This is a genomic window from Acinetobacter sp. YH01007, from assembly GCF_013420425.1.
Taxonomy (GTDB): Bacteria; Pseudomonadota; Gammaproteobacteria; order Pseudomonadales; family Moraxellaceae; genus Acinetobacter; species Acinetobacter towneri.
On the sequence record NZ_VOYC01000017.1, the window covers coordinates 1 to 93,340 of the forward strand.

Annotated in this window: 93 protein-coding genes, 1 rRNA gene and 2 pseudogenes; 42 read left to right on the forward strand and 54 right to left on the reverse strand. The window is 39.5% G+C overall.

The window, feature by feature from the left end:
• Positions 1-352, forward strand: a 352-nt coding sequence (locus FTT74_RS09730) for a transposase (RefSeq protein ID WP_180168148.1), incomplete at its 5' end; no start/stop codon positions are given.
• Between the two features lie 407 nt (positions 353-759).
• On the opposite strand, the gene FTT74_RS09735 is transcribed toward FTT74_RS09730, so the two are convergent.
• From FTT74_RS09735 to FTT74_RS09750, 4 genes are read right to left on the reverse strand one after another with little or no spacing between them, the layout of a single operon-like run.
• Positions 760-897 carry a hypothetical protein gene (locus tag FTT74_RS09735; protein ID WP_158660382.1) on the reverse strand — a complete coding sequence of 46 codons (138 nt, stop codon included), beginning with the start codon at positions 895-897 and terminating at the stop codon, positions 760-762.
• Positions 898-940: 43 nt separating this feature from the next.
• Positions 941-1,390, reverse strand: coding sequence for a hypothetical protein (locus FTT74_RS09740; RefSeq protein WP_096901592.1), 450 nt, complete (start codon positions 1,388-1,390; stop codon positions 941-943).
• Positions 1,387-1,806 carry a hypothetical protein gene (locus tag FTT74_RS09745; RefSeq protein ID WP_179988983.1) on the reverse strand — a complete coding sequence of 140 codons (420 nt, stop codon included), beginning with the start codon at positions 1,804-1,806 and terminating at the stop codon, positions 1,387-1,389. The genes FTT74_RS09740 and FTT74_RS09745 overlap by 4 nt, the downstream gene beginning before the upstream one ends.
• Before the next feature lie 5 nt (positions 1,807-1,811).
• Entirely contained in the window at positions 1,812-2,165 is a 354-nt protein-coding gene (locus FTT74_RS09750; protein ID WP_004973479.1) for a hypothetical protein, read from the reverse strand.
• Positions 2,166-2,430: 265 nt separating this feature from the next.
• Here FTT74_RS09750 and FTT74_RS09755 point away from each other — a divergent pair, with 265 nt between their 5' ends.
• The 3 genes and pseudogenes from FTT74_RS09755 to FTT74_RS09765 all read left to right on the forward strand — a co-directional run bounded on the left by FTT74_RS09755 (position 2,431) and on the right by FTT74_RS09765 (position 4,544).
• Complete coding sequence (locus tag FTT74_RS09755) at positions 2,431-2,736, forward strand: DUF4298 domain-containing protein (protein WP_154320729.1); 306 nt, start codon at positions 2,431-2,433, stop codon at positions 2,734-2,736.
• 237 nt (positions 2,737-2,973) lie between these two features.
• Positions 2,974-3,174, forward strand: a pseudogene (locus tag FTT74_RS09760) (I78 family peptidase inhibitor); the annotation flags it as partial.
• 188 nt (positions 3,175-3,362) lie between these two features.
• A complete protein-coding gene (locus tag FTT74_RS09765; RefSeq protein ID WP_179988982.1) occupies positions 3,363-4,544 on the forward strand; it encodes an MFS transporter in 1,182 nt (393 codons plus the stop codon).
• Between the two features lie 83 nt (positions 4,545-4,627).
• Here the strand turns inward: FTT74_RS09765 and FTT74_RS09770 are convergent, their stop codons facing one another.
• Positions 4,628-6,118 carry an amidase gene (locus FTT74_RS09770; RefSeq protein ID WP_131261947.1) on the reverse strand — a complete coding sequence of 497 codons (1,491 nt, stop codon included), beginning with the start codon at positions 6,116-6,118 and terminating at the stop codon, positions 4,628-4,630.
• 51 nt (positions 6,119-6,169) lie between these two features.
• Positions 6,170-7,603, reverse strand: a complete 1,434-nt coding sequence (locus FTT74_RS09775) for a GGDEF domain-containing protein (RefSeq protein WP_207973578.1) — start codon at positions 7,601-7,603, stop codon at positions 6,170-6,172.
• Between the two features lie 230 nt (positions 7,604-7,833).
• Between FTT74_RS09775 and FTT74_RS09780 the strand changes: the two genes are divergently transcribed.
• Positions 7,834-8,316: a hypothetical protein gene (locus tag FTT74_RS09780; RefSeq protein ID WP_004973490.1), complete on the forward strand. Its 483-nt coding sequence runs from the start codon at positions 7,834-7,836 to the stop codon at positions 8,314-8,316.
• Between the two features lie 487 nt (positions 8,317-8,803).
• Here FTT74_RS09780 and FTT74_RS09785 read toward each other — a convergent pair whose 3' ends face one another.
• From FTT74_RS09785 to plsB, 7 genes are all read right to left on the reverse strand, one after another.
• On the reverse strand, positions 8,804-10,090 hold the full coding sequence (locus FTT74_RS09785) for a mechanosensitive ion channel family protein (protein WP_096901601.1): 1,287 nt from the start codon (positions 10,088-10,090) through the stop codon (positions 8,804-8,806).
• 273 nt (positions 10,091-10,363) lie between these two features.
• Positions 10,364-10,897 (reverse strand): DUF2058 domain-containing protein, encoded by a 534-nt coding sequence (locus FTT74_RS09790; RefSeq protein ID WP_004973493.1) that lies wholly within the window; start codon positions 10,895-10,897, stop codon positions 10,364-10,366.
• Between the two features lie 15 nt (positions 10,898-10,912).
• Positions 10,913-11,587, reverse strand: coding sequence for a YoaK family protein (locus tag FTT74_RS09795; protein ID WP_004973496.1), 675 nt, complete (start codon positions 11,585-11,587; stop codon positions 10,913-10,915).
• A 37-nt stretch (positions 11,588-11,624) separates the two neighbouring features.
• Positions 11,625-12,821, reverse strand: a complete 1,197-nt coding sequence (gene sstT / locus FTT74_RS09800) for a serine/threonine transporter SstT (protein ID WP_179988981.1) — start codon at positions 12,819-12,821, stop codon at positions 11,625-11,627.
• Between the two features lie 212 nt (positions 12,822-13,033).
• A complete protein-coding gene (locus FTT74_RS09805; protein ID WP_179988980.1) occupies positions 13,034-14,758 on the reverse strand; it encodes a SulP family inorganic anion transporter in 1,725 nt (574 codons plus the stop codon).
• 118 nt (positions 14,759-14,876) lie between these two features.
• Positions 14,877-15,188 carry a metalloregulator ArsR/SmtB family transcription factor gene (locus FTT74_RS09810; RefSeq protein ID WP_154320733.1) on the reverse strand — a complete coding sequence of 104 codons (312 nt, stop codon included), beginning with the start codon at positions 15,186-15,188 and terminating at the stop codon, positions 14,877-14,879.
• Between the two features lie 191 nt (positions 15,189-15,379).
• Positions 15,380-17,884 carry a glycerol-3-phosphate 1-O-acyltransferase PlsB gene (plsB, locus tag FTT74_RS09815; protein WP_096901604.1) on the reverse strand — a complete coding sequence of 835 codons (2,505 nt, stop codon included), beginning with the start codon at positions 17,882-17,884 and terminating at the stop codon, positions 15,380-15,382.
• Positions 17,885-18,126: 242 nt separating this feature from the next.
• Here plsB and cysK point away from each other — a divergent pair, with 242 nt between their 5' ends.
• Complete coding sequence (gene cysK / locus FTT74_RS09820) at positions 18,127-19,125, forward strand: cysteine synthase A (RefSeq protein WP_179988979.1); 999 nt, start codon at positions 18,127-18,129, stop codon at positions 19,123-19,125.
• 180 nt (positions 19,126-19,305) lie between these two features.
• On the opposite strand, the gene FTT74_RS09825 is transcribed toward cysK, so the two are convergent.
• Complete coding sequence (locus tag FTT74_RS09825) at positions 19,306-19,914, reverse strand: TetR/AcrR family transcriptional regulator (protein WP_004973506.1); 609 nt, start codon at positions 19,912-19,914, stop codon at positions 19,306-19,308.
• Between the two features lie 438 nt (positions 19,915-20,352).
• Here FTT74_RS09825 and FTT74_RS09830 point away from each other — a divergent pair, with 438 nt between their 5' ends.
• Complete coding sequence (locus tag FTT74_RS09830) at positions 20,353-21,522, forward strand: thiolase family protein (protein ID WP_004973508.1); 1,170 nt, start codon at positions 20,353-20,355, stop codon at positions 21,520-21,522.
• Between the two features lie 99 nt (positions 21,523-21,621).
• Here the strand turns inward: FTT74_RS09830 and pcaD are convergent, their stop codons facing one another.
• The 12 genes from pcaD to FTT74_RS09890 all read right to left on the reverse strand — a co-directional run bounded on the left by pcaD (position 21,622) and on the right by FTT74_RS09890 (position 32,853).
• Positions 21,622-22,401, reverse strand: a complete 780-nt coding sequence (pcaD, locus tag FTT74_RS09835; RefSeq protein WP_096901607.1) for a 3-oxoadipate enol-lactonase — start codon at positions 22,399-22,401, stop codon at positions 21,622-21,624.
• A 70-nt stretch (positions 22,402-22,471) separates the two neighbouring features.
• Entirely contained in the window at positions 22,472-23,677 is a 1,206-nt protein-coding gene (gene pcaF / locus FTT74_RS09840; protein ID WP_070155120.1) for a 3-oxoadipyl-CoA thiolase, read from the reverse strand.
• A 138-nt stretch (positions 23,678-23,815) separates the two neighbouring features.
• Positions 23,816-24,469 carry a 3-oxoacid CoA-transferase subunit B gene (locus FTT74_RS09845; protein WP_104851987.1) on the reverse strand — a complete coding sequence of 218 codons (654 nt, stop codon included), beginning with the start codon at positions 24,467-24,469 and terminating at the stop codon, positions 23,816-23,818.
• 22 nt (positions 24,470-24,491) lie between these two features.
• The gene (locus FTT74_RS09850) at positions 24,492-25,178 is read right to left on the reverse strand and encodes a 3-oxoacid CoA-transferase subunit A (RefSeq protein WP_104851986.1); all 687 of its coding nucleotides are present in this window, start codon (positions 25,176-25,178) and stop codon (positions 24,492-24,494) included.
• 27 nt (positions 25,179-25,205) lie between these two features.
• Entirely contained in the window at positions 25,206-26,426 is a 1,221-nt protein-coding gene (gene benE, locus FTT74_RS09855) for a benzoate/H(+) symporter BenE (RefSeq protein WP_096901610.1), read from the reverse strand.
• 59 nt (positions 26,427-26,485) lie between these two features.
• Positions 26,486-27,271, reverse strand: a complete 786-nt coding sequence (benD, locus tag FTT74_RS09860; RefSeq protein WP_004973522.1) for a benzoate diol dehydrogenase BenD — start codon at positions 27,269-27,271, stop codon at positions 26,486-26,488.
• Between the two features lie 38 nt (positions 27,272-27,309).
• Positions 27,310-28,326, reverse strand: a complete 1,017-nt coding sequence (benC, locus tag FTT74_RS09865; RefSeq protein ID WP_019837573.1) for a benzoate 1,2-dioxygenase electron transfer component BenC — start codon at positions 28,324-28,326, stop codon at positions 27,310-27,312.
• A 95-nt stretch (positions 28,327-28,421) separates the two neighbouring features.
• Positions 28,422-28,913, reverse strand: coding sequence for a benzoate 1,2-dioxygenase small subunit (gene benB, locus FTT74_RS09870; protein WP_004973525.1), 492 nt, complete (start codon positions 28,911-28,913; stop codon positions 28,422-28,424).
• Positions 28,910-30,298, reverse strand: a complete 1,389-nt coding sequence (benA, locus tag FTT74_RS09875) for a benzoate 1,2-dioxygenase large subunit (protein WP_167846022.1) — start codon at positions 30,296-30,298, stop codon at positions 28,910-28,912. The genes benB and benA overlap by 4 nt, the downstream gene beginning before the upstream one ends.
• 73 nt (positions 30,299-30,371) lie before the next feature.
• Entirely contained in the window at positions 30,372-31,292 is a 921-nt protein-coding gene (catA, locus tag FTT74_RS09880) for a catechol 1,2-dioxygenase (RefSeq protein WP_004973528.1), read from the reverse strand.
• Between the two features lie 147 nt (positions 31,293-31,439).
• Complete coding sequence (catC, locus tag FTT74_RS09885) at positions 31,440-31,730, reverse strand: muconolactone Delta-isomerase (protein WP_096901615.1); 291 nt, start codon at positions 31,728-31,730, stop codon at positions 31,440-31,442.
• A gap of 13 nt (positions 31,731-31,743) precedes the next feature.
• Positions 31,744-32,853: a muconate/chloromuconate family cycloisomerase gene (locus FTT74_RS09890; RefSeq protein ID WP_004973532.1), complete on the reverse strand. Its 1,110-nt coding sequence runs from the start codon at positions 32,851-32,853 to the stop codon at positions 31,744-31,746.
• Positions 32,854-32,969: 116 nt separating this feature from the next.
• Here FTT74_RS09890 and FTT74_RS09895 point away from each other — a divergent pair, with 116 nt between their 5' ends.
• The 3 genes from FTT74_RS09895 (at position 32,970) to FTT74_RS09905 (ending at position 37,012) form a co-directional block, all read left to right on the forward strand.
• Entirely contained in the window at positions 32,970-33,884 is a 915-nt protein-coding gene (locus FTT74_RS09895) for a LysR family transcriptional regulator (protein ID WP_179988978.1), read from the forward strand.
• A gap of 287 nt (positions 33,885-34,171) precedes the next feature.
• Complete coding sequence (locus FTT74_RS09900) at positions 34,172-35,545, forward strand: MFS transporter (RefSeq protein WP_163145796.1); 1,374 nt, start codon at positions 34,172-34,174, stop codon at positions 35,543-35,545.
• 108 nt (positions 35,546-35,653) lie between these two features.
• On the forward strand, positions 35,654-37,012 hold the full coding sequence (locus FTT74_RS09905) for a DcaP family trimeric outer membrane transporter (protein WP_179988977.1): 1,359 nt from the start codon (positions 35,654-35,656) through the stop codon (positions 37,010-37,012).
• Positions 37,013-37,088: 76 nt separating this feature from the next.
• Here the strand turns inward: FTT74_RS09905 and FTT74_RS09910 are convergent, their stop codons facing one another.
• Positions 37,089-38,513, reverse strand: coding sequence for a PLP-dependent aminotransferase family protein (locus FTT74_RS09910; protein WP_179988976.1), 1,425 nt, complete (start codon positions 38,511-38,513; stop codon positions 37,089-37,091).
• 207 nt (positions 38,514-38,720) lie between these two features.
• Between FTT74_RS09910 and FTT74_RS09915 the strand changes: the two genes are divergently transcribed.
• From FTT74_RS09915 to FTT74_RS09935, 5 genes are all read left to right on the forward strand, one after another.
• Positions 38,721-38,870, forward strand: a complete 150-nt coding sequence (locus FTT74_RS09915) for a hypothetical protein (RefSeq protein ID WP_004973540.1) — start codon at positions 38,721-38,723, stop codon at positions 38,868-38,870.
• A 187-nt stretch (positions 38,871-39,057) separates the two neighbouring features.
• Positions 39,058-39,945, forward strand: a complete 888-nt coding sequence (locus FTT74_RS09920; RefSeq protein ID WP_131261930.1) for a DMT family transporter — start codon at positions 39,058-39,060, stop codon at positions 39,943-39,945.
• A gap of 141 nt (positions 39,946-40,086) precedes the next feature.
• Positions 40,087-40,464, forward strand: coding sequence for a hypothetical protein (locus tag FTT74_RS09925; RefSeq protein WP_096902818.1), 378 nt, complete (start codon positions 40,087-40,089; stop codon positions 40,462-40,464).
• Complete coding sequence (locus FTT74_RS09930; RefSeq protein ID WP_026438387.1) at positions 40,454-40,912, forward strand: hypothetical protein; 459 nt, start codon at positions 40,454-40,456, stop codon at positions 40,910-40,912. Before FTT74_RS09925 ends, FTT74_RS09930 begins: the two co-directional genes overlap by 11 nt.
• Before the next feature lie 198 nt (positions 40,913-41,110).
• Positions 41,111-41,599 (forward strand): helix-turn-helix domain-containing protein, encoded by a 489-nt coding sequence (locus FTT74_RS09935; RefSeq protein ID WP_004973550.1) that lies wholly within the window; start codon positions 41,111-41,113, stop codon positions 41,597-41,599.
• 31 nt (positions 41,600-41,630) lie between these two features.
• On the opposite strand, the gene FTT74_RS09940 is transcribed toward FTT74_RS09935, so the two are convergent.
• The 4 genes from FTT74_RS09940 to tusD form a co-directional block, all read right to left on the reverse strand.
• A complete protein-coding gene (locus tag FTT74_RS09940) occupies positions 41,631-41,942 on the reverse strand; it encodes a TusE/DsrC/DsvC family sulfur relay protein (RefSeq protein WP_026438386.1) in 312 nt (103 codons plus the stop codon).
• Between the two features lie 58 nt (positions 41,943-42,000).
• Positions 42,001-42,285, reverse strand: coding sequence for a DsrH/TusB family sulfur metabolism protein (locus tag FTT74_RS09945; protein WP_179988975.1), 285 nt, complete (start codon positions 42,283-42,285; stop codon positions 42,001-42,003).
• 65 nt (positions 42,286-42,350) lie between these two features.
• Positions 42,351-42,701, reverse strand: coding sequence for a hypothetical protein (locus FTT74_RS09950; RefSeq protein WP_004973555.1), 351 nt, complete (start codon positions 42,699-42,701; stop codon positions 42,351-42,353).
• 43 nt (positions 42,702-42,744) lie between these two features.
• Positions 42,745-43,113 (reverse strand): sulfurtransferase complex subunit TusD, encoded by a 369-nt coding sequence (tusD, locus tag FTT74_RS09955; RefSeq protein ID WP_154320742.1) that lies wholly within the window; start codon positions 43,111-43,113, stop codon positions 42,745-42,747.
• Positions 43,114-43,174: 61 nt separating this feature from the next.
• Between tusD and FTT74_RS09960 the strand changes: the two genes are divergently transcribed.
• The 5 genes from FTT74_RS09960 to FTT74_RS09980 all read left to right on the forward strand — a co-directional run bounded on the left by FTT74_RS09960 (position 43,175) and on the right by FTT74_RS09980 (position 47,321).
• Positions 43,175-44,179: an SDR family NAD(P)-dependent oxidoreductase gene (locus tag FTT74_RS09960; protein WP_096902815.1), complete on the forward strand. Its 1,005-nt coding sequence runs from the start codon at positions 43,175-43,177 to the stop codon at positions 44,177-44,179.
• A 173-nt stretch (positions 44,180-44,352) separates the two neighbouring features.
• Entirely contained in the window at positions 44,353-45,747 is a 1,395-nt protein-coding gene (gene fumC, locus FTT74_RS09965; RefSeq protein ID WP_179988974.1) for a class II fumarate hydratase, read from the forward strand.
• Positions 45,748-45,879: 132 nt separating this feature from the next.
• On the forward strand, positions 45,880-46,068 hold the full coding sequence (locus tag FTT74_RS09970) for a type II toxin-antitoxin system HicA family toxin (RefSeq protein WP_004973562.1): 189 nt from the start codon (positions 45,880-45,882) through the stop codon (positions 46,066-46,068).
• A gap of 2 nt (positions 46,069-46,070) precedes the next feature.
• Positions 46,071-46,454, forward strand: coding sequence for a type II toxin-antitoxin system HicB family antitoxin (locus FTT74_RS09975; RefSeq protein ID WP_004973564.1), 384 nt, complete (start codon positions 46,071-46,073; stop codon positions 46,452-46,454).
• A 375-nt stretch (positions 46,455-46,829) separates the two neighbouring features.
• On the forward strand, positions 46,830-47,321 hold the full coding sequence (locus FTT74_RS09980) for a hypothetical protein (RefSeq protein WP_004973565.1): 492 nt from the start codon (positions 46,830-46,832) through the stop codon (positions 47,319-47,321).
• A gap of 104 nt (positions 47,322-47,425) precedes the next feature.
• Here the strand turns inward: FTT74_RS09980 and FTT74_RS09985 are convergent, their stop codons facing one another.
• Positions 47,426-48,343, reverse strand: a complete 918-nt coding sequence (locus tag FTT74_RS09985) for a LysR family transcriptional regulator (RefSeq protein ID WP_104851971.1) — start codon at positions 48,341-48,343, stop codon at positions 47,426-47,428.
• Positions 48,344-48,436: 93 nt separating this feature from the next.
• Here FTT74_RS09985 and FTT74_RS09990 point away from each other — a divergent pair, with 93 nt between their 5' ends.
• From FTT74_RS09990 to FTT74_RS10025, 8 genes are all read left to right on the forward strand, one after another.
• Complete coding sequence (locus FTT74_RS09990; RefSeq protein WP_004973568.1) at positions 48,437-49,678, forward strand: acyl-CoA dehydrogenase family protein; 1,242 nt, start codon at positions 48,437-48,439, stop codon at positions 49,676-49,678.
• A gap of 130 nt (positions 49,679-49,808) precedes the next feature.
• Positions 49,809-50,930 carry a phosphotransferase family protein gene (locus tag FTT74_RS09995; protein WP_179988973.1) on the forward strand — a complete coding sequence of 374 codons (1,122 nt, stop codon included), beginning with the start codon at positions 49,809-49,811 and terminating at the stop codon, positions 50,928-50,930.
• The gene (locus tag FTT74_RS10000) at positions 50,927-51,625 is read left to right on the forward strand and encodes a histidine phosphatase family protein (RefSeq protein ID WP_004973573.1); all 699 of its coding nucleotides are present in this window, start codon (positions 50,927-50,929) and stop codon (positions 51,623-51,625) included. Before FTT74_RS09995 ends, FTT74_RS10000 begins: the two co-directional genes overlap by 4 nt.
• A gap of 10 nt (positions 51,626-51,635) precedes the next feature.
• On the forward strand, positions 51,636-52,379 hold the full coding sequence (locus FTT74_RS10005) for an SDR family oxidoreductase (RefSeq protein ID WP_004973576.1): 744 nt from the start codon (positions 51,636-51,638) through the stop codon (positions 52,377-52,379).
• A 162-nt stretch (positions 52,380-52,541) separates the two neighbouring features.
• Positions 52,542-53,252 (forward strand): SGNH/GDSL hydrolase family protein, encoded by a 711-nt coding sequence (locus FTT74_RS10010; protein WP_179988985.1) that lies wholly within the window; start codon positions 52,542-52,544, stop codon positions 53,250-53,252.
• A gap of 80 nt (positions 53,253-53,332) precedes the next feature.
• Entirely contained in the window at positions 53,333-53,476 is a 144-nt protein-coding gene (locus FTT74_RS10015) for a hypothetical protein (RefSeq protein ID WP_179988972.1), read from the forward strand.
• The gene (locus FTT74_RS10020; RefSeq protein WP_154320746.1) at positions 53,473-53,925 is read left to right on the forward strand and encodes an XRE family transcriptional regulator; all 453 of its coding nucleotides are present in this window, start codon (positions 53,473-53,475) and stop codon (positions 53,923-53,925) included. Before FTT74_RS10015 ends, FTT74_RS10020 begins: the two co-directional genes overlap by 4 nt.
• Positions 53,926-53,957: 32 nt before the next feature.
• Complete coding sequence (locus FTT74_RS10025; protein ID WP_104851964.1) at positions 53,958-54,548, forward strand: uracil-DNA glycosylase family protein; 591 nt, start codon at positions 53,958-53,960, stop codon at positions 54,546-54,548.
• A gap of 77 nt (positions 54,549-54,625) precedes the next feature.
• On the opposite strand, the gene FTT74_RS10030 is transcribed toward FTT74_RS10025, so the two are convergent.
• Positions 54,626-56,149: a phospholipase D family protein gene (locus tag FTT74_RS10030; protein WP_131261443.1), complete on the reverse strand. Its 1,524-nt coding sequence runs from the start codon at positions 56,147-56,149 to the stop codon at positions 54,626-54,628.
• Between the two features lie 237 nt (positions 56,150-56,386).
• On the opposite strand from FTT74_RS10030, the gene FTT74_RS10035 reads away from it, so the two are divergent.
• On the forward strand, positions 56,387-57,502 hold the full coding sequence (locus tag FTT74_RS10035; protein WP_004973720.1) for an S-(hydroxymethyl)glutathione dehydrogenase/class III alcohol dehydrogenase: 1,116 nt from the start codon (positions 56,387-56,389) through the stop codon (positions 57,500-57,502).
• A 517-nt stretch (positions 57,503-58,019) separates the two neighbouring features.
• Entirely contained in the window at positions 58,020-59,078 is a 1,059-nt protein-coding gene (locus FTT74_RS10040; protein ID WP_104851962.1) for a 3-deoxy-7-phosphoheptulonate synthase, read from the forward strand.
• Positions 59,079-59,201: 123 nt separating this feature from the next.
• Here the strand turns inward: FTT74_RS10040 and FTT74_RS10045 are convergent, their stop codons facing one another.
• From FTT74_RS10045 to FTT74_RS10060, 4 genes are all read right to left on the reverse strand, one after another.
• Positions 59,202-60,392 carry an MFS transporter gene (locus FTT74_RS10045; RefSeq protein ID WP_179988971.1) on the reverse strand — a complete coding sequence of 397 codons (1,191 nt, stop codon included), beginning with the start codon at positions 60,390-60,392 and terminating at the stop codon, positions 59,202-59,204.
• A 293-nt stretch (positions 60,393-60,685) separates the two neighbouring features.
• On the reverse strand, positions 60,686-61,060 hold the full coding sequence (gene gcvH / locus FTT74_RS10050) for a glycine cleavage system protein GcvH (protein ID WP_104851960.1): 375 nt from the start codon (positions 61,058-61,060) through the stop codon (positions 60,686-60,688).
• Positions 61,061-61,131: 71 nt separating this feature from the next.
• A complete protein-coding gene (locus FTT74_RS10055; protein WP_004973729.1) occupies positions 61,132-62,160 on the reverse strand; it encodes an AraC family transcriptional regulator in 1,029 nt (342 codons plus the stop codon).
• A gap of 227 nt (positions 62,161-62,387) precedes the next feature.
• Entirely contained in the window at positions 62,388-64,247 is a 1,860-nt protein-coding gene (locus FTT74_RS10060) for an ABC transporter ATP-binding protein (protein WP_179988970.1), read from the reverse strand.
• A gap of 421 nt (positions 64,248-64,668) precedes the next feature.
• On the opposite strand from FTT74_RS10060, the gene FTT74_RS10065 reads away from it, so the two are divergent.
• Entirely contained in the window at positions 64,669-65,127 is a 459-nt protein-coding gene (locus FTT74_RS10065; RefSeq protein ID WP_136143933.1) for a DUF2147 domain-containing protein, read from the forward strand.
• Positions 65,128-65,317: 190 nt separating this feature from the next.
• On the opposite strand, the gene FTT74_RS10070 is transcribed toward FTT74_RS10065, so the two are convergent.
• The 5 genes and pseudogenes from FTT74_RS10070 to FTT74_RS10090 form a co-directional block, all read right to left on the reverse strand.
• On the reverse strand, positions 65,318-66,565 hold the full coding sequence (locus FTT74_RS10070) for an ISNCY family transposase (RefSeq protein WP_179988969.1): 1,248 nt from the start codon (positions 66,563-66,565) through the stop codon (positions 65,318-65,320).
• Positions 66,566-66,913: 348 nt separating this feature from the next.
• Positions 66,914-67,192 carry a hypothetical protein gene (locus FTT74_RS10075; protein ID WP_218944518.1) on the reverse strand — a complete coding sequence of 93 codons (279 nt, stop codon included), beginning with the start codon at positions 67,190-67,192 and terminating at the stop codon, positions 66,914-66,916.
• 83 nt (positions 67,193-67,275) lie between these two features.
• Positions 67,276-68,514 (reverse strand): annotated as a pseudogene (locus FTT74_RS10080) (TonB-dependent receptor); the annotation flags it as partial.
• A gap of 238 nt (positions 68,515-68,752) precedes the next feature.
• Positions 68,753-69,940, reverse strand: coding sequence for a phosphotransferase enzyme family protein (locus FTT74_RS10085; protein WP_104851950.1), 1,188 nt, complete (start codon positions 69,938-69,940; stop codon positions 68,753-68,755).
• A gap of 92 nt (positions 69,941-70,032) precedes the next feature.
• A complete protein-coding gene (locus FTT74_RS10090) occupies positions 70,033-70,614 on the reverse strand; it encodes a hypothetical protein (protein WP_004973810.1) in 582 nt (193 codons plus the stop codon).
• A gap of 198 nt (positions 70,615-70,812) precedes the next feature.
• Here FTT74_RS10090 and FTT74_RS10095 point away from each other — a divergent pair, with 198 nt between their 5' ends.
• The 3 genes from FTT74_RS10095 to FTT74_RS10105 all read left to right on the forward strand — a co-directional run bounded on the left by FTT74_RS10095 (position 70,813) and on the right by FTT74_RS10105 (position 73,496).
• Positions 70,813-71,427 carry a LexA family transcriptional regulator gene (locus tag FTT74_RS10095; protein WP_179988968.1) on the forward strand — a complete coding sequence of 205 codons (615 nt, stop codon included), beginning with the start codon at positions 70,813-70,815 and terminating at the stop codon, positions 71,425-71,427.
• Between the two features lie 43 nt (positions 71,428-71,470).
• A complete protein-coding gene (locus FTT74_RS10100) occupies positions 71,471-72,766 on the forward strand; it encodes a Y-family DNA polymerase (protein ID WP_179988967.1) in 1,296 nt (431 codons plus the stop codon).
• A 415-nt stretch (positions 72,767-73,181) separates the two neighbouring features.
• The gene (locus tag FTT74_RS10105; protein WP_004973819.1) at positions 73,182-73,496 is read left to right on the forward strand and encodes a DNA-binding transcriptional regulator; all 315 of its coding nucleotides are present in this window, start codon (positions 73,182-73,184) and stop codon (positions 73,494-73,496) included.
• Between the two features lie 180 nt (positions 73,497-73,676).
• Here the strand turns inward: FTT74_RS10105 and FTT74_RS10110 are convergent, their stop codons facing one another.
• On the reverse strand, positions 73,677-75,884 hold the full coding sequence (locus FTT74_RS10110; RefSeq protein WP_179988966.1) for an OsmC domain/YcaO domain-containing protein: 2,208 nt from the start codon (positions 75,882-75,884) through the stop codon (positions 73,677-73,679).
• Between the two features lie 293 nt (positions 75,885-76,177).
• Here FTT74_RS10110 and FTT74_RS10115 point away from each other — a divergent pair, with 293 nt between their 5' ends.
• Both FTT74_RS10115 and FTT74_RS10120 read left to right on the forward strand, forming a co-directional pair.
• The gene (locus FTT74_RS10115; protein WP_004973824.1) at positions 76,178-76,525 is read left to right on the forward strand and encodes a carboxymuconolactone decarboxylase family protein; all 348 of its coding nucleotides are present in this window, start codon (positions 76,178-76,180) and stop codon (positions 76,523-76,525) included.
• A gap of 30 nt (positions 76,526-76,555) precedes the next feature.
• The gene (locus tag FTT74_RS10120) at positions 76,556-77,185 is read left to right on the forward strand and encodes a class I SAM-dependent methyltransferase (protein ID WP_154320754.1); all 630 of its coding nucleotides are present in this window, start codon (positions 76,556-76,558) and stop codon (positions 77,183-77,185) included.
• 109 nt (positions 77,186-77,294) lie between these two features.
• On the opposite strand, the gene dsbG is transcribed toward FTT74_RS10120, so the two are convergent.
• Genes dsbG through dsbD form a run of 3 tightly spaced genes read right to left on the reverse strand, consistent with a single transcriptional unit; the run spans position 77,295 to position 81,004 of the window.
• Entirely contained in the window at positions 77,295-78,053 is a 759-nt protein-coding gene (dsbG, locus tag FTT74_RS10125) for a thiol:disulfide interchange protein DsbG (RefSeq protein ID WP_004973828.1), read from the reverse strand.
• Positions 78,054-78,113: 60 nt separating this feature from the next.
• Positions 78,114-78,944: a TlpA disulfide reductase family protein gene (locus tag FTT74_RS10130; protein WP_104851946.1), complete on the reverse strand. Its 831-nt coding sequence runs from the start codon at positions 78,942-78,944 to the stop codon at positions 78,114-78,116.
• Positions 78,941-81,004 carry a protein-disulfide reductase DsbD gene (dsbD, locus tag FTT74_RS10135; RefSeq protein WP_131261988.1) on the reverse strand — a complete coding sequence of 688 codons (2,064 nt, stop codon included), beginning with the start codon at positions 81,002-81,004 and terminating at the stop codon, positions 78,941-78,943. The genes FTT74_RS10130 and dsbD overlap by 4 nt, the downstream gene beginning before the upstream one ends.
• Positions 81,005-81,174: 170 nt before the next feature.
• On the opposite strand from dsbD, the gene FTT74_RS10140 reads away from it, so the two are divergent.
• From FTT74_RS10140 to accC, 5 genes are all read left to right on the forward strand, one after another.
• Positions 81,175-81,843, forward strand: a complete 669-nt coding sequence (locus FTT74_RS10140; protein WP_104851944.1) for a response regulator transcription factor — start codon at positions 81,175-81,177, stop codon at positions 81,841-81,843.
• A complete protein-coding gene (locus FTT74_RS10145; RefSeq protein WP_104851943.1) occupies positions 81,840-83,246 on the forward strand; it encodes an ATP-binding protein in 1,407 nt (468 codons plus the stop codon). Before FTT74_RS10140 ends, FTT74_RS10145 begins: the two co-directional genes overlap by 4 nt.
• A 967-nt stretch (positions 83,247-84,213) precedes the next feature.
• Positions 84,214-84,669, forward strand: coding sequence for a type II 3-dehydroquinate dehydratase (gene aroQ, locus FTT74_RS10150; protein ID WP_096902340.1), 456 nt, complete (start codon positions 84,214-84,216; stop codon positions 84,667-84,669).
• A gap of 16 nt (positions 84,670-84,685) precedes the next feature.
• Positions 84,686-85,108: an acetyl-CoA carboxylase biotin carboxyl carrier protein gene (gene accB, locus FTT74_RS10155; protein ID WP_004973838.1), complete on the forward strand. Its 423-nt coding sequence runs from the start codon at positions 84,686-84,688 to the stop codon at positions 85,106-85,108.
• 17 nt (positions 85,109-85,125) lie between these two features.
• Entirely contained in the window at positions 85,126-86,493 is a 1,368-nt protein-coding gene (accC, locus tag FTT74_RS10160; RefSeq protein WP_004973841.1) for an acetyl-CoA carboxylase biotin carboxylase subunit, read from the forward strand.
• A 206-nt stretch (positions 86,494-86,699) separates the two neighbouring features.
• On the opposite strand, the gene FTT74_RS10165 is transcribed toward accC, so the two are convergent.
• From FTT74_RS10165 to FTT74_RS10195, 7 genes are all read right to left on the reverse strand, one after another.
• A complete protein-coding gene (locus FTT74_RS10165; RefSeq protein ID WP_096902339.1) occupies positions 86,700-87,461 on the reverse strand; it encodes an alpha/beta fold hydrolase in 762 nt (253 codons plus the stop codon).
• Positions 87,462-87,624: 163 nt separating this feature from the next.
• Entirely contained in the window at positions 87,625-88,491 is an 867-nt protein-coding gene (locus FTT74_RS10170; RefSeq protein ID WP_004973849.1) for an MBL fold metallo-hydrolase, read from the reverse strand.
• Position 88,492: 1 nt separating this feature from the next.
• The gene (locus FTT74_RS10175) at positions 88,493-88,909 is read right to left on the reverse strand and encodes a DUF6691 family protein (RefSeq protein WP_004973852.1); all 417 of its coding nucleotides are present in this window, start codon (positions 88,907-88,909) and stop codon (positions 88,493-88,495) included.
• Complete coding sequence (locus FTT74_RS10180) at positions 88,910-89,326, reverse strand: YeeE/YedE family protein (RefSeq protein ID WP_004973854.1); 417 nt, start codon at positions 89,324-89,326, stop codon at positions 88,910-88,912. It abuts the gene before it with no gap.
• A gap of 248 nt (positions 89,327-89,574) precedes the next feature.
• The gene (locus FTT74_RS10185) at positions 89,575-89,748 is read right to left on the reverse strand and encodes a hypothetical protein (RefSeq protein WP_004973856.1); all 174 of its coding nucleotides are present in this window, start codon (positions 89,746-89,748) and stop codon (positions 89,575-89,577) included.
• Between the two features lie 239 nt (positions 89,749-89,987).
• Positions 89,988-90,455: a Cys-tRNA(Pro) deacylase gene (ybaK, locus tag FTT74_RS10190; RefSeq protein WP_179988965.1), complete on the reverse strand. Its 468-nt coding sequence runs from the start codon at positions 90,453-90,455 to the stop codon at positions 89,988-89,990.
• Between the two features lie 117 nt (positions 90,456-90,572).
• A complete protein-coding gene (locus FTT74_RS10195) occupies positions 90,573-92,165 on the reverse strand; it encodes a Na/Pi cotransporter family protein (protein ID WP_167845994.1) in 1,593 nt (530 codons plus the stop codon).
• A 325-nt stretch (positions 92,166-92,490) separates the two neighbouring features.
• On the opposite strand from FTT74_RS10195, the gene FTT74_RS10200 reads away from it, so the two are divergent.
• Positions 92,491-93,042, forward strand: coding sequence for a lytic transglycosylase domain-containing protein (locus FTT74_RS10200; RefSeq protein ID WP_096902336.1), 552 nt, complete (start codon positions 92,491-92,493; stop codon positions 93,040-93,042).
• A 179-nt stretch (positions 93,043-93,221) separates the two neighbouring features.
• On the opposite strand, the gene rrf is transcribed toward FTT74_RS10200, so the two are convergent.
• Positions 93,222-93,336: ribosomal RNA gene (gene rrf / locus FTT74_RS10205) — 5S ribosomal RNA — on the reverse strand.
• Positions 93,337-93,340: the final 4 nt, after the last annotated feature.

The following is a 93,340-nucleotide window of genomic DNA, read 5'->3' on the forward strand; positions in this document are numbered from 1 at the left end:
GGCAGAAGTAGCACTGGATGAGCTAGAAGAAAAATGGGGCGAAAAATATGGTGTGGTCATTCAGTCATGGCGTACCAAATGGCATCTACTTTCCGCCTATTTCAAATACCCTAAAGCGATTAGGAAGCCGATTTACACCACCAATGCCGTTGAAGCCGTACATCGTCAATTCCGCAAACTAACCAAAACCAAAGGAGCTTTCCCCAATGAGGATAGTCTGATGAAATTACTGTATATTGGTATTCAACAGGCATCAGAAAAATGGACAATGCCTATTCAGGAATGGGGACAAACCATTACTCAATTATCCATTTACTTTGAAGGTCGATTAGATGATATAATTAAAATCTAGTCAAATTTACTGACACAGAACTTTGAACGCCCTCTAAATGAACGAAACATAGCTGTAGTTTCTTAGTTTTCCCACATTCCCATGTGGGATTTTTTTTGTCTAAAATTTAGACTAGCGCAGTATTTATTAAGATAAGTCATTATTTTTATGTACAAAAGTGACCTTTATTATAAAGATCAAAATAAGGTGCATATTCCTGCATAAACCTACCACCTATTCCTATTCGTTCCCTACCACTCATTCCTATTCCAAGTCGGCCACTTAGGGTTTATTCAGTAATAGAATTACAAGAAGAATGAACCTCATAAAAAGTATTCAAATGCCAATATTGCACAACAGCGCTACTTATATCATTTAGCGATGAACTGATTTACGATTACGTTCGATGATCGATTAAAAAATCGAACTTACACAAAATAATTTACAGGCTCTAAAATACGTTTAGTACTTTTAGCAGTATCAATAACAATACCACCACCTTTCTTCGCAACCGTTACCATCCCTGTACTAATCGCTGCTGAAAGACCATTGAGTGCTGTTGTCATCTCCTAATTTTGGTGGGTATTTAGCCTTATCGACTACAGCCCCTTAATTAATTACTTCAAGAAAATCATCTATTAAATTGAGTAAATCTAGACTTTTACATTTAGAAAAAATTACCTTATTTACAATGTTATCTTTGTATTCAAAAAAATGATCTTCATATAAAAACCAAGTAAAATAAATAGTATTATTATTCCTTGCTGCCCTTTTACTGAAATCATCAAAGGTTTCTTCTAAAGTGATTCTGTAATTCTCAGATAATAAACCTTTAGGATAGAAAAATTTTTTACAATTTTCATCATTTATCACATTGCTATAATAGTAATTATCATTTAGTAAGTTTTTTAGTGAATTTATAAAGCTAGTCACATAAGTAGGAGAGTCTAAAGTTCCTAGATACTCCCCCTCAATACATAAACGCAATGGGATGAAATTACTATTCTGATAATTTCCATCAAACTCTATAAAAACTTGATCGTTTCCAATTCTATTCATTTGCTATCTACCATTTTTATCAAGTCAGAAGGGACATCAGAAATCTTGATATTTCGTTCCTTTCCTGAGGACGTAATACCTTTTATCGAACCATTCCAATGGAAACTGCCATTACCATCATCTTGAAACCTATGATAAATGACCTTCCCATCTTTATTTTCAATTGCCCATCTATTTTTTGGATCACTATCAATTTTTACACTGTTTTCCCATAATTTTACATGATTGTCAGGAATTATTGCTTTAGTAGAGTTATAAGGCATATTTCCATCTTTCAAGTCATGATGTCCTGGATTTTCATAATATTGTGTTTCAACATTAATAACTTTATCTTTAGTTGATGGCTTGGTGCCTTCGACTATGTAATTACCAATAGTATTATTACTTTCGTCCTTATGTATGCCTAAAATCAGCAAAAAATCTATTTTTTAAATTCAGTAATATTAATAGGCTGATCTTTGACTAACTCAAGTACTCCTTCACCACCTTTAAAGTGAATAGATACACCATCATCATTGCTCAGTAAAATACCGCTACCAGATACAGCACGTTTTAAATGATAAACTGTGTCTGAATTATCTACCATTTCTGCAGTTTCAAAATTATCTGAAGATTTTAATTCAATGGTTAAATCTTGTGGGCCATTAAAATAAATAACTTGTGTTTCTGCAGGTGCATTACTTTGTACTTTTTCTTGGCTCACTTCATTATTTAAATTTGAGTTACATCCCATTAAACCGAATGCAAGTAATGTTGCCCCTAAAATATATTTCATTTTTGTACCTTTTCTAAAAAATTGAAGCAAACTTATACTAATGACTTTAACTTTTGATAAAAAGATGGAATTACACTTTTATACTAAATTTTACTGAAAGTAATGAAGCTAAAGTTGACTAAATAAATCAGGAATTGTCTTCTTTAAAAATTAATGCAAAAAAATATAGCAATATATGTTTCTTTAAATAAAACCTACATACACTCACATTCCTTGATCTTGAATTATTGTACGCTCATGTCATCTTAATTTTTGAATTTCAGCTATGAGTAAAAATAAAATGTACGATGCTCAGGTTTTACAGCAACAATATGAGCAATGGCATGATTTACATCGACAGATGCGAGAAGCGCAGCAAAAATGGCAAGCTGCAGAAAAGCTCTGGCAAGAATTACAGGCCTATTATCAAAGTGAACAATGGCTTGAGGACTATGAAAATGCGCCTGAACTTAGCTGCCGCGAAGGGGAATATTCTATATTATCGCAAGATACGCTATGGAATGCTTTAGAAGAGCGTCGCCAACATGCAATTGATTGGATGAAACTGAGTTTAAGTGTGATTGAGAATTAAACTTAATCCAAACTTACATCTAATTTATTTTGATCAATAAAACTATCATCACAGTTTTATTCAGTAAATTTACTGCATATTTAATCAGTTATGTTATTTTGAGTTGGTTTGAAGAAATTAAAAACGAGTATCAACATGAAAAAGTTATATAGTGTTTTGGCTGTTTTAAGTGTGGCAACTTTAGCTGCGTGTAGTAATCAGCCTATCAATGAACAAACTCAGGTGCCACAGACCATGCAAAATTGTGTCCCAGAATCTGCTGCGCAGTTAGTTGGTAAAACAGGTTTGACTGAAACACAAATTAAAGCGCTTACTCGAGCTGAAATTGTGAGAATGGTTACACCAGGTCAGCCTGTAACAATGGATTATCGTATGAATCGCGTCACTGTGGTGGTCGATCCGAAAACTAAAATTATTCTACAAGCTTCTTGCGGCTAAACAATTTTAAGAAATTTTCTCAATATTACCCTGAAAATTTGATCTGATTTTCAGGGTTTTTCGTTTTAATCAGCCAATCACTCAAAATTAAAGTACTACAGTGTTAATATATCGGTTGTCTTAAAATTTTAGATCAGGTTAGAAATGCACTTATTTATGTGTTTGAAAAATCAAGGAAATATACATTGATGCAAGCCTTGAATATATCGACACGTTTAGGTGGATTCTACTTTTTCTACTATGCAATTGTTGGGACGTTTTTGCCTTTTTGGAGCCTGTACTTAGAAGATCAAGGCTTTAATTATCAGGAAATTGGTGTTTTATCTTCCATTGCCATTTTAACGCGCTTTTTCGCGCCTTTTATTTGGGGATGGATTGCCGATAAATCAGGCAAACGGATGCTTTTGGTACGCATCGCAACTTGGATGGAAGCCAGCATTTGGTTGCTGATTTTTATTGTTCCGAATAGCTTTCAGTCTGTTGCATTACTCATGCTGATTTTTAGCTTTTTCCAAAATGCAATTTTGGCACAATTTGAAGGCGTGACTTTGTTTTGGTTGGGCGAGAAACGTGCAGAACTCTATGGCAAAGTGCGAAAATGGGGTTCTATAGGCTTTATTGTCGGGGTTTTTGGCATAGGTGCTATTTTAGAAATTATACCAATCTCCATGTTACCGATGTTGCTACTCAGTATTTCTTTACTGGCATTTCTATGGTCGTTCAGTATTCAAGAACCAAGCACCGCACCCATTGCACAAAAACAACTTGAACCCTTATTGCCCATTTTAAAGCGCCCAGTGGTCTATTCATTTTTTATTATTGAATTGATTTTGCTGTTTTCGCATGCACCATTTTATAGTTTTTATAGTAATTTTTTAAGTCAGGCAGGATTTAGCACAAGTCAGATCGGTTTATTGTGGTCTGTCGGGGTGGTTGCTGAAATCATTATGTTTGCCTATGCGAGTTTGTTTTTAAAGCGTTGGTCTTGGCGTTCACTGGTTGCCGTATGTTTAATTTTAACAGGCTTACGTTGGGTGATAATTGGTTTATTTCCATCCATATTTTTTGCACATTTTTTTGCACAAAGCATCCATGCCTTTAGTTTTGGATTATTTCATATCATTGCCATGCGGGTGATTTTTCAAAACTTTTCTGCAGGGCAACAAGGTCGTGGGCAAGCACTTTACAGTACCATGTGGGGTTTAGGTGTTGCACTGGGGAGTATTTTGGCAGGGCATTATTGGGATATTGTTTCAGGCGAATGGATTTTTATTTTTGCAGGATTATCTACACTCGTTGGTCTGTGTTTTATTTGGGGATTGCCAAAGCAATTAGAATCGCAGTCAATGTCGAGTGATACCAAAGCCTAGTTGGTAATAGCGTTCTTTTATCAAAAATAGAAGCAAGCAACGTTGGATTAGCATAGTTTGCTTGCTTCTTACTCATTGCTACATCAAATACGGATTTTAGCGTATTGATGCCACCACGGTTGAGCCGTTTCAAGTTGTGCAGCCAGTTGTAAAAGCACATCTTCACGTGCAAAAGGCGCAATAAACTGCGAACCCAATGGTAAGTTATCTTTATTCCAATACAATGGCACAGACATTGCTGGCAGCCCAGTAATATTGGCAAGTTGAGTAAATGGCACCCATTTTAGGTTTTCTTTGACAATGCGATCGACCAATTTACCTTGCGCTAACCAATGTGCTTTACCTGCATGTAATAGTGTTTTTAAAATTGGTTTTTGCCATGCAGGAGTTTTAACTTCGCCATTTTTTGGTGCAACTGAGGCAGTTGCAGGGATGAGGTATAAATCATAACGCTCAAAGAATTGATTCATTTGCGCGACATATACCCCCCAATTATTCAAATTACGAATGTAATCTACTGACGTGGTTTTTGCGCCAAAGGCAGCCAAAGCCAAAGAGTCGAGCTCAAAATTATCGGAATGATTTGGCAGGCGAGTTTGAATTTCAGCAATTAAATAAGCAAATTGGCTAAACCATGTGGTAATAAAATCTTTGGCCAATTGCATACCATCAATAGCCGGACGGTCTTCAACAACTTCATGCCCTAAAGATTCTAAAAGCTGTACGGTTTTTTGAATGGCATTGATCGCATCTTGTGAAACAGCTGTACCAATCGGAGATTGGGTCGAATATGCGATTCTTAATTTTTTTGGCGCTTGCTGAATTGCATCTAAATAACTGCGTTCAGGAGCTTCAATTTTGAAAAGTGAATGACCATCTGCGCCATGCGTTGCATCGAGCATTGCCGCACTGTCACGTACACTTTTACTTAAAATATGTTGCATCGCTGCACCATGCATGGCTTCACTGAGTTGTGGCCCCCACGGGGTGCGTCCACGACTTGGTTTTAAACCAAACAAACCACAGTAAGACGCAGGAATACGAATTGAACCACCGCCATCACTTGCCCCTGCAATCGGCACAATACCTGCCGCAACTGCAGACGCAGAACCACCAGAAGAACCACCACTATTGTGTTTCAAATTCCATGGATTTTTACATGCACCCCAAGCATCTGGCTCGGTTATCCCTTTAATCCCAAATTCAGGCGTGTTGGTACGTCCAAAGGTAACGATTCCGCTATTTTCCCAACGATTTACAATTTCTGCATTTTGTTCTGCAAGATGATGCGCACGTTTTAAACCCTGACAACCAAATGAAGTCGGATAGCCTGCATATTGTTGAAATAAGTCTTTGACTAAAAAGGGCACACCTGCAAATGGGCCTGTTAATTTTGTTTGTGTGCGCTGCCGTGCATGTTCATGCATAGGAATAATAATGGCATTTAATTGTGGATTGGTTTGTTCAGCACGTTGTAACGCAATATCTAATAATTCTGAGGCCTGAACATCCTTTTTGGCAACCAGCTCTGCCAAGCCTAAAGCATCATATTGGAGGTATTCTGCAAGTTTCATTTCAATCCTGAAAATCTGTATTGTCAAATTGATGTTGTATGCTATTTTTGTTTAAGAAGCAAGAATGACCCGATTACGACCTTGCATTTTTGCCTGATATAGCGCCTGATCTGCCTGAATAATTAAATCTTGTAAAGGGAGATTGGTGGGTAAGTGTGTATGTGACACGCCCATGCTTACTGTAAAATGAATGGGTTCAAGGTTTTCTAAATTTAACGCTTGATGTTCAATACACATACGAATACGTTCTGCAATGCGTTGAGTTTTATTTAAGTTATTATTGTTCAGCAAAATAATGAACTCTTCACCACCAATGCGACAAAATAAATCGTGATCACGTAAATTGCTTTTAACGATGTTAGAGAGATGTTGCAAAGCACGGTCACCGACATAATGCCCATATTGATCATTCATTTTTTTAAAATCGTCGATATCTAACATAATTAAAGACAATGAATGATTGTTTTTATGCTTTAAAGCTTTTTCGCTTAACTGAGTAAAACTACGGCGGTTCAGTGTTTCGGTTAAACTGTCATGATTTGCCAAATACAATACTTCTCTATACAACTGATTTCGGTTTTGGCTAATCACACATAAAATTAACGTGGCAAGACCTAAAATAATTAAACCCACACGAATAGAAATAATGGTGGTTAAATAACTCGAATTCACTTGATCTATAAACAAGCCTGTGACGCTGTGATACAGAGTTAAACAGACCAAGCTATTAATCAGTGCCAAATTAAAAAGTTGATAGCTGGCAGCTGCCCAAATTAATGCAGCCAATGGATACAACAATGCACCTGGTCCATAAAAAATATGGGTGCAGGCGATAGAGATCAGTAATGCAAAAAAGGGCAAGATATCCTGAATTTGAGTTTCTTTAGCATATTGATTATTTATAAGTTTTTTGAATTTAGACCAGCCTGGGGCAGCCAAAATTAAAGGTAAGACAATTACCGCATTTAAAATTTCACCAGACCACCAAGTAAAAAAATCAATCCAACGATTTTCTTTTAACATAAAGGTGTGCGGCAAATTTGGCAGCAGAAGAATGGCAAATAAAGCCCCAAAGAAACAGCCTAAAGTTACAGCAATAATATGTGGATATAGCTCTGACACATTATTATTGCTCGCTGGAAGTTTAGCGCGGGCAAAATTAAAGAAAAACAACCCACTAAAAACAGCTACAAAGTTGGAAAGCGTTAAACCTAGCGTCATCAGGAAAGTATTGTCTGTGACCAAATCGGCGCCCATATAGCCAAAAAAAGCACCCAAAATTCCACCAAAACTTTTTAAAGATGGAAAGCGAATGAGTAGCCCCAACAAGAGGGCGTTGCTTGGCCAAAAAAAAGAAAAGTAGCTAAGTGGGCGAGTAAAAATACCCAATAAACAAGAAAAAAATACCACAACGGCTAGCAGTCCAAAGGCAAATATTTGCTTTTGAGTCGAAGATATAGTTTGCGGTATGCTAAAGTTTTGCAAGTACTAAACTCACTTTTGCAATGGGTTGATAATTAAGAAAAAAACTTGAATGAGTGTGACGTTCACAACAGAAAGGCGATCATATCAAATAACCATTACCTACAAAGTCGATTAAATGTAAACTAAGTCACATTTTCGTTAAATAAAATTGTTGTCTTATGTTTATGCTTGCAGATTTGGATTAAAAATATGCTAAGTTGTCTAAACGGTTTATATCTTTAAATAAATGTATGAAAAAAATATATCTAACCACAGTTTTAAGCTTATGTTCTGTCTGCGCGATTGCGAATGAAAATACAACAATAGATTCAGCCAAGTTAACGCCAGTAGCAGCAGAAACGACCAATAAATTTCGTGTGGTGACCCGTCCAGAAATTGTGGGGCTGTGGGGCATGCAAATCCCAAATAATCGTAAATGTATTGAATATTACAACTTTAAAAGTAATAGCGATGTGGTGATTAAAAGCGGTCAAGAATGGTCTGCAGGTGTATATGATTATCAACCTTCACAAGACCCTGCAAATTCGTTACCGGCTTTAATTTTGCAAGTTAAATATGACAATAATGAAGTGGATTGTTCTGGATATCAGGAAGACCAAACAGGGGACATTTCACAATATTTTGTAAAATGGAAAAATGCGCACACCATTAATTTCTGTAGTAATGAAAAAGCAGAACAATGTTTTGCGACGTTGTACCGCGTCCTGCCTTAAACTTTTCATTATTTGGTCTATTAGAGATCTTTTATAAACTCGTACCCCTCATCCTGTAGCGCGTGTATTGATCATCTAGAGCGCTAAAGCACAAAAGTAGTGAATTTCAATCTTTCATTAGACGAATTATTGATGATCATTTTTCGAATCCAGAATCAATTAACAAGAGCGACACATTTTAGTGAGTTGAAAAGTTAGGTGAATTCTTAGAATCATTAGACTTTTTCAACCGGCAATGACCTTATTACATAAATTTGGAGCAAGCTGTGATTTAAAGGTTTGAGGAAATTTAAATATAATTAAAACATAGTGTTAGATATTTGTTTCAACAAAGCTCTTACAAATAAGACTTTATTTTCTCTTATTCATATACGAGTGTACGAGTGCATTTTAATTTAATGAAAATTTTATCGTCTTGCTGAAAATAAAAATGGCTACTGAGCCATGCAAGCATTTTGCGACACATGGCTCAGCAATAAATCCATAATTATGCCTCGTCAATTTCTAAAGGATTTAGACTTTGGACAGAACTTGCTTTAAATGGTGCAGCAATTTGCTTTAAATCTGAACCCGATGGGGCTTGATACACTTTTAAGCCAAACTCCGGAATAATTGCCAGCAAATGATCAAAAATATCGGATTGAATACTTTCATATTCTTTCCATGCAGTGGTTTTGGTAAAGGCATAAATTTCTAGTGGTAAACCTTCACTGCTTGGCTGTAGTTGACGAATAATCAATGACTGAGATTGATTAATGCCAGGATGCTGTTTCAGATAAAACTCAACATAGGCGCGGAAAGTCCCTAAATTGGTTAAACGGCGTTGGTTGTATTGTGATTGATTTGCTAACTGCTGATTAAACTGCTCAATTTCTTCATTTTTGCTATGTAAATATTGATCCAATAACAAAAACTCTTTAAGTTTGCTTTGTTCATGTTCAGTCATAAAGTGCACAGAACTTTGATCAATTAAAATGGCACGTTTAATACGTCGGGCACCAGCTTCCTGCATGCCACGCCAGTTTTTAAAGGTATCGGTAATGAGTTTATTGGTTGGAATAGTGGTCAGGGTTTTATCCCAGTTTTGCACGGTGACTGTATGTAATGACATATCAATGACATCACCATCGGCATTTAAAGAAGGCATTTCAATCCAGTCACCAATCCGTACCATATCGTAGGAAGAAATTTGTACCGAAGCCACTAGAGATAAAATGGTATTTTGGAAAACCAACATCAAAACAGCAGCCATCGCACCAAAACCTGCGAGTAAGGTAAACACATCTTTTTTCAGGAAAGTGCCTAAAATCATGAGGGCACAGACCACATAAATAATGAGTTTAACTAACTGCAAATAGCCCTTAATTGGCTTGTTGCGTGACTTAGGGTTGCGTTGATAGAACAGGTTAAAAATATTTAAAAATTCAGAAATTGCCAATGCAATGGTCAGGAATATAAAGGCTTGCGCACCCATTTGCACAAAGCTTTCTACTTTATCTGACAAATGCGGTACGGTGGTGATGCCGTTCATAATCACGACAGCTGGGACAATGTTGGCAATACGTCGGATGACACTATGCTGTGAAATAATTTCACTATTGGCAAAGGTCATTTTAGAAATCAGTTTGCGAATCCCGCGCACTACAATTTGCTTGGCAATAAAGTTGGCTAAAATTGCCAGTAGAATCACAATACTGAGTGAGGTCAGCATTTCTAACCAAGGGTATTGGTTATACCATTCCTGAATATTTTGAATAAAATTAAATTCTTGCAAAAGGTCCTCGCTTTAAGGTTGCTGATTTTCGTCTGCACGGCACTTAGAATTTTGGCCTGCAATTCACCTTAATTCTTCATTGATGTATGAAATTGTTAGATAGTGTATCGACTAAAGTTTAAATTTGAAGGCTGAGTAACTTTTTGCTACATTTCAATTATTTGTTTTTACTGAAAGTTTTCAATCAAGTTGCAGTCATAATAAAAAAGCCAGTACAGATACTGGCTTTGAATAGATACCTAGCATAAATATTTGCATAAATACTTGCGTGATCTACCACATTAAATCATCTGGAATCACATAGGCTGCGTATGGATCTTCTTCATCTGTCGTGGCTTCATTTTTCTCGGCATTATTGACAATAATAAAGCCTTCCATTTTGCTATTAATACGTTCAGCTAAAGCTTTAGGCAGGAACGCATAACTGTCATTTTCTTTGGCAATCACCAAACTACCTGCCACGAGTGCATTGTAAATTTGTTGATTGATATACACTTTTTTAATCTTGCCATCTAAAAACTGATAAGCCACTTCACCATCGGTATCACGAATTTTATGCTGCTGAATCATTTGCATAATTGCTGCTTTCAGTTCTTTTTCCTGTAAAGCGGCTTTCTTTTCTTGCTCAATAGCTTGGTCTTTGGCGAGTTTTTCTTGCTGTGCCTGTGCAATTTTGGCTTTCACTTCAGCATCTTTACTTTCACCTGTGCGCTGTTCGTGTAAGGTTTGTTTAGACAGTTTTTTTGCCTTTTTATTATCGACTAAACCCGCTTTGAGCAATTGTGCCTGTAGTGCATTTTTAACCATGATAATTTCCGAAACTTAATGTTGAAGATGTCGATAGCGAAAATAAATAATCCAATACACCAAACTCAAACTTAGGCTGAGTCCTGCAGGTACCAGAAAAGAATTCAGTTTAAATGTAGGATAAATGGCTGCAGCGAGTAATCCACCCACAAAGAAACCAATTAAAATCAGTAGGTGTAAAACAATACGTCTTTTTTCAACTTGTAAGCCCCGCACTCGATAACCGAGGGCTAAGCCTAAATCGGTCAATACCCCAGATAAATGTGTGGTGCGGATGATGGTGCCTTTATAGTAGCTGATCATGGCATTTTGTATGCCCATGGCAACTGACGCCCAAAGCAGGGCATAACGTGGGAAATAAGGCAATAATACCCAGCAGATTAAAATAAAAAAAGCCACCAAACTCATGGGAAAACCATAGCGACGCCCTAAGCGAAAATTGCTATTTCCTAAAATGACGCCGCTATAAAATGAGCCAATCACATAGCACAAAATCACCAGAAACAAGAAAATCATGGCTTCTGGTTTCCAGTCGATTAGCGCCATCGCCAAGATACTAACGTTACCAGTCATGTGCGAAACGGACTGGTGCAATACGGTCACCAATCCGAGTACGTTAATAATTCCAGCATTGACGGCTAGAAAAAAAGCACCAAATTGCACCCAAAGGGGTAAAGTTTGAAAAGGCATAATGGATGATTGCGTAAGTTTCCTAACGCATTGTATCTTAACTCAAACCACGGTCAACCGCAGTAGTAAATAGCACATCGGTAGATGAGTTAAGTGCAGTTTCGGTTGAATCTTGCAATACGCTAATGACCATACCAATTGCAACAACTTGCATGGCAATATCTGAAGAAATACCAAATAAGCCACACGCTACAGGAATCAGCAGTAACGAGCCGCCCGCAACGCCTGAAGCACCACAGGCCGACACCGTTGCAACCACAGATAAAATCAGCATGGTGCTAAAATCGACAGAAATTCCTAAAGTATTTACCGCAGCTAAGGTCAAAACGGTAATGGTGACCGATGCGCCTGCCATGTTAATTACTGCACCTAACGGAATTGCAACACTCGCGGTTGATTCCTGTACGCCTAAACGCTTGGCTAAGTCTAAATTGACAGGGATATTGGCTGCAGAACTACGGGTAAAGAAAGCAGTAATGCCACTTTCGCGTAAGCATTGAAAAACTAAAGGATAAGGATTGCTGCGGGTCACAAATGCCACCATGATTGGGTTGATGACCAACGCGACAAAGAACATCGTACCTAACAAGACTGCCAATAATTGAGCATAACTGGCTAAGGTGCTCAAGCCTGCATCGGCAAATGTCACGGCAACCAAGCCAAAAATACCGAAAGGCGCAAAGTTAATCACCAAGCGAATAACGCGATTGACTGCATTGGCTGCATCATTCAACAATGCTTTGGTGGACTCTGTAGCATGGCGGAAGGCAATCCCTAAAGCCACAGCCCAAGCCAAAATACCAATAAAGTTGGCTTCGGCAATGGCAACTACAGGGTTAGCAACAAAACTAAGTAAAAGATTTTTCAAAATTTCAGCAAGACTGCCCGGCGGGGTTAATTCTGACTGTGTTGCAACATCTAAAAATAATGTACTTGGGAAAAGCGTACTTGCAATAACTGCACTGAGCGCAGCCAAGAACATACCAATCGCATACATCAGCATAATCGGTTTGATATAAGCATTGCTGCTTCCAATTTTAAAATTGGCAATCGATGCCATGACCAAAATAAACACTAAAATTGGCGCAACAGACTTTAGGGCTTTAATAAATAAATCACCCAAAAGGCTTAAATAAGGCGCAGATTCTGGAAATAAAATTGCAACAGCCACACCGAGTACAATTGCAATCATAATTCGGGAGACTAAACTCAAACGCAAAAAAGCTGAAAACATACGAAAATAAGGTAAAAGAAAAGCGGCTATTTTATACTGAAATATCCATGTGCTTAAAAATAATTTTGATTTAAAAGTTAAGTCTATATTTTTAAAAGTGATATTTATTAAACTGTTTAAATTTCAGCAAGATAAAAGTACTCATTGATCAAAAAGTATGTGTGTTGAACATCCAGTTTTAAAGATAAAATTAAAGATCAATTTCTTGATCTTTAAGTCAGTTCAGGCGCAAGCTCTTGCATGGCTAAATAATGTGAAAAAAAAACTTTTCCATTTAAATGCTGCAAAAGTTTTGAGTGTTGTAATTTGTCCATTACCGGGCCTTTAATTTCAGAAAAATGCAGACAAATATTCAATTTTTTTAGTTCAAGATTTAAATCTTCCAGCATTTCGAGTGCGCTTAAATCAATACTGCTAATACTCGAACAATTCACCACTACATGCTTTAACTGAGGGTTTTGGCTGACTTGATTAATAAAAAAGCCTTTTAAAGTATTGGCATTTAAAAAGGTTAGATTTTCATCAATTCGCATGGATAGCACGTGTGGCGCGGTACGCACTTGATGCCGCTGAATATTACGAAAATGTTGTGTGCCTTCAAGTAAACCAATTACCGCAATATGTGGTCGGCTAATACGCCACAACATTAGAATAAAGGTGGACACAATCCCAATAATTAAACCTGTCGAAATATCAATGAATACAACACCAAAGAACGTCACCCACATGGCCAGACCATCGGCTTTGGAATAACGCCAAGTTTCTTTAAAAGATTGGAACTCGACCAGTTTCCAAATTGAAACAATAATGGTTGCAGCCAAAACAGCCAGTGGTAAGTCTTGGAAAAATCCCGTGAAGTATAAACTGACAATAACAATCACGATGGAGGTAAATACACCTGCCATTGGTGTTTTTGCACCTGCATCGGCATTGACCACGGTACGCGACAAACTGCCTGTGACGGGAAAAGAGGAGCTAACACCTGCGCCAAAATTGGCTAAACCGAGTGCAATCAGTTCCTGATTGCTATTTAAGTGACTACGTTGTTGTAAGGCGGTGGCTTGCGCAATAGACAGAGATTCCACAAAACTGATCATGGCAATCATGGCTGCGCCAGGAAGGAGTTGTAGAACAAGTTGTGCATTCCATTCAGGGAATTGAATAGGCGGAAATCCTGAAGGAATTTCTCCGACTGTTTTAATGCCGATTTGTTGCAAATGCAATGAATAAACCAAAGCAATTGAACCGATCACCAATACCAATGGCAAGGCTTTTAAGATAAAGCCGCTACCTCGAACACGCTCACGAATGGCATTACTGTTGATGATTTTAGGGGCATAAATTAGAAATAAAATGGCAGCAACACCCAAGAGCACGCTATAAAAATGGGTTTGTCCCATATATTTCCAAAAGCTGTATAAGAACCCAGGTAAGTTATTGGCTTTAAGGGGGATGTCTAACACAAATTTAAGCTGTCCAATCGCAATCATTAATGCAGAGGCAATAATGAAGCTTTTAATAACAGGATGGCTAATGAGTTGAATTAAAAAACCGAAGCGAAAAATCCCTAAAAGTAGCGAAATAATGCCGACCATCACAGCAAGTAAACAGGCTGCTTGAATATAAGCTGCCGAGCCGACTTCAAATAATGGATTGAGCGTCGCAAAGGTCATCATGGAAATAATGGCGACTGGGCCAATGGACAAGGTTGGACTGCCACCAACCAAGGCGTACATGATCATGGGGATCACGCTGGCATATAAACCCATGACAGGAGGTAAACCTGCAAGCATGGCATAAGCCATCCCTTGAGGTACAAGCATGGCAATGACGATAAACGCAGACAGCAGATCAGATTTCAATGTTTCTGCATTGTATTTTCGCAGCCATTGCCAAGCAGGCAGTACACGAGCCAAACGTGAATTGAAATCTGACATACTGAAATCTAAATCATAAATTTAGATATATTATGAACAAAAAATGCTAAGAAGTCTTTGAAATAGCAGGAGAGTATTCAAGTTTTATGGTGATGCCTGATAATACAGGCATTATCATTTAGTCCTGCGGGCAATAAAGTGCATATAGGGTATTAAGTACCTGCACCATTTTTTCATCTTTAATTGAATAAAAAATTTGCTTGCCATCACGGCGGGTATTCACCACATCACTTTTACGCAGCATCATTAATTGTTGCGATAAAGTAGGCTGATGAATTTGAGTTATTTCTTCAATTTGCGATACGTTTAATTCTTGTTGAGATAAATGACAAAGAATTAAAAGACGGTCACTATTCGCCAAAGATTTTAAAATTCCAACAACGGTATCCGCAGATTCACGCATTGATGTGATTTCAAGACCATCGTTCATTGTTTTATTCTCTTAATTTACAGCTAACCCAATATATATTAGGCGGGAGTGGAAGATAAATTATATAACATAAATCATTATTTATATATGAGAACAAGTATCATTTAAGAAAAGATATCAGCCAATCATAAATAATGGCCTGATATTCTAATCAAAAAATTGATAAAAAAGTGGCTGAGTTACAATAAAACCTATTTTTTCACCTGTTCAAAACTTTTTAATTCTTTCTCACTAAATTCACTCGATGCAGCTAATAACTCGTGAATTTCTGGGTTATACCAAGCAAAGTATTCAGACATTTTGGCACTAAAAGTATCATCTAGGCTTATCTGCGCAGCATTGTGTTGCAACAAGGCTTGCTGATCTAAACTGCTGATAAAACTTTTTAAGGTGGCACTATCAAAATAATATGCAGACTTAAATTGTGCAGAATCTGCAGCGCGTTGTAATACGGTTTTGGTCATTTTTTCCAAAACTTTCAGATTTAAAGGGATGTGTGCGCTATAACGCTGCAAAAGCCCTTGAATCAATACGAAATTATTTAAACTTGGTTTTGCCAGTTCAGCTAAGGCATAGAGTTCATGCTGTGTAGCTGGGTTCGGCTGTAATTGCAGATTTGCTTCTGTAACCCAATTTTGCTGAATAAAGTACGCCACAATTTTTTCGATTTCTTGAGAAAGTTCTTGCGCCGTCCATGCCAAGAAAAACTCTTGCTTCAAATATGGATAAATCGCCTGCAGTTTTTGCATTAAATCTGCGCATGATAATGCTAAATTTTGTTCATTAAACTGCTGCACAATTAATGCTACACACGCAGGCAAAATAAAGCAGTGCAAAATATTATTGCTAAAATAGCTCAATAAGATTTTTTGGCTTTCTGCGACTCGAATCTGTTCTACACCATCTTGGTTATAACGCTCAACTTGTTTAAGTTTTAGCGCATATTCAATAATTTCTTGTGGATTTAAACCCGTAATAATCATACGTGGGTCGTAGCACAATTGTTTGAGCAAACGTCGATATTGTTCAATTCGGGCGAGCAGCTCATCTTGTTTCAATGCATGCTGATCGGCATTTAATAAAATCAGAGAGATGAGGGCGATTGGGTTAATCACCACCGCTTTATTGATATTTTCCAAGATTGCATGCGCAGTATGATCTACCGTGTGAATCACAGAGGTCGGTAGTTCATCATTTATGTTCAGTTTTACATCGCGTGCTTGGTTGGCAGTTAAAACATCATCTAAAAATACAGGTTCGCCAAAGTTGACATAGACCTGACCAAAGACTTTTTCAATTTTACGGGCAGAGTTTAAAATACCCCATAAAGATTCGGCTTCTTTCGGTTTGCCGTTTAATTCATTTAAATAAGATGTGCCTTCAATCAGTTTTTCATAACCAAAATACGTTGGAATAAATGCAATTGGTTTGGTTGCTCCGCGTAAATGGCTTTGAATGGTCATCGACAACATGCCTTTTTTCGGCGGTAACAATAAACCTGTACGTGAGCGTCCACCTTCAATGAAGTATTCGAGTGGGGTGTTGCGTGACAATAAACTGTGTAAATATTCTTTAAATACCGAGGTGTATAATTCATTGCCGCTGAAAGTACGGCGAATAAAATACGCACCTGCACCACGCATTAATTGACCCACAATTGGTAAATTTAAATTAATACCTGCTGCAATATGCGGCACCATCAAGCCACGATTAAAAATCACATAAGACAGCAACAAATAGTCGATGTGGCTACGATGACAAGGGGTATAGACGATTTCATAGTCTTTGGCGAGTTCGCGTACCGTGTCAAAGTGATGCACTTCAATGCCATCATAGAGCTGTGTCCAAAGCTTGGTCAGTGCCAGTTCAGCAAAACGCAAAGTCGAATAAGAAAAGTCCGATACAATTTCAGTTAAATAGCTTTTAGCACGGTTTTCTGCTTCAAACATACTGACTTTTTGTTCGATACTTTCTTTACGAATAGCTTGTTGTACTGCTTCACTTTTCATCAACGCATGAATCAAATTACGGCGGTCAGATAAGTCTGGGCCTAAAATCGCTTCTTTGTGTTGATTAAAATTGTGTTCCAGATGTTGCTCAATAAAGTGCGCAGGCGATAAGTGTGGTTGTTGTTGTGTGGCTTGTTCAATAAGCTGACGTAAGGAAATTGCTTTATGAAACTCGATGTAGTTATCACGTGAATAGAGCGAAATATTAATGGTTTGTTTAAGCTTGTTTGGCGTAGACCATGCATCGGCAAATAATGCTTTAAACCAAGAGTCTTCGTATTCGGGTGAACGTCCCCAAAGTACAGTTACGGGAACTAACAACACATCATGTTCAGGATGTTGCTCTAAGGTTTCAATGAGTCGAATCAATTTAGCAGAGTAGTGATAAGCACTGTGCTGTGGGTTTTTCTCACGCAAGACCAAAATGGAATCGTCTTCCTGATGCTCGGCAATGTTTAAAGGCGCATACACAGAAGGTAAACCACGAGATTGCGTCTGCTGATCAATCAATACGGTATTGCTGAGAGAGGCATCTTGCAGCACATAACAAAATTGTGTTTTTTCAGAGCTTTGTGCAACACGATGTTCTAATTCTGCAGTCGTGCCTAATACTTGTGGCGTCACAATCTTATCTAAGATTTTTTTAGTGAAATTACGATAAAGCTGACTGTAACGTTTATTAGACATTGCATTCCCTACATTTTGTTATGTGTTGCTATTGTCAAAAAATAAATAGCAAATTTCAAACCCAAGTGCCGAGAAAATCGACAATTAAACTGAGGTCGTCATCTCTTTATTCTAATTCGCATTTTGTTGAAAGCTAATCATATTTTTGTATAAAACAATTTTCGTGAAACATCGGCAAAAATTTTATAAAAAGGTATGATAATTTAAATTTTGTTTATATAGATATAACTTAGGGAATAATCATGACCACAGATGCAGCTTTTTCAACACCAGCAAATTTAGGGATTGCCGTATATAGCAATAATGCAGAAGCGATTGGTAACACGCCATTGGTACGCATTAACCGTTTAATTTCTGGCGATGCAACGGTTTTAGCCAAAGTGGAAAGCCGTAACCCTGCATTTTCTGTGAAATGCCGTATTGGTGCTGCTTTAATTGCCGATGCTGAAAAACGTGGCGTGTTAAAAGCAGGTATGCATATTGTAGAACCGACCAGTGGTAATACAGGAATCGCTTTGGCATTTGTAGCTGCAGCAAAAGGTTATGAGATTACACTAACGATGCCTGCAAGCATGAGTATTGAGCGCCGTAAGGTGTTGAAAGCGTTGGGTGCAAATTTGGTGCTGACTGAGCCTGCAAAAGGTATGAAAGGCGCGGTGGATGAAGCAGAGCGTTTGGCAACCGAACATCCTGAAACTTATTATTTGCCGCAGCAGTTTAATAACCCTGCCAATCCGCAAATTCATGAAGAAACCACAGGCCCAGAAATTTGGGCAGCAACAGGCGGCAAGGTCGATATTCTTGTTGCAGGTGTAGGTACAGGCGGTACGATTTCTGGTATTTCGCGTTATTTCAAAAAGGTAAAAGGTCAGGCATTGCATACTGTTGCAGTCGAGCCTGCTGAATCTCCAATTATCGCTCAGGCCAAGCGTGGTGAAGCCATTACGCCTGCACCACATAAAATTCAGGGGATTGGCGCTAACTTTATTCCAAAAAACCTAGATTTAGATTTGGTGGATGAAGTGATTGCGATTGAAAGTGCTGAAGCAATTGACTGGGCGCGTAAAACAGCAACCCAAGAAGGTATTTTAGTCGGTATTTCAAGTGGTGCAGCAATGGCTGCTGCTGCAAAATTGGCGGCACGTCCTGAAAATGCAGATAAAAATATTGTGGTGATTTTACCTGACAGTGGTGAGCGTTATTTATCTTCAGTATTATTTGAAGATATTAGTGCAGAATGATGTGTCTTTAGACAGTCAAAAGAATTTGAAAAATCCCAAAGTTTGAACTTTGGGATTTTTTATTTAGAGAATAAATTTATGAGGTGAGTTAATACGTTCTGAAAAGCAAATTTCTTTCTACTTAGACGCTAATATTTAGCGGGATCAGCAATGAATCCAACGAAGCTAACTATGTAAAAATCAAACAATCGCAGATACTTTATCTGGCGTCATCAGTGCTTGATTAATATATAGCTTGATTAAGCGTTCACGTGACCCAATAGCTTTTTGATAATGGGTAGAATTGAGTAATAACGACGCACCATAAGTTACTGTCCAAATATAAGACAGATAATCACGGATCGACATCGCGCTGTTAAAGGACTCTAAATAGGCTTGGGTGATGTCCTTAATTTCTAAAATACGCTGCTCACGAATATCGTATAACTGTTCAAACAATTCATTTAGTTTACGTTCATTATTGGTTAAGCGTTCTTCAATCGAGTGCAGCAAAATCGTACGGTTGGAATTAAGCATGTTATACAGCATGTACTGCGAAACATAAGTTTGAAAGTTATGGTGATACTGTTTGGAAATATCCAATAAACGCTGTTCATTTAAAATAATTAACTCTAAATAGAGCTGATTTTTACTTTTGAAATATTTATAAATTGTGCCTTTGGCAATATCTAACTCTGCAGCCAACTCACTTAATGTAATATCATTATGATTTTCCAGTAATAAAACCTCAGCCATTGCCAAAATTTTCTCTTTACGACGTCGGAAATTTTCTTGGCGTAGAGTCGTCATCAATCAATATTCCAATTACAACCAATTAAGCATGTTGGAGTCTAGTGCAGTTTGAGCAACTTGAAAATAGCACCAAGGTCTTGAAAAGGTAAGTTTTAACGTATGTTCATCAGTGAACCAATGAATTTAAAAAATATCATGTGAAAAATAGCACAATCCATAAGCCAAATCGGTTGTCAATAAAACTGAACCAAACAGGTCATTTTAGTGAAATAAAATTGGATTTCTAAAACTTTTATTCTATTTTTCATAAGCAAGGCCTAAAAGTCTAAGATCAATCAAGCATAGCAATTCAGCACTTTGCGAGATTGCAATGCTCATCTTTTGATTTACATTTAACGTGAATTACTTGCTAACTCACAGGGATGTTATTTGTAATTTTAAAAAGCATGGCTTTTACGGTAATCACTTTAAAAAGACGGTAATAAGGGACTAAAAATGATTGTAATTGTAGATGCTGTACGTACCGCAATGGGCGGCTTTCAAGGTTCACTGGCAAGTTGTATAGCACCCGATTTAGGCGCGGTTGCAATTCAACACGCAGTTGCACGTGCAGGTTTAAGTGGGACTGACATTGATGAAGTAATTTTTGGTTGTGTATTGCCTGCAGGTTTGAAGCAAGGCCCTGCACGTCAGGCGATGCGTCAAGCGGGTTTACCCGATAGTACAGGTGCAACCACCATCAATAAAATTTGTGGCTCTGGCATGAAAGCTGTTATGCAGGCAGCCGATGCTATTCAGGCAGGTTCAGCGCAGATTGTGGTCGCTGGCGGTATGGAATCTATGTCGAATGCGCCGTATTTGCTAGATAAAGCACGTGCAGGTTTCCGTATGGGACACGGCAAAGTCACAGACCACATGTTTCAGGAAGGTTTAGAAGATGCTGAAACAGGCTTGTCGATGGGCGTGCTGGCGCAAGACATGGCAGACAAGAAAAACTATACCCGTGAGCAGCAGGATGAATACGCAATTCGCTCTTTAAACCGCGCGGTAGAAGCCATTCAAAACGGTTATTTTAAAAATGAAATCGTGCCTGTCACTGTTCATTCACGTAAAGGTGATGTGATTGTCGATCAGGATGAACAACCGTTAAATGCCAAAGTCGATAAAATTAGCAGTTTGCGTCCCGCATTTAAAAAAGATGGCACGATTACAGCCGCCAATGCCAGCTCTATTTCAGATGGCGCATCTGCTCTGGTGATTACATCAGATGTGGTTGCGGCAGAGCGTGGCTTAAAACCGCTTGCAAAAGTTGTGGCATACGCGACACATTCACAACATCCTTCTGAGTTTACTCTTGCTCCTGTAGGGGCGATTCAAAAAGTGCTAGATAAAGCAGGGTGGTCGGTTGCCGATGTAGATTTGTGGGAAATTAATGAAGCCTTTGCCATGGTAACCATGCTTGCGATAGATGCTTTTGATTTAGACCCTGCCAAAGTGAATATTCAGGGTGGTGCATGTGCTTTGGGGCATCCTCTAGGTTCTTCAGGTTCACGTATTATTGTGACGCTCATTCATGCATTGCAACGTATAGGCGCGAAAAAAGGCGTGGCATCTTTATGTATTGGCGGTGGTGAAGCCACAGCGATTGCGGTGGAGTTAGTTTAAGTCCAGCTCGTCTAACTGCAGATTCATCTATAAAAAATAGAGTTCTCGAAAGAACTCTATTTTTTTAACTTTTAACTTATTAACAATAACAATGAAGTTTTATGCTTGGATAAACTGCTTCACTGCTTGGTTAAATTCATTTGGCAATTCTACGTTAGAAATGTGCGATGCATTGATTTCAAACAATTGGCTATTGGCAATACGTTCAACCATAAATTGACCATCGACAACTGTTGTCACAGGGTCTTGCTGACCTGCAACCACTAAAACAGGCACAGTGATGTCTTTAAGTTGTTCACGTACATCCGCTTTAGCCAAAGCTTCGCAACAGCTCGCATAACCTTCGGCGCTGCCAGCTGCCAAGTCGTTTTGAAGATTGTTGACCACTGTCGCGTTGCTTTGGATAAAGGGTTCAGTAAACCAGCGTGATGCTGCAGTCGAAGCAATCGGTTGTAAACCTTGTTCACGTACCAATGCGGCACGGTCATTCCAAGCCTGTTCTTGACCAATTTTTGCCGCAGTATTACACACCACCACCTGATTAAAACGTTCAGGGCGATGAATCGCTAACCATTGACCTGTTAAACCGCCCATAGAAATACCACAGAATGCCGCTTTTTCAACATTTAAGTGATCGAGTAGATTTACAACATCTTGACCCAATTGATCAATGCTATATGGACCTTGCGGAGCTGATGATGCACCGTGACCACGTGTGTCGTAGCAAATTACAAAAAAGTCTTGCTGGAAAAAATCAATCTGTGCTTGCCACATTTTGAAGTTTGTACCCAGCGAGTTTGAAAAAATCAGTGCAGGTTTTGTAGCATCACCAAAAGTTTGGTAATTGATTTGCGCATCATTTGAGGTAAAAGTTGGCATTTTTTTTAAATCCTTAATCTTATAAATCCCCCTAAATCCCCCTTTATGAAAGGGGAACTTTTAATGAGGATTAAACACGTTCAATAATCAAAGCAATACCTTGACCAACACCAATACACATTGAACATAAACCGTATTTACCGCCAGTTTGTTCAAGTTGGTTCAGTGCTGTAGTGACTAAACGCGCACCAGATGCACCAAGTGGGTGACCTAAAGCAATTGCACCACCGTTTGGATTGACTTTCTCTGAACCATCTTCAATGCCTAAGTCACGAGTACATGCTAATGCTTGTGCAGCAAAGGCTTCGTTCAGTTCAATCACGTCCATTTGTTCAATGGTCAAACCTGTTTGTGCCAACAATTTTTTGATTGCAGGCGCAGGACCAAAGCCCATAATACGTGGTTCAACACCAACAACAGTTGAAGCAATGATTTTGGCACGTGGTTTTAAGCCGTGTTGTGCAACCGCTTCTTCAGAAGCAATCAGTAGGGCAGCCGCACCATCGTTAATACCTGACGCGTTACCTGCAGTCACAGTACCGTCTGCTTTTACCACTGGCTTTAATTTTGCCAATGCTTCTGCTGTGGTTGATGCACGTGGATGTTCGTCTGCAGCAACAACGACAGGCTCGCCTTTACGTTGTGGAATTTCCACTGCAATAATTTCTTTGTCAAAGAAACCGCGTGCTTGTGCAGCAGCAGTACGTTGTTGGCTGGTTAGAGCAAACAAGTCTTGATCGGCACGGTTAATATTGAACTGTTCCGCTACATTTTCAGCAGTTTGCGGCATAGTTTCTACGCCGTACATTTCTTTGAGTTTCGGGTTAATGAAACGCCAGCCCATTGTGGTGTCTTCAATTTTTTGACTACGACCATAAGCAGATTCTGATTTACCCATCACAAATGGAGCGCGGCTCATTGATTCAACACCACCTGCAATAATCAGGTTTGCTTCACCTGCTTTAATTGCACGTGCGGCCATTGCAATTGCGTCTAGCGATGAACCACATAAACGGTTTACAGTGGTTGCTGGCACTTGGTACGGTAAACCTGCTAAAAGTGCAGACATACGACCCACGTTACGGTTGTCTTCACCTGCTTGGTTGGCACAGCCGTAAATCACGTCATCAACTTGTTCCCAGTTTACAGATGGATTGCGTTGCATAAGTGCTTTGATCGGTAATGCGCCTAAGTCATCAGCACGGACTGGAGCTAAACCACCTGCATAACGACCAAATGGGGTACGGATGGCATCGACGATATATGCGTTTTTCATATTTTATTTTCCAAATATCTTAATCTCTCCCAACCTCCCTTTAAAAAAGGGAGGAGATTCCCACCTAAAATTACTTGATGGAAGTCCCCCTTTGAAAAAGGGGGATTTAGGGGGATTAAAAATTATATTTAAAGACGATTAAGCCTGAGTCGCATCAATCAGCTTTGCACCAGTCAATGACTGTAATTCTTCAAAGCTCAAGCCTTCAACTTTTTCAAGAACTTTCATGCCTTCAGGAGTTACGTCAATCACACATAAGTCAGTGTAAATGCGGTCTACACATTTCAAGCCAGTTGCTGGGTAAGTCAATTCAGCCACGATTTTTGGTTCACCTTTTTTGGTGACGTGATCGGTTGTGATAAAGACTTTTTTCGCACCAACGGCTAAGTCCATTGCGCCACCAACAGCAGGAATCGCATCTGGCGCACCTGTGTGCCAGTTTGCCAAGTCGCCATTTTCAGCCACTTGGAATGCACCCAATACTGCGATGTCTAAGTGACCGCCACGCATCATGGCAAAAGAGTCACCATGATGGAAGAATGAGCCGCCTGTTAGCATGGTCACGAATTCTTTACCTGCGTTGATTAACTCAGGGTCTTCTTCACCTGCAGGAGGTGGTGGACCGAAAGCCAATAAACCGTTTTCAGAGTGTAAGAATACGTCTTTGTCTGAAGGCAGGTAGTTTGAAATTTTAGTTGGTAAGCCAATGCCGAGGTTGACATAAGCACCGTCTGGAATGTCTTGTGCCACACGTTCAGCGATTTGATCACGTGTTAATTTGGTATAGCTCATGATGTTCTCCTTCACGTGACAGTTATGCAGATTGTTCAGGTTGTTTTGCGCCAACGGCAACAACGTGCTGAACGAAAATACCCGGAGTGATGATGTGTTCAGGATCTAACGCGCCTAACTCAACCACTTCAGAAACCTGTGCAATTGTCACATCGGCAGCCATCGCCATGATTGGGCCAAAGTTACGTGCAGATTTACGGTACACCAAGTTACCCCAACGGTCGCCTTGCTGTGCTTTAATTAAAGCAAAGTCTGCGCGGATTGGGTTTTCTAGTACGTAGTCTTTACCTTCATAATTTAAGGTTGGTTTGCCTTCTGCAAGTAAAGTACCAAAACCTGTAGGGGTATAGATTGGACCTAGACCCATACCTGCAGCCTGAATACGGCATGCCAAGTTACCTTGCGGCACCAGTTCAAGCTCGATTTTGCCTGCGCGGTAAAGTTCATCAAATACCCAAGAGTCAGACTGACGTGGGAATGAACAGATAATTTTACGTACCGCGCCAGCTTTTAGCAGTTTCGCTAAACCGTAGTCACCATTACCTGCGTTGTTGTTTACAATAATTAAATCTTTGATGCCAAGTTCAATCAAACCATCAATGAGTTCCGCTGGCTGACCTGCGGTACCAAAACCACCAATCATGATGGTTGAACCATCTTTAATTTGCGAAAGGACTTCTGTTAAAGAAGTTTGACTTTTATCAATCATAATGTGTCCTAGACAATTGCCTGTCCATTAACTTTTGGAACTTTGAGTTGAAGGTAGGGGTGCTGCTGAGCTGTCGCGTTTGGTTAATACCCAATGTGCGATCAAACCAATACAGATACCCCAAAATACAGAACTTAGCCCTAAAAACTGCATGCCAGAGGCGGTTGCTAAAAAGGTGATGAGGGCTGCATCACGCTGTGATTCTTTACTCATTGCAACTGAAATATTGGTGGCAATTGCACCTAAAAGTGCAAGTCCAGCCAACGCTGCAATCAGTTCTTTGGGCAATAGGCTAAATAGCATGACGATGCTACCCGCAAATAACCCACCTAAAATATAGAAAATACCGTTTGCAACACCTGCAATATATCGCTTTTCTTTCAGTTCGTGCGCATCTTTACCTAAGCATAATGCTGCAGTAATAGAGGCAAGTACAATGGTAATTCCTCCTACACATGCAACGGCAAGAGAAGCGATACTGGTCGCACTAATAATAGGCTTAGCAGGCATGTCATAACCGCTAATTTTAATAATTGCCATGCCCGGTAAAAACTGTCCAGACAAGCTGACTAAAATTAAAGGTAATGCCAAGTTTAAGGTTGAATTCCACGTCCATTCAGGAACAATAAACTGTGGAATTGCCAAACTAAAATTGGTGGTGACAGGGTTAATTTTACCGAGCATTAAGCTGAGTATAATGCCTGCAGCAAGCACCCAAATCATGGCATAACGTGGACTAAAACGCTTTGCCAATAAAAATACCGCTAGCATCCCAAATACAATGTATGGCAGGGTATCGGTTGCAGTAAATAAGCCTAAGCCAAATTGAACCAAAATACCTGCCATCATGCCTGCTGCGACTTCTTGCGGAATCCAAGACAGGAGTTTGTCAAAATAACCTGTGATTCCAATCAAAAAAATCACCACAGCAGAGGTGATGTAGGCTGCAACTGCTTCATTTAGGGTAATATCGGGAAACAGTGTGACCAGCAATGCGGTACCGGGTGCAGACCAAGCGGTGACCACAGGCACTTTGTATTTAATGGACAAAAAGATACCTGCGACAGCAGCACCAATAGAAATTCCCCAAATCCATGAAATCATCATATCTGGGGAAACTTGGGCTTGCTGTGCCGCTTGGAAAAAGATGATCAATGGCCCTGAATAGGAGATCAGCACTGCTAAGAATCCTGCAACAGTGGCTGAAATTGACCAGTCATTTTTTAAAGTTTGGAACAGGTGACTCATTGACGATTTGCCTCCTTGCGTCAAGCAATGATCCTGTTGAAGTTGGTCATGATCTTGGCTTAGCCCTGATCACCACCACCTACAGGTACAACGGTACCTGTCATGTACGATGACTCATCAGAAGCAAGGAACAGAATCGCATTCACTTGTTCCTGAATGGTGCCATAGCGACCCAAGAAGGTACGATCAATGGTTTGATCGACCACTTGTTGCATCCACTCTTTTTCAGATTCTGAAAGTGGGTTGGCATTACGTGGCACTTTACGTGGTGGCGCTTCTGTACCGCCAGTTGCAATAGCATTCACACGAATACCATCTTTGGCATGTTCAAAGGCGAGGGAAGCGGTTAAACCGTTTACACCACCTTTAGACGCCGAATATGGCACGCGGTTAATACCACGTGTTGCAATTGAAGATACGTTTACAATGGTACCTTTCTGGTTTTTCACCATTTCAGGCAATACTGCGCGGCAGCACCACATAGTAGGGAACAATGAACGATTCACTTCTTTGATAATTTCTTCTTCAGAAAATTCTTCAAAAGGTTTCATCCAAATTGCACCGCCTACGTTGTTGATGAGCACATCAACACGACCATAGGTTTCAAGTGCTTTAGCAACCACAGATTCTGCACCTGCAAAAGTTTCAAGGTTGGCTTTTACGGTTACTGCATCGCCACCGTGTTCTTCAATTTCGGCCAACACTTCTTCTACATAGGGAGAAAGGTCTGCCATAACCACTTGGGCACCTTCACTCGCCACTTGTAAAGCCACACCGCGACCAATGCCTTGAGCGGCACCAGTCACGATTACAACTTTGTTTTCAAATCTTTTTGTGCGATTCATTGTATTCTCCGACTATGTTTCTAGACTGTATAACAAACTTAGTTGGCAGAGAATTTTTCAAATAGGAAGCTTGCAGGTTTAACACCTTCTGCATCTAACCAGCCACGTACCGCTTCTACCATTGGCACTGGACCACATAGGTAGATGTCTACATCACCACCGTTGAGCCATTCGTTTTCGATATGGCCAGTCACGTAACCTTTACGCTCGTGTGCAGATTCTGGATTTGCCACTACAGTGCGGTACTCGAACCAAGAGAATTTTTCTTGTAGTTCGTTTAATTTTTCAATTGCAACCAAGTCAAAGTCATTGGTCACACCAAAAACTAAACGTACAGGGTGCTCAGAACCTTTTTCTTCAAGTACTTGCAGCATAGACATAAATGGTGCGATACCTGTACCACCTGCTAACATCACTACAGGGCGTGCTACATTACGTAAGTAGAAGCTACCAAATGGACCCGTAAAGGTCATTTTGTCGCCAGCTTTGGCATTTTGGCTTAAGAATTCGCTCATTTTGCCGTTTGGTACGTTACGTACTACAAAACCAGTTAAGCGGTTACCAGGCTTAGAGCTGAAAGAATATGAACGGGTTTCTGTTGTACCAGGAATACCCACATTCACGTATTGACCTGCAAGGAAGTGAATGTCTGGTTGACCTTCATCTAACTGAATGTCAAAAGTAATGGTCGAGTCAGATAAGTTTTCGACACGAGCCAAAGTACCTTCAAATGCATGAATTTCAGTTTTACATACATCAGAAGTTGCTTGAATTTGGAATACTGCGTCAGAAGTTGGTTTACATTGGCATGCAAGAATGTAGCCTTGTTCAGCTTCTTCTGGTGTCAATGCATCTTCAATATAAGTTTCTTCAGGCATGTCATACGAACCTGATTCACAAAACGCACGGCACGTTCCACATGCACCGTCACGGCAGTCCAAAGGAATATTGATCTTTTGACGGTAAGCTGCGTCTGACAGTGTTTCACCATCTGTAACAGAAATAAAACGTGTAACGCCATCTTCAAATTGAAGTGCAACATTGTGGTTTGACATGGCTGAATATCCTATATAAATCTTTGAAACTAGACCTTTCAGCCAAGATTCCATCTGGCTGAAAGGTTTTTACCTTGCTGTAAATGAATACAGTCTTAGAGGTGATAAATGTCGATTACTTGGTTGATGTAATCGTTTTTCAGCACCACGTACTTGCTTAAAATTTGTGGTTTGTCGCCAGAAAAGTCGATTTCGTAGCGTGACATACCAAAGTAGCTGTAGTTGGTTTTGTAACGGAAACTCAAGGTGTTCCAGTTAAAACGTACAGTCACTTTATTGCCATCACGTTCAACAATTTCAATGTTGTTGATGTTGTGGCTCGTACGTGTGTCTGGCATGGTTGCAGACGAACGTTCAGTTTTGATACGGAACACACGGTCTTCCAAACCTTGACGGTCTGGGTAGTAAATCAAAGATATTTCAGACTGTGGATCTGTGGTTAATTGGTCATCGTCATCCCAAGCTGGCATCCAGAAAGAAGCAGTAGGAGCGTAGCACTGTAACCACTCATCCCATTGCTCATCATCTAAAAAGCGAGCTTCTTGATAAAGGAACTGCGCAACTTTTTCTAAAGTGATGTCGCTCATGCGTTTTCTCCTTCAGTAGATGCCGCAATTTCTTTTTCAGTTGCGATGCCTTGTTTGATGAGTTCTAACCAGTGTTGGTGCTGAGCAAGGTATAAACCTTCGTCTTCAGTTTTAATACCTGAAAGTTTTGGTTTTAAACCGATTTCGTTTGCAGCATCGTCTGGACCTTGGATCCAATGCTTAGAACCACGGCACATATCGTTCCACTCAAGTGCGATACCTGCGTAGCCAACTTGACATGCACGGAATTCTTCAAGATCGTCTGGTGTAGCCATACCTGATGCGTTAAAGAAGTCTTCGTACTGACGAATACGGCGTGCGCGTGCTTCTGGCTCTTCACCTACAGGTGCGATACAGTAAATTGTCACTTCAGTCTTATCGACAGAAAGAGGACGTAACACACGAATTTGTGAACCGAACTGATCCATGAAGTACACGTTTGGATAGATACACAAGTTACGTGAACGCTCGATCATCCATTTCGCCATTGCTTCACCGAATTGCTCGGTGTATTCATCTTTCTTGGCAAAGTTAGGACGGTCTTCTGGGTTAGCCCATTGAGTCCAAAGGAGCATGTGACCATTTTCAAAGCCGTAAGAACCACCGCCTTGTTTGCCCCATGAACCTGCGCTCATTGCACGGATGTTATCGCCAGCTTCTTTTTCTTTACGTTGCTGAGTTGTTGCAGCGTAGTTCCAGTGTACTGCAGACACGTGGTAACCATCGGCACCGTTTTCAGCAGTTAACTTCCAGTTACCTTCATAGGTGTAAGTCGAAGAACCACGTAAAACTTCAAGACCTTGTTGAGATTGACCCACAATCATGTCAATGATTTTAGTCGCTTCGCCTAGGTATTCTTCTAAAGAAGGAACATCTGGGTTTAAGCTACCAAACAAGAAACCTTTATAGCTTTCAAAGCGGGCAACTTTTTTCAAGTCGTGTGAACCGTCTTTGTTAAAGCAATCTGAATAACCTGCATCTGCTGGGTCTTTCACTTTTAACAACTTACCAGAGTTGTTGAAAGTCCAACCGTGGAATGGGCAAGTATAAGTTGCTTTGTTACCACGCTTGTAACGACATAATTGTGCACCACGGTGTGAACACGAGTTGATCATGGCATTCAATTCGCCATTGCGGTTACGCGCAATGATGATTGGCTGACGACCAATGTAAGTGGTGTAGTAGTCATTGTTGTTTGGAATTTGGCTTTCATGTGCCAAATAAACCCAGTTGCCTTCAAAAATGTATTTCATTTCTAGGTCAAACAGGGCTTGGTCTGTGAATACTGAACGGTGTAATTTAAATTCACCAGATTCAAAATCATCAACCAATAATTCGTCAATACGGTCTAAGTGGCTAGTATTGATAACAGGAATACGAGGCATGTCCTTTCTCCGACTTTCCAAGGAGGGCAGTCATCGGGATGGGGCAACGACCACATCCCGATTCCATTTCAAATTATGCGCTTGCGCGGCGACGTTCAACTTCAGTAGAAGGAACGCCAGCTTGATCTTTCTGAAGAACAATGTTGAACTGGATGTGTTTGAAAGGACCTTTCAGACCACGTTTTGCAATTTCAGCTTCATCAGTCACGTCAACCGCAGTTGCCACCAGACCTTCACGAGTCGCGAATGCAAAGTCATCCCACAGGTATTGGTCGCCTTCAATATTGAATTGAGTAGTCAGCTTGCGGTAACCTGGTGCAGATACGAAGTAATGTACGTGCGATGGACGGTTACCGTGACGGCCTAGCTTGTCCAGTACAAACTGAGTTGTACCTTCTGGAGGGCAGCCATAACCCACTGGCATTGTCGTCAATGCAGTATATTGACCATCGGCAGCGGTAATGATGCTGCGACGCAGGTTAAAGTCTGACTGTGACTTGTCAAAGAATGAGTAGTTGCCTAGGCTGTTGGCATGCCAGATTTCAACTTTAGCACCTTCAACACGGTTGCCGTCAGTATCAGTCACTGTACCTTCAATGATCAGCGTCGGGATTTTGCCTTCTTCAGAACCATCGTCCATACGCGCAAAGCTTACTGTTTCAGGTGCGCCAGAGACATAAAGTGGACCTTCAATCGTACGTGGCGTACCGCCAGTAATGCCTGCTTTAGCATCCGCTTCATCAGCACGTAAGTCTAGGTAGTGTTCCAGACCCAAACCTGCAGCCAATAAACCTAATTCGTTCGCTTGACCGGCATCAGTAAAGTATTCCAGACCTTTCCACAGTTCTGACTGAGAAATATCAAGATCTTCGATCGCTTGGAAAAGGTCACCCAATAAACGCACAACAACTTGTTGTACACGTTCATCTACAGGGCCTGTCGCTGTATCAACGTTCATTTGCTTAACTAATGCATCAATTTCTTGGCGATTCATTTTCATTCTCCTTGGAGGTGTGCTTTGGTGGCGAATATCTCTGGACTAAAAACGAGATAATTGGCTGCCACTTTCCTTGTTTACTTGGTTTGCTAAATGTTTACTTTGGTGCTGGAGTAAGGTGCTTACTCCAGTTTCCGAATTAAATCAGGTGTCATCTTCACGAATTGATGAAGGGTGGCGGTTCAATGCCATCACTTCAATATTCATGTAAGGGTAGAGCGGAAGACCTTGCAGAATGTTGTGCAGTTCTTCATTGCTCTCAACATCAAAAATACTGATGTTTGAATACTGGCCAGTAATACGCCAAATATGACGCCATTTACCTTGACGCTGTAATTCCTGCGAATATGCTTTTTCAACGGCTTTAATTTCGTTAGCAGTTTCTGCTGGCATATCCAATGGAATGTTTACATCCATACGTACGTGGAAAAGCATGGGTTTCTCCTAATTACTGACGACGCAAGTTGTCAATTTTGTCTTCATCCAACTCAATACCTAAACCTGCACCTGTTGGAAGGTGTAATTCAAAGTCTTGGTACTGAAGTGGAGTTTTTAAAATTTCTTCGGTCAGCAATAACGGACCAAATAATTCTGTGCCATAAGCTAAATTCTGGAAGGTCGAGAACACATGCGCAGATGCAATCGTGCCGACAGGGCCTTCAAGCATTGTGCCGCCATATAGGTCGATGCCTGCCAACTGTGCAATTGTTGCAACTTCACAACCTTCGATTAGACCCGCAGATTGGGCAACTTTAACTGCAAATACAGATGCAGCATTACGTTTTGCCAATTGATAAGCGCTTTGTGGGCCCATCAATGATTCATCTGCCATGATGGCAATATCAAATTTACGTGTTAAACGCTCCATGGCATCAATGTTGTCAATTGCACATGGTTGTTCAATTAAATCGACACCACCATCTTGTAAAAGCTGGATGCCTTTAATTGCTTCAAGTTCTGACCAAGCACGGTTTACGTCTACACGAATAGAAACGTCTTTACCCAATGCTTGTTTGATTGCCAATACGTGTTCTACATCTTGCTCTACTGGGCGTGAACCGATTTTGAGCTTGAATGTGTTGTGGCGTTTAGCCGCAATCATTTTTTGTGCTTCAGCGATGTCTTTTTCTGTATCGCCAGATGCAAGTACCCATAACACAGGAACCGAGTTGCGTAGGCGACCACCTAAAATTTCACTTAAAGGTTGGTTTAAGCGCTGCGCTTGAATATCTAATAAAGCAGTTTGAATGGCACATTTCGCGAAACGGTTGCCATTGATATTCTTTTTAATGACCTGTAAAGTTTGCGCAACATTCAAGCCAGCTAAAGTTTTTAGCAATGATGCGAAATATGTTTCGATATTGGTTTTTACGCTTTCTGGGCTTTCTTCACCATAGCCCAAGCCGCCAATCGTGGTTGCTTCGCCCCAGCCAACAAAACCATCTTCAGTGGTGATTTTGACTAATACAAGGGTTTGGGTTTGCATGGTTGCAACCGCCATCTTGTGTGGACGGATGGTTGGTATTTCCACCAGCAAAGTTTCTACTGACTTATACATGGTTTGCCCTTCATATCATTGCTTTATTACAGTTATGTGATATACCTTAAAAGAATAAATTGCATTGGTCGAAGATCAAATATGCATTTTTTTATACTTAAAAGGTATTTTGAGCTATGGAACTCAGACATTTACGTTATTTTGTTGCTGTTGTAGAAGAGCAAAGTTTCACCAAGGCAGCAGAAAAACTCTTTATTGCTCAACCACCTTTGAGCAGACAGATCCAAAATTTAGAACAAGAGCTTGGAATTCAACTATTTGAGCGTGGAAGTAGACCGCTTAAGACCACCGAAGCAGGCCAATTCTTTTACCAACATGCCGTTAAACTTTTGTCTAATGCGGAAGAAATCAAGTCGATGACAAAACGTGTCGGTATTGCTGGTCGTACTGTGACTATTGGCTTCGTTGGTTCTTTATTGTTCGGATTATTGTCAAGAATTGTGTATTTGTTTAAGCAGCAGCATCCGCATTTAAAAATAGAAATGGTGGAAATGACCACCAATGACCAAATTCAGGCACTTAAAGAAGGGCGCATAGATGTTGGATTTGGACGCTTAAGAATTTCTGATCCTGCAGTTAAACGTATCTTATTACGTGAAGAACGCTTGATGGTTGCAGTACATTCGAGCCACCCATTTGCGGCACAAAAAGAAGGTGTATATTTGGCGGATGTTGTTGATCAACAAGTATTTTTATATCCAAATCACAACAAGCCAAACTTCTCTACCCAAATTCGTGGCGTGTTTTCTGAGTATGGTTTAGAACCTCGCAAAATTCGTGAAGTGCGTGAATTACAATTGGCGTTGGGTTTTGTTGCTGCAGGTGAGGGCTTGTGTATCGTGCCAGAAAGCGCACAAAGTATTCATTTGGCACATTTGCACTTTATACCTTTATTAGATGACTCGGCTGTAAGTCCTGTGTTTATGGCAATTCGTAATATGGATGAAAGTGAAGACATTCGATCTTTGTTTGACTGCATTTATCAAGTTTATGATTTGGAAGCATTTACTTATGATCGCAATGTATTCTAGTAAAGCCATATAAAACAAATATTTATAACTATATTTTTTATATAAAAGCACAGATATTTTTAACAAAATACTGTTATGTGAATTGCCTGAAAAACTTTTTTAAGCATCACATTACAGTATTTTTTTCGCCTTGTTATTTTTATCTATTTTAAAATCAATATTTTACAAATTATAGACTTTTTAGGTATGTATCCATGCCTATTCAGTTTTGGACAAATTTTAACTTATTATTCATTGTGTGCATCTGAGTTGGAGTAACGGACTTCACAATTAGGAGGTGAAGCAAGATGCAAAGCAATAAAATTAATATTAATACCTTGATTGACGAGGCCAAGTTCACGCCATTCCATTGGGGCGTATTGTTTTGGTGTTTGATGATCATTATTTTTGACGGTTACGATTTGGTCATTTATGGGGTTGCATTACCATTACTTATGCAAGAGTGGGCGCTCAGTGCGGTACAAGCAGGTTTACTGGCCAGTACGGCATTGTTTGGCATGATGTTTGGTGCCATGACCTTCGGTACGTTATCGGACAAGTTGGGTCGTAAAAAAACCATTATGATCTGTGTGGCTATTTTTAGTGGCTTTACCTTCTTTGGCGCATTTGCGACTAACCCTGTTGAATTTGGTATTTTACGTTTCCTTGCAGGCTTAGGTATTGGCGGTGTAATGCCAAACGTAGTGGCATTAATGACTGAATATGCGCCAAAGCGTATTCGTAGTACTTTAGTTGCACTTATGTTCAGTGGTTATGCGATTGGTGGTATGACATCAGCATTGTTGGGTGCATGGTTAGTGCCAGAGTTTGGTTGGAAAATCATGTTTTACATCGCAATTATTCCATTGGTGGCTTTACCATTAATTTGGAAATTCTTGCCTGAGTCACTCATGTATTTGACCAACAAGAAAGAAATTGAGCAAACTCGCAGCATTGTGCAAAAAATTTCACCAAGCCAACAATTAAATGGTGACACTGAGTTTGTACTGAATGAAGTGACTAAAGGCGATGAAGCACCTGTAAAAGCATTGTTCCAGCAAGGCCGTATGTTCAGTACGTTCATGTTCTGGATCGCATTCTTCATGTGCTTGTTAATGGTTTATGCTTTGGGCAGCTGGTTACCAAAATTGATGATCCAAGCAGGTTACTCACTTGGTGCAAGTATGATCTTCTTATTCGCCTTGAACATTGGTGGGATGATTGGCGCGATTGGTGGTGGTGCGCTGGCTGACCGTTTCCATATCAAAAAAGTACTGACCATTATGTTTATCTGTGGTGCAGCAGCGTTAATTCTACTTGGTTTCAACAGCCCGCAAATCGTGTTGTATACCTTAATTGCAGTTGCAGGTGCAGCGACAATTGGTTCACAAATCTTGCTTTATACTTTCGTCGCACAATATTACCCATCTACTGTACGTTCTACAGGTATGGGCTGGGCGTCAGGTATTGGTCGCATCGGTGCAATCGTTGGGCCAGTACTCACAGGTGCACTATTAACCATGAATTTACCGCACCAAATGAACTTCTTTGCTATTGCGATTCCAGGTGTAATTGCTGCCTTAGCAATCTTCATGGTGAATTTAAAAACGTCTGTAGAAGCTAAAGCCGCTGCGGAGCCTGCTGTAGAAAGCAATCCAGTCGCACAAAAAGCAACCCAATAATTTCTTTACCTTTCCATTAATCTACAGTCATCAATGATATAGATCGCCATCGTAAGAGATGGTGATCTGTTGCTAGAATTTGATGGCACAATAACAAGCGAGTTTAGGATGAACGCGAAAATATTAACCCAATCTACACATTTTCAATCTACAACGGTTCGACCAACAATGCAGCGTACGCTCATGATGAGCATGATTGCATTGAGCATGGGCGGTATGAGTGTTGCAGCACAAGCGCAAACTCAACAGCAAAAAGAAATTGAACAACTTAGACAAGAAGTTCAGGCTTTACGTGGTTTGATTGAGCAGCAAAAAGTACAAAATGCACAAACTGCAACAGCAATTGCCAATGTGCAACGTACTGCAGCAGCGCCAGTTGCTAATCCTGTGTTAAAAACTGCCAAAGGTGCCGAATTTAATCTATATGGTAATGTGCGTTTAGATGCTTCTTATCAGGTAGAAGGTGGCGCTAAAGATATGCCGTATAACCAAATTAACGGTGTACCACTTGAAGGCAATAAAGAACAAAGTGATCGTTTAAGATCAACACTTTCTGCAACCCGTTTAGGTTTAGATTTTAAAAGCCCTGTGGGTGAACAAGACGTAAAAGGTAAACTTGAAGTTGACTTCTTGGGTGGAGCAAATCTTGATAACTTACGTATTCGTCATGCTTACTTGAACTACGGCAACTGGTTAATTGGTCAAACTTGGTCAAACTTTGCGATTCCAGACTATATGCCAGAAACCATTGATGCTTTGGCGTATGTTGGTGGTGCGGTGAAACGTACACCACAAGTACGCTATACAACAAAGTTTAGCCCACAAACCAATTTGGTGGTTGCAGCTGAAGACCCTAAAGACAGTTCAATCAACCAGCGTTTACCTGCATTAACTGCGCGTTTAAATCATCAATTTGCAGATAATTTAAATGTCAGCGTACGTGCGATGGGACATGAAAAACGTGTCAATTCTGATGAAGAAATGGCATGGGGTGTCGGTGTAGGTGCTAAATACGATGTTGTACCGGGCACGACTTTAAAAGCCGATTATTACCATGTAAAAGGTGATAGCAGCTTTGTATCATTTACCAACAAAGGTGTTGCTGTTACTAACCTTGATGACAAAGGTGCGATTACTGCAACGAGTGCTATCGCAGCGCAAAGTGAATTCGATTCAATTATGGTCGGTATTACACAAAAGTTTGGTGACAAAGTGCATGGCACTTTGGGTTATGGTTATATGAGTTTTGACAAAGACCCTAACTACATTGCAGCAACGAAAGACACAACCACGATTAACAAAGACTTATGGCAAGCTTGGGCAAACGTATTCTATAGCCCACGTAAACCGTTAAGCTTTGGTTTAGAATATGTTTATGGTGAGCGTGAAGCATTTGGTGAAGCAGCAAATGGCAGCAAAACAGGTGAAGATAACCGAATCAATGCAGTCGCAATTTATAACTTCTAAAATTGTACTGTAAACCACAAAAGAGCTGAGCCAAAAACTCAGCTCTTTTTTTATTGTCGGGTGATCGGCTTGGCAATTAGGCATGAGTATATTGCGTGATGTGCTGTTGTATCACCTCAGACAAAACATCCAATGCAGCAGCAATATCACTGTTCCAAGCAAAAGAGCAGTTTAAACGGATAAAGTTCTGGCTGACCTGTTCAGAACGGAATAACTGACTTGGCGCAATGCCAATCTTGTTTTGAATCAATAGCTGATAAATCGTATAGCCATCTATATATGCAGGCAGTTCAATCCATAAAAAGTATCCACTAGAATAGTAGTGAATTTTGCAGGTTGGGTTTAAGCGTTGTTTCAACTGCTGATAAAACACTTTTTTGTGTTTTTCTAATTGCTTGCGTAATTGACGCAAATGTTTTTCATAATGATGATGTGACAGAAAATCGACCAAAGTGTTTTGCAGTAAGGGACTTGCAGAAACCGTGCTCATGAGTTGCAAATGCTGAATAGCATTGGAAAATTGTCCTGCATAAACCCAACCAACCCGCACAGCAGAACCCAAAGTTTTAGAAAAAGAAGCGCAGTGCAGTACCCGTTGTTGTCGGTCAAAATACTTCATGGGTAGCGGTTTTTGCGTTCCGTAATACAATTCTTGATAGACATCATCTTCAATTAAATACACTTGATATTCTTCAAGCAAACTCGCAATACGTTGCTTAATTTCATCTCTGACACTAAAGCCAATAGGGTTATGAATATTCAACATCAACCAGCAGACTTTAATTGGGTATTGTTTTAAGGCTTGTTCAAATGAGTCTAAATCGAAACCTGAAACAGGGTGTTCTGGAATGGTAATCACCTGTAAACCAAGACGTTCAGCCGCTTGCCATGCACCATAAAAAATAGTTTCTTGTAATAGAATAAAATCTCCAGGTTTGGTCAAAGCTTGTAATGACAAATTGAGCGCATCTAATGCGCCAGATGTAATGACAATGTCATTTGCATGGGTGGGTATGCCTTGTAAACAGTAGCGATTTGCAATTATGGTTCTTAATTCATAATTGCCCGGTGGCATGTGGTCGTGGCTAAAATAACTGCTTTTTCGCTTGGCGTGCTGCGCTAAAATTTGCATTAACTTTGGGTTAAACAGTAATTCTGCATTGGGAAAGGCAGAGCCTAAAGGACTGACATCTGCAGACTGAATTGATTTTAAATAGCCAAAGACCAAAGAGTTCATTTGAATATGTGCATTTAAACTCAAACTGCTTGGTACAGGTCGTTCAGTTTGATTGAGACGTTCTGCGACATAAAACCCCGACTTTTGTTTAGCGTAAACCAATCCCTGAGCTTCAAGTTCTTGATAAGCGTTTAGCACGGTCATTAAGCTATAACCACTGATTTGTGATTGTTCTCTTAACGAAGGTAACTTGCTATGTGCTTTCCATGCACCATTTTCAATGAGTTGCCGAATGTTCAACGCCAATTGTTCAGATTTATACATGGTATGACTCAAGCATTTTTTGCAGCTGTTACTTATTTTGATCTATTTTTAGGTTTAAAACATTAAATAATTTCTGTTTTTATAACAGATTGGCATGTATCTAAAATCAACTGTTATAGTTTTTAATGAATATTTTGTATCTACAGCAATGCTTTAGAATTTTACATAATCTGTATATCCCCATAATCTGGCTAGATTGGAGTCGATATGCAAGAAGATAACTCACGCAAACCACAGAAATATGCCGATAGCAGTATTTCAGACAAAGCATTTAAGCACATGATTATTTGGTTTACCGTGTATGTAGCTTTATTTTGTATCGGCGTGGCTGTTGTGGTGAATTTAGATAAGTTCTAAACAGTTTTTGAATAACAGCACACCTATAATCGCTTCAAGATATGAAAAACATTCATTTGAATTTTAATGAATGTTTTTTTTGTTTATAAAAGAGATCGTAAGCGCATAACTCAAAAGCAATAAAGATCGCAAAAATAACGGAATAGGCGTAAATTATAACTTTATCAGTAAAGCATTTGTGGTTGCAATGATTTCGAGTTGGGTGCTCTTTACCTTAATGGCTGCATTTATGCAGGCATGGCGCAATGCCTTTCAAAAACAACTCAGCACAAGTGTAGATGTTTATGGCGTGACTTTGGCACGTTTTATTTTTGCCTTGCCTTTTGCATTGGCGTATTTAAGCATTTTACAATGGCAGCAGCCTGTTCAAGCCAAACTACATTTTAGTTCGGTGTTTTGGCTGTATATCATTATTGCAGCAGTGTGTCAGATTTTAGCCACGGCTTTAATGGTAAAACTGTTTCAACAAAAAAATTACGCAGTAGGTGTCGGGCTTGCCAAAAGTGAAGCAGTTTTAGCCGCAATTGTAGGCGTGATTTTCTTACAAGAACATTTAAGTGCATTGGCTTGGTTCGGCGTTGCGATAGGCGGTATTGCGGTATTTCTACTCAGTAAAGGCAATCAACGCAGTGATTTTTCATTCACGACTTTAGCCATTGGAATCGGTAGTGGACTCAGCTTCGCGGTGACTTCTTTATTGGTGCGTGAAGCCAGTCTAGAACTCGATTTCTTACCGTTTATTCATCGTGCTGCATGGGTTTTGGTGTGGGTTATTGGCTTACAATGTTTTATCTTATTGGCTTTTTTAGGCATATTTAAACGACATACCTTATATGCCATGTGGCAGCGGGTTGGATTAACTTTTAAAGTGAGCGTCTGCAGTTTTTTAGCATCATTGGGCTGGTTTAATGCCATGAGTATGCAAACTGTGGCGATTGTGAAAACACTCGGACAAATTGAAATATTATTCAGCTTACTTATTTCAGCGTATTTCTTTAAAGAAAAACTTGCTCGTACCGATCATTGGGGATTGGGATTGGTCGTGCTTGCGGCAATGTTGGTTATTTGGGCGTAGCATCATATTTCAAAGCTAAGTAATTTCAAATTCATGTCATATCCGTTGCACTTCATTTGAGCATCTCAGAAATATAAAAATAAAGATTCTCTATCCGTACAATCTCGTTAGAATACTCACAGCTTATCTTAGAGAATTGTCATGTCTAAACCACAGCAAAAGCAAAAAAACTCAGCCTTGGCAGAATTGATAGAAGAACAAAAACTGCTCTGTGAAGAATTTGGTTCAGCCTATATTGCAGTGAGTGGCGATGATGTTGTCGCAGTTGCAGTCCAGACCTTAAATAAAGACCCAATTGTGGGCTTGCGTAAAGCGCCAGAAGGTGAAGAAAAAGTCGCGTGGTACATTTATGGCGGTGAATTGGGTGAAGATGAAGTGAACTTTGAAACCATGCCTGTGCGCGAGTTGCAAGATATTTTGCCTGACGTGCTTCCATATCTGGCTTTAGAACAAGGCTACCGCTTTATGATTGATGCTGATGACTATGAAGATGTCTGGAAAGAAGGCGATGAGTCTTAAGCTTATGCGCATGTCGAACATGGCAAAAATATCGGTGAGCATTATGCTTGGACTGCAAAGTCTGAGCGTAATGGCACAAGGTATTCAAGCGCAGCAGTTGGCACTTGAAGCATCATCTACACCTATTACAATTCCACATACAGCCAATGGGTTGACCCAAACACAATATCAAGATTTGTTAAATCAATACACGCAAATTGTGAATGACAGCAAAAAAATATTGGATGATCCTACGAGCCAAGCAACGGCAGAACAACAAAAACAGGCATTTTGTGCACGCTATCACGCCTATAAAAATATTGCTGAAATTTCCGAGTACAATCCAAACTTGTATCCTGCACCTGTGATGTTAATGGTGGCAAAGCGTTATTTAGAACAGCAGCACAACAGTTTCACGGCTTCAGGTATGACTGAACAAGTTTTTTGTGCAGGAGCTACATCTAAATAGTGTGATCTGCCTTATAAGTGAATAGCAAATTTAAAGATTGAAGATGCAGGTGTATAAAGCCCCAAAAACTGGGGATTCCTTTTAAGCAGATTGTGAAGTCATACTTCATTTTTTATCAATTTTCATGCAAAACTAACTTTGCAAAGACTGTAGAATCTTTTAACTTGCAGGTAGTGAACTGAGGGATAGGCGACATAGATGAAATGGGATGAAATTGGCGAGCAGCCTTGTTCGATTGCACGAACCTTGTCGGTGATTGGTGACCGTTGGACGATGCTGATTATTCGTAATGCCTTTATGGGCATGCGTCGCTTTGATGATTTTCAACAACATTTGGGCGTAACGCGGCATGTATTGTCAGATCGTTTAAAGCGTTTGGTGGAACATGAAATTTTAGTCAAAGTGCCTTATGTAGAGCGCCAAGAACGTTTTGAATATAAATTGACAGAGAAGGGCTTGGAGCTTTATCCCTTAATGCTGTCTATGGCAAATTGGGCAGATAAATGGATGGATCAAGGTTTAGGTAAGCCTGTGGAATACATCCATAAAAATTGTGCTAAGACGTTTCAACCTGTCGTGGTATGTTCGGAATGTGGTGAAGAACTGCATGCCAAGCAAGTAAAACCACATTTTACCCCAGTGTATTATCAGTACATCCAAGCACAGCAGAATTTAAAACAAGCCTAAATCAGTGCTGTATTAATCAGCAACAGTTTGTCTATAAGCAGTTGGCTGGTTTAGGAATACCCGCTAAACGACTTAAATGCCGTGCCACCAAACCTGTATTAAATTTTTCCTGCAAAACAGCGTTGTTAATCTCTGGGCTTACAGTTTTCATTAAAAATTTGATTAAAGGACGGGTTGCAGGTGAGTGTCCAAATTGCTGATAAAATTGGCGTACAGCGTGCAAAACTTCAAAATGCCAAGCTGTGAGTTCAAGCTCTAAACTTTGCGCCAATTCTTGCGCCACTTGTTCATTCCAGACAGTGTAATCCAGCAAATGTCCATCTTGATCTAATTCTAGTGTCATCTCTTGTTTCATTCACCCTTAAAAATGCTTTGCATTGGTTTCATATCATTACGGCTTGCTATTTTAAGCTGATACAGCGCTGATGTGCTAAACACAGCGTTGCAAAAGCTGCATAATCAATCGGCTGTACGTTTTTTGCCAAATGACCATTCAATATTTCTGCATCATTTTCCAGTACATATATTTTGTCTAGCTGGGCGCAGAGTGGATGTTGCTGGTGCAATACCGCATCACCCATAAGTACAACGCTATCTTGCGGAGCGTACAGGGCATTTAGCTCTGCTAAAATTGTTGCGGTGCTATCAAAGCTCGCTTGGATTAAATATAAATTTGCGTCAGACATGTTTTTCTCTTTAGATGTTTAGATATGGTCAAATGATCAATCAGATTGTTAAACCACCGATCAGCCTACCAATATAAAACTCGATCAAAGGTTTGAATCAGCTCCCGATTCAGTTCCACCCATTCAATCTCATGTACCGTATTTTTGATAAACGGCGAGTTAGCATGTTTATTTTCAATCAAAATTGGGCTGAGGTCATAAAACTCAAAGCTATCGACCAAATTGGATGCCACTTTAAAAGCATGTTTTAGTGAATCAAATGCCAGTTCCGACTGTAATAGGCTTAATGCCGCATCTTGTAATAACACTTTGACTTCACAACCAAAAGTTGCCAGTACCATTGTTGCAGACAAGCTTTCATGCACTTGTAAGCTGTTTAAATTGGCCTGACGTAAAACCACGAGTACAGTTTTCACACAATTTACCTTTTAAATGCAACAGATTTACAAAATGAATCGCTTAAAATTGAATCAGGCGTTCTGTGCTTTGCACTGCATCGGCCAGTTCGCCCAAGCCAACCAATTCAAAGCCTGCGGCTAAATTGTGTTGGCTCAGTTGATGGCGTTTGGCATTGTCTGCATCGCTAATACCACGTGCCAGTGCGGCACTTACACATACGGGTAAACGAATAGACAATTTTTGCCATTCTGTTTTGAGGTTGCGTTGATCATCGGGTACCCATTGCAACTCATTCGCTACAGCAACGCCATCTTGATAAAAAAACACACGAAAAGCCTCATTTTTCTGTTGTAAGGCTTGAGCAAGACCGAGTGCATGCCATGCATGAATAGAGGTTGGTGCGGAGGTTATTAGTAATAAGGTGCTCATCAAAATTCACTAATGCAATGTGCCAAGGCGCATTCAGACTTTATAAAAAAAGGTAGTATAAATGATTTTAGTGACTGGTGGTTTAGGCTTTATAGGCTCACACATTGCATTAAGCCTAATGGCTCAAGGGCAAGAGGTCATTATTGTAGATAATTTATCCAATGCAAGTATGCAGACTTTAGAGCGACTTGAATATATTGCAGGGCGTTATGTGCCTTTTGCCAAACTGGATGTAAGAAATACGCCTGCGCTGAACAAAGTTTTTGAACAATATTCGATTATTGCGGTGGTGCATTGTGCAGGGTTTAAATCTTTAGAAGAATCGGTGCTTAAACCACTGGAATATTATAACGATAACGTCAGTTGTATTATGAGTTTATTGCGTTCCATGCAACGTACAGGTGTGCGTCGTTTAGTGCATCTTTCAAGTATAGCGGTCTATGGCAAGTCAGGATTGAATCTGGAAGAAAGCCAGAGTTTTAATTACACCTATGCCAATCCGTATGTGAAATCTCAGCAGATGGTTGAAGAAATCATCCGCGATACTTTTAGAACCGATAATGAATGGAATATTGCTATTTTGCGCTTGAGTAATATAGCAGGTGCATTTGAACACGGCATTTTAGGTGAAGTCGTTGCTCCGTTACCTAAAAATATTATTCCTTTGGCGATGCAAGTCGCAGTACAGCAGCGTGAAGCGATTGAATTACGTCAGCAAGCTAATACTGCAGATCAAACTGTAGAACGTAGCTTTGTGCACGTACTCGATGCCTGTGATGCTGTGATTGCAAGCCTGCATTGGTTATTTGAGCAAACGCATAGCTGTGAAGCTTTTAATATTGCGGGAGAAGTGGTTTCAATTCAACAATTACTTGCACGTATTAGTGAAGTCACTGACACTGAAATTGCTACAGTTCCTGCAATTCATTATGAATATCCTGAGTTAGATCAGTTAGGTGCAGTCGTAGATAAGGCACAACAATATTTACACTGGCAGCCAAAACGTAGTCTGGAAAAAATGCTAGAGGATGAATGGCGTTTTTATCAAAATACGCTTAAGCATTAAAAGTAAGCGCTATAAAATTCGTTGAGATGCGATTCACGAAGCCTCATAGCTGAAACAGATACAATGCAACGGAATTATTGATAATAATTATCATTTACTAGGCTGTCTGTTTTTTATAAGATCGAGATAAGAGCACATGACATCATTGAAATCACGAAGGAATGAGGCTGAACATGCAAACACGTATTGAACATGACACCATGGGTGAGGTTGAAGTTCCGAATGACGCGCTTTGGGGCGCACAAACTCAGCGCAGCTTACAAAATTTTAAAATCGGCAATGAGCGTTTACCACGCGCCATGATTCGCGCTATGGGTTTGGTTAAAAAAGCTACGGCAATCACCAATGCAAACTTAGGGCAAATCCCTCAAGAGTTGGCGCAGTACATTGTCGGTGCAGCAGATGAAGTCATTGCAGGGCAGTGGGATAGCCAATTTCCTTTGGTGGTGTGGCAAACAGGTTCGGGTACGCAAAGTAACATGAACTGCAATGAAGTGATTGCCAATATCGCCAATCAAAAACTGGGGAATCCTTTAGGTGCACAAAAGCCTGTACATCCGAATGATCATGTCAACCGCGCCCAATCGACCAATGATTCTTTTCCAACTGCAATTCATGTGGCAGCGAGTTTGCAAATTAATGAACTGCTCATTCCTGCAGTAAAGAGTTTGCGCGATACGTTGCATGCGAAAAGTGAAGAATTTTCTGAAATTGTCAAAATTGGACGTACACATTTACAAGATGCGACACCATTAACTTTAGGGCAGGAATTTAGTGGCTATGTATCTCAATTAGATCATAGTTTAAAGCGTTTGGAACAGGCTTTAACAGGCTTGTATGAGTTGCCGCTTGGTGGTACAGCAGTCGGTACAGGCTTAAATGCACATCCTGATTATGCGGTACAGGCAGCGGAGCAATTGGCACAGCTTACAGGCTTAGCTTTTGTGACTGCACCAAATAAGTTTGAGGCTTTGGCAGGGCGTGATGCTGCAGTATTTGCTTCGGGTGCATTAAAAACTTTGGCGGTGAGTTTAAATAAAATTGCCAATGATATTCGCTGGTTAGCCAGTGGCCCGCGTTGTGGTTTTGGTGAGTTGCGTATTCCAGAAAATGAACCTGGTTCAAGTATTATGCCGGGTAAGGTTAATCCAACACAAAGCGAAGCGATGACCATGGTAGTTGCACAGGTATTGGGCAATGACACCACGATTAACGTGGCAGGTGCATCGGGCAATTTTGAGCTGAATGTATTTATGCCAGTGATCGCATATAACTTATTGCAATCTATTCAACTCTTGGGTGATGCCTGCAATAGCTTTAATGAGCATTGTGCCGTTGGCATTCAAGCAAACCGTGAAAAAATAGATCACTTTTTGCATGATTCACTCATGTTAGTGACCGCTTTGAATCCTGTAATTGGTTATGAGAATTCAGCGAAGGTGGCTAAAACAGCTTATAAGGAAAATAAAACCTTAAAGCAAGTTGCAGTAGAGCTGAATTTGGTCACAGCAGAGCAGTTTGATGAAGTGGTACGTCCTGAACAAATGATTGTACCGAATACCAAGTAATCAGTTTTAAACAAATTCAAGGTCTGTGTTTGTCTGCACATGATGCGAGGTAGACACAGACTTTGTTTATGAAAATCAGGGAAAATTTTGGGCATCCTTCCTTATTAAAATTATGTTGTGTATAATTACACAATGAACAGCAAAGACATTATTAAGCGTCTTGAGCAGGAAGGCTGGTACAAAGTGGGTGGTAAAGGCGACCATGAAAAGTATAAGCATCCTGAAAAGCCTGGACATGTTGTGGTACCACATCCACGTAAAGATATGCCAATAGGAACTCTACGCAATATATATAAACAGGCTGGTTGGGAGTGGAGGTAAAAATGTTATATCCAGTATATGTTCACAAAGATGAAGATAGCGCATACGGTTTAACCTTTCCTGACTTTGATGGATGCTTTAGCGCAGCAGATGAGATGCAAGATATTCAGCGCATGGCACAGGAAGCGGTTGAAGTTCACTTTGATGGTGAAGATATTCCGTTACCAGAACCATCAAGCCCAGAGCAATGGTTAGGTGATGAGCGATTTGAGGGGGGGTTTTGGTTGTTAGTTGATATTGATACAACAAAAGTAAATACAAAGTCTATTCGTATTAATATCAGCATGCCAGAAGCTTTAGTGAAACGTATTGATGCTGTTGCAAAAAAACAACATTTAAGCCGTTCGGCATTCTTAGCTAAAAGCGCGGAAATGGCGTTGCATTAATCAAGTAAAATATACTAAACCCAGCCTAAATGCTGGGTTTTCTATTGCACCTAATTTGAATGTAGAGGGGTAATTCATCCTAATACGATTTTAAATTTATGTGTTGGTGTAAAGACATAATTTGCATAACGGCAGAATAGGCTGCTACAAGGTGCTATCTAAATGTAATAGTTCAAAACCCGTCATTTAGTCGCATTAACCACTTTTAGATGCTTTCTTTTATGTCCGTTCCTTATTCAACTTACATTGATTAAGCTGCCATAATTGCTAGAATACGCAATACTTCAAAATACTGTTTTGCTAAAGTTTTGCATTTATTTTGCAAAATTTAATTTTTTTATAAGCAACTCAATATCTTAACTACGGAAATTTTCAATGCTCTCAATTTATTTAACAGATGTTCAGCAACACGTGCAATTTAAAGATTACCCGGGTGAGCAGCCTGTTAAATTTATCTTGAATTTTAAAAAGATTTTTCCAAGTGTAATGGAGCTTTTACTACCTGTATTGCCTGAAAATGAAAATCTGGAAGAAATGACGTGGGAATCAACCACTGCAGATTTAGAGTTATTTAAATTGCTGCTCAGTGGGTGGGGCGTGATTGAATTACGTTTAAATGCGCTCAGTCAGTTCAAGGGCAAGACATTTGCAGATCAGTTAGTGAAACAAGCCCAACAAAAACGTAAAGATTTCGCCAAAGCACAACAACAATTACAAACTGTGGAGCTAGATTACTTATTTATGCATGAAACACATGCCTTAATTGATGCTGAATTGGTAGAAGTAGGTGAAAAGTTCTATTTGCCAATTTTGCGTGATTTATGGAAAGGCAAAGTATCTACAAAAGTATTGGAAGCGAAGTTTTAAGAACAAACCCATATTAAAAAGCTGTCTCGGCGGCTTTTATTTTTTATAGAATCATACAAGACGATTAGCAACCACTTGCAAATTCAAGATTAATTCAAAATAGCCTAAGCAAAGATTTTAGAAATTTCCTCTCTTAAGAAATAATGCCTTGAATTTTCCTGTAAATCTTTATGCCAATACATCCCCATATTAATTACAGGCAAGTCTACAGGCACATCAAAAATATTCAATTTTTGGCTCATATTCAAATGCTTTAAAATCATTTTAGGAATAGTTAGTATGGCTTGAGGATGCTGCTGTAAAATCTGTAACGCCGTAGAATAGTGCTGACAACGTAAAAAAACCTGCCGTGATAATTGCTTTTGATGCAAATAAATATCTTCTAGCAACATACCAGTACGCCGTGATGAAACCCCAATATGTGCAGAAGATAAATAAAGTGCAGTATTCATTTCTTGTTGTGAACTACAGACCACAAATTGGTCTTGAACTAAGGATTGAAACTGAATTTTATCGCCAAAGTTTTGTTCTAAATCAATTACAAAATCAATTTGTTGTGTTGCTAAATCTGCCAAAACCGTTTTGCGGTCTAATTTGTGGCTCAGAAATTGAATATCCAAGTTCAACTTTTGAAAATGCGCCACCAATTTAGGAAAAATAATCGGTTCAATTTCATCATGGATAGCAATTTTGAGCGATTGCAACATATTCGGCTCAAATTGCTGTTTCTGTATTGCAATACTTTGAATCGCCAACAAGGCATTTTTAATAGTCGGATAAATTTGCTCGGCAAAAGGCGTAGGCAGCATTTTATTGCCACTTCGCACCAGTAAATCATCTTGTAAATGTTGTCTTAAACGCTGCAAAGCATGACTGGCGGCAGATTGGCTAATACACAAAATTTGTGCAGCTTTGGAAATACTGCGCTGCTCATAAATTGCAACAAACATCGGGTATAAATTGATGTCTAAACGATGAAAAACGGTAAGATCAACTTTTGCATTGTTATGAACATGATTCATAGTGTTTTATTGAATTAAATCATTTTATTCATATTACTTTTCAAGTTAAGGTGTTGTAAAGCAATGAATACAATATTTTAAGGGATTTGAACCATGTTTGAGCTATCTGCACGCGCCAAAGACTATATAGAACGTACCAAAGCCTTTATTGCCAAAGAAATTGAGCCGATTGAAGCTGAATTCTGGGCAGAAGTTCACGAATTAAATCAGGGTGGTGACTGGACTAAATGGCAATGGCCAGCACAATTAGAACAATTAAAAGCCAAAGCCAAAGCTGCAGGTTTATGGAATATGTTTTTACCTTGTCCAGAATTAGGACAAGGTTTGTCGGTACAAGAATATGCACACATTGCAGAGTTGAGTGGACGCAGTTTGATTGCGCCAACCGTATTTAACTGTAATGCACCCGACAGCGGCAACATGGAAGTTTTATGGCGCTATGGTTCTGAAGCACAAAAGGCAGAATGGCTGACACCGCTGCTTGAAGGTAAAATTCGTTCTGTGTTTTGTATGACTGAACCTGCAGTGGCTTCAAGTGATGCCACCAATATGCAGGCAACAGCAGTCGTAGACGGCGATGAAATTGTCTTGAATGGTCGTAAATGGTGGTCTTCAGGTTTGGGTGATCCAAATGCCAAAATTATTATTTTTATGGCGCATACACCCGATGAAACCAAAGACCGTCATCATCAACACTCTATGGTTTTAGTCCCTGTGGATACTGCGGGCGTTAAAATTCAACGCATGTTACCTGTATTTGGTGATTACGACGCGCCACACGGTCATGGCGAAGTCAGTTTTGATAACGTGCGTGTGCCTGTTGCCAACTTTATTGGCGGTGCAGGACAAGGTTTTGAAATTGCACAAGGTCGTTTAGGTCCGGGGCGTATTCACCATTGTATGCGTTGTATTGGTGCAGCCGAAAAATCTTTGGAGTTGATGATTGACCGTGGCATGAGTCGTACCGCATTTGGCAAGGAAATTCTGAAACTCGGTGGCAATTTGGAGCGTGTAGCGGAAGCACGTGTGGCGATTGACCAAGCACGTTTATTAACTCTCTATGCAGCCTATAAAATGGATACTTTAGGCAATATGGCAGCACTTACCGAAATTTCTGCCATTAAAGTGGTTGCACCAAGTGTCTTGGAAAAAGTAGTTGATATGGCGATGCAGATTCATGGTGGTGCAGGCGTATCTAGAGATACACCGTTGACAGGTTTCTTTGCCCAAGCGCGTAGTTTACGTCTTGCCGATGGACCAGACGAAGTACACAAAGGCATGATTGCCAAACTTGAGTTGGCTAAACGTGGTTATCGTAGCAGCCGCAAAAAATAAGTCAGTTGCGAATTTTTTATTGTGTCGCTTGGTAGTGTATTCGGCAATATTTCTGATATTGCCGATACATCTCAAGAGAACACGGAAAATCTATGTTAGATTAAAAAAATTGGAAAATTAGGGAAAAATAATGTCAGTTATTGATGTAGGCGGCACAGTACGCGAAGGCGAAGAACTCGATATTCAGGCAGTGACAGCATGGTTAAAACAACAAAATGTCGATGTCGTAGAACCTGTAGAAGTCACACAATATTCAGGCGGTGCATCGAACTGGACATATCGCCTTAAGTACAGCAATGCTGATTTAATTTTGCGTCGTCCGCCCAAAGGTACTAAAGCTAAATCTGCACATGACATGGCGCGTGAATATCATGTGCAAAAGAATTTAGCCCCGTTTTATCCTGTGTTACCTGAAATGGTGGCGTTGTGTCAGGATGAAGCTGTAATTGGCTGCGATTTTTACGTGATGCAACGTATTGAAGGCATTATCCCACGTGCAAAATTGCCACCAGAGCTTGATTTTAGCGAAACTCAAGTACATGAACTTTGTGTAAATGTCATTGATAAACTGATTGAGCTGCATCAAGTACCTTATGCAGGAACTGAGCTAGAAAAATTAGGGAAAGGTGATGGTTATTGCCGACGTCAGGTAGAAGGTTGGGATGCACGCTATGCCAAAGCACATACCATCAACGTGCCATCTTTTAAATATGTGCGTAAATGGTTGTTAGACCATATTCCTGTAGATTCAAAAACCTGCATTATTCATAACGACTGGCGTTTTGATAATGTGATTTTAGACCCGAAACATCCGACTCAAGTGATTGGCGTTTTGGACTGGGAAATGGCAACACTGGGCGATCCACTCATGGATTTAGGCTCGGCTTTGGCATATTGGGTTGAAGATACCGATAATCAAATTTTTAAAGCCACCCGTCGTCAACCAACGCACTTAAAAGGCATGTTCACACGTCAGCAAGTGGTGGACTATTATTTGCAAAAAACAGGCTTGAGCACCGATAACTGGACATTCTATGAAGTGTTTGGAATTTTCCGTTTAGCGGTGATCGCCCAGCAAATTTATTATCGTTATTTCCACAAGCAAACCAATAATCCTGCATTTAAGGATTTCTGGATTGTCGTTCATGCTTTGCATATTCGTGCCTTAAAGTTAATTGGTTTACAAAAACTGGAAGCAAATGAACTAGCACAAAAATATATCGCCAAATTTAAGGAATTGATGCCGAAATGACCACCATTTATTTAATTCGTCATGGGCAAGCATCTTTTGGGGCAGAAAGTTATGATCAACTTTCGCCTAATGGTGAGTTACAAGCCAAATTGCTCGGACGTTATTTTGATCGCATTTTAAAAGAAGCACCCTATGTGGTGGCTGGTTCAATGCAGCGCCATCAGCAAACTGCACAACTGGCTTTGGCAGAATGTTTTCCTGAGGTCGAAATTCATACCGACAGCGCATGGAACGAGTTTAATCATCAACAGGTTTTCGCGCAGTATGAACCGCGTTTTAATCAACCTGAATTGATGAAAGAAGATGTCGCCAAAGAGGTCAATCCTCGTGCATATTTGGCAAAAATTTTTGAAGGTGCGATAGAACGCTGGACGGGCGGTGAATATCACCATGAATATGAAGAATCTTGGCCGCATTTTAAACAGCGTGTCGAAGATGCATTGCAGCATTTATGTGATGACTTAGCCCAAAAACAACCACGATATGCTGTGGTATTTACTTCTGGTGGTGTGATTTCTGTGGCTGCAGGTAAAATTTTAGGCTTAACGCCCAATAAAACCTTTGCATTGAACTGGGCAATTACTAACTCAAGTATCACCACTTTACGTTTGGTCGGCAGTGAACCACAACTGTTAAGCTTGAATGAACATCATTTTATTAAAGCTGAAAACTCAAATTTATTGACTTGGATTTAAGGATCAAACCATGACAAAAACAATTCTAATTACAGGTGCAAGTTCAGGTATTGGTGCGGGTATGGCACGTGAATTTGCTCAAATGGGTTATAACCTTGCAATTTGCGCCCGACGTTTAGAGCGTTTGGAAACGCTGAAACAAGAACTGGAAAGCCAGTTTGGTATTCGTGTTATTGCAAAAACGCTGGATGTCACCAATTATGATCAGGTGTTTCAGGTGTTTCGTGAATTTAAACAAGATTTTGGACAAATTGACCGCATTATTGTCAATGCAGGCGTGGGCGAAGGACGTCGCATTGGTAAAGGTAATTTTGCCATCAACAAAGCCACAGTAGAAACCAACTTTATTTCAGCTTTGGCGCAGTGTGAAGCCGCGGTTGAAATTTTCCGTGAGCAAAACTCAGGGCATTTGGTGATGATTTCATCTATGAGTGCCATTCGTGGTATGCCAAAACATCTTACTGCTTACGGTGCAAGTAAAGCTGCAGTAGCACATTTAGCAGAAGGAATTCGTGCAGAATTAATTGATACACCTATTCAAGTTACGACTATTTTCCCTGGTTATATTCGTACCGAAATCAACGAAGGTGCAAAAAAACTGCCTTTTGAAGTTGATGAAAAAACAGGTTCACGCTTACTTGCTGCAGAAATTGAAAAAGCGCCAATTAAAGCCTATGTACCTAAATGGCCATGGTTGCCATTGGGCTTAGCTATGAAAGTTTTACCATTAAAATTGGTCAATAAACTCGGCTAAATAGCAGCGATATCATAGTATTTGAATAGCATCCTGAAATTTAAAGCTGATGATGAATGCAATCACTTTAAATGACACGATGCTATTTTTATATTTGAGTCTCTACTTTTGTTTGGGTTTAAAATTTGTATTTTCGGTTTTCGTATTTAAGAGTGAAATGTGATGTGGCTTAGAACAGCAACCCTTGCCTTAATTCCCGCTTTGGTGATTCAGGGAAGTCGTGTTAAAAAGAACAAGATCCGATTGCCTGAAGCCGAAGGCGCACGAGAAGGTATTACAGGGGAAGGGCAAACGCTGTCATTATTGATTTTAGGCGATTCTGCCGCTGCAGGCGTTGGGGTAGCACATCAAAATGATGCGCTTTTAGGTGCGGTGATTTCTGCTTTGCAGCATCAGTACCAAGTACATTGGCGTTTAGAGGCGCAGTCTGGAGATACTACCTCACAAGTCATTCAAAAAACGAAAAAACTGGTAAATCAAAAATATGATGTTGTGGTTACTTCTGTTGGTGTCAACGATGTAACACGCTTAATGTCGGCACAGACTTGGATTAAACAACAGCAACATTTTTATCAACTTATTCAAGCGAAATTCCAACCTGAATTAATCATTGCTACGGGGGTTCCACCAATGCATTTATTTCCCGCATTGCCCAATCCATTATCTTGGCTATTTGGACAATACGCAAAACAAATGAACTTACAATTAGAAAAAATGATTGCACAACAAGAAGATATGCAGTGGATTGAATATGATATTCGAAAATATCAATCCATGAATTTAGAAATGGCAAAAGATGGTTTTCATCCAAGTAAAGAAATTTACCAGATTTGGGGGAAAGAAGTCTCGGATAGGATTTTGGAGTGGTTTTAGGTAAATTAACTTAAATAATGGTATAGTGTTAACAATCGTCAACACTAAATTATAATTAAATCATCAAGCAGAATGAAAATATGAAGAAACATCCCAATAAACATATTCGCGAAGCAATTGAATATGCGATTGAAAACGGCTGGGATGTTATCGATTCAGGTAAATCAGCACATGCAAAACAAATCTTGCGTAAAGTAAAGCAATGTCATGGAGATGAACTATGAATAACTATCACTTTACTGTTGTGGTACGTGACGCACGTTCTGATCTGTCTGTGCTAGAAGATAAGTTCTTTGAAGCGGGTTGTGATGATGCATTAGTTTGCAGTTATAACGATACAATTTATCTTGAGTTTGACCGTGAAGCTGAAAATGCAGAACAAGCGATTCACTCAGCATTAGACAATATTCGCTCATTAGGATTTCATGATCTGATAGTAGAAGAGCAAGGTTATTCAACTTTGGCAGTAATGGCTGAACGTGCTGGAATGACTCGTCAAGCATTATCTTTATATGCGCAAAATAAACGTGGTGACGGAAACTTTCCACGTCCGATGTATGGACTTGCATCTAGATCTGCAATGTATTTTTGGCCAGAAGTTGCGACATGGTTATTCAATCAAGGGAAGTTACATAAAAATCATTATGAAGTTGCTCGTACTGCAATGTCTTAGCTTAATTTAAAGACCAAAGGTTCAATCTATAAATGTCTGATTCTAAAATAGAAACCCATCCACTCGAACCCTTTTTACCAGCCAATGCCAAGCTGTTAATGCTTGGGAGTTTTCCACCACCTAAAAGCCGTTGGAAAATGGATTTTTATTATCCGAATTATCAAAATGATATGTGGCGAATTTTGGGCTTATGCTTTTTTCAAGATAAAAACTACTTTTTAGATTTAGAAGCTAAAAATTTTCATCTTCATAAAATTATTGATTTTTTAAACACCACTGGCATTGCTATTTCAGATACGGCGCAGCAGGTGATTCGCTTAAAAGGCAATGCATCAGACAAATTTTTACAGATTGAAAAACCAATGGATATTGCAGCACTTTTAAGCAAGATACCTTTATGTCAAAGCATTATGACCACAGGCGATAAAGCGACTGATACACTCATGTTATCTATGCCTGAATCTGCCGAAAAACCTCAAATTGGGCAGGCGACACATTGCTATTTTGCCAAGCGTGAGCTGCATTTATATCGGATGCCTTCATCTTCACGAGCCTATCCTTTAGCTTTAGAGAAAAAGGCAGAAGCGTATTTTAACTTATTTAAAGAAATAGGCTTACTATAAGTAACTTTAAATAATTGTAGACAGTGATGGCAGAGAAAGAAAAATACGCTTCCATAATTAATGTCTATCTATTGTCATTACATCATCCATTCAATAGGGAATAATGAAACTGTTTTCATCATAAAACGCTGAAACTGTGTGGTTTCAGGATCATGATGATACGTTTGAATACTGCCATCTGCCTGATGATCTAACCAAATAATTTGACCGTTTTCGTCTAATTGCAGTTCATACGCAATTTGTGGCAAATAGCGGTCTAAAGATTGAGAAACATCGTTTTGCAATTGTTCAGACTCTAACACCAAGCCAACTTCGGTATTTAATTTTGCAGAACGAGGATCAAGGTTAAAAGAACCTACAAAGACCATGCCATCTATATCAAAGAATTTGGCATGTAAACTCGAGGCGTTTTTGCCTTTGGCAGGAATTACGTTACCCGTTGCAACTTCATACCAAGTACGCTTTTTTCGTTCAATATAAGGCTTAAATTCATATAAACGAATACCTGATTTAAGTAAATCTACGCGATACTGCTGATAAAATGCATGTACCAAAGGCACATCATTGGCTAAAAATGAATTGGTCAATACACGTATCTGTATTCCTTTTTCAGCCAGTTGAGTGAGTGTTTTAAGACCATCTTCTGTTGGGACAAAATAGGCAGAAACCAGTTCTAAATGTTGTTTGGGCTCACCCATTAACTTTAACATTTGTTTGTAAATCAGTTGCTCGCCTTGAGCTGTACCCCGAATTTTATTCGGAGAATCTGCCACAAAATGCGCACATACCCACTGTACAGGATGTTGTTCTAATTTGATGCTGACTTCTTCTTGCGCGTTAGCCACACGTTCACGAATTTTATCTTTATATTTGGCATTTAATTCATAGCGATTACGCAATTCTCTCAATTGCAACGCGTTGCCTGTGCCTAATAATTGCTTTACTGAATAGCTTAGTTCGTCATTCCAAAACTCTAAAAACACGGCATTGGCTTGGGGGACAGCACTGCCATAGAATAGAATATCCATATCAGTAAATTGAAAATTTTCACTGGCATCAAAATATTCACGGCTAATATTACGCCCACCTGTCACGGCAATCGCCCCATCGGCAATAATTAGTTTATTGTGCATACGGCGATTGATTTGTTTAAAACGAAACAAATAATCCATCACACGAAAATGCCGATATTTGTACGGATTGAAAATTTTTATTTCAAAATTAGGATGCTGAGCAAGCCGTTTTAAGGTTGGATCAAGTTGCGTACCATTTTGATCATCAATTAATAAACGAACTTTTACACCACGATCTGCTGCTTTGAGCAGTTCAGCCAACATCAACTGACCAATTAAATCATCTTCCCAAATGTAATATTGTAAATCTAAATGGTGCTGTGCTTTTTGAATCAAATATAAACGCGAGGCGATGCTACTAAAGGCATCATTTAGAGAAAGATACGCTGTTAAATTTTGGGATAAATGTGCATCAATTTCCTGACCATTCAGCCAATGATCTACATAATGCTCAACAGGGCTATCTTTGCTCGCTTGATTCATCGGTAAACTGCATCCTGTCAGTAAAATAGCGAAAAAAGCCAACATTCCAAGCCAGTAACAAGGTCTTTGGATCTTCATGATTATTCTTAAGTCATTCTGTATTTATACATGGAGATTATCCTCATGTTAATGCTTGAAACTCTGAATAGAAAGAGGGTATTGTGAGAGTCTGTTGATATTTTATAAATAGCTTGCGAGATATCTCTCTCACATCGCAAACATAGACGAATTGTCAGCAGCCCCTTATCATCTGTTAATGTATTTTTTAGGGATAATTTGCTCATGAAATCACGTGCAGCCGTCGCATTCGGCCCAGGTCAGCCGCTTGAAATTGTTGAAATTGATGTTGCACCGCCGCAGGCTGGAGAAGTCTTGGTCAAAATTACCCACACAGGGGTATGCCATACCGATGCATTTACCTTATCGGGTGAAGATCCTGAAGGTGTTTTCCCTGCAGTTCTTGGCCATGAAGGTGCAGGTATTGTGGTTGAAGTTGGTGAGGGTGTGACCAGTGTTCAACCAGGCGATCATGTGATTCCGCTTTACACAGCAGAATGTGGCGAATGTTTATTCTGTAAATCTGGTAAAACCAACCTATGCGTTTCCGTACGTGCGACACAAGGTAAAGGTTTAATGCCTGATGGCACGACACGTTTTTCTTATAATGGACAACCGATTTATCACTACATGGGCTGTTCAACCTTTAGTGAATATACGGTAGTTGCTGAAGTATCTTTAGCAAAAATTAATCCTGAAGCCAATCATGAGCAAGTTTGCTTATTAGGTTGCGGTGTTACAACTGGTTTAGGTGCAGTTAAAAATACTGCAAAAGTCCAAGAAGGCGATACCGTTGCGGTATTTGGCTTAGGTGGTATTGGTTTAGCTGTTGTGCAAGGTGCGCATAAAGCCAAAGCCAGCCGTATTATCGCCATTGATACCAACCCAGAGAAATTCAAATTGGCAGAACAATTTGGTGCAACCGAATTCTTAAATCCAAAAGATTATGACCGCCCAATTCAGGAAGTCATTGTGGAAAAAACAGGTTGGGGCGTAGATCATTCTTTTGAATGTATTGGAAATACCAATGTGATGCGTTCCGCTTTGGAATGTGCGCATCGTGGTTGGGGACAATCCATTATTATTGGTGTTGCAGGTGCAGGTCAGGAAATTTCAACTCGTCCATTCCAATTGGTGACAGGTCGTACTTGGAAAGGAACTGCGTTTGGTGGTGTAAAAGGTCGTTCGCAATTGCCAGGCATGGTTGAAGAAGCCATGAAGGGTGATATTCAACTCGAACCATTTGTAACGCACACCATGGGGCTAGACCAAATTAATGAAGCCTTTGATTTAATGCATGAGGGTAAATCTATTCGTAGTGTGATTCATTTTGATCAATGATGAGTAACGCGCTTAAATAAAGACCCAACAAAAACCAAGCTTCGGCTTGGTTTTTTTAACCCCTGGATTCGCTAAAACAGTAGCTTAATTTTAATAAATACATCCAATAAAAATTATTTTACAAAAAGGATTGCCAAACGGAACAATACAGCGTATTTTAATTTTAACAGCTCATTTTTTGATGAAAACAAGATGTTAAAGCAACCTTTAATCGCAAACGCTTACTATTACTTTTGGCAGTTTCAATGATTGCCTGAGTCGCGTTCGGGCAAAAGGTTGCCCACCAGTTGATACCTGATCGGCAACCCTGATCAGGTTTTTTTATGTCTGGTGTTTTGAATTTTATAGGTTTTTCGGAGATTTAATCATGTACAACGTTAATTATTCATACTTTAGCAACTTTTATTGGTTTTACTTTAGTCAATCTATGACTCAAACCTTGCAATCCATTAGACCCATAACGCTGAAATAAATGATCGGACTGTAAAAAAGAGAAACAGTCCAAAGGAACAGACCAATGAATGCTTTAAATACTGCTTTACAACAACAGACCAACAATACTGAAATTAGTTTAAGTTTACCGCATCAACTCAAAGCGCAACTCCCACTTTCATCTGCGCTAAAACAACAAATCGCACAACATCGACAGATTATTCAGAACATTTTAGCGGGCACAGACCCTCGCTTATTGGTCATTACAGGACCTTGTTCAATTCATGATCCGCAAGCAGCACTCGAATACGCAGAAAAATTAAAACAATTACAAAGCCAAGTTTCAGATCAAATTTTCTTGGTGATGCGCGCCTATATCGAAAAGCCACGTACTACGGTAGGCTGGAAAGGCTTTTTGTATGACCCAGACTTAGATGGCTCTGCAAACATGCAATTAGGCTTAGAAAAATCACGTGAACTGTATCTACAAATTATAGAAATGGGTTTACCAATTGCTTCTGAAATTTTAAGCCCAATGGCAACGGGATATTTTGATGATGTACTGGCTTGGGGTGCAATTGGCGCACGTACCAGTGAATCACAAATTCACCGTGAAATTTCTAGCGCCATGCCGTATAGCATTGGTTTCAAAAACGGAACTGATGGCTCAATTCAAATTGCATTAGATGCAATTCAATCGGCAAGTCATCCACATCAATTCATGGGAATGAGCCAGTCGGGTTTACCTGCTATTTTGTCATCACAAGGTAATCCACACGCGCATTTAATTTTACGTGGCGCAAATTCAGGGCCAAATTATCAATTGGCAGAAATTGAGAAAATTCAGCACAAAGCCAAAGGGCAGTTGCCTGCATTGATTATTGACTGTAGTCACGGTAACAGCCATAAAGACCCACAACAACAACCGCAAGTCTTGCGTACCATTGTGGCAGAACGTGAACAGACGCAAGTCCGTGGCATCATGTTAGAAAGTCATTTGGTGGATGGAAATCAAAAGATTTCTTGCGAGATGACTTATGGTCAATCTGTTACCGATGGCTGCTTGGGTTGGGATAAGACTGAACAACTGCTTATTGAGGTCGCTGAAAGCTTAAATCGTCAGGTTTTGGCTAAAACTGCATAAAAAATAAAACTCCAGAAACCCAAAAAACCTGAAATTTCAGGTTTTTTGGGTGGGAGAGTATTTAAAAATCAACTCTTCTTAGATTAGTTTTTAAAATAACAATTCTTTTGCTGCTATTAAAAACTAAGCCTGAATATCTGCATTAGGTTGTTTAGCCACAACAAATTTATAGAAAATTAAACTGATTAAGGTCACAACAGCACAGAGCAAATACGCTGCGGTATAGTCATAACCCGCAATAATCCAACCTAGAATTAACGCGCCTAAGGCGATACCAATATCGTAACAACAAAAATACGTAGATGTGGCATGACCAATACGATCTTTAGGGGAGCGTTGAATTGAAATGGTTTGCAGGCAAGGTTGGGCAGACCCGAACCCTACACCAATTAATGCAGCAGCCAACATAAAACCGAATACACTGTGTACCTGACTCAAGACAATTAATCCTAAAGCAAATAATATAATTGCAGGATAAATCACATAACTCGCCCCTTTACGATCATAAATTTTGCCTGTAATTGGGCGCAAAATCATCATCGAAACTGCAAATATCACGAAGAATAAACTCGCATAAGACAGCATATTGCGTGATTCTGCAAAGGTGGAAATAAATGACATAATACTGGCATACGCGAAAGAAACCATCATCACCATGAGTGATACAGGAATTGCTTTTTTCTCTACAAAATCTTGAAGCCCTAATTTACGTTTAGGTGTTGTTTCAGTTTTTACTTTTTGGGTCGCAATTGGAATCATTAAACAGAAGGCGAAACCTACCCAAACACTGACGGATAGTAAGGTAGAAATACTGGCATAAGAAACACTTTGAATCAGACTTAAACCAATTAAAGGTCCCAATACAATCCCTAAATTTACTGACACCAAAAAATAGCCCATACCTTCACCTTTGCGACTGTCTGGAATAAAGTTATTGGCAATAGGGACGGTAACTGTGGTGACAATGCTGAACCAAATCCCATGTAAAAAACGCAGTACGAGTAGAAACAGTAAACTATCTACAAAAATGTATGCCACGCTACACAGACAAAACATGATTTCAGAAACATATAAGGTTTTCTTTACACCAAATTTTTCAATAATCAAACCGCTAAATGGGCGAATCGCGATTGCAGATAACATAAACAAAGTCATGGCTAAACCTGCCTGTGACAAGCTACCACCCAACTCATTCACAATATAAATAGGCAAAACTGTCGTTTGCGCAAAATAAAATATGAATAAGAACAAGTTATTGAATAAGCAGAGAATAAACGACTTATTCCATAAATGTTCAGCATTTATAGCAGACATAATTTAAACCTATATGGTGAGTGGAGCAGCGTGTAATGTGTACTTTGTTATACAGATGCTTTGTTATTGGAAATCATCACACCGCGAGATCATGCAAAAAATAATAAACCCATTTATGTGAAAAGTACAGCTATTCAATAAAATTAAACTTAAAATTAGATTTTAATGCAATTATTTTAATTATTTTATCAAATAAAGATAATTAGGTTTATTTTCTAAAGTTGCAATACAAAAAAAATCAGCCGAAGCTGATTTCTTTGAATTTGAGCGATTAAACGCTGCAAATTTAAGGCTTATAAGCCAGATTCATAGTCTGCACTTGATAAAAGCTGTTCTACATCTGCCATATTGTCTGGTTTGATTTTATAAATCCAGCCTTTGCCATACGGTTCATCATTCACAAAATCAGGGTCATCTTCTAAATTGCTATTCACTTCAACTACTTCGCCTGAAACAGGGGCGTGAATATCTGAAGCTGTTTTAACAGACTCAACCACACCTGCTTGTTCACCCGCAATTACTTTTTGACCAACTTCAGGTGCTTCTACATAGACCAAATCGCCTAAAGCATCTTGTGCATGGTCTGAAATACCTGTGACGATCAAATCACCTTCAATACGCACCCATTCATGTGTTCTTGCATATTTTAATTCAGCAGGGTGATTCATTTGATAACTCCTTAAATTGTATCGAATCTTTTTGCCATGTTTTATACATGCTTTTTGCCAAAAACAAAAGTTTATAAATACGGATCTTTACGCCAATTGCTCGGACTGCGTCCACTCCAGCGTTTAAAAGCACGACTAAAATTAGCCACATCGCTATAACCCAATTCATCGGCAATTTGTTCTAGCGTGTAGTCGGTACGGGAAAGCAGGGAAGTCGCATGTCGATAACGGACTTCATCGACCAAGTTTGAAAATGAAGTACCTTCTGCAGCCAGTTGACGTTTGAGTGTGCGGTCGGACATGTGTAGATAGTCGGCAACATTTTCAATGCTTAAATAATGCTGTTCTGCATGAGTTAAAATATCACGCACCCGCATAGAAATTCGGCGACGTTCACCTAAAGCTGAAAGCTCAGCTTCACATTGATTAATCGCAATTTGACTGGCAATAGGATCGGCATTAATCATTTTTAAGCCCAGATATTGCTTATCAAAACTTAAACCTAAATACGGCTGATCAAAACGGAATTGATGATAAGGAAATTTCGAAAAATACTGATCAAAACCTGCAGGTTTAGGAAAGTCAAAATCGACTTCACCTGTAAAGTGTTCGGTACCTGTCATGGCTTTACTCATGGTAATCATGCCAATAATTAAAGCGATGGCAATTTCTGTGCGTAAAGGTTCCATGTGAATATCACACTGCAATTGCAGACTGGCTTTTTCACCAAAAGTTGAGAAAAACAATTGTAAAAAGGGCATACGCAGTTGAATAAAACGATTGGCTAAAATCAACGCATCACTAATTTCATGCGCAGTCATAATCGCATAGCCAATAAAGCCATGAATGGAAATGCGCATTTGCGTACCAAGATGATAACCGAGCGTCGATTCGCCTGTAAGTTTTAAAGCATGTTTAACCAACTCATTGGCAATAGGTGTAGGAATACGACATTCTGGGTCTGCCAACATTTCGCTATTGAGTTGAAATGGTGCAAATAAGGTATCTGCGTTATAACCCCAACGGGATACAACATCCAAAACCAATAAGCCATAAACCCCTGGAACACCTTGTTCCTGACGTGCTGATATTGTTTTCATGCATGTTCCATTGCATTTGCTAATTTTATTTTAATTTGCCTTAGCGACTGTCATCTATGCATATCTTAGTTTGCCAAACGGCGACATAAGAACGTAGATGACATATTGCATCTTGGCATGAAAATTAAAGAAATTCTATGGAAATTGTTAGACAAAACAGGCTTTGACTATATGCGATAAATCTGCATTTCATCAAAGCCTGAGTTACAGCAAAGTTGCTGGAGATGCTAATTTTTATCAGTCGATGGTTTTACGATTTTATCTTGTTCAATTAAAAAACCACCTGTTTGACGCTGCCAAAGTTGTGCATAAATTCCGTTCATAGCCACCAGTTCATCATGCGTACCTTGTTCTGCAATACGTCCTTGATCGAGCACAATTAAACGATCCATTTGTGCAATGGTAGATAGTCTGTGTGCAATCGCGATTACAGTTTTACCTTGCATGAGTTCATCGAGGCTCGATTGAATTGCCGCTTCAACCTCAGAGTCGAGCGCACTGGTGGCTTCATCTAAAATTAAAATAGGTGCATCTTTTAAGAAAACACGGGCAATGGCAATACGTTGACGTTGTCCACCTGAAAGTTTAACACCCCGTTCGCCCACGTAGGCTTCATAGCCTTTTTTGCCACGTAAATCGGTCAATTGTGGAATAAATTCTTCGGCTTTGGCTTTGCGTACAGCTTCAAACATTTCTGCATCAGTCGCGTCAGGACGACCATATTTAATATTTTCAGCCACAGTACGGTGTAATAGCGAAGTATCTTGAGTGACAAGTGCAATATTTTTACGCAAACTGTCTTGGGTTACATCTTCAATATTTTGCCCATCAATCATAATTGAGCCGTGTTTGAGCTGATAAAAATGTAAAAGCAATTGAATGAGGGTCGATTTACCTGCACCCGAACGTCCCACAATACCAATTTTTTCGCCTGCACGAATATGCAGATTAAACTGGTCAATCACGTTTTTACTATTATAGGCAAAACTGACATCTTTAAACTGAATTTCGCCTTGAGCAACTTGTAATGGCTTCGCATTGACTTTGTCTTGAATCGCAATTGGACGTCCAAGAGTTTTCATACCATCTTGAATGGTGCCGACATTTTCAAACAGGGCAGAGGTCTGCCACATCATAAACTCGGCAATACTGTTGAGTTTAAGAATCATGGCTGTGGTGGCTGCAATAATCCCCAATTCTGCACGACCATTTAACCACAGCCAAATTGCAGTACCTAAAACGCCTACATACAACACCACGCTCAGTAAATTGATGCTGATTTCATATTGAGCGCCCAAACGCATTTGTTTATAAACCGTCACCATAAATTCTTGCATAGATGCTTTGGCGTATTGGCTTTCACGGCCTGCATGCGCAAACAATTTTACGGTTTGGATATTGGTATAAGCATCGGTCACACGTCCTGTCATCACTGCACGTGCATCGGCTTGTTCATTAGATACTTTGCTCAAACGCGGAATAAAATAAGCTGCTGCAAGAATAAATAAAGCCAACCATAGCAATAACGGCAAAATGAGCATTGGAGAAATTGCGCCCAATACTAGGCTAATCGTAATAAAGTAAATGAATACATAGGCAAGCATATCGCCCAAAATGACCCAAAACTCACGTACTGCTAAGGCGGTTTGCATGACTTTGGCAGAGAGTCTTCCTGCAAAATCATTATGGAAAAAATCCAGACTTTGTTGCAACATTAAATTGTGGAAACGCCAACGCAAACGCATTGGAAAACCACTGTATAACATTTGATGCTTCACAATTGACTGCGCACTGGCAAAAAAGATATTGGCCAATAAAATACAAAACAGCAAAGTAAGGTTCTGCTGATGTTGCGCAAGGAAAGTATCTGGCTGACTTTGACTAAGCCATGTGACTAAATCGCCAATTTTTGCATATAGCAAAGCTTCAAAGCTGGCAGCGCCTGCAGTACATAAAACCAATAACAATAAATATGGACGTACACCTGAAGCTGCTTGCCAAACAAAGGCAAAAAACGTGGTTGGCAAGGGTTCGGTCAAACCTTTATTTGGATAAGGATCTATAAGTTTCTCGAACCACTTGAGCATACGATGTTACCTTGATGACTAAACCTAAATTTAAAGATAGATAAATTTAAGACAGTAAAAACAAAAACTTAGGATAAAGTTAAGAGCATTCCTGTGAATATTTCTTAACTTATAGTGATACAGCTTGTAGGTCTAGTTTACGCCATAACACAGCAAATGTTGAAAATAGAAATATAGATGATTAATTTGCATACAAAATCACGTTATAGATTCACTTTTATACATAAAGCTGCAACACATCAAAAATTATCCATCCACAAAACGCGTATTGGTTCACATTTTTAATGATATTTCATCGAACCAATAGCATATAAACATTTAATTTTAATGAAAAAATTAATTTAAATTCAACATTGATTGCTATAATCACGCCCATTTTTAGCTCAACCGTGCTGTAAATTGGTTTTAAGTTGATATTTTTATGATGCGTAATTTTTTAGGTGCAATTGCACTATATTTGGGATTTATTTTTCCTGCTCAAGCCATGCCATTTGATCCATTGATTGGTACATGGAAAGTCATTGATGATCATAAAGGGCATTATGTTGCAGAAATTGTGATTCGTAAGAACTCTAAAACTTCGGAATATAGTGCTGTAATTACTCGAAATTTGTTATCGGTAGGCACAATTCAATTAGAGGTATGCAGTAAATGCCAAGGCAACTTAAAGAATCAGCCCATAAAAGGCATGCAGGCATTAGAAGGCTTGGTAGCAAATTCAAATCCAAAACAATTTTCGCAAGGACAATGGATTAACCCGAAAGATGGTTATGTCTATAAAATTGATGCTCAATTAAATGCGGCGAATAATCAAATGAAAGTATATGGCAAAGCCAAGAGCGCGAATGCGATTAGCACGATGACTTGGAAAAAACTTTAACAGATTGTACGGCGTATTTTTGAAGCTACTTGATTGAAAGATTGAGTAGCTTTTTATCTTTTTGTGAATGATAAGATAAATTGAGACACCGAACACTCAAAATAAACCCATATATATCAATTGCTTAATATATTCATGTTATTCACCAATTAAAATGTCTATGCGATAAACCATTTAAAATGGCCTGTTTTTAACTGCAAGAGTCAAGAACAGGATTTAAATTTCTTTGTTCAATAACAACTTTCTGAGCTTTACGACTCGGCATACTTTTCTTGGCACGGGAACTTTTATTTTGTTTTTCCAACTCTTCATGTTGTTGCTGGATATGGGCCAGAACCGCACCTAATCTTTTATTCTTAACTACTTCATTCTGCTGCAGTCTAGCCAGTTTATTGAAAATACTGTAGTTGATCTTCCGTCCTTCGTGCATGATGGCCACAGTACCATCTGGATACTCTAAAAATGTTATGTATTGCCCAACAAGTTTGTGGTTCAGTGGTGTTGGCTCAAGCATATAAATACACTTGTCATACGTGATAGTCAGATTCTTCGTGACCTTACGCGGTTCCTGCCAGGTAAAAATATCCTCTAGCTCAGCATCAGATTCCGTTAAAGGTCGATGCAAGTTCTTCGAGTTTCTCGCACACTTGGCAAACTTCTGATTGAACTGCTCAATGAAGCAGGGCAGCCAAGCATTGGCCTCGGTAATTGAGCAGATGCCTTCCAAACGCATTTCCTTGATCAGGCGATCCTGCAGAGTTCTGTTGGCGCGTTCCACACGTCCTTTGGCCTGTGGTGAGTTGGCAAAGATAATATCAATAGTGAGACTACTGAGTACGCGTCCAAATTGCGTAATCTTGGTGTCTTTCTTGCTGCTTTGATTGACTCTAAAAACTGAGTGCTTATCACTGTAAAATGCTAAAGGTTTACCATGCTGTTCGACATACAGGCGTGTTGAAATCATATAGTCAAAGGCTGATTCTGATTCACAGAAGCGTAAATGCTGCAATTTACCAGTTGCATCATCGATAAATACCAGCAAACAGCACTTAGGTGCTCGTCCTTCAAACCAGTCATGATGTGAGCCATCGATTTGGACCAATTCACCATAACAGTCTCGATTATAACGAGGCTGATACGGGCGTTTCAGACGTTTATGACGAGGAATCCATAAATTGGCTGCAATCATCCAAGAACGCAGGGTTTCTACCGAAATATCAAATCCATGAATGGTAGTCAGCTTTTCATGTGCTAAAGTGGGACCGAAACCACGAGCAGCATGTGCTAATGCAGCAGGACCTTGAGCTTTATATTTTTGCAATAAGCGTCTGATCTGACGTTCTGAGATATGTAATAACTGAGCAGCCTGGGACTGGGTTATGCGTTGATCACAGATTTCCTGCAAGACCGACAATCTTTTAAGTTCTTTATCCGACATAGATACCAACATAACAAACCGTCCGCTAAGAAAATCGCAAAAGTGCGTATTCTAAAAGCGGACATTTTTACTTTGGAGAAACCGGACATTTCTATTTTGGAGTTACAATTCAATTGCGTATAATCTATATTATGTTAAATAAGATATCTAAAGACAGCACCCGATTTAGTTGCGTTACCGCAACTCATTTTGATCGTTGGTGCTGCACCTGACAGTTTCGATCATAAACGATCTTGCCGTCAAGTGTATCCTAAATAACATAATATAAGTTATGCCGAAATCAGAACACTACTCGATTTGCGTGCAAGCAAGCTTACGCAAATCTGCGTGGCTATGACATCAATATCATTATTGATAAGACTTGATCTCAGCCATAATTTTTTGAATGGATGCTCTATCGTGAATTTGTAAATAATCTCTTATGTAGATGAGTTTATTTATATTTTTTTGAAGTACGTCTTGTTGTTCAGGATCAGCTAATTTCATCTGTCTGCTTAATTTAAATATCAAGCTACAAATACTTTCCCTGACTATTTCATAGTCAATAATTTGATTATATTCAATATGTTGTTGATCAGATAAAGTCTTGTCTAAATGATCTAAATTAAACTGTATGAGTTGTATCATGATATCGATCCCAAGAATTATCCCCTAAAAATTAGGGTTTTAGCTATCTTTTAGTCAAAAGCTATTCTTCTTTTATACCAAATCTAAAAATTCAGATTTAAAGATAAAGTCGCTGTACGTGGCGCACCTAAGAATAAATAATCATCACCATAAAATTCACCTGCATCACGCCAGTATTTCTTATTCAATAAATTATTGATGTTGAAACGTAACTGTGCATCGGTTGTATTCAACTTAAATTGATATGCAGCGCCTAAATCAAAGACACTATAACCGCTCACTTTTGCAGTGCCTTGCTTATTGGCATATTTGCTTGAACTATACTGACCGCCTGCAAGCACTCGTAAACCTTCAATATTGGGTACTTGATAAGTAAGATGTGTTGCAAAACGAACTTTAGGCACGTTTTGCGCTTGATGATTGCCATATTCAACCGCTTCAACCTCATCTAAACGAGCTTTGGTCAATGCTAAAGATGAGCTTAATGCCAGATGATCTGTTAATTCTCCATTCAGCCCTAATTCTAAACCAAGGCTACGTTGCTCACCTTCTTGAACAAAATAACGTTTATCTAAGATCGGCTTAGAGTATTGATTATCTTGACGTAAATCAAAAATAGCTGCGGTTAATAAAAAGTTATGAATCTGCTGTTTTAAACCAATTTCATATTGTTCAGAATGGATTGGTGCTAAGGTTTCTGCACTATTTTCTACAAACCAAGGCGCAGTTTTTCCATCTGACAGCCCTTTTGCATAAGAAGCATACAGAGTTGTTGATTCTGATGGGCTATAACTCACAGCAAATTGTGGTAAAAATTTATCTAAATCCGTATAGCGGGTTTTTATCACCTGTGCACTAAATGTATTGCACGAATATGCTGCCTCACATCCATCTCGGTAATAACCAAAAGGAAATACCGAATAATCATCCACCTTAGATTTACTGTGTGATGCCACCAATCCTAAATTCCAGTCATCATTGAAAGCATAGTTGTATTTTAAACTGGTATTTAGACTATCAATTGTGACGGGCTTGCCCCAGCTTTGGTAACCTAGTAAACGCTCCCATTTCACATTTTGTGGCACTTTGCCATCAAGTAATTGATAACCCGGAACAGATTTTTGTTCTGATCGCTGCGCTTCAAGATCAAACTCAAATTTGGATTGTGCTGTGGCTTTCCAATCCAATGCCAATGCCGCCAAATAACGCTCGCCATCTACATGATCTACATAAGAATCAATCTGTTCATTGACTAAATTAATGCGATAGCCAAATTGGTGATCTTCTCCCAAAAATCCCCCAACGTCCCCTGCTACTGCAAATTGTCCATGTTCATCTGCAGAAAAGCGCAGCGCCTGAATATCTTTAGGTCGCTTAGTGACATAATCGTATCGAGTTGTTGAATACCATTTTCTGCATCAACCCAAGGTACCCAACACAGCGATGACAGAATGAAGATTTTTAAAGGCGCAGTGAATATATTCTGTTTGAATTTACAATTGTACATATAAAATCTTGCATTAAAAAAGTAGTGATGCTTGAGGCATTTAGCTGTGCAGATTATGACAATTCGCGTTGAAGGAATCGAGTAAAAGTCTGGGTAAATTGCTGTCCTTGCTCTGTAAAAAACCAATTTACATGTCCAACAATCCAATCATAATAAGCAGCATCGGCATGTTTCAGGTTTTGGGTAATCCCGACAAAATATTCAAGTTCTGAAAATGCGAAATCCAAATGCACAATTTTTAGCAGTTCTGGCAAAATACTAAAGTCTTGTTGTGGGTGTATTTCTGCACAATACGCTTGTAAAAACGCGCTTAAACCCGCTTCATCAACATTAATTTGTGACGTATGTTCTAAAGCCAGCCAATCTATAAAGTTACGCTCAATCGTGACCGCAAGGTCATAAAGCGCTGAATTTCGATCTGATAAACCAAAATCAATTACCGCTGTAATATTGGCATCGGCACTTTGCGCAGACCAAAACAGATTGGAAGCATGCAAATCATTATGCGTCCAAATTTTAGTGGTCTGCTGCAATATATGCTTAATTTTATGATGCGTCTGAGATACACGCTCTAAAAAAACGGCGTCTAAGTTTTTATCGGCAAAATAACGGCTCAATTCAGGGCTATTTTGAATACGTTGCTGAATAGCCGTTACAATATTTTCACTTTCTAAAAGCTGCTGATTCGATACCAAATAACGCGCCGATCTGCCATGTAACTCAGGAAAATCCTGCATGGCGACATGCAATTTGGCAAGCAAACTTCCCACTTTTGCAGCATGTTCTGTATAGAAAAACGGCGTCCAAGATTGCTGATCGACATATAAGTCAAAACCTGCTGCTTTTTCGTAGACTTCATAAGTCCAGTCGCCCATTTCTAAAGCGGTCAGTCCGCAATTCGAGGCAATTAATGTCGCAACAGGAATGTTTTTACTGGCTAAATGTCGCAAAAAAGCATGCTCTTGCAAAATATCTTGCGCATTACGAAATGAACGATGACTGCGTTTAATGAAATACGAGCGACTTCCTATTTTATCTGTACTGACTGCATCCTGCGTGACTTCAATCACTGCGGCTGATGAAAATGGGCGCGGACTGCACCACAGAATTTGAATACCCCCTTGCAAGCATGGGTAATACGGTTGCAGGTTGTGTAATTCTGAGACAGTCAGATGTGCCCAATCTTTATATTCCCAGTCATTCCCCATGCCATGACCTAAATCATGTGTGATTGTGGTCATTTTCGATATTCCTTAACCTGATCAGCATTGTGTAATCGTATATTCCCTGCCATCCATTTCAAATAATCATTTTTTAGATAGATGATAGCTATTTAATTAACGGTCTTGGCTTGTCGTAAACGCAAATTCACTTCATCTACAATCTGATCTAAACCTGTGTCATAAGCAGCTTCACTCACAAAAGACACCATATTTTGTGTAACTTGCGGCAAATTGTAATCTGCATACCATGACAATGAATTCACTTCTATTTCACGTTCACCCTGCAAAATCACGAATCTTTTTTGCATCCAAGCCTGCAAATTTTCACCCGTATAGGCATCATAAAAAATAATATCGGTCAGATAAAAATCTTTCATCATGTAGGAGTAAGCCACGCTATTTTCTTCTGGCTCATAATTAAAAAAAGGTGTGGTGGTCAGATGAAACTCAACCAGAAAATGACGTTTTAAACGATGATTTTGATATTCCGCTTTGACTTTAATCGGGCAACTGATTTGCGCAAAATCAATTTCATGTTCAGTATTTTGCTTAAAATATTCAGCCAAAGACCAGACCTGATGTTTAATGAAATCCTGCATTAAAAACTCAGGTTCAAGTTGTGAATTGATTAATCCCAACAGTAAAGATTCAACTTCTTCTTTCGTTAAATAAATGTCTTCAACAATATGCATGCCAATCTCTAAATATGCTGCTGCGATAGAAAAATCCTAACGGAAAGGCTTGTGTTTGTATAGCTATGCAATCGTAGAGTGTGATCTATATCTAGCAATCAATTATCCACGTAGATTGAATCTTAATCATGTTTTCAGCTATGCTATCAACACATCAAATTTCACTTCAAACACGCCTCGTTGCGTAGGAGTAATCTCATGTCTAAGAAGTTACCTATTTACTTCTCTGACGCTGCTTGGGCGTCATTACAAAAAATCATGGGCAGCGATGGTAAACCCAGCCCTAGCCTGAATGCCCTGCTTGAACAAATTGAATTGCTGAATCAGCATGATTTTCAAGCGCTTGCTAAAAGAAAAACGCTGCATCTTCCCGTAACAATAGAATCCATTCCTGCAGGTTTTCCTTCGCCTGCTCAAGACTATATTGATAAAAATATTGATCTGAATGAATATCTTATTCCTAATGAAAATGCGACCTTTTTAAATGTGGTACGCACTACCTCTATGGTGAATGCAGGGCTTGAATACGGCGATATTGTACTGGTAGATCGCAGTAAAGAAGCCAAACACCGCAGCATTGTGGTTGCATTAATCGACCAAAAAGACCTGACTATTAAACGCTTGATGATTACAGCCAAAATGTCCAAAAGTGAATTGGCTGAACATTTTGGTGAAGACTACGACCCTGCCACTTTGCCCGAAGCTTGGCTCAAGGCAGAAAGCCCCGACTACGACAGCATTTACCTGAAAGATGGGCAAACTTTTGAAGTGTTTGCTGTGGTCACGTGGAATTTGAAAAACCTGATGGTTTAAACACCACAATAATGCATAAAAAAGCCGAATAAGTAAAATAGTCATGAAAGCTTTAGAGCAAGTTTTTGCGCTCATTGACATTAATAATTGTTATGTGAGCTGTGAGCGGTTGTTTCAACCACACCTGAATCATCGTCCTGTGGTGGTGCTTTCCAATAACGATGGCTGCGTGGTGTCACGTTCCGAAGAAGCCAAACGACTTGGCATTAAAATGGCTGTGCCCTTTTACCAAGTTCAAGAATTAATTCAACAACATGATGTTGCGGTCTTTTCAAGTAATTATGCGCTCTATGCAGAAATGTCCAGACGTTTTAATAATATTATTCAAGAATTTGTCAGTGCCAAAGATGTTGAAATTTATTCGATTGATGAAACTTTTATTGAGTTGAGTTCATATTCTCAGCGCGATTTAAACGCACTTGCACAGGAAATTAAAACAACCTTGTGGAAATGGCTGGCTCTTCCTGTTTGTGTTGGTATTGGTCAAAGTAAAACTGAAGCCAAACTAGCCAATCATCTTGCTAAGCGAAACCGCTATTTCAACAGCGTATGTAATTTACTGGATATGGATTTATGCAGCAAAGAAGCCTTGTTTCAACACATTGATGCCGCTGAAGTCTGGGGTGTGGGACGCAAAAACGCTAAAAAATTACAATCATTGGGTATCCGTTCTGTATTTGATCTAGCAACAAGCAATCCAGACCAAATGGAGCGCCAATTTTCTATTTTGATGAAAAAAACCATTCTTGAACTCACAGGTACAGCATGTATTGAACTGGAGCACAATACCGTAAGTAAGCAGCAAATCATCAGCTCACGTTCTTTTGGGCAGCGTGTAACAGATATTCATGCGCTTTCAGAAGCTTTGAGCGATTATTTACAATCTGCTGTGCAAAGGCTCAGAGCTGAAAAAAGTTTATGTGGTTGTATGATCATTTTTGCGCAATCTAACCGTTTTGATCCGCGCCAAGTTTTTTACAATCAATCGGTCACTATTGCTTTCAATGAGCCAACAGATTCTGCTTTGCTCATGAACAAAGCCATGATGAAGCATGTGACAACGCTATTTCAGGAAGGGATTGCCTTTAAAAAATGTGGTGTGATTTTAACGGGACTTGAACCCAAACAAAGCTATATTCACGACCTGCTTACAGATACTGACGCCATTGAAAAACAGGAACAATTACAGCAAGTGTTGGATACCGTGAAAAATAAATTTGGTGTGCAAAAACTCGCCATTGGAGCATGTAAATTGCAAGATCGAACTTGGGCGATGCAGCGCAGCCATTTAAGCCCGAATTATTTTAGCTGGGAAGGTTTATTGGCGCTTGGTGATTAGCAGTGATTTGATTGGGCTAAAAAAGCTCACAATATGAGACCTAATTTAATGCTTAAAAGTACTACAAAGTAGTATACAATTAAACACTACAAAGTAGTATAAAGGTGTTTGATGTATACCATCTGTGAGACTACTTTTTTACCAATGAATATCCCTACTATTGGACTGAAGAACAATACAATGACTTTAAAATTTTCATTGCCGAGAACCCTACAGCAGGAGATGTAGAACCTGGTACTGGCGGCGTTCGTAAAATTCGATGGGGTGGAAAGAGTAAAGGTAAACAAGGTGGTGTTCGTGTAATTTATTACAACCGTTTAGCAAATGGCGAAATTTGGTTATTGACCTTATATAGTAAAGACACAATTACCCAACTTGAGAAAAAGACACTTAGACAATTAGCGGAGTTACTGAAATGAGTCGTTTATTAAGTGACAAAGAATTGGAAGCTCGAGAAGCAAAACGAGACTTAAATGTTGAATTATTAGAAGGCGTTAAACAAATGCTTGCTAATAACGCAGCAAGAAAAACTGTGATCAATGAAACAGATGTTGCTTTAGCACGAAGAAAGTCTGAACTCACTCAAGATCAATTTGCTAAAATTTTAGGTATCTCTAAACGTACATTGGAATCTTGGGAGCAAGGTGTTAGAAGACCTTCAGGAGCAGCTCAATCACTGATTAAATTGTTTATTTTAGATCCTCAATTTGTTCGTGACCATCTCGCTTAAATGAAATAGCCCTCAACAACGAGGGTTATTATTTTGCCTTTCCTATAGCAACAGCAAATCTTAGATAGCATTTGAAATGCAACACCATGTTGTTGCCATAATACCTGACTCGGACTTTTAAAGCCGAGTCTTTTTCTTGGACGGTGATTCAAATCAGAACAGCGTTCTACTTCTGCAAGATTAGTCTTTATTCAGCCCAACAAACTTGGCACGTGCTTTATGCAGTTTTTTGTAGCTGTCGATTAAACGTAAATGACGATCTAAACCTTCAAGCTGCATATTGGTTTCGGTTAGACCATAGAAACGTACTGTGCCTTCAACAGAACCCATGACTGCATCCATACGTTCATTGCCAAACATACGGCGGAAATTGACAGCATAATCGGCAATATCCATTTCATCATCTAAAATAACTTCAAGCACGACATTCATACATTGATAGAACAAGCCACGTTCTACGGTATTGGTGTTGTATTGTAAGAATGCTTCGACTAAATCTTTAGCTTCTTCAAACTGTTCTAATGCCAAATAAATCAACAATTTTAATTCAAGGATAGTGAGCTGTCCCCAAACGGTATTGTCATCAAATTCAATGCCAATTAAGGTTTTGATTTCAGTATAGTCATCTAGCTCACATTCTTCCAAACGCTCAACTAAAGCTTCAAGTTGTGCATCATCCAAACGGTGCAGATTTAAAATGTCTTCACGGTACAGCAAAGCTTTATTGGTATTATCCCAAATCAGGTCTTCCACCAAATACACTTCTGAATAATCAGGGACTAAAATTCGGCAAGCAATCGCACCTAAATGTTCATAAATCGCCATATAAGATTCTTTGCCCATTTCTTCCAAAATCGCAAATAAAGCCTCAGCTTCTTCGACATTACTGTATTGACCATTGTTGGTGAAATCCCACTCTACAAATTCATGGTCTGCCTGCGCACTAAAGAAACGCCAAGACACCACACCACTTGAATCAATAAAGTGTTCAACATAGTTATTCGGCTCAGTTACCGCATTCGTGCTAAAGGTCGGCTGTGGTAAATCATTTAAACCTTCAAAACTACGCCCTTGCAATAACTCGGTTAAGCTTCGCTCTAAAGCGACTTTAAAGTTTGGATGTGCACCAAATGAAGCAAAGACACCGCCTGTACGTGGGTTCATTAAGGTCACACACATGACAGGGAATTGACCGCCTAAAGACGCATCTTTCACCAATACTGGAAAACCTTGTTCTTCTAAAGCCTGAATACCTGCCACAATGCTTGGATATTTTGCCAAAATTTCTTGCGGTACATCAGGCAGACTCATTTCTTCCTGAATAATTTCACGCTTCACTGCACGTTCAAAAATTTCAGATAAACACTGTACTTGCGCTTCTGCCAGCGTGTTGCCTGCACTCATCCCGTTACTTAAATATAAGTTTTCAATTAAATTTGATGGGAAATATACCGTTTCACCATCGGATTGACGCACAAATGGCAATGAACAAATACCACGCTCAGTATTACCCGAGTTGGTGTCATATAGATGTGTGCCCAGCAACTCATCTTCAGGATCATAAATTTCTAGGCAATACTCATCTAAAATTTCTTTAGGCAATTCACCATTTGGGCCAGGTTTAAACCATTTTTCATTTGGATAATGCACAAACTCGGCATTGGCAATCTCTTCGCCCCAGAACTGATCGTTATAGAAGAAGTTACAGTTCAAACGCTCGATGAATTCACCCAAAGCAGATGCTAATGCACTTTCTTTAGTTGCGCCTTTACCATTGGTAAAACACATTGGCGATTGCGCATCACGAATATGCAATGACCAGACATTGGGTACGATATTACGCCATGAGGCAATCTCAATTTTCATGCCCAAACCTGCCAAAATACCCGACATATTGGCAATAGTTTCTTCAAGCGGTAAATCTTTACCAGCAATAAAAGTCGCTTGAGATGAAGTCAAGTTCGGCATCAGCAAAGCTTGTGCATCGGCATCAATACTTTCAACTTGCTCAATCACAAACTCAGGGCCTGTTTGCACGACTTTCTTTACGGTACAACGGTCAATAGAACGTAAAATCCCCTGACGGTCTTTTTCAGAAATATCTGCAGGCAATTCCACCTGAATTTTAAAAATCTGCTTATAGCGGTTTTCAGGATCGACAATATTGTTTTGAGATAAACGGATATTATCGGTTGGAATATCTCGTGATTGGCAATAAACCTTCACGAAATACGCAGCACACAATGCAGATGACGCAAGGAAATAGTCAAATGGGCCTGGCGCAGAACCATCGCCTTTATAACGGATGGGCTGATCGGCAATGACGGTAAAATCGTCAAATTTAGCTTCAAGACGCAAGTTGTCTAAATAATTGACTTTAATTTCCATGCAGGCACCTATTGTATGTGCCTACTCAGACACAAAATTCTAAAATATTGATTTATAAGCCGAATCAAGAGGGAGAATAAGACTTAAAAATGAGGTTTGAAGTCATCGCAACGGTATAACAGCGACTCCAGAATATGCGACAACATTATAAAGTGATTTAGGTGAATTGATAATGCTATAAATACAGATTTACTGAATTTAAGCAAAGCTGCTAATTAATATATATAAACATAATATATTTAAATATATGCTATATTGTCTTTAGGTTCTAATCTGCTTGATGGTGAAACAACATGAAATATACCGAACTCACTGCTGAAATTTCGTCTAATATCAAATCCATTAAAGAACAATCTCCCGATTTACTTAAAAGCTTTAATGCCCTATCACAAGTTGCGATGAAAGACGGCGTAATTGATGCCAAAACCAAAGAGTTTATTGCGCTTGCAATTGGTGTGGCACAACGCTGTGATGGTTGTATCGGTTTTCACGTCAGAACTTTGGTCAAAATGGGCATGACTTTTGAAGAATTGAATGAAATTTTAGGTATTGCTGTTTATATGGGCGGTGGCCCATCACTCATGTATGCCGCAAACGCCGTGGCAGCATTTAAAGAGTTTTCTCCATCTACAGCCGAATAACAGCATCAAATTATTTACCGAGTCGAAACTATGTTAAATATCCATAATGAATGGGATGAACGCTACAGCCAACATGACCATATTTATGGTGAACAAGCCAATGCGTTCATTCAGGACATTACGCAAAAACTGTCTATTCACGGCAAAACTTTGGGCTTGGCCGAAGGTGAAGGTCGTAACTTGTTATATTTGGCAGCTGTGGCACAAGCCAATGAGCAAGCATTTGAAGCAGATTTATGGGACTACTCGCAAGTTGCTTTAGATAAGGCTCAAGGCTATGCACAGCAACGTGGTTTAAGCCTAAATACACGAAAGCAAGATTTAAGTCAGGTGGATTGGCAAGCCAATCAATATGACAACGTGATTTGCGTATTTGGTCACTTTAACCCTGAAACACAGCAAAAAGTATTGAATGGCGTGCGCGAAACTTTGGTCAACGGCGGTTTATTTGTTGGTGAGCTGTATTCTACTCGTCAGCTAGAATATAAAACGGGCGGCCCACGTGCAGTAGAAATGCTGTACGATCCTATCGAGTTTTTAAGCCATTTTAAACACGATCATCTGATTCATTTCTTTGTGGGCGATGTAGAACGCTCAGAAGGCAAACTGCATCAGGGCAAATCCCACGTCATTCAATTTGCGATTCGTATTCAGAAATAAAAGACTGAATCTTTTACATCAAAAAGCTTGCTCCAATGCAATTAGAGCAAGCTTTTTTGCGCTTTAGATTTGAATATTCAGTTAGATATTTGCTCGGAAATTTTTAAAATCACTCAAACACATCTTTCATAGATTTTGGCATTCCTTGTACCGACTGTAATTCGCCCTGTTTATTTTTCCAAAGCACAACAGGTGTGGCAAAGAACTCGTATTTATCCATCAGTGCCTGATTCTGTTCTAAGGTTTTTTCTACATGTACAGGCACAGTTTTTTGCTCGATCAGCTTTTTTTGTCCGTATTGACGATGGAACGCATTAAAGGTCTGCTGTGGGTTTTTCGCCATTAATAAAGTCGCGGCCTGCCCTTTGCTTTCAGGTCGGATCACCGCCACAATAATATGTCTTAACTGAACTTTGCCAGATTCTACCCACGGACGTGCCTGCTTCCAAAAGGTATGGCAATACGGACAATTCGGGTCTGAAAACACGTAGACAATTTTTTCAGCACTGGTTTGCCCATCCTGAATCCAAGTAGCGTGTTCCAGACTTTGCCACACATCTTCAAGTACCGACTTTTTCACATAACGGTCTAAAGCATCGACGGTTAAATTATTGCCTTGTGCATCAAACAAAGTGCCTACAATATAGTATTTCTGATCATTGGAAATAAACACTGTCGCAGGACTTTGTTCAATATGCCCTGCCCAACCTGTCATTTGTGCAGGTGCTTGAATTTGTTGCACAAACTTAAAACCTTCTTTTTCAATGTGCTGTTTGAGGTTGTCCTGTGCTTGCAGCATACTCACACTACTGGCAAGACTCATACCTATCGCCAGTTTCAGCATGTTATTTTTGATGTTTGATGTCATATTGATTGTCCTTAATTTTGGCTTCACGGCGGGTTTTCTTTCAAATCGTTAAGAGCGCGTTTATGGATTCGCTTGTATTTTTTTCAGATAATGCTGCAGCATCGGCTTGGTCAATTCACCCATGTGATGATCGACCAATTCTCCTTGTGCATTAAAAAACAAAGTACTTGGCAAACCGAACATATTGAAGTGTTGTCCTAAACGAGCTGCAGGGTCTAATAACACGTGTTCAAACTGAAATCGATGTTTCTGTAAATAGGCTTGAATCTCTGCTGCAAATTCGCCTTGATTGGCAAATACAAAATTGACCTCAGGGAAATCTTGCTGTGCTTGTTGCATAACAGGCATTTCACGATGACAAACTGGACACCAAGTCGCCCAGAGATTAATCACCGTGGGCTGCCCTGAAAATTGAGCTAAATCTTGAGGTTGTTGCGCTAGGTTGTGCAATACTAGATTGGGATAGGCATGCTGCGTCTGCAAAGGTTGGATAAGACTCCAACCTACAACTTGTACTGTAATAAAGAGCGCAACTGCCCATGCCAGAACAACACGTTGAATAGCGCGATTTTTCCAGACAAACCACGCCACACCTGCCATAACTGCGGCAATCAGATGAAAGCCTTTGTCCTGAATTTTTAAAATATCAATCGGGTTGGCAAAGTACAGCTCATAATGCTGCAACACAAAAACTGCCCGCCCAACTAAAGCACCAATCCACAGCGCATTCCATAATGCATCCTGATAACCTGTCCAAGTCTGTGCATTCCATGTATAACGACGCTGAAAAAATTTACCCATTGCAAAGACGACAATCAGTCCTAGCAATAAAAACACCAATGGCCATGGAATCATCAACATGCCTAACTGCAAGACTGCGGATTGAATCATGGCGCAGCCTCTTGCAGTTGATGAATATTTTGAATCAATTGCGCTGCGTTATAAGCACCTGTTAGACGCAATTCACGTTGTTCCCGTTGTGGATCTGCCAAAAATAACAACGTTGGCGGCCCTAAAATCTGCCATTTTTTCAATAAGGCATCTTGTGAAGGATGCTGTTCGGTTAAGTCGAGTTTAATCCGCACCACATGCTTTAAAGCATCTTGCACATCGGTACGAGGAATCACATCACGCTCAATCGGCTGACACGCCACACACCAATCGGCATAGACATCAATCACAATCTTTTGATGAGCATGTGCGGCCAAAGCTGCATTCAACTCTTGTTCTGTGCGTACTTTGATCCATGGCTGTAATTGGTCTGCTTGTACCTGCGCATTGACACTGGCAATACTCTGATTGACATGCCAAATTCCACTACTGGCGATTACTGCCGCCAAAGCCAATAACGAAAAACGCTGTGGACGATGTAACACGTGGCGCAAAATTGCAATTAAATATGCAGCGAAGGCAAATAACACCACAGCAAAAGCAACATAGTACCAAGTCACAGAAAATAGCGGACGAGCAAAATACAAAGCCATTGCCAACATGATAAAACCAAAGCTAAATTTTAGCCGTTCCATCCACAAACCTGGCTTTGGCAAATATTTCGCGCCAAACACGCTGGCAATAAGTAAAGGAATTCCCATACCTAAACCGAGCAGGAACAAATATAAACCACCCAATGCTGCTTGATCCAAATGTGAGACGTACAGCAATGCTCCCGCTAAAGGCGCACTCATACATGGCCCGACAATCAGTGCAGAAATCACCCCCATAACGCCCGCACCCAATAAAGTACCGCCTTTTTGATATTGCTGAATACGATCTAAACGCTGTAACACTGCTTGTGGTAATGACAACTGATACAGTCCAAACAGGTTTAAAGCAAAGAGCACAAACAACATAGCAAAAACTGCAATCACTACGGGATTTTGGAACCAACGCTGTACGCTATAACCAATGTGTGACGCAACAACGCCCATCAAGCCATAGACTAGCGCCATACTGACGATAAAGGTGATCGCAATTGCTGCCGCTTTATAGCCTGTATTGCGCTGCACCAAAATGCCAGAAAGAATTGGAATCAGCGGCAATGAACACGGTAAAAAAGCCAGTAATACCCCAAAACCTAAAAAGATAAACGCATTCAGTAACAACCCTTGCCCAGACAATAAATTCAGGAAAAATTGATCATTGTTCCATTGCTGATTCAGACTTGTACTACTAGCTGTTTCCGTATTGCTTGAATTGGCTGATGCAGCGAATGTATTGTCTGTCAACGCCGTATCTGTATTTTCAATCTCTAAGGAATTTGCTAAATCAACGTTTTCTACTGATTCAGGGGTAAGTTTAGGATCAGCTTGTGTTACAGCAACCGCATTTTCAGCAAGCTGTGCTTTGTTTTCTAGCGTTTGCTGTTCAAGTTTGAGTTCTTTTGTCGTTACAGTATTTGCAGTTGTCGTAACTTGTTTTTGTGTACTAGAACCATTGGCTTGATGCTTATCTGCATCATTTAAGTTAGTGTTTAAAGCAGCCTGATTATTCTGATTGAGTTGCTGAAGTAAATTACCTTTGCCCGCACTTAAATTATGCTGTGGCAATAAACCATCGGCATCGGTTTGAATCGTTTTACGCTGTACGGGATAACACAAACCATCTTCAGCGCAGCCTTGCCAAGTAATTTGATATTGCTGATTAGGCTTCACCTGAATCTGTGTTGTCACTTGCCCATAATGCACACGTGTCAGCCCGAAAGTCGGATCATCTTTTTCCTGCCCTGCAGGCAATTTAAAAGCAAGCGGCTTTTGAGCCTGACTGACTTTGAATTGATCGTGATATAAATAGTAATGCGGTGCGACATCCCATTTCAGTTCAACCGTTTGTTCAGACAATGACGTCGCCTGAAACTTAAAAGCTTGATCGGACGCTAAAAATTCATTGGCAGCATTGACCCACACCGCACACAGACTCAACACAAAATAAGCAATGACGCGAATAAAAATCATGTATTTATACTAAAAATTAAAAAACTGACTGTATTATCGGTAAGTGTAGATTAAGAGAACATTAATAAAGATTTTTCTTTGTAAACTTGAGCATTGTAGGTGCCTAATCTAAATTTGTGGCGTGATCGAGATGTGTCATATATTGGGCTGACTGTGGTATAGGAGCAAATATGTTCGTCGTTTTGGTGGAAGATGATCCTTATATTGCCCAAAGTATTGTGGCAGCACTCGAATTTTTAAGTATTTCAGTCGAACACGTGAATAACGCGCGCGATGCCGATTACTTCATACGTCATAGTGCGGTAGATCTGTGCCTGCTCGATTTAGGTCTGCCTGACCAAGATGGTTTACAGTTACTCGAAAACTGGCGTAAAGATGCCATTCATATTCCAGTATTGGTATTAACCGCGCGGAATCATACTCAAGACTGCGTACAGGCGCTCAACTTAGGAGCAGATGACTACCTAACTAAACCTTTTGAATTAAATGAACTGATTGCCCGTGTATATGCATTAAGCCGCCGTCATCGTGGTTATTCATCGAACCAACTGCAAAGTGGTCAGTTACACATGAACCTCGATACACAAGAAGTCAGTTGGCATTCACAAAACATTCAGCTTTCACGCCGTGAATATAGCCTATTGGAAACCTTTTTACGGCATCCGAACCAAATCTTAAAAAATGAAGAACTGATAGATAAAGTGTATGGCTTTCAAGATAGTATCGAAAGCAATGCCTTAAATGTGCATATCTACCATTTACGGCATAAAATCCACCCCGATTTTATTCAAACGGTGCGTGGTGTCGGCTACATCTTTAAACCTGAGCTGCTGACATGAAAAACTACAGTCTGAAATGGCGTTTGGTATCGACCATCAGCTGTGCATTTATTTTGCTGTGGGTGATTGTCTTTGCATGGCTCTACCATGACTTGGAACAACGCTTACAAAATACGCTGGATGAACGACTTTCGACCTCAGCCCGTATGGTCGCCCGCCTGATTCAGCAACTGCCCCTAGAACAACTCACAGAAAGTTTGCATGCCGAATCAGAAAATGCCTTGCTACATAGTTTAATTGCTTGTGAAGTCTCTATTTTCCGTGCCGATGTTTCATTACCACAGCATGTGATTGCACGCACTCAAGGCGCACCGAAAAATTTAAAAAACCAACAAGTCGGTTTCAGCACATGGACAGAAAATGGACTGCAATGGCGTAGTTATGTACTGCGTGAAGGTGAAGTTCAGGTGGTGGTGGCTGAAAAAATTCAGTTACGGCAAAACCTACTTAAACAAATTTTACAGTCGGTACTGATTCCTTTACTGCTTACTTTGATTATTTGTATTTTGCTAATTTTGTGGATTATCCGTCTGGAGTTTTTACCGCTCGATCACATCACCCGCCACTTAATTCAGAAAAAACAATCTTTAGATGAAGCTTCTCGTTATTTAATTGAACTGAGATCACAAAAAATTCCTAAAGAAATTCAGCCTTTTGTCGATAACTTATTGATGCTGATTGAACGCCTACATAAAAGTCTGGAACACGAAAAAAACTTTAGTGCATTTGCTGCGCATGAACTGCGCACGCCGTTAACGGCTATTAAAACGCATGTGCAACTGAGCCAATTGATGTTGAATCAAACCGCATCTGCCCAAGATACAGCCAAAGTCATCGACAATTTAAAACACGCAGAACGCAGCATCCAACGTTATCAACAACTTTTGGAACAACTGTTATTGCTCAGTCAAACTGAAGCAGGTATTCAAGCGGCACATAGCCATGCAGATATGCGTAGCGTATTAGAAACAGTCTTGTCGGAACTGACTGTGGAATATCCCAATTTATCAGCGAAATTACAGATTGATTGGGCGAGTTTGGTAGCACAACACATTAATATTCCAGCGCCTGCGTTGCACATGGTACTGAAAAACTTGATTCAAAATGCTTATTTGCATGCAGAGGATGCGCCAAACATTCAAATTTATATGCAAGACCTGCAATTGATCATTGCAGACCAAGGCAAAAGCCTGAATGAAGATGATTTTACCATTCTGACTCAGCGTTTTTGGCGTAAATCTGCGCATAAACAAGGCTATGGCTTAGGTCTAACTCTAGTCAAAGTATTATTAGAGCAATATGGCTACCTACTTCAATTTCAGGCTAACCAACCGCAAGGTTTAAAAGTGATTGTCAGTTTTGATGCAGCACCTTCTGCAACAGAGAAACAACAGACGGATTAAGCTTTTCTGAGCTTTAACAGCAAATAAAGCAAGATTCAGAACAAGATCACTTAACTTTTGCCAATACCGAACATATTGCTCTACTTTACGATAACGCCATTTTTAAGGTGATTTTTGAAATAAAAGGTCAATGCGTTCTAAAATTTTATCTATGATGTAGATGCTGCGGGCTATTGAGTAGAAGAACATTGGCTAGAAAAAAATTGCTGAAACTTTCATCACCGTTTTTTTGTTCGATACCACGTCATATTTTTAAATGAGGTAGATATCCGTGCAGATCGTGCATGTGCTTGGTCTTGTGATCAATCTACAACTTAATTAAAGTGTACATAAAACCAACAGCACCCCACTCAAAATATAATACGCAGCGTAGGAGCATCTATTCCAGACTAAAATATAGATAAATATATCAATCAAAGCATTCCATTTAAGCTCATGTTTTATTTAAATAAAGTTGAATTTTTAAAATATCTTATTATCGAAATGATCTTTCTATCGAATCCATAACCACTTGAACGATGATCACAAAACGTATTAGATGATCCACTGCAGTTTGTGTGGTCATCTACTTTGAATGAACTGAAAAAATGGAATCGCCATTTTTTATAAACAGCAACGAAATATCATGCTATAAAGAAATGCGATATTGATGTTGGTTGTTTTCTGGCTTTGACATTCCGAATCAAACCAGTTCAAGTCACTCGCTTGATCAGTCGTTACAGAAAACAAATGAATAGATTTGGTCAGTTGTTTTAGAATATAAAAATCAGCAAAAAAAACTAAAAATGTAATTTTTTAACATTGCGAATTCCCTGCAAAGTTTTCATTATAGAGCCTCATTTTGGCACACGCTTTCTACGTCAAATTAAACAAATTACAAAAAAAATGTGGAATTTTATGCCATAATTAGCAAACTTTGCAGACATCTTGCAAAGTATTATTGCAATTATTTATTGGAGCAAGCGGAATGAGTTCGACCATTTTGGTTATTCATGGACCGAATCTAAATTTGCTAGGAAAGCGTGAACCCGAAGTTTATGGTTACCTCACTCTTGAGGATATAAATCAACAGCTCATTTCACAAGCGCAAAAAGCATCAATTTCTATAGATACTTTCCAAAGTAATTGGGAAGGCGCAATTGTAGACCGAATTCATCAAGCCGCGTTAGATGGCACACAATATATCATTATTAACCCTGCTGCATTAACGCATACCTCTGTTGCGGTACGTGATGCCTTGTTAGGGGTCGCTATTCCATTTCTTGAAGTCCATTTGTCGAATGTGCATGCACGTGAGGCGTTTAGACATCATTCATATTTATCAGACAAAGCCATTGGTGTGATTTGCGGTTTAGGCGCAAAAGGCTATGCCGCAGCACTCGACTTTGTTCTTGAAAAAATTCAACCTACTACACAATCTTAAACTAGGAATACTGTCCATGGATATTCGTAAAATCAAGAAACTCATCGACTTGATGATTGAATCTGACTTACAAGCGATTGAAGTTAAAGAAGGCGATCAGTCGATTGCATTAACTCGTCGCAGTCCAGTAGTAGCGGCAGCAGTTCCTGCAATGCCTGCACCTTCTGCAGAAGTACCATCTGCACCTAAATCTTCACCACGTGGTGCAGTTGAAACTTCTCCAATGGTTGGCGTGTTCTATGCAGCACCAAGCCCAGGTGAAGCACCATTTATTAAAGTGGGTCAAACTGTTTCTGCTGGTGAAACGCTTGGTATTATTGAAGCAATGAAAATCATGAACCCAATTGAAGCAACTCAAAGTGGCGTGATTGAAGAAATTCTAGTTAAAAATGGCGAAGTGATTCAATTTGGTCAACCACTCTTCCGCTACCGCGCTTAAGACCTCGGGGATTCACAATGTTGCAAAAAGTTTTAATTGCAAACCGTGGTGAGATTGCCCTGCGCATCACCCGAGCTTGCAAAACTTTAGGGATCAAAACCGTGGGTATCTATTCAGATGCCGATAAAGACCTGATGCACTTACGCTTTTGTGATGAAGCCGTGTGTATTGGTCCGGGTGCGAGCAGTGAAAGTTACCTGAATATTCCTGCAATTATTACTGCAGCAGAAATTACAGGTGCAGATGCCATTCACCCTGGTTATGGTTTCCTTGCCGAAAATGCCGAATTTGCTGAAATTGTAGAAAGTTCAGGTTTCATTTTCATTGGTCCACGCCCTGAGCATATTCGCTTAATGGGTAACAAAGTTTCTGCAATTACTGCAATGCGTAAAGCTGGCGTACCAACTGTACCGGGTTCAGCACACGCCGTTACACCACACAATGCTTTAGCTGAAGCCAAAGAAATTGGTTTCCCGCTCATTGTAAAAGCGGCTGCTGGTGGTGGTGGTCGTGGTATGCGTATTGTAGAGCGCGTAGACACCTTGCTTGAATCAGTTCAAGCAGCTCAACGTGATGCAGAAATGTGGTTTGGTGATGACACGGTCTATATGGAGCGTTTCTTACAAAAGCCACGCCACGTAGAAGTACAAGTATTGGCTGATGGTAATGGTCACGCGATTCACCTTTATGACCGCGACTGTTCATTACAACGCCGTCACCAAAAAGTGCTTGAAGAAGCGCCAGCACCTAACTTACCAGAACAAGCACGTGCCGATATTTTAGAAGCGTGTGTTAATGCATGTAAGTTAATGCAATACCGTGGTGCAGGTACTTTCGAATTCTTATTTGAAGATGACGAATACTTCTTCATTGAAATGAATACCCGTGTTCAAGTTGAGCACCCTGTAACTGAAATGGTGACAGGCATTGACATCATTGAACAACAATTGCGTATTGCTGCAGGTCTAGGTTTAGACATTGAGCAAGATCAGGTTGAAATTCGTGGTCACGCAATCGAATGTCGTATTAACGCAGAAGACCCAACCACCTTCGTACCTTCACCGGGTAAAATTGAACACTTCTATGCCCCAGGTGGTGCAGGTGTTCGTGTAGATTCACACATCTACGAAGGTTATAGCATTCCGCCGTATTACGACTCAATGATTGCTAAACTGATTGTGCATGGTAAAGATCGTGAAACCAGTATTGCGCGTATGCGTCAAGCCTTGGATGAAACCATCTTAACAGGAATTAAAACCAACATTCCTTTGCACAAAGACTTAATTCTGCAAGATAAAAACTTCTGCAAACAAGCAATGGATATTCACTATCTTGAAAAGCATTTGCTAAAGCAACTTGCAGGCAATGAAGAAGAAAAAGCATAAGCAATTTAAGGTTGCTTAAGTTTAAAATGAAGAGCTGATGATTCAACATCAGCTCTTTTTTATTGTTGAGAATAAAAGCTAAACCGTTCATCTATGCAGATCAGTGTGAAGAAAAAAACAATACTCCAAATGAAGTATTGGTTTAAAATTGACTTAAAAACTGAGATCATTTTAGATCATCGAATGATGCAAAATACTAGACAAGATTAATCTAAAAACTCAGTCATGAATGCCAATACCTCTGCTGTTTTTTCGGCATGCAACCAATGCCCTGCATGAGCGACTGTTTCAACTTTTGCGTGAGGAAACTGTGCTTGAATAGCGGCATAATGCTCAGGTAACTCAATATAAGGTGAATTACCGCCACGAATAAACAAAGTATTGACATCACTATGCACCGTCTGCCATGACAAAATTTCGGCATAATGTTCATGTAGCGCATTTAAGTTAAATAACCATTGCCCTTTGCTAAATGACTTCATCAAAAATTGCACAACCATTTCTTCTTGAAGATGCTCACGCATAATTTCCATTGCCGCTTGGCGACTTTCAACTTGTGCATCTTGCACAGCAAACAAGGCTGTAAAAATTTGATCGTGACGATTTTCAGGATAAGCAAAAGGACAAATATCCAATAAAACCAATTGCTGTAAACGCCCAGCAGCCAGAGGAGCTAAAGTCATTGCAACTTTACCGCCCATTGAATGCCCAACCACAGAAAACTGTTCGATATTCAAGCTGTTCAACGTTTCTAAAACATCTTGTGCCATTGCTGCATAATTCATGTCATCACAATGCGCAGACTTACCATGATTGCGCACATCTAATTGAATTACGGTGCGCTGTTCTTGAAATGCACGTGCGAGCATGCCTAAATTACTCAAACTACCAAATAAACCATGAATAAAAACCAAAGGTGGCAATGTAGATTCAGGCTGATTTTGCGTGATTTGATAATTTAACAACATAAAATAGACTCTAAACTTGAATTCAAATGATTGATCTATTTAATGAGTTTTGAGTTTATAAATCAAATTTTATATGTGCTTTTTACGGTGAAACTTATAATATTGCTTAGGCTATTTGTGTGAGCCTAAGCAATAACATACAAGATGAACTTTTCTTAAAATTTTATTTAAAATAATTCAAAGGCAACTTCAAATAACGAATGCCGTTGGCCTCAGGTTGTGGGAACTTACCTGCGTCCATATTGATTTGAATTGATGGCAGAATCAATTTAGGCATCGTTAAAGTAGCATCACGCTGAGTTCTCATCTCAATAAATTCAGCTTTGCTTACCCCTGTATGAATATGAATATTCTGCTCTTTTTGAGTTTTGAGCAGTGTTTCATGTTCATATTGTTCACGTGATTCTGGTAGATAATCATGGCATAAGAACACTCGTGTTTCTTCAGGCAATGCGTATAGCGTTTGCACAGAATCGTACAACTGCCCTGCACTGCCTTTCGGGAAATCACAACGTGCCGTACCATAATCAGGCATAAACAAAGTATCACCTACAAATACAGCATCACCGATCACATAGCTTAAACAAGCAGGCGTATGCCCCGGTGTAGGGATGTTATAGGCTTGTAATTCACCAATCGTAAAAGTTTCATGATCGTCAAACAGATAATCAAATGATTGATGTGAATTGAAATACTTGATATCCAAGTTATAGATAGCACTAAATGTTTCTTGCACAATCGAAATTTTATGGCTCATGGCAATTTTACCACCCAACTGCTCTTTTAAATATTGAGAAGCTGTCAGGTGATCGGCATGCACATGCGTTTCTAAAATCCATTCAACCGTTAATTCATTTTTTTGGATGTAAGCAATGATTTCATCGGCATGAATTGTTGAAGTAGTCGCAGATGCAGGGTCATAATCCAACACGCTGTCAATAATGGCACATTGACGCGTTACAGGATCACTTACCACATAACTGAATGTATTAGTATTTTCATCAAAAAAATGCTGAATATCTGCGTGCATCTTATGCTCCTGCAACCTTACGATGAATGAGAATCCCCACCAACATTGCAACAATGAAATAGATTGCTTGATAATAACCTAAACCAATCAAGGTTAGACTTGGCGCTGGACAAATTCCTGCAACGCCCCAACCGATACCAAAAATAAAACTACCTGTGATCAGTTTAGAGTCAATTTGAGTTTGTTTAGGCAAATCAATTGGTTCATTTAAAATGGTTTTTGGTTCAGCTTGGCGCATAATTCTTTGGAATGGAATAAAGGCAACCGCAATTGCACCCATCATAACAAATGCCAGACTTGCATCCCATGTACCGAAAAGATCGAGGAAGTTTAAAACTTTTTCAGGATTCGACATACCAGAAAGAATCAATCCAGCTGAAAAAATACCACCGAAAACAAAGGCTAAGAAATTTTTCATTTAGAATGCTCCTGTGATATGGCGGATAACATAAACGGTAATAAAGCCAGCTAACATAAAGGTAGCTGTTGCTGCAATGGAGCGCTTAGATAAACGACTCATGCCACAAATACCATGTCCACTGGTACAACCCGAACCCAAACGAGTACCGAAACCAACCAACAATCCCGCCACAATCATCATCAATGGGCTTGCATTCAATTCAACTTTAGGTTGAGCCACGATGCCATAGAAAAAAGGCACAATGAAAATACCTAACACAAACCACAATGCAGGCGTTTTGAACAGCGTTTGCGGATTTAATACTTGAGCCAGTAAACCACTAATGCCTGCAATACGACCATGAACATATAAATAGCCCACGACTGCAAGACCAAGCAATCCACCACCGATTAATGCCAGCAGATAATCATGCATTTTGAACATCCAAAACAATATATGTTTTTATAATATATTATTGTAATTATTATTCAACTATTCTCTTGTAAGTTTTGTAAACTTCATCTGACTATTCGTCTATGTTTGCGATGTGAGAGAGATTTCGCAAGTTTTTGGCTGATATTAAGTCATAAGGCAGAAAATTTAGTCATTCTAAATGACTGCCTCATAACGTAATAAAGATATATCAAAATAGACAGCAACGACAAAAGTTGAGGGCATTAGACTCATTTGTGAGCAAGCGCAATAAGTTCTTTTTTATGCCGACGAATTACACGTTTAGCAGCATCTAACATAATGCGATTGGTAGTCTCATCATCACCAAAGTCAATAGGTTTAGCTGGACACATTGGACGAGCTTTTCGATCTTCGATTGTGTAGTCTTTAAGACGCTTACCCATACTGCACCTCTCAGAATTTCTTAACTTTCACTAATATAACATAAAATTTAGTTTGTTAAAAAATCATCAATACGAGTTTTTAATTACCCTATTTATTGCTTAAAGATAACTTTTTTTGTTATTAAATGGTCGCTTGGAACAAGAATCACTGAGATGAAACGAATAGGAATAGTTGCTACATTCATACAAGAACAAGCATCTGTGTGCTTTGGACTCAAAACAATATAAAGTTCAACATATCATGCATCTACAATCTCTACAAAATTAGCATTTAAAACTTTTGCCAAATCGCTTGGTGTTAAACCAATATCTAATCCCCGCTTCCCTCCACTCACATACATAGTTGCAAGCTGTTGAGCGGATGCATCAATCACTGTTTTCAGTTGTTTCTTCTGCCCAATTGGACTAATGCCCCCAACCAAATAACCTGTCAAACGCTCAGCATCTTTAGGATCAGCCATGTGTACTTTTTTACACTGAAAAGCAGCCGCAACTTTTTTAAGATTTAATTGGTAATGGACAGGTAAAATCGCCACAAAATAATGCTTATCATCACTGACCAATAAAGTTTTAAATACTTCTGTGACATCTAAGCCTAACTTCTCCGCAGCTTCTAAACCAAAACTTTTAGTATTATGATCATGTTCATATTCATGCATAGAAAATTGAATTTTCTTGGCTTTTAAAAGTTTAGCTGCTGGAGTCATTGAAAAAATACTGTAAAAAACGATGCTCAAATTATACGCTTGATTGAGATTAAAAGTGAATTCGCTTAGGCCATTTTTAAATATAAAAGTAACTATCGAAAAAATAGCCTAAAATCATTAACTTGGTTTACGTGAATTTTCAACCAACACGTTAGCTAAGCGCTGTGCATGCGCAATCACGCGATCCAACCAACGTTGTGCCGCCAACAACTCTAAACCTGTCGCAGCATTGAGCTGATTCACGGCAATATATTGCAGCACTTTTTCACGGTTTTCGGCACGTTGATCTTCTGTCCATTTTTTCAAATTAGATAATTCGGTATTTAGACTTAGTACATGTTTATGCACATCAAAATCATCCATTTCTTTTAGATGTTCATCAAGAATTTGTACAAAATCTAAGCCAACTTGATAAATTGCAGGTTGGGTGCGTATTTCTTTTGCTAAAGTAATATTTTCCAAATCACTTCGTAAAACACGTAAATACACCATCAAACGAAGCATCGCCATTAAACGCTGTTGATCGGCTTCATTTTCTGAAATCGACATTTCTTCCAAATAGCGTTGGACTTGAATGAGTACTTCATCTAGCTGTAATAAACGTACTTTTGAAGGTAATCTTCCCTCTTGGATAGCCAGTTTTAGCATCACCAAAACGTCATACAAACTATGGTAAATCACCTTTGATGCAGCATGAATAGCCAAGGCGGGCACAGATAAACTCGCTTGATCGAGATAACATAAAACCGATTGAGTTTGATCTGGGATAATTTTCATAATCAGTTTTTCGAACTGACGGATAAAAGGCAAAATAATCAAAGTACCAGAAATACTGAATGCTGTATGAAATGCAGCAACAATCACCACATTGTCCCATGTTGCCATAAGACGTTGATTTTGTGTTAGCTCAAGAAATAACGGTTTTAAAATAATAAAAGCAAAAATGGCTGAAATGATGTTAAAAATCACATGAACCGCTGCAGTACGTTTGGCATTTGCAGTTGAACCAATTACAGCAATAATGGCTGTCGCCACCGTACCAATATTCTGTCCAATCACCAAACCTAAAGCCTGTTGCAAATCAATCGCACCACTGGCCAATGCTGCTAAGGTCGCGGTAATTGCAGCACTTGAAGATTGCAACAGAATGGTCATGATAATACCGACCAAAACCAAACTGAGTTGCGCAATCAAAGATCTACTTGAAAATACTGATAAATCGACACGTTCAGCAAAACCTGACATGGCAACTTGCAACATATCAATGCCAAGGAAAATCAGACTAAAACCTGCCAATGTCATTCCAAATAATGCAACTCGCCCCTGACTAAATAATTTGAGCATTGCACCCAAACCCAGCAAAGGTAATGCAAAACTGGTGATGGAAAATTTAACACCTAAAAATGCCACCATCCAACCCGTACTGGTTGTGCCAATATTCGCGCCAATAATGACACCAATTGCCTGAGCAAAAGTAAGAATACCCGCACTGACAAAACCAATTGTGGCTAAAGTCGTTGCTGTAGAAGATTGTACAATTAAGGTTAAACCGATGCCTGAAAGCACAGCTTTAATGGGTGAGCCTGTAAATTTAGACAACCAAATACGCAAAGTTTCCCCTGCCATATTTTTTAAGCTGTCTGTCATCATGGTCATACCAATCAAAAATAGGCCAATACCACCACATAATTGTACAAAGACTTCTAACACACTTACTCCCTGTGCAATAAGCAATTTTCAAAGTGCTAAAAAGCCGATATTGTACGTACTTTTATCTTAAAATTGCAGTTTATTTGTTCTATTCCAATAGTTTATATTAAATAAAAAACTTGTCATCAATTTGACATATTATTAAAACCTAAGGATAGATCAGACTCCATTGGTTTATCCAATCATTCGATAAAACAAAACGAAACCTCTGTATTATGCTGACACGATACAATTCAAATCTGTGAATGGCTTGACTAGGTCAATCGCTCACCTCAAAATCAGTATATATACTCACATACGCCAAAATGACAGATATAGTTTTAATATGATTTTTAATACTTTTAGAAAATATCCATCTATAAAAATATTCAGTATTGGTTGTACTGTTTTAACGCTAGCAGCTTGCTCTCCACTAGGAGGTGGTTCTCTTGCAAAACGCTCAGCTAAACTTTCTACAGGGATCCAAAAGGCTTATGCTGTGCATCCTGATACAGCAAATCGTGTAGCACCAATCATTGTACAAAGTGCAGAACAACATAATGTTGATCCTCTGCTTGTCGCTGCAGTTATTAGACAAGAATCGAATTATCGTGCCTATGCTGTTTCACCTTCAGGTGCAGTTGGGTTCACACAAATTATTCCACGTTATTGGCAGCAGACTTGTCCTGGCGATTTATTCCATGAACATACCAATATCAACTGTGGTACATTTATTTTAAATCATTATAAAAATCAGTCGGGTAAATGGCCTAAAGCTTTGGCCTATTACAATGTGGGACCTACTGGCTACAATAGTAATCGAAAAATGAAAAAGCAAGGTAAACGCTACGCGAAACAAGTCAAACAGCACCAAAAAAACTTAAAAGATGCACTTTAATTTTGACTTACTAGCTTAATAAAGTAGCCAATACCCGTTGAATTAAAGCCATCCTCAGATGGTTTTATTTTGCCTTCACTTTTATGTTTCCTTTCTTTTTATAATTTTATTTTTCTAACTTTATTTTCTTTTTGCATAAAAAAACACCCCCAACGTGAGTTGAGGGTGTTCGAATAATGAGCTGGCGATGACTTACTCTCACATGGGTAACCCCACACTACCATCAGCGCGAAGAGGTTTCACTTCTGAGTTCGGGAAGGGATCAGGTGGTTCACTCTTGCTATGGTCGCCAGCACAA

What these genes read in the sequence shown, in the direction of transcription:
- FTT74_RS09735 (WP_158660382.1), bottom strand. Translation starts at nt 897, where the DNA reads ATGACAACAGCACTCAATGGTCTTTCAGCAGCGATTAGTACAGGGATG.
- FTT74_RS09740 (WP_096901592.1), bottom strand. Translation starts at nt 1,390, where the DNA reads ATGAATAGAATTGGAAACGATCAAGTTTTTATAGAGTTTGATGGAAAT.
- FTT74_RS09750 (WP_004973479.1), bottom strand. Translation starts at nt 2,165, where the DNA reads ATGAAATATATTTTAGGGGCAACATTACTTGCATTCGGTTTAATGGGA.
- FTT74_RS09755 (WP_154320729.1), top strand. Translation starts at nt 2,431, where the DNA reads ATGAGTAAAAATAAAATGTACGATGCTCAGGTTTTACAGCAACAATAT.
- FTT74_RS09765 (WP_179988982.1), top strand. Translation starts at nt 3,363, where the DNA reads ATGCAAGCCTTGAATATATCGACACGTTTAGGTGGATTCTACTTTTTC.
- FTT74_RS09770 (WP_131261947.1), bottom strand. Translation starts at nt 6,118, where the DNA reads ATGAAACTTGCAGAATACCTCCAATATGATGCTTTAGGCTTGGCAGAG.
- FTT74_RS09780 (WP_004973490.1), top strand. Translation starts at nt 7,834, where the DNA reads ATGAAAAAAATATATCTAACCACAGTTTTAAGCTTATGTTCTGTCTGC.
- FTT74_RS09790 (WP_004973493.1), bottom strand. Translation starts at nt 10,897, where the DNA reads ATGGTTAAAAATGCACTACAGGCACAATTGCTCAAAGCGGGTTTAGTC.
- FTT74_RS09795 (WP_004973496.1), bottom strand. Translation starts at nt 11,587, where the DNA reads ATGCCTTTTCAAACTTTACCCCTTTGGGTGCAATTTGGTGCTTTTTTT.
- sstT (WP_179988981.1), bottom strand. Translation starts at nt 12,821, where the DNA reads ATGTTTTCAGCTTTTTTGCGTTTGAGTTTAGTCTCCCGAATTATGATT.
- FTT74_RS09805 (WP_179988980.1), bottom strand. Translation starts at nt 14,758, where the DNA reads ATGTCAGATTTCAATTCACGTTTGGCTCGTGTACTGCCTGCTTGGCAA.
- FTT74_RS09810 (WP_154320733.1), bottom strand. Translation starts at nt 15,188, where the DNA reads ATGAACGATGGTCTTGAAATCACATCAATGCGTGAATCTGCGGATACC.
- plsB (WP_096901604.1), bottom strand. Translation starts at nt 17,884, where the DNA reads ATGTCTAATAAACGTTACAGTCAGCTTTATCGTAATTTCACTAAAAAA.
- cysK (WP_179988979.1), top strand. Translation starts at nt 18,127, where the DNA reads ATGACCACAGATGCAGCTTTTTCAACACCAGCAAATTTAGGGATTGCC.
- FTT74_RS09825 (WP_004973506.1), bottom strand. Translation starts at nt 19,914, where the DNA reads ATGACGACTCTACGCCAAGAAAATTTCCGACGTCGTAAAGAGAAAATT.
- FTT74_RS09830 (WP_004973508.1), top strand. Translation starts at nt 20,353, where the DNA reads ATGATTGTAATTGTAGATGCTGTACGTACCGCAATGGGCGGCTTTCAA.
- pcaD (WP_096901607.1), bottom strand. Translation starts at nt 22,401, where the DNA reads ATGCCAACTTTTACCTCAAATGATGCGCAAATCAATTACCAAACTTTT.
- pcaF (WP_070155120.1), bottom strand. Translation starts at nt 23,677, where the DNA reads ATGAAAAACGCATATATCGTCGATGCCATCCGTACCCCATTTGGTCGT.
- FTT74_RS09845 (WP_104851987.1), bottom strand. Translation starts at nt 24,469, where the DNA reads ATGAGCTATACCAAATTAACACGTGATCAAATCGCTGAACGTGTGGCA.
- FTT74_RS09850 (WP_104851986.1), bottom strand. Translation starts at nt 25,178, where the DNA reads ATGATTGATAAAAGTCAAACTTCTTTAACAGAAGTCCTTTCGCAAATT.
- benE (WP_096901610.1), bottom strand. Translation starts at nt 26,426, where the DNA reads ATGAGTCACCTGTTCCAAACTTTAAAAAATGACTGGTCAATTTCAGCC.
- benD (WP_004973522.1), bottom strand. Translation starts at nt 27,271, where the DNA reads ATGAATCGCACAAAAAGATTTGAAAACAAAGTTGTAATCGTGACTGGT.
- benC (WP_019837573.1), bottom strand. Translation starts at nt 28,326, where the DNA reads ATGTCAAACCACAATGTTGCACTTCAATTTGAAGATGGCGTTACACGT.
- benB (WP_004973525.1), bottom strand. Translation starts at nt 28,913, where the DNA reads ATGAGCGACATCACTTTAGAAAAAGTTGCGCAGTTCCTTTATCAAGAA.
- benA (WP_167846022.1), bottom strand. Translation starts at nt 30,298, where the DNA reads ATGCCTCGTATTCCTGTTATCAATACTAGCCACTTAGACCGTATTGAC.
- catA (WP_004973528.1), bottom strand. Translation starts at nt 31,292, where the DNA reads ATGAATCGCCAAGAAATTGATGCATTAGTTAAGCAAATGAACGTTGAT.
- catC (WP_096901615.1), bottom strand. Translation starts at nt 31,730, where the DNA reads ATGCTTTTCCACGTACGTATGGATGTAAACATTCCATTGGATATGCCA.
- FTT74_RS09890 (WP_004973532.1), bottom strand. Translation starts at nt 32,853, where the DNA reads ATGTATAAGTCAGTAGAAACTTTGCTGGTGGAAATACCAACCATCCGT.
- FTT74_RS09895 (WP_179988978.1), top strand. Translation starts at nt 32,970, where the DNA reads ATGGAACTCAGACATTTACGTTATTTTGTTGCTGTTGTAGAAGAGCAA.
- FTT74_RS09900 (WP_163145796.1), top strand. Translation starts at nt 34,172, where the DNA reads ATGCAAAGCAATAAAATTAATATTAATACCTTGATTGACGAGGCCAAG.
- FTT74_RS09905 (WP_179988977.1), top strand. Translation starts at nt 35,654, where the DNA reads ATGAACGCGAAAATATTAACCCAATCTACACATTTTCAATCTACAACG.
- FTT74_RS09910 (WP_179988976.1), bottom strand. Translation starts at nt 38,513, where the DNA reads ATGTATAAATCTGAACAATTGGCGTTGAACATTCGGCAACTCATTGAA.
- FTT74_RS09915 (WP_004973540.1), top strand. Translation starts at nt 38,721, where the DNA reads ATGCAAGAAGATAACTCACGCAAACCACAGAAATATGCCGATAGCAGT.
- FTT74_RS09920 (WP_131261930.1), top strand. Translation starts at nt 39,058, where the DNA reads ATGATTTCGAGTTGGGTGCTCTTTACCTTAATGGCTGCATTTATGCAG.
- FTT74_RS09925 (WP_096902818.1), top strand. Translation starts at nt 40,087, where the DNA reads ATGTCTAAACCACAGCAAAAGCAAAAAAACTCAGCCTTGGCAGAATTG.
- FTT74_RS09930 (WP_026438387.1), top strand. Translation starts at nt 40,454, where the DNA reads ATGAGTCTTAAGCTTATGCGCATGTCGAACATGGCAAAAATATCGGTG.
- FTT74_RS09935 (WP_004973550.1), top strand. Translation starts at nt 41,111, where the DNA reads ATGAAATGGGATGAAATTGGCGAGCAGCCTTGTTCGATTGCACGAACC.
- FTT74_RS09940 (WP_026438386.1), bottom strand. Translation starts at nt 41,942, where the DNA reads ATGACACTAGAATTAGATCAAGATGGACATTTGCTGGATTACACTGTC.
- FTT74_RS09945 (WP_179988975.1), bottom strand. Translation starts at nt 42,285, where the DNA reads ATGTCTGACGCAAATTTATATTTAATCCAAGCGAGCTTTGATAGCACC.
- tusD (WP_154320742.1), bottom strand. Translation starts at nt 43,113, where the DNA reads ATGAGCACCTTATTACTAATAACCTCCGCACCAACCTCTATTCATGCA.
- FTT74_RS09960 (WP_096902815.1), top strand. Translation starts at nt 43,175, where the DNA reads ATGATTTTAGTGACTGGTGGTTTAGGCTTTATAGGCTCACACATTGCA.
- fumC (WP_179988974.1), top strand. Translation starts at nt 44,353, where the DNA reads ATGCAAACACGTATTGAACATGACACCATGGGTGAGGTTGAAGTTCCG.
- FTT74_RS09970 (WP_004973562.1), top strand. Translation starts at nt 45,880, where the DNA reads ATGAACAGCAAAGACATTATTAAGCGTCTTGAGCAGGAAGGCTGGTAC.
- FTT74_RS09975 (WP_004973564.1), top strand. Translation starts at nt 46,071, where the DNA reads ATGTTATATCCAGTATATGTTCACAAAGATGAAGATAGCGCATACGGT.
- FTT74_RS09980 (WP_004973565.1), top strand. Translation starts at nt 46,830, where the DNA reads ATGCTCTCAATTTATTTAACAGATGTTCAGCAACACGTGCAATTTAAA.
- FTT74_RS09985 (WP_104851971.1), bottom strand. Translation starts at nt 48,343, where the DNA reads ATGAATCATGTTCATAACAATGCAAAAGTTGATCTTACCGTTTTTCAT.
- FTT74_RS09990 (WP_004973568.1), top strand. Translation starts at nt 48,437, where the DNA reads ATGTTTGAGCTATCTGCACGCGCCAAAGACTATATAGAACGTACCAAA.
- FTT74_RS09995 (WP_179988973.1), top strand. Translation starts at nt 49,809, where the DNA reads ATGTCAGTTATTGATGTAGGCGGCACAGTACGCGAAGGCGAAGAACTC.
- FTT74_RS10000 (WP_004973573.1), top strand. Translation starts at nt 50,927, where the DNA reads ATGACCACCATTTATTTAATTCGTCATGGGCAAGCATCTTTTGGGGCA.
- FTT74_RS10005 (WP_004973576.1), top strand. Translation starts at nt 51,636, where the DNA reads ATGACAAAAACAATTCTAATTACAGGTGCAAGTTCAGGTATTGGTGCG.
- FTT74_RS10010 (WP_179988985.1), top strand. Translation starts at nt 52,542, where the DNA reads ATGTGGCTTAGAACAGCAACCCTTGCCTTAATTCCCGCTTTGGTGATT.
- FTT74_RS10015 (WP_179988972.1), top strand. Translation starts at nt 53,333, where the DNA reads ATGAAGAAACATCCCAATAAACATATTCGCGAAGCAATTGAATATGCG.
- FTT74_RS10020 (WP_154320746.1), top strand. Translation starts at nt 53,473, where the DNA reads ATGAATAACTATCACTTTACTGTTGTGGTACGTGACGCACGTTCTGAT.
- FTT74_RS10025 (WP_104851964.1), top strand. Translation starts at nt 53,958, where the DNA reads ATGTCTGATTCTAAAATAGAAACCCATCCACTCGAACCCTTTTTACCA.
- FTT74_RS10030 (WP_131261443.1), bottom strand. Translation starts at nt 56,149, where the DNA reads ATGTTGGCTTTTTTCGCTATTTTACTGACAGGATGCAGTTTACCGATG.
- FTT74_RS10035 (WP_004973720.1), top strand. Translation starts at nt 56,387, where the DNA reads ATGAAATCACGTGCAGCCGTCGCATTCGGCCCAGGTCAGCCGCTTGAA.
- FTT74_RS10040 (WP_104851962.1), top strand. Translation starts at nt 58,020, where the DNA reads ATGAATGCTTTAAATACTGCTTTACAACAACAGACCAACAATACTGAA.
- FTT74_RS10045 (WP_179988971.1), bottom strand. Translation starts at nt 60,392, where the DNA reads ATGTCTGCTATAAATGCTGAACATTTATGGAATAAGTCGTTTATTCTC.
- gcvH (WP_104851960.1), bottom strand. Translation starts at nt 61,060, where the DNA reads ATGAATCACCCTGCTGAATTAAAATATGCAAGAACACATGAATGGGTG.
- FTT74_RS10055 (WP_004973729.1), bottom strand. Translation starts at nt 62,160, where the DNA reads ATGAAAACAATATCAGCACGTCAGGAACAAGGTGTTCCAGGGGTTTAT.
- FTT74_RS10060 (WP_179988970.1), bottom strand. Translation starts at nt 64,247, where the DNA reads ATGCTCAAGTGGTTCGAGAAACTTATAGATCCTTATCCAAATAAAGGT.
- FTT74_RS10065 (WP_136143933.1), top strand. Translation starts at nt 64,669, where the DNA reads ATGATGCGTAATTTTTTAGGTGCAATTGCACTATATTTGGGATTTATT.
- FTT74_RS10070 (WP_179988969.1), bottom strand. Translation starts at nt 66,565, where the DNA reads ATGTCGGATAAAGAACTTAAAAGATTGTCGGTCTTGCAGGAAATCTGT.
- FTT74_RS10075 (WP_218944518.1), bottom strand. Translation starts at nt 67,192, where the DNA reads ATGATACAACTCATACAGTTTAATTTAGATCATTTAGACAAGACTTTA.
- FTT74_RS10085 (WP_104851950.1), bottom strand. Translation starts at nt 69,940, where the DNA reads ATGACCACAATCACACATGATTTAGGTCATGGCATGGGGAATGACTGG.
- FTT74_RS10090 (WP_004973810.1), bottom strand. Translation starts at nt 70,614, where the DNA reads ATGCATATTGTTGAAGACATTTATTTAACGAAAGAAGAAGTTGAATCT.
- FTT74_RS10095 (WP_179988968.1), top strand. Translation starts at nt 70,813, where the DNA reads ATGTCTAAGAAGTTACCTATTTACTTCTCTGACGCTGCTTGGGCGTCA.
- FTT74_RS10100 (WP_179988967.1), top strand. Translation starts at nt 71,471, where the DNA reads ATGAAAGCTTTAGAGCAAGTTTTTGCGCTCATTGACATTAATAATTGT.
- FTT74_RS10105 (WP_004973819.1), top strand. Translation starts at nt 73,182, where the DNA reads ATGAGTCGTTTATTAAGTGACAAAGAATTGGAAGCTCGAGAAGCAAAA.
- FTT74_RS10110 (WP_179988966.1), bottom strand. Translation starts at nt 75,884, where the DNA reads ATGGAAATTAAAGTCAATTATTTAGACAACTTGCGTCTTGAAGCTAAA.
- FTT74_RS10115 (WP_004973824.1), top strand. Translation starts at nt 76,178, where the DNA reads ATGAAATATACCGAACTCACTGCTGAAATTTCGTCTAATATCAAATCC.
- FTT74_RS10120 (WP_154320754.1), top strand. Translation starts at nt 76,556, where the DNA reads ATGTTAAATATCCATAATGAATGGGATGAACGCTACAGCCAACATGAC.
- dsbG (WP_004973828.1), bottom strand. Translation starts at nt 78,053, where the DNA reads ATGACATCAAACATCAAAAATAACATGCTGAAACTGGCGATAGGTATG.
- FTT74_RS10130 (WP_104851946.1), bottom strand. Translation starts at nt 78,944, where the DNA reads ATGATTCAATCCGCAGTCTTGCAGTTAGGCATGTTGATGATTCCATGG.
- dsbD (WP_131261988.1), bottom strand. Translation starts at nt 81,004, where the DNA reads ATGATTTTTATTCGCGTCATTGCTTATTTTGTGTTGAGTCTGTGTGCG.
- FTT74_RS10140 (WP_104851944.1), top strand. Translation starts at nt 81,175, where the DNA reads ATGTTCGTCGTTTTGGTGGAAGATGATCCTTATATTGCCCAAAGTATT.
- FTT74_RS10145 (WP_104851943.1), top strand. Translation starts at nt 81,840, where the DNA reads ATGAAAAACTACAGTCTGAAATGGCGTTTGGTATCGACCATCAGCTGT.
- aroQ (WP_096902340.1), top strand. Translation starts at nt 84,214, where the DNA reads ATGAGTTCGACCATTTTGGTTATTCATGGACCGAATCTAAATTTGCTA.
- accB (WP_004973838.1), top strand. Translation starts at nt 84,686, where the DNA reads ATGGATATTCGTAAAATCAAGAAACTCATCGACTTGATGATTGAATCT.
- accC (WP_004973841.1), top strand. Translation starts at nt 85,126, where the DNA reads ATGTTGCAAAAAGTTTTAATTGCAAACCGTGGTGAGATTGCCCTGCGC.
- FTT74_RS10165 (WP_096902339.1), bottom strand. Translation starts at nt 87,461, where the DNA reads ATGTTGTTAAATTATCAAATCACGCAAAATCAGCCTGAATCTACATTG.
- FTT74_RS10170 (WP_004973849.1), bottom strand. Translation starts at nt 88,491, where the DNA reads ATGCACGCAGATATTCAGCATTTTTTTGATGAAAATACTAATACATTC.
- FTT74_RS10175 (WP_004973852.1), bottom strand. Translation starts at nt 88,909, where the DNA reads ATGAAAAATTTCTTAGCCTTTGTTTTCGGTGGTATTTTTTCAGCTGGA.
- FTT74_RS10180 (WP_004973854.1), bottom strand. Translation starts at nt 89,326, where the DNA reads ATGCATGATTATCTGCTGGCATTAATCGGTGGTGGATTGCTTGGTCTT.
- FTT74_RS10185 (WP_004973856.1), bottom strand. Translation starts at nt 89,748, where the DNA reads ATGGGTAAGCGTCTTAAAGACTACACAATCGAAGATCGAAAAGCTCGT.
- ybaK (WP_179988965.1), bottom strand. Translation starts at nt 90,455, where the DNA reads ATGACTCCAGCAGCTAAACTTTTAAAAGCCAAGAAAATTCAATTTTCT.
- FTT74_RS10200 (WP_096902336.1), top strand. Translation starts at nt 92,491, where the DNA reads ATGATTTTTAATACTTTTAGAAAATATCCATCTATAAAAATATTCAGT.